The following is a 115343-nucleotide window of genomic DNA, read 5'->3' as shown; positions in this document are numbered from 1 at the left end:
CTACCGGCAAAGGCGGCGCTGCACCGGTGGTGTATCAGCAGGAAAAACTGACCGACTGGACTTTCGGCGAATTGCCGGAATTGCTGGAAGTGCAGCAGGGTAAGCAAACGCTGATCGGTTATCCGGCGCTGGTGGATCAGCAAACCCATTGTCAGATTGAAGTATTCGATGATCCGGACGAAGTCGCGCGCATTCACCGCACCGGTTTGCGCCGTTTGTTTGCATTGCAGCTCAAAGAACAGGTGAAGTTCTTAGAGAAAAATATTCCGGGCATGCAGCAAATGGGCATGCAGTTCATGGCGCTGGGTTCGCACGAAGAATTACGCGACCAGATTATTCAGACTGCGCTGGAACGCGCCTGTCTGCAAAACGGTATGCCATCGAACGAAGGCGAATTCCGTCAGCGTCGCGAAGAAGGCAAAGCACGCCTGAATTTGCTGGCAAATGAAATTGCGCGACTGGCCGGATTGATACTCAGCGAATACCATGCGCTGCCGAAAAAAATTCAGTCCGTCAAAGCGCACAGCGCCGCCGCGGCCGATATGCAAAGCCAGTTGCAGCAACTGGTGCATAAACGCTTTATCGCAGAAAACGATTATGTGCAGCTCGCACATTTCCCGCGTTATCTGAAAGCAATGGCAGTGCGTATCGACAAACTGCGCGCTGATCCGGCACGGGATCAGAAGCAAATGGCAGAATGGAACAGCGTTGCACAAGCCTGGCTGCGCCACCCGCGCCGCCACGGTGCTGATGCCGATCCGAAATTGCTGGAATTCCGCTGGATGCTGGAAGAACTGCGCGTATCCCTGTTTGCGCAGGAACTGAAAACGCCGATGCCGGTATCGGTAAAACGCTTGCAAAAAGTCTGGGAAAGCCTGCAACGCTGATTCAACTAAACGTGTGTTTTCAGATGCGATAGCAAGTAAACTGCCCAACCAACAAACGTCCGCCAGCAGCCAGTCTGCGGCGGGCGTTTCGTTTTGAGGTTCTGGTTTGCCGTTATTTTGTGAACAGCTAAGGACTTAAAAACGCCGGTAAAGTACTGACAAAGCACCGGCGATGCACTAACGAAGCACCTGCGATGCGCCGGAAAAGCCCCAATACAGCGACGAAAAAAAACCGCGAACAAGTCTCAATTGTGCAGTTATCCGCATTTGCATTTTCCGGACAGCCAGACTTTCTGCCGACGACCGCCAGATCGCTATGCAGACCTCCGCAAATCAGCCATTTTCAGGCATTTTTAACGGTCTGCAGGCCAGTTCAATGCTTGGGCACGCTGCACCTGCAAGGCCGTAGCCGCCAGTGCCGCTCACACAAAAGCGCGGCAAAGCAGGCAAAGTAAAAACAAAAGACAAAGCAAAACAAAAACAAAACAAAAACAAAACAAAAACAAAAAAAAGCCAGCGCTGCAAAGCAAGGCTGGCTGTGATGCGCTTCATCAAAGCGGCAGAAGCTTATTTTTCCGGCGGACGCGGGAAGAAGTGCGCAAACGCATTCAGCGTGGCCGGATGCAGGATCGTGCCGTGATCTTCTTTCGGCAAATACTCAAATACAAACTGCGTGTTGCGCTGCTTGTGCTTGCGGATCAGCGCCGCCAGCGCACGCGCATCGCTTACCATTTCCGGCCCTTCATTTCCCACTGCCAGATACACCTTCAGCGGCGATGAAGGCAGATTGTGCAACAACTGCGGCGCTTGCTTCAGTAAGGATTGATTGTCCCACCACAAACTCGGGCTCATCATCACATACTGATTAAACAGCGCAGGTTTCTTCAGCAAAATCTCCGTTGCCAGCAAAGCCGCCAGCGATTGCCCGACCAGCATTTTGTCCGGCCCGGTACGGAAATGCTGCTGCACATAAGGCTGCACCTCGGTTTCGATATAACGGATAAACGCATCCGAACCACCAGCGTTTTTGTAGGCTTCCGTGTACGCGTGCATCCACTTCGGCCAGATAAATTTCGGCGACGCCTTAAACGTCATATCGCGCTTGCGGTCTGTATTTGCAATCCCCACCAGAATCACCGGCGGCAAACGCTGCACCCACGAAAAACTCGCATACTGCACCGCCCCCGCCATATGCGTGAAATCCTCATGCTGCCCGCCATCCAGCAAATACACCACCGGATAACGCATTTCCGGATGCTCGTGATATCCCTCCGGCAACATAATATTCAGCTCGCGCTGTTCATTCAGTACCTGTGATTGCAGCGTGTAAGTCTGCGCAATCACATACGGCTTGCTGACCGGCAAAGCTTGCGCCGCCGCACTTGCCGCCGCAGCCGAACCACCCGCCACCTGCGCTTGCGCCGCCCCGAACACCGCCAGCGATAAAGCCACCACCACACCCACTTGCTGCCAAAGTCTCATCGTCGTCTCCTGTTCTGTACTCCGGCATTTCCGCGCCGGTGCGCTATTTTCTACGATTTTGAACAGTCTTAGTGATTTGACTAACCAATCTGATAAGTGCTGTTTTATAGTTGTTGTTTTATGCAATCTGCACGGGCGGGTGATATGGCGACGAACAAGAGCGAAAAAAACGAAGTCAGAATGACTGCCGGTGCAGCCTTTTTGTCAGCCGATTGCTGATTTACAGAAGTAAGGTTTATCTAAGAAGAGACGCTCAGTTTATCGACGCAGTGGCTAGGTAATTTTTATGACGTGAAGGTGAAACGAAAGCCGCTGAAGCATGGGTGAAACGCTGCGTCAGGCCGGGTTAGATGAATTTGAACAAAAGCATGAATCCGTGTGGCGGAAAGTACACTGATTTTGTAAGTTTCATATTGCAGTGAAGGCAAACGGATAGAATCAGCGGCATTCCATTCAATTAACAAGAACAACAGGAGTAAATCACATGGCCGAACAAGACCCACAACTGGCAGCGCCGTCTTCAGCAACTGACAGCACCGGCGATGCAGGAACTGATGCCATCGCACAACCGGCCGCGCTGGCGACCGATGCGTCTGAGCAACCGTATCAGGTAGCTGCCGATCCCGCAGTGCTTGCGCAGGCGATGCCGTTTAATCAGGAGGCAGCGCAAAGTATTGTGGATGCCAGAGATAAGCTGATGAAATCCATTGAGGCGGATATTGCGTGGTATGACGGCGCTAAGCAAAAGCGGGCTTTCTGGGCGCGTCTGATTCGGGGATCGATGATCGGGTTTGGTGGTGTTTCTGCAGTGCTGCCGGTAATTACGCCGTTCAATCTGGGAACATGGACGATTCCGGCCAGTGCCACTTCAGTCATGATGGTGGTGACGGCAACCATGTATGCCTACGAGCGTTACTACGGCAATGCAGATGCATGGATGCGCTTTGAAATGGCAAGGCAGCGTTTGCAGCGTTTGTCGGAAGAGTTTGAACTGAACTGGCTGGCTTTGCAGGTTGCCGGTGCCGGTAAGCCGGATCTGGCGAAAGAGCTGACCGAGCTGATCCGGGTTTCCAGTGCGCGCTACAACATTATTCAGACCGAAACCGAGCAGTGGATCAGCAGTTTTAAAGCGGGCATGAAAACCTCGGTGCCGAAGGCGGCAGAAGAGGGGAAGGCTGGCTGACTTAAGGACACTGAATGAGGCTGGTTCAGTGATGTGGTAACAAAAACGCGGGACGCGGGCAATTGCCCGCGTTTTGTTTTGGTCGCTGGTTTGTGGTCGAAGATCGTGCTGGTTGTGCAGTTATCCGCATTTGTGTTTTACGGAGGCCCGGACTTTCTGCCGACGACCGCCGGATCGCTGTGCTGAACACCGCATTTGACACATTTTTGCTGCCCGCAGGCAGTCTGCAGACGCGAAACGGGCAGGCCGACTTGTTAACGTGTCGGGTGGTGTCAAATTAAGTGCTTACGTGTAAGGCGTTTCCGGAAGTACCTGATTTGCTGAAACCGTGCTGTTGTTTGATCTGCTGCTGAAGGTATTGATGCCTTGCCTGATAAGCGTTGAACGGGGTGCTGATGTTATCGGCATGCTCTTTGCAATAGTGCGCTGGCGCTGTACCGGTTTGCCGGTGTGGCGTTCAGTTTTTGTCTGGCCGTTTGTTTGACGGCCATCTTTCGGCACTTATTTCTGGAGAACGGTATGAGTCAGGAACCACAGGTAGTCAGCATGATGCATGCAGCGCGCCACGTGAAGGCATCGGCAGAATCGCTGGATTATTATCAACAGCTGTTGCAGACGCTGAGCGTGCCCGGTGTATCGCCGCCCAATAACACCGCACAGGGTAAGAAAGCGCGCGAAGCGCTGATGCAGTGGAATGGCTATTATCCGCTGAGCGGATCTGGTGTGGATGCTGGTTCAGATTCAGTTGCAACGGGCGCTTTCTTTGCGATTGATGCCAATATGGTGGTGACACCGGCACTGAGTGAGCCGTATCTGGATCTCACGCTGATTTTATCGCTGGATGGAAAGCAGGCAAGCCGGTTCGCCTTCAGCGCAGAATTTGACGGAAATACGCTGATGCAATTAACCAGTAACGGCACGAAGTTCGAACTGAGTTTTGTGCGTAACGCCGATACTTACGGCCCTGTCGCAACTTGCACTGGGACGATTACCCTGCCGGGCTGCGTTGCAGTGAATGTGACTGGTCAGACCTATAACAATCCGATTCAAGCGCCGCTGTTCGCCGGAAAATTCTATGCGTCCGCGCCAACCAGTACGCCTGTCGAAGTTCTGGAAATCAGCGCGAATTATCAGTTGCGTTACGATTTCGGTACGAATAACGGCGCGTTAGCACCCGTGCCAGCTTATGTTTATAACCTGAATATGTACTATTTCCTGTTTCCCCAACAGGAAAGTTACGTGCATCTGATTATGGGTACGTCGGGCAATAAAGGCTTTGCGTGTAATGATATGTGTGACGGTGGCGCAAACCCGGTGCGCTCCTTACTGACCATTCCGGATGCCCCAACGATCACGCCGAATATTTTCGGGGCGCCGGATATCGATCTGGTGAATTTCAGTGGTTATTATCCGCTGACCTATGCAAACGGTCCGGATCACTGCACGCCAGCGGGTTTTGTATCGATTCAGGCGCAGTATTCCACCTTACTTCCGGGTTTTGAGGCCGATTGCTATATGGTGCTGATCAGCTGGTCTTTCGACGGTGTGCATTCGCAAGGCTGTTACTTTGATCATAAAAAAATGACCTACAAAGATGGCGAGCTGACAATACCGGAATTTGGTGTGAAGCTGGCACTGACCCGTAGCTACGATAAGCACACTAACGCACTGGTGAAGCTGGAAGGTGTGATCGGAAAAACGCAGGTCGCAGGGTTTACGCCATTCAATCCTGTACCGCTGGTCGCATTCGGCGGTTTGCCGCTGACGAATGCAAACGGCGACTGTCTGACGATACAAACTGCGAACAGTGTGATTTATAACGACCAGGAAAACCTGAGCGTGATTTATGTTCCGCTGATGTACATCCTCGCGTATCCGGCACTGTTCACCGATGTGGTGATGTCACTCGGAACGGATGGAACCCACGGCACAGCGTGTATCGTCACCACCAATGTGAATTCAGCTCAGCAGCAGACGACAGCTGTCTGGTCATTGCCCCCAGCCTGACCAGTGTTGTCTGGCTGAGATGTGAGACGTCAGCATCAAAACAAAACGCCCCGGTTTTCAGAGAAAACCGGGGCGTTGTCTGTTGCCGCCTCAGGAGCGAAACGGCAGGCAGGGGGTGTTGAAATCAGGCGACTTTTTTGCCGGATTTCGCGTTTTCAATATTGGCGACATTGACGTTCGGGTCGATACCGTTTTCCCATTTCGCAATCACCGCCGCGGCAATCGAGTTACCAACTGCGTTGGTTGCGGAGCGGCCCATATCCAGGAACTGGTCCACACCCATGATCAGCAGCAAGCCTGCTTCCGGAATGTTGAACTGGTTCAGTGTAGCGGCGATCACGACCAGCGAAGCGCGTGGCACACCGGCCATACCCTTGGAGGTGACCATCAGCAACAGCAGCATGGTGATTTGTGTGCTGACCGACAGTTCGATACCGTAAGCCTGTGCAATGAACAGTACCGCGAATGTGCAGTACATCATCGAGCCATCCAGATTGAAGGAGTAACCCATAGGCAGAACGAAGCTGGAGATTTTGCGTTGTACGCCGAATTTATCCAGTGCATCCAGAATTTTCGGGTAAGCAGCTTCAGAACTTGCAGTAGAGAACGCCAGCAGGAATGGTTCGCGGATCAGTGCCATCAGACGGAAGATGGATTTGCCGATGAAAACGAAGCCCGCAGCAATCAGCAGTGTCCACAGAATCGCCAGACCGAAGTAGAAACCGGCCATGAATTTAGCGAAAGTCACCAGTACGCCCAGACCCTGTGTTGTGATGACGGAAGCCATTGCAGCAAATACAGCTACTGGTGCGAGTGTCATGATGGAACCGGTGATTTTCAGCATCACGTGCGCCAGTTCATCAATCACCGCCGTCAGTTTTTTACCGGATTCGCCCAGCGCTGCCAGTGCAGAACCGAAGAACAGGGAGAACACGACAATTTGCAGGATTTCATTGTTGGCCATCGCTTCAATCGGCGATTTCGGGAACAGATGGCTGACGAAATCTTTCAGATTAAATGCGCTGGTTTTCAGGTTGGTGGCAGCGTGCACATCCGGCAGCGGCAGACCCAGATTGGTGCCGAGTTGCAGGGCATTCGACAACAGCATACCGATAGACAGCGATGCCAGCGATGCAATCACGAACCAGCCCATGGATTTAACACCGATACGGCCTACGGTTTTGGTGTCGCCGAGGTTGGCAATACCAACCGACAGCGTGGAGAACACCAGCAGCGCGATGATCATTTTGATCAGTCGCAGGAAGATGTCTGTCAGGATAGAGAAGTAGCCGGAGAGTTCCGTCGCGAATTTGGTGCCAGCCCAGGTTTCATGGCAGGCATAGCCGACGCCGATACCGGCGATCATCGCGATGAAAATCATCAGCGTATTGGATTTTTTCTTCATCAATAGTTCTCCTTAGTAAGCAGATCATCCTGCGTCTGCCTGTGTCATTGTTGTGGCTTACTTATTTCGGGATGAGCGCCGCCCTCGCGGGATGTGCGATCACAAAAAATAAAACAGGAGCCATGCCATCCTGCGTTAACCGGATGTCACGGAAAATTCAGTTCAGACTTGTGGTCCGATCAGATTGTTGCCCGGTGGGGGCTTGCATTTGGCTGGATAACCAGGCTTGCAGCGTGATCGCTGCGACCGGTTGTCCGTTGGCTTTGCAGGCTGCGCACGCAGATGAAGTCGATTTACGCAGAGAGCAGAAACAGCATGATGCGAGCGCATCATGCCATCGCTGTGCCGCATTATGAATTGGGGATAACCACAATAGCCTGTGTGATCTGAGAAAAACGTCTAAGTGCTTGCTGTTTACCGTAATTCAGGAATCGCAGATTCCTGAATTGTTTAATTAAGATGGGAATGTGACTGGATTGTGGCGAAGAGTTGTTATCTGCATCCTGAAACAAAAACGGATATCAGTTTTGTTTCCTGATATCCGTTGTTTTTCACTTCCAGCTTATCAGCGGAAATGCGTTGCGGTATTAAACGTCGATGCCGTGGCACTTTTTGTATTTTTTGCCGCTGCCGCATGGACATGGATCATTGCGTCCGATTTTGGCTTCTTTGCGTATTGTGTGTTGCGTGTAGGTTTTACGGAAGGTTTGTTTTTCCGGTTCCTGAAACACAGGCCACCAGCCCATTTCTTTTTCAACATCGCTGATATAGCTCTTGCCGTGCTGTAATTCCAGCAGGCGGCTGGCCTGAAAATCGGCGTGGATGTGTTCATTCAGCCAGTCGCGGTCGCTCAGTTGCGGGTCCAGCAGGTTTTCATCAAACCAGCTGTTGATCTGATCCAGCATTTCATGCGCGCACAGGGCTGTGGCGACATCAACGATGGTTTCCAGCAGAATCGCATCGCCTTCGCTTTCGTGGCGGCGCTGATTCGCCAGCTTTTCGCCCTGTTCCTGCAGGAATTGCAGTAAAGCTGCGCGGTCGTTGTCGCCGCAGATAACGCGGACCTGCCATGCGAGCAAGGCTGCCGTGCGGGACCAGACCGAAATGGCATTGTTTTCAAACATCGCTTGCAGCGGCGCAGTATTGCCATCGCACACCGAAGCCAGACAGCGGCCATAGGTTTCTGTGATCACATCACCCATGATCTGTTCCAGCTGCTCATCGCCAAATGCGCCGATTGCCATCATGGCTTCATACGCATCGGTCACTCGCCACGCAGCGAGCAAATGCATTGCATACAAATGCAGCATGTAATTGCCATCCAGCGCGGCAGACGGGTCTTTTGCAGTGTCGTGCAATACCTGAATCAGTTCCGGAATCACAGACTCTTTTTGCGCTGTGACAGCCTGAATCGCTTCCGCAGGGAAAGGGGCAGTCTGAAAGCGGAGTTGCTCGGCCAGTGCAGGCCAGATGGAGGTAGATGTCATGTCTGAGATTCCGGTAAATGCGAACGGGCGACCAGAGTCGCCCGCGTTAATGCGGCAGTATAACAGTTTGTGATGGAGTTTTACTACGCGCTTGCGTCAGCTGGTGATGGTCTGGCAGCAGGATAGGCGATGTGCAGGCTGGTGTAAGCAGGTCGCATCGGGTATATTTTGTGTCAATTTGTAAATAGACGATGCAGTCCGGCAGCAGGCAGTGAAAGACAGCTTTACTGATTGCCGGAATGCAGCTTAGCTGAATGGATAAAAGCACAATGACAAGCATACAACCCGGCCTGATTGTTTTGCATGGCAACCAGCTGGAACAACTTGGTGAAGCGGTATTGCAATGGATACAGCAAAACCCGCTGAGTGTGCTGGAACCGGAAATCATGATCGTGCAATCGAACGGTGTGGCGGAGTGGCTCAAGATTGCCATGGCGCGCCGTCAGGGCGTATGTGCTTCGGCAAAAGTCATGTTGCCGGCCCGTTTTTTGTGGGATGCCTACCGGCAAGTGCTGGGGCATCAGCAAGTCGCGAAACGCTCGCCGCTGGATAAATCCGCGCTGGGCTGGCGTATTCAGCAAATGTTGCCGCAAGTGACTATGTTGCCCGAATGCGAACCGTTGCGTCAGTATCTGCAGGATGGCACGCAGATTCGTGTGTATCAGCTGGCCACCCGTATTGCGGACTTATTCGACGGTTATCAGATGTTTCGTGCTGACTGGCTGCAGGACTGGGAGGCGGGCCTGGATCAGTTGCGCCGCGCATCCGGCGAGCCCTCGGTTGTGCCGGAAGATCAGCGCTGGCAACCGGTGTTGTGGCGTGCAGTCACGGAGAGTGTGGATGCGGAGCAGCGTGCTTCGGGCCGTTCGCATGTTCATCAGCGTTTTGTCAGTGCGTTGCAAACCGATCAGGCAATGCATCATGGTTTGCCGCGTCGTGTAGTGGTGTTTGGTTTGTCGGCCATGCCACAGCAAACGATGGAAGCACTGAGTGCGATGGCGCGTTATACGCAGGTCGTGATTGCGGTCAGTAATCCTTGCCAGTATTACTGGGGCGATATTATCGAAGGCCGTGAATTGCTGCGCGCAGAACGCCGCCGCGCCGCACGCGAGAAAACGCGGGCAGTGTCGCTGGACGCTTTGCCGCCGGAACAATTGCACGCGCATGCGCATCCTTTGCTGGCGGCGTGGGGCAAACTGGGGCGTGATTTTATCCGCATGCTGGATGGCTTTGATGATGCAGATGCAACCCGCAAGCAATATAACAGTCTGCGTCTGGATTTATTCAGTGATGGCGATGGTGACATGCTGTTGCAGCAAATACAGGCAGCGATCCGCGACTTACGGCCTGTCGGTGAACATGCGCGTTTGCCGCTGGCGGAGGATGATCACTCACTGGAATTTCATGTTGCGCACAGTGCGCAGCGTGAAGTAGAAGTACTGCATGATCAGTGTCTGAACTGGCTGGCGCAGAAAGAGGCTGATGCACCACTGCGACCACGCGATATCGTGGTGATGGTGCCGGATCTGCAAAAGTGGATACCGGCAATTCATGCTGTATTCGGCCAGTATCCGCGTCACGATACCCGTTATATTCCGTATGAAATTGCGGACACCAAAGAGCGTCAGCAAAACCCTTTACTGATTGCACTCGAATGGTTGCTGAAATTGCCGGATCAGCGTTGCAGTCAGAGTCAGATTCGTGATTTGCTTGAGGTACCTGCTTTAGCGCAGCGTTTCCGTATCCGTGAAAATGATTTGCCGCTGCTGGCACGCTGGATTGAAGGTGCAGGCATACGCTGGGGGCTGGATGATGCGCACAGACAGCGTCTGGGACTGGGCGCAGCCGGCGCGCAAAATTCCTGGCTGTTCGGGCTGGAGCGCATGCTGACAGGCTACGCCAATGGTGACCGCAGCAGTTTCGACGGCATTGCACCTTACGGCGAAGTCGCCGGACTGGATGCGGTGCTGTCCGGATCGCTGGCTGAATTGCTTCATCAGTTGCAACACTGGAGTCATCGCTTGCTGCAGGCTTATACGCCGGTGGAATGGGCAGCTGTGTTCAGAGAGCTGGTCAGTCAGTTTTTTGATGCCGCTGACGAGCGGGAAAAAATGACTTTGCTGCAGGCGGAGCAGGGCTTGCAGCGCTGGGTGGACGATTGCGCTCTGGCGCAGTTTGACCAGCCTTTACAGTTGAGCGTAGCAGCAGAAGCCTGGTTATCGCAGGTGGATGAGCCGGATCTGAATCAGCGCTTTATGTCCGGCGGCGTGACCTTCTGTACGCTGATGCCGATGCGCGCCGTGCCATTCAAAGTTGTGTGTCTGCTGGGGATGAATGATGGCGATTATCCGCGCCGTACACCGTCAGCCGATTTTGATTTACTGCGCATGCCCGGCATGCAGCGTCCGGGTGACCGTTCACGACGTGAGGATGACCGTTATCTGATGCTGGAAGCCTTGCTGGCGGCGCGTCAGAAACTGTATGTCAGCTGGACCGGTCGCAGCATACGCGACAATAGCTGGCAACCGCCTTCGGTGCTGGTATCACAGTTGCGCGATTACATTGCGCAATGCTGGCAATTGCCTGCGCATGGCTTGCTGACCGAACATCCCCTTCAGCCTTTCAGTCGCCGTTATTTTGAAACATCTCCGAGCCTGACCTGGGCACGCGAATGGGCAGCCGTGCATGCGGAGTCGGCGATAGCAGCGCCTTTGAGCCTGACGCCGCCTGACGCCGGGCAAAAGCTGAGTATCCGTCAACTGGCTGAATTTTTACGCCAGCCGGTGAAAGCGTTTATGGCGCAGCGTTTGCAAATCCGCTTCGATCAGGACAGCGTGCAAAGCCAGGATGATGAACCGTTTGCAATTGACGGGCTGGAAAACTGGGCCCTGATCAGTCGTTTAACCGAGCGTGATCAGATCAGCGCCTCAGATCTGAATACGCAATTACAACAGCGGCTGGATACAATACGGCGTGAGGGCGTATTGCCACTGTCACATACCGGCGACCAGATCGCGGATAATCTGATTGGCGAAGCAGAGCCTGTGTTACGCACTTGGCAGCGCCTGATGCAGGAAGCCGGTGAGGCCAGCGGTACACAACAATGGCGCTACAGCAACGGGCAAATCACAGTGGAAGACTGGTCCGGTGGTCTGGTTGAAGACGGGCAGGGCTGGCGCTTGCTGGATTTCACGCCATCAAGACTGACCAACGGACAGAAGAAGAAACCATTGGCGGTCGCAGAAAAACTCTGGCAACCGTGGATACGGCAATTGCTGGCAAGCGCACAGGGAGTAGCATTAACGCAATTGATGGTTGGACGGGATGCCTGGCTGGAAATGCCATCCTTGCCACAGGCCGAAGCGCAGCAGTCACTGAATAAGCTGTTGCAAATCTGGATGCAGGGAATGACACGTCCACTTGGTATTTCCAGCGGCAGCGCCATGGAATGGCTGCGTAAAAATCAGGATTTACGTGCTGCGCAGAGTGCCTATGAAGGCGATGCGTTCAATCCGGGAGAGGTGGATAAAGATCTGGCGCTGGCGCGTTGCTGGCCGAATTTTGCCAGCATGCAGCAAGCGGATGAATTTACAGAGATTGCCGAAGCCTTGTATCAGCCATTGCTGATCTGGGCGGAATCGCAGGTGGCAGTACATATGCTGGATACGGAAGAGGCAGCACAGGAGAAGCGGGATGAGTGAGATTTTACAAGCGGCAGTTTTTCCTCTGCATGGTTCGCGACTGATAGAGGCGAGTGCCGGAACCGGAAAAACATGGACGATTGCCGCACTGTATCTGCGTCTGGTGCTTGGTCACGGTGGCGAAACTGCGTTTATCCGGCCACTGCAGCCTGCTGAAATTCTGGTCATGACCTTCACCCGCGCTGCGACCCGCGAATTGTCTGACCGTATTCGTTCGCGTCTGATCGAAGCTGCACAAGTGTTTCGTGGTGACGCACAGGCATCCGATCCGTTTCTGGCAGGTTTGCTGGAGGATTATGCAGACCAGAGCGCGCGTGAACAGGCTGCTTACCGGCTGGCGATGGCGGCGGAAGCAATGGATGACAGTGCAGTATTCACGATTGATGCCTGGTGTCAGCGCATGCTGCGCGAACATGCTTTCGACAGTGGCAGTTTGTTTGATGAAGAGCTGAATGCTGACGAAACCGGCTGGCGTGAACAGGCGAGTAAAGATTACTGGCGTCAGCAAGTGTATCCACTCGGCGCTGATCATTTTGCGCGGGTGCAAAGCGTATGGGGCAGTGTGTATGTGCTGGAAGAAAAAATCCGTGCCATGCTGCCGCACGCCCGTCGTTACGAGCACTGGCAAAACCGATCTCTGACAGACTGTCTGCAATTCGCGGATCAGGAAGCGCTGAAGGCGGCGACGCAGATTAAATCTGAATGGAAAACTTTGCTTGAAGAGCTGGGCAGCTGGTATCAGGACAATTGCGATGCGCTGAATGGGAACAAGCTCAGAGCGGCATCGGTGGAAGGATTTTTTACCGACGTATTTGACTGGCTGACTGATCCGCAACGTGCGCTGTTGTCAGGGAAAGCTATTGAGTATCTGGATAAATGGGAAAGCTCACATCTGGACACCTGCTGGAAAAAAGGAAAAGAAGGCAGTCTGCCACGCATTGCGGACAGCATCGCTGACTTGCAAAAAGCCTTAACCGCGATTCCGACGGCTAAACCGGTGCTGTATGAACATGCGGCGGCAGGTATCAGTCATCGTATGGCAATGCTGAAACAACAGGCGCGTGAATTCGGTTTTGCAGACATGCTGCAGCGTTTGCGTGCGGCTTTACAGGGCGATAATGCGGCGCAACTGGCAGCGCGCATAAGGCAACAGTTTCCGGTGGCACTGATTGATGAGTTTCAGGATACCTCGCCGGATCAGTACATGATTTTTGATGCACTGTATGCGATTGCAGAAAACCGCAGTGATACCGGTGTGTTTCTGATCGGCGACCCTAAGCAGGCGATTTACGGTTTCCGTGGTGCGGATATTCGCAGTTACCTGACTGCACGCAGCGCGACAGCAGGCCGTCATTACGTACTCGATACGAATTTCCGGTCGGTGGCGGCGGTGGTTGATGCAGTCAATCATGTATTTATGCTGGCAGAAAATCCGGAGTCCGGACAATCCGGCGGCGCGTTCTGTTTCCGTCGCGGCGATGATAATCCTTTGCCGTTTGAACCGGTAAAAGCTAAAGGACGTGCGGAAAAGCTGGTGCGCGGCGAGGCAGAAATTCCCGGCTTGCAATGGATGCTGCCGCAGAATACCGAGCTGAAAGAAGCAGATTTTCGCCGCGAGCTGGTGCAGCAATGTGCTGAACAGATGGTGCAGTTACTGAATGATGCGGAATGCGGATTCCGCAGCGACAATGCATTCCGCAGCCTGCGACCAGCCGATATGGCAGTGCTGGTACGTAACCGTTATGAAGCGGCAGAGATTCGCGCAGCATTAAGTCAGCGCGGTGTCGCTTCTGTGTATTTGTCGGATAAAGATTCGATTTTTCAGACGCCGCAAGCCAGAGATGTGTTGTACTGGTTGCAGGCTGTGGCTGATCCGCTGGCTGCTGGCAAGGCGCGCGCTGCGCTGGCAACACGCAGCGCGTGCCGACACTGGGACGAGTTGCAACGTTATGCCGAAGACGATTATGCGTGGGAACAGCAGGCGGAACAATTAAGACAGTGGCAGCAAATCTGGCGCAGACAGGGCGTGCTGGCGATGATACGTCAGATGATACATGGCTTGTCGCTGGGATCCCGCTTGCTGAATGAGCAGGATGGCGAACGTCGTCTGACCGATTTACTGCATTTAGCCGAGTTACTGCAGCAAGCCAGTGTACAGCTGGAAGGCGAACAGGCACTGATACGCTGGCTGGAAGAGCAAATCCATGACCCGGGCGAAGCCGATGAGCATGTGCTGCGTCTGGAAAGTGATGCGGAACTGGTGCAGGTAATTACGATTCATAAATCCAAAGGTCTGGAATATCCGCTGGTATTTTTGCCGTTTATTGCCGCTGGTATGCGCAAAAGCCCGGATGCCAAAGCGGCGTTCTATCAATTGCCGGAAGAAGGCGGACAGACCCGGCTGGATTTCGCAAAAAGCAAAGAAAGCAGTCTGCGTCTGCGTTTGCTGAAACTGGAAGAAGATTTACGTTTATTGTATGTGGCACTGACCCGTCCACGCCATGCGATGTGGCTGGGGATGGCGGATGTGGAAGATCAGTTCCGTTACAGTGGCCTCGCGTATTTGCTGGGGCTGTATGGTGATGACCAGCAAGCTTCGCTAACGGAGCGGCTGCAGGCGGTGACGGCCGATTGTGGGGCAATGCAGATATTGCCATTGCCGGAACAGGCCGAAAAAACACACTGGCAGCCACGCAGCAGCCCGCCGCCGGTTTATCCTGCCAGCGATTACACAGCCCGTTTTGAAAAAGACTGGGCCGTTGTCAGTTACAGCTCGATCACTCGCGGACTGGGCGAATCCGTGCGCACGCCGCTGCCTTTGCTGGATAAGCTGGCAGAGCGCGATGACAGCGTTCCGGATGCGTCGCCGGTATCGCAGGTCTGGCACGCTTTTCCACGTGGGCCGGTGCCGGGGCAGTTTTTGCATGAGCAACTGGAGTGGCTGGCGGGCGAAGGATTTCATGTAACAACGCAGGCCTGGTTTGCCGATGCGGTGCGGGCGCGTTGCGAACGTGCGGGCTGGGCACACCGGCAGGAAGATGTGATTGTCTGGTTGCAGCAAATTGCGCAAACCACCGTCCCTTACTGGGAAGTTCCGCTTGCGGAAACAGGACAATGCGTGCCGGAAATGGAATTCTGGTTCCCGGCTGATGCATTCTCGGTGGCGGAACTGGATTCGCTGAGTCAGCAAACTGTCTGGCCGGAACTGGCAAGGCCGGCGCTGGCAGACAGTGCGGTCAAAGGTATGCTGCGCGGCTTCATGGATCTGGTCGTTGAGCATGACGGACGTTACTGGGTAATGGATTACAAGTCGAATGCGCTTGGCAGTAACGACGATGCCTATCGCGAATCAGCGCTGCAACAGGCGATGCTGCAGCACCGGTATGAAGTGCAGGGCATGTTGTATTTACTGGCTTTACACCGCTTGCTGAAACTGCGTCTGGGTGAGGATTATGATCCGCAACAGCACCTGGGCGGTGCGGTGTTTTACTTTCTGCGTGGTGTGGCAAACCCCGGTACTGCGGGTTGTGTACAGCTGGCACCGGATCCAGTATGGATGGATCAGCTGGAAATGATGCTGAGTTGTGCAAATGAGGAGATGGTCTGATGCAGGAATCTACGATGAATGTTCTGCAGCAGCTGGCGCAGGAAAAAAAACTGAGTTTGTTAACACTCAACTTCATACGATATCTGCAAAGACATGCAGTGTTGCCGGATGCACTGATCTGGCTGGTGGTGCAACTGACGGAAGCTGAAGCGCAGGGACATTCCTGTATTACGGTTGATGATGAACAGGCTGCAGCAACATTGCTGACCTCTGTTGATGCGGAACAGCGCAGCTTGCTGAAAGCGGCTTTCGGCACCATGCCTGCGGATTTGCAGGGCTGGCAGCAATTATTGGCGCAATGTCCTCTGGTCCGGATCGCTGGCAGCGCACAGGCCGATGCCGGACAGCCTCTGATTCTGGATCAGAATCGTCTGTATCTGCGTCGTTACTGGCAGGATGAACAGGCAATTGCTAACGCGATACAGCTGCGTCTGGATGCACCGGCGCAGAACGATGTGCCGTCCGAACGCATACGACTCTGGCTGGATCAGTTATTCCCTGCCGGTGAAGATCAGGACGGGCCGGACTGGCAGAGAATAGCCTGCGCTTTATCGCTGCGTGGCCGTTTCAGTGTGATTACCGGCGGCCCCGGTACCGGCAAAACCTATACCGTGGCGCGTTTGCTGTGCCTGTTACTGGCTTTGCAGGAGCATCCGGATCAGTTCCGGATTGCGCTGGCGGCGCCAACCGGTAAAGCGGCAGCGCGTCTGAAACAATCGATTGATGGTGCGCTGAAAGCGCTGGCACCGGTGCTCAGCAGTGTGCTGAACGAAGAGCAACTGGCGACCGCGATTCCACCTGCAACCACGCTGCATAGTCTGCTGGGCGCGCGGCCGGATACCCGTCGCCTGCGCCACCATGCGGGCAATCCTTTGCAAATGGATGTACTGGTGGTGGACGAAGCATCCATGATCCATCTGGAAATGATGGCGAATCTGCTGGATGCGCTGGCACCGCATACCTTGCTGATTCTGCTTGGCGATAAAGATCAGCTGGCATCGGTGGAAGCCGGTGCGGTGATGGCGGATTTATGTGAGTTTGCGACGGAAGGCGGTTACCGCAAAGCGACGGCTGAATGGCTGCTGGCAGCGACGGGGCAGCAAATTCCTGATCAGTATCTGACTGACCGTAATCTGCTGGCGCAGCACACGGCGATGCTGCGTAAGAGCCGTCGTTTTGGCGGCGCAATTGGCCAGCTGGCGATGGCAGTCAACGAAGGAAACGCAGAGCAGGCGGCAAAAGTGTTGCGGCAATCGGCGGATGAGGTGCTGAGCTGGCAGCAACCGGCGCAGACGGTGCAGTGTCTGGACTTGTTTCTGAACGGACGCGGTGCTCATCCGCAGGCCAGCGGATTCGCTGCTTTCCGTCAGGTCGTAAATGCCGGAGCGCAGGCGTTTGCCGATTATGAAAGCTGGGTGCAGGCGGTGCTGCAAGCCTTTGACCGCTTCAGGGTGTTATGTGCAGTGCGTGAAGGTGACTGGGGTGTCCAGGGACTGAATGCACTGATAGAAAATACTTTGCTGAAGCAGGAAAAAATTAAACGTCAGGGTGACTGGTATATTGGCCGTCCGGTCATCGTCACGCGCAATGATTACAGTTTGCGGGTATTCAACGGTGATATTGGTATTTGTCTGCCGGATCCTTTGCGTGAAGGCTCGGTCAGAGTCTATTTTCCGGCCGGTGATGGCTTGCACAGCGTACTGGCCAGTCGTCTCAGTGACGTGGAAACGGCGTATGCAATGACCGTGCATAAATCGCAGGGCTCAGAGTTTGGTCACGTTGCGCTGATACTGCCGCCGCAGCAATCGCAAGTGATGACGCGCGAATTGCTGTACACCGGCATTACGCGCGCCAAAACCTGTTTTACATTGCTGACACCGTCACCATCTGCATTGCAGCAGGCAACGGCGCAGGTGACACGGCGTAACAGTGGTTTGCGTTATTTGCTGTCCGTCTGAACATCCAGCGGCGCGCCCTGATAACGCATCAGCAATCCCTTCGGCCCGATCGCCCAGCCATGCTTCGCATCGGCAAAAGCGATCGTATTGACCGGTGTAGTGCTGAGCTGGCGCCAGTGAATGCCGCCATCATGGCTGACACCGGAACCGGTCAGCCCGCCTGCAACGACAGTGTTGTTCGTGCCCGGAACATGCGTGACCACCGATAAAAAACCGGCTGGCAATGCTCGTATGCTTTGCCAGCTGTTACCGCCATCCTGCGTGACAGCGATGTTGGGGCTGTCGTAATGAATTTCCTTGTAATCACCGCCAGCGACGATGCCGTGCTGCGTATCGCGGAAGCTGACGGAAAACGCGCCGCGACTGGCAGCACCTGCGGCGAGCGGCAGATCACGGATTTGCCATTGCAGACCACCATCATGGCTATAGGCGATGCGCGCACGTTCTGCACCGCCTGTGACTGCCCACAGCGACTGCGGATTGAGCTGAAACAGACAGGTTCCGCTGGCGGCGAACGCGCCTTCAGCGGGCAGCGGTCGTAAGGCAGTAGGTGTATTCAGTCTTTGTAAATGCTGGCCGTTTGTATCGGTTTGCCAGAACTGCAGGCCGCTCGCATCGGGGTCGCCAAATACGGTAAATCGTCCGTCCGCAGAAGCAGTGATCGCATTCCAGAAACCGTTCGGATCGGTATTGATGAAACGCGGCTCCCAGTGCGTACCGCCATCCTGAGTGACAAAAATACGCGATTGCTCGCCGGGACCGGCGCTCATAATCCATGCGACCTGATCGCTGAATGCACGGATGGCGCGGAAATCCAGTTTCTCAGCGCCCGGCACCGGAATCTGCTGCCAGTGTTCGCCATCAGTAGTGCGCAGCACCGTTCCCTGCGCACCGCTGGCCCAGGCAATCTGTTTGCTGACGACCGACAAGCCGCGTAATTCTGTCCTGACCGGACTTTCCAGCCGTTGCCACGCGCCATCGGCAGCAAGGGTCTGCGCAATGGCTGTCAGGGGAAATAAAGTCAAAAGAAGAGCCGGCAGTATTACGCGCATTTCGTCATTTCCTTTTATGGGAGAGCCACTATTGTAGCGGTCGTCCGGCAGATCGCTGTGCTGAAGTATGCATTCTGGCAATTTTTTGCGCTAAACTGACACATCCGGGTCACTGACCCTTCATCTGAGAGGAAAAGCAGAATGCGTCGCTGGATTTCTTGTATGGCAATCAGCCTGAGCTTGCTGAGCGGAACCGCGCTGGCAGCGGATCAGAATACCCATGAAGCGGCTGACCGCTGGGTGCAAACCATCGATCAGGGGAATTTCGGGCAGTCCTGGAAAGATGCGGATGCCGGTTTTCAGGCCAATGTCAGCGAGATTCAGTGGACGCAGACTTTGCAGCAGATTGCAGCGCAAACCGGGAAGATGCTGAAGCGTGAATTTAAAAGCGAAGAGGTGAAGTCAGATTTGCCAGGTGCACCGGCAGGTAAGTTCAAATTCGTGGTGTATCAGACTGCGTTTGAAAAAGCACCGCAAGTGACTGAAACCGTGGTGCTGATTGAAACGAAAGATGGCAGCTGGAAAGTGACGGGCTATTTTCTGAAATAACCCGCCTCCGGAGAAATCGTCAGAGCGGATCAGCCACGCCGATGGGGGCGGGGCTGATGTTGACGATCAGCGAGAATAATTGTTCATAGCGATAGCGTTCACCGCTGTCATCCAGGCGCTTGCGGTTTTCCATGAATGCCTGATCAACTTCCTGCCAGTCAGCAATGTGCAGTACTTGTTTAGCGACCGGAAGAATGACTTCTTCCTCTTTGCGCATATGCTGGTAGTAGAACTTCACATACTGTTCTACCTGTTCCGCAAATTTATCGAAGGCCGGTGCGCCTGCGAATTCGTATTCCAGCAGCGTATCCTGCAGCGTATGCACCAGCATTTCTCCACGGCTGTGCTGTTCGATCAGCGCATCCAGCTCAAAATCCAGCTGGTGCGTGCGCTCTTTGATTTTGGCGAACAGATACTGGTCTTCTTTAGGATGATGAATTTTTTCCGGATATTCTGTGATGTAGTACAGCATTGCACGGAACACTTTCAGATCAGGTGGTGTGCTGCCCATTTTGATAGCCCGCACAAAATACAGCATGCCCTGAATCACAGCGGAAAGGTGCTCGTGTTCCTGCTGAATGATATCAACCGAAATCGGATGAAAGTTTCTGGCGCTCAATTGTGGTCTCCGTCGGATCGTTTCTTATAATTTAACCTTACAGACACGAGGGGATTTTGACTGAGCGCAAAGCTGTAAGGATAAAAAAACGGCCGGCAACCCAGGGGGTGCCGGCCGTTGTGTCTCAGACGAGGTTTTATTTCTTCCGGGACAGAATTACTTCAATCTGATCCATGATGTCATTCATGCGTTTAAACACTGCCTGATACGGGGCAGGGCTTGCCAGATCCACACCGGCAGATTTCACCAGATCGTAAGGATAAGCAGAGCTGCCTGCTTTCAGAATGTTCAGATAGCGGTCACGTGCGCCATCTTTGCCTTGCAGGATGCTGTCCGCAAACATGGAACCGGCTGCAATTGAAGTGGCATACTGGAACACATAGAAACGGTTATAGAAATGCGGGATATACGCCCATTCGATACCGTAAGTGTCATCAATTTTCATAACGCCTTCTTTGTCGCCGTGATAGCTTTTCAGAATTTCTGTGTAGATTTTGCTGAGTTCTTCGCCGGTCAGTGATTCGCCTTTATCGACGCGGGCATGCACTTCACGTTCGAAGTCAGCAAACATGGCCTGACGGAAGAAGGTGCCGCGCAGGTTTTCCAGTGCAGAACCCAGATACAGCAAGCGTTCTTCATCGGTTTTTGCGATCTTCAGCATGTGATCCAGCAGGAACACTTCATTCGTGGTCGATGCGATTTCCGCTGTGAAGGTCGGATAATCCGATGTGATAAATGGCTGTGTGCCGTTCGATAAATACGAATGCATTGCATGACCCCACTCATGGCCGAGTGTGGACACAGATTCATAGTCATCGTTGTAGTTCAGCAGAATGTAAGGATGCACATCGTAGGCTGCACCGTTCATGTAGGCACCGGAACGTTTGCGCGGACGCGGATAGACATCCATCCAGCCTGCAGTGGTGGCTTTTTGCATCGCAGTCGCGTAGCTGTCACCGAGCGGCTTGACCGATTCCAGCATGAATTTCACGCCCTGATCAATCGGATAAACGAAGTTGCCGGAAACCAGCGGCGGGTAAATATCAAAATACTGCAGATCTTTGACGCCCAGCATGTTCGCGCGCAGGCGGAAATAGCGGTGCAGCGTTGGCAAGTTGGCGCGTGTTTGTGAAATCAGTGTGTCGTACACAGCGCGTGGCAGGTTGTTGCCATCCAGTGACTGTGTCAGTGAATCCGGGTAATTGCGCACTTTGGCGTATACGCTGTCACGCTTCAGCTGCTCGTAAAAAATCACGCCGTAGCTGCGTTCAAACTCTTTCCACTTGCCCCAGAACGCATCAAACACACGTTTGCGGTCATCGCGGTTACCGGCAGCGCGGTATTTTGTGTAAGCGGCCTGATCAATTGTCACTTCCTGACCATCAGCCAATTTGACTTTCGGCCACGGCATATCTGCATTCGACAGTGTGCTGTAGGTTGCTGCTGCCGTACCGGTGGCTGCACCGAACTGTGCAACGATTTGTTCACTGGATTTGCTCAGTGTGTGGGCGCTGCTGCGCAGAATATCATTCAGCGGCTGGCGGTAAATTTGCAGGGATTTATCTTTCGCCAGATAAGCGTCGATTTTTTTTGCTCCGGCAGCGATCAGTTCCGGACGCAGGAAAGAAGTGGCTTCTTCGAGTTTGTTACCCAGAATATCTGCCTGTTGCTGCAAATCCAGCCCAGCCGTGTTGCCGGTATCCTGATCATGGAATTGCGATGCATACACGGCGAGACGCGCAAAGCGCTTCTGGATATCGGCGTACTGATCCAGACAGGCTTTAAACTTCGCCTGTGTTGCCGTCAGCTGTCCTGCGCATTGCTGAAACTGTGTCAGCTGTTCACGCATTTTCGCGGCATCGTCTTTCCACGCTGTCTGCGTGCTGTACATATCACTGAGTTTCCAGCGGAAGGCTTCAGTATCGTTAGGATGCGCAGCCATGCTCAGTGCTGGAACTGACAGGCAAAGGCTGATCAGCGCGGGAATCAGGCGAGGTTTCATTACAAACTCCATCATCAACAATCACAGGAATTTGGGAATATAACCGGATTTCGTAGCCTGATAACTTCGGTTACACCGCGCATCCGGCCATGATCTTAAAATACACAGAAAATTTGGTGATTTTGCAGCGCTTCCGATCTTTGCGCGGTCGCTTCGTTGGTTTGTTATAACGGGGCACCGCCGTATCGGTGGCGTTTTGTTGATTGGCGTAAAATCAGCAGCTGATTTCCGGAAAACTGAACATGAAATTAAAACAATATTTACCCGACGCCATGATGCTGATGCTGTTCAGCATGATTTTGCTGGCGAGTTTTTTTCCGGCACGCGGACAATTCGCTGCTGGTATTGATCAGGTGTCGGTGGGCATGATTGCCTTACTGTTCTTCATGCATGGCGCACGTTTATCGCGTGAGGCGGTGATTGCCGGTTTATTTCACTGGCGGCTGCATTTGCTGGTGCTGAGTATCACGTTTGCGGTATTTCCCTTGCTCGGCCTCGTGCTGAAGCCCTTGCTGCAACCATGGCTGACACCTGAACTGTATCTTGGCGTGATGTATTTATGCGTGTTGCCATCGACCGTACAATCATCGATTGCGTTCACTTCCGTCGCGCGTGGCAATGTACCGGCTGCAGTCTGCAGCGCATCTGCCAGCAATATTCTCGGTATTTTTATCACGCCGGTACTGGTCAGCTTACTGGTGAAAACCGGTGATACCGGACCGTTTTCGTGGGAACCGGTACTGAAAATTGTGAACCAGTTATTGCTGCCGTTTGTGGCGGGTCAGGTATTGCGTCCTGTGTTGCGCAAAGTGGTGGACCGTCATTCTGCATTTCTGAAAAAACTGGATCAGAGTTCGATTCTGCTGGTGGTGTATGTGGCGTTCAGCGAAGCTGTAGTGCAGGGTTTGTGGAGCAAGCTGCCGCTGAGCCTGATCGGAACCTTGCTGCTGGTCAGTGCGCTGATACTGGCGATCATCATGGTTTTTGCCGTGTTAACTTCGCGCCTGCTTGGCTTTAACCGTGCCGACAGCATCACGATTTTATTTTGCGGCTCAAAAAAGAGTCTGGCCAGCGGCGTACCGATGGCGAAGGTGTTGTTTGCAGGCGGCGCAGCCGGGATCGTGCTGTTACCGATCATGTTATTCCACCAGTTGCAATTGATGGTATGTACGGTGCTGGCGCAACGCTACGCGAATCAGACTGAAGGAGAATGACATGCCGAAGTTTGCAGCGAATCTGAGCATGATGTACAACGAAGTGCCGTTCACAGAACGGTTTGCTGCGGCGGCAGCGGATGGCTTTCAGGGTGTGGAATATTTGTTTCCTTACACATGGCAGCCGGAAGAGCTGAAGGCGTTGCTGCAACAGCATGGTTTGCAGCAAGTTTTATTCAATGCGCCGCCCGGCGACTGGGATGGCGGTGAGCGCGGACTGGCGGCACTGCCGGGCAGAGAGGCTGAATTTCGTGAAGGTATTGCGCTGGCGCTGAACTATGCGCAGGTGCTGGGCAACCGGCTGATTCATGTGATGGCGGGTATCCTGCCTGACGGCGCAGATGCGCTGGCGTACCGGAACACCTATCTGAATAATCTGAGCTACGCCGCCGATCTCGCTGCACAAGCCGGATGCCGCATTCTGATTGAGCCGATTAATCATGCCGATATGCCGGGCTATTTTTTGCGCTATCAGGCGCAGGCAGCAGAGATTTGTGCTGAACTGAAGCATCCCGCATTAGCAGTGCAGTTCGATATTTACCATTGTCAGCGCACAGAAGGCAGTCTCAGTCACTGGCTGCAGGAGGGGCTGGCGCGTGAGTACGGGCAGATTGCGCACGTACAGCTGGCAGGTTATCCAGGGCGGCATGAACCGGATACCGGCGAAATTCATTATCCGTTTTTATTTCAGCGAATGGATGAACTGGCGTACAGCGGCTGGGTCGGTTGTGAGTATCGTCCGCAAGGGAATACCTCTGCCGGTCTTGGCTGGCTCCGCAATCTTCGCTGATGAGCCATCAGCAAGCCTGATTTTGCCCTGAATGCGGAGTTCAGCACAGCGATTCGGCGGTCGTCGGCAGAAAGTCCGGGCCTCGCAGAAACGGAAATGACGATAGCTGCATCATCCTGATGTGTCCGGCGACGGATAGCGTCGCTGTTCAAACCACAGACCGTACCCATCCTGAATCTGAGCCAGACGCTCATGAACATCCCGGCGGGACATCATTTTTGAATAGCTTCAGTTCGTCTGAAACAATAAAGCCGCCGTATTGCTACGGCGGCTTTATGTTTTGCAGTGGCCTGACGATCGTCAGGCCAGGAACTTATCGGGAGTTCAGGATCAGTACTGAGTAGTGACCTTCACGCCGGAGAAGTTGGTGGTTGCGTACAGACTGACGAATACATAACCAGCTGGCGGATTGTTGATCACAACAGATTCGTTGTTGCCGCTGGTGTAAGAACCGTAGTTGTAGTAATCACGGGTTGCCCATGTACCCAGTGTGCTGACAAACAGATCTGCATTGCCAGTACCGCCGGATGTTGTGATGGTCAGTTTCGGTGTGCCTGCAGGTACGTTGATGTACATGTAGACATAGTTACCGGCTGTTGCGCTCAGGTTGCTGCGTGTGCAGTTTTTACCCAGCACTTCAGCGCTGCCTGTACATTCTGGCAAGCTGCCGCCACCGGAAGTCACAGTCACCGATTTAGACACGGTTGCAGTTGCACCAGCATTGTCTTTCACTGTCAGCGTCACAGTGTATGTGCCTGCTGCAGTGTAAGTTTTGCTTGGATTTGCTGCAGTCGATGTTGTACCGTCGCCGAAGTTCCAGCTACGGGACGCGATCGTGCCGTCTGCATCAGTAGAGCCATCGGTGAAGGTCGCTGTCAGACCGGAAACAGTGTTAGTGAAAGCAGCAACCGGTGGTTTATTGGTTGTACCTGCAGTCACAGTCACGGTTTTGCTGACGGTGGTGCTTGCACCTGCATTGTCTTTTACTGTCAGTGTCACAGTATAAGTACCTGCTGCAGCGTAAGTTTTGCTTGGATTCGCTGCGGTGGAAGTTGTGCCGTCACCAAAGTTCCAGCTGCGGGAAGCAATCGTGCCATCTGCATCGGTAGATGCATCAGTGAAGTTCACAGTCAGACCACTTGCTGTGCTGTTGAAAGCAGCAACCGGTGGTTTGTTCGTTTGCGTCGCGCTGACAGTCACAGTTTTGCTGATGGTAGTGCTTGCACCGGCATTGTCCGTTACTTTCAGTGTCACTGTGTAAGTACCAGCGGCAGAGTAAGTTTTGCTTGGGTTTGCTGCAGTCGATGTTGTACCGTCACCGAAGTTCCAGCTGCGGGATGCAATCGTGCCGTCGCTGTCAGTGGATGCATCAGTAAATGCTACGGTCAGACCATTTGCGCTGCTGTTAAATGCTGCAACCGGCGCGCTGTTGACCGGAGGTGTTGCACCGGTACATTGTGGCAGAGATGCATTGTTCACACATGGCAGCCAGTTCGCAAAATCGGAATCCAGCGAGGTACCGATGCTGTTCATGTAACCTGTGAAGCCAGTGTAATTGCCCGGACGGAAGTAACCCAGAATCGAAGAAACTTTGCCGCGCTGTTTCTCAAACATGTAGCGAACAGCCAGGTAGCCCCAGTTGTAAACACGTGTCTGACCGGAGTTATAGTCATTTGCGAAAATATCGCTCAGACGGTATGCGCCGCTTGCTGCCTGCGTTTTTGCATCGGTGTAATCCAGTTTGCGGTAAGAGTAAGAAATATACTCAGCAAAACCTTCTACCCACCAGATTGTTTTCGGAACAGAGATCGATGCGTTGAAGTCACCGTACATATCGAAACGGCCATCCAGATAGTGGATGTATTCATGTGTCAGATTCCAGATTTCGAATTTCGGCAGCATCCATTCAGCCTGGTAAGCAATGAAGCGTGGCTGATTGCCTGCAGCAGAAGGATCACCTTCCAGATACATACCGCCGTTGTTGGTGTCGATACCGTACAGCGAGCCAGCGTAATTGCCGTAGTCAGCACTGCTGCTGAAGATGACCATTTCCAGCTGGGTATTGTTGTCATTCGCAACAGGTACGTTGCCGGACTGAACTTGCTGATGGAAGTAACCTTCTTCACCACCAACGATATTACATGCTTCCTGCAATTGCGCTGTTGTCAGAGACTGTGCTTTCAGACGCAGAGTCGGAGAACAGTTGTATTTGATTGGCAGAATTGTGGCATCCAGTTTGGTCTGGAAGTCACACATGTTGTAGTAGCTGCAGTTGGCTTTGTCGTAGTAGTCGATCATTTCGCCGAGGCCAACCCATACTGCGCCTGTCGGACCAGTGATCGTGCTGCGATCCAGCATTGCTTTAACGCGGGATTTCGCGACGCTCTTCAGTGAGCTGCCTTCAGCATATTGCAGGAAACGGCCCATTTCACGTGCAGCATTGGATACCAGGTAAGAATTGTCTGTACCCAGTTGATTCCAGTTGGTGTTCATGAAGTTATACAGCGTATCGACGATCGATGTATCCGATTTCACCAGTGTCTGGAAGTCAGTGTTCTGATGACCACGGAACAATACGGTAAATGCATTGTTCACTGCACCACGCATCCACCAGTAGTTCAGGTAGCTGCTGTTCAGTGTCAGAACGCGTTTAACGATGCTGTTCAGGTAACGTGCGTTCTGGCTGGAGCTGTCAACCAGTGTCACAACTTCACCCAGAATTTCACCGTGTACGTCATTGATCAGGCCGAAATTTGCATTCGAAGAGAATGCATCCAGTGCGCCCTGAATCGCTGTGGTCAGCGAAGAACCGTAAGTGCCGACGGAAGTGTCATACCACTGAACGTAATAACCAGCGCGCAGGAACATGACTAACTGTTCAATGCTGCTGGAATTTGTACCATCGTAAGATGCTGCTGCTGTACGGAACGCATTGGCAACAGAAACCATCTGGCTTTCTTTGAAGATGGAAGCTGCTTGCGAACCGGAAACACCGAACAAATCGTTGATACAGTCAGTGCTGGAAGATTTGATCAGATTGACCAGTGTAGAACCGGTGGAGGATGCAAAAGCTGCACGGTCACATGCGGCGACGGCAGATTTGCTGACGCCTTTCGGTGCTGAAGCTTTTTCAGCGACAGACAGATTGGCTTTCAGCAGGGAAGGGCGTTGCAGGGTAGCAGTTTGCTTTTTGCTGTAGTCCACTTTGGCAGTGGTTGCGACGCTGGCTTGTTTCGGCATACGTTCTGCCGGGCTCAGTGCTTTGTGCTGATGATGCTGACCGAAAACCATGGACTCCATCGAGCCAGATTTTCTGAGACCGCGCATTTCTTTATCGTGCTGACCTGCCGCGAACGCTTCTGCGCTGTATGTGGCGAAAACAGAAATCACCGCTGCTGATACGGCCAGCAGACGTGTGTTTGGAACGAAACGGTTACTTGTACTCACTGAGTTCTCCTTACTAAGGTGAGAGATTTCGTACTGCTATTTCAATGTCAGGTACTGACTTTTTGTTATGTCGCCTGTGAAGGCTCCCCCGTATGTTCCTGCACCGCTAACCTGCAGGCTCGTGTCCGGGGTGTGATTTGCATTCCCTTTGTGCACCTCCTTTAAATATATTTTGCGTATAAAAGCCTTTCGTTCTCCTTTCAGGTTTGCTGTGCCTGATGCAGTTTTCATGCAGGTACTGGCATTCCATCAGTGGAAATCTGATAGCGGATACAGAGTTCATCTGTCTTCGTTATCAGCTGTGTTGCCGATATTCGTAAAATATACGATTGGTATATTTGTGGAAGCGAAGGGGAAAGTCAAAGCGGTTTTGTAAAAAATCTGAAAAAAGTGTGCGAAGTTGCCGGTTTGTAAGGAATTGATGTAACAAAACGACTAATTATTAATACTGGTGAAACAATCTTGTTGTAAAAAAGAGATATGCATTTGAGAAATGACGGAAATTCGTTGTGTGAATAAAAAGGCAGAACGGAATTTTTTTGCTGGAATTTGGTAAATAAAATTCCGTTTGGAGGCTTTCCTCTAACGCATATTTGGTTGTTGGATCTGTGCAGAATGCCGCATGCGCATTTGAAATATGAGATTTCCTTATGGAAATCATTGATTTACAGAACTTTTTTATTTGCCCGCAGGGCATGCAAACAATTCAGAAATAAGAAAAAATTTCTGTAAAACAATATTTGGTCTTACGAGGATTTTTCTTTCCGGTCGTCTTGCCAGCTTCTTTTAACGCAGACAAGGTGTGAAATGTAAGCATATGAATAATGTTTCTTAATGGAAATGTTTGCCCGATTAAAGGTATCGGCGATTCCGTACCCGGGCAGGATAAAACGACTGGTAATTGAGGCGGGTGGCCCGCGGCAGGTGATGCGCAGAACTATTGGAAAGGCGATTCCGGAACGCATACGCTGAAATGCAGCGCCGGGTATATTGCGCTGCGAAGAGCGTTTGAATCTGAAGAAAATTCGAATCAGTGCGCAAAATCAGGTACAGTTTTGACTTTTCAGTGGAATAAGACGTATTTGTCAGAACAGGATTTTATGCAACAGGAATTTATCTTAACTTTGTCTTGTCCGGATCAGCGCGGCATTGTGCACCGCGTTTCGGGATTTCTGGTGGAGCAGGGCTGCAATATTCTGGATTCCGCGCAATACGGCGATCTGCAATCAGATACCTACTTTATGCGTATTCACTTTGCTGCAGAAACGCCGGAGCACGAATTGCCGGCTTTGCGCGAACAGTTCGCCCCCATCGCTGCATCAATGCAAATGAAGTGGGAAATGCATGATGCACACCATAAGCCGCGCGTGGTATTGCTGGTGTCGCGCATCGGGCATTGTCTGAATGATTTACTGTTCCGCTACCGCAGCGGCCTGCTGCCGGTGGAGATTTGCGCAATTATTTCCAATCACACCGACTTCTACCAGCTGGCGGCAAGTTACAATATTCCGTTTCATCATTTTCCTTTGCCAGCCGGTGCCAACGATGCACAAAAGCAGGCACAGGAAGCGCGGATACTGGAAGTACTGGCGCAGCATCAGACAGAATTAGTCGTGCTGGCGCGGTACATGCAAATTTTGTCCGCATCGATGTGTCAGGCGCTGGAAGGGCGCGCGATCAATATCCACCATTCTTTCCTGCCCAGCTTTAAGGGTGCGAAACCTTACTATCAGGCGCACGAACGCGGCGTCAAACTGATCGGTGCAACCGCACATTTTGTGACCACGGATCTGGATGAAGGGCCCATTATTGAGCAGGATGTGGCGCGGGTTGATCATGCGATGACACCGGAAGAACTGACCGCGATCGGGCGTGATGTGGAGTGCGTGGTGCTGGCGCGCGCAGTGAAATGGTTTGTCGAGCACCGCATACTCTTAAACGGACATAAAACAGTTGTATTTCGATAATGGCACTTAAATCCACCATCTATAAAGCAGAACTGACTATTTCTGATATGGACCGCGGTTATTACGCGACCCATGCCCTGACGATTGCCCGTCATCCGTCTGAAACCGAAGAGCGCGTGATGATACGTGTGCTGGCCTTTGCGCTGCATGCATCTGAGCGCCTGGAATTCGGTAAAGGCATTTCCGACAGTGAAGAACCGGATCTGTGGGAAAAAGACTATACCGATGCCGTGCAGTTATGGGTTGAGGTCGGCCAGCCGGATGATCGCCGTTTGCTGAAAGCCTGCGGTCGTTCGGAACGAGTGGTGGTGTACAGCTATGCGTCCGCCAGCGATGTCTGGTGGAAAGCCATGAACAGCCGTCTGGACCGTGCAAAAGTGCTCAAGGTCATCAATATTCCGTCTGAACAAAGCCAGGCATTGGAAAAATTTGCCAGCCGCAACATGCAATTGCAATGCACGATACAGGACGGACAAATCTGGTTCAGCAGCGGCGATCAGACTGTGGAAGTGCAGCCGGAAGTACTGAAGCAACCGGGTTAATGCGGTTGCCGGGAATCTTCTGAACAAAACGAAAACAGGGAGCGAAGGCTCTAATGCTGTTCAGTTAAGGAACAAAAAGGCCACTTTGGATGATTCCGAAGTGGCCTTTTCATTGCGGCAGCCAAAATTGCGCACACCTAAAATGAGCAACATCACGCTTAACTGAACGACATTAGAGCGCAGGCTCCCTGTTTTTTTGCATGAACGGATGCACCTTGCCAGCGCTGGTTCGGGCGGCTGTCAGCGCACCCAAAATGCCCGAATTTGCCCCAAATGCGGAGTTCAGCACAGCACTCTGGCGGTCGTCGGCAGAAAGTCTGGTTGTCCGTAAAACACAAATGCGGATAACTGCACAGTCATCCGCATTTTTATATTGTCCGGCAGAGTGATTTGATGCTCAGCCTCAGCCCTGACGGATTGCCGCGCAGACGCGGTTCAGCCATGCAGAGATATCCTGAACTTCCTGCATGTTCATCGAGTGCTGCATGAAATACTGGTGCCATTCAACAGAGTAGCCGAGCGAGTTCAGCAGATCACGTGCCTGTTCGGCGCGCTGCAGAGGAACAACCGGATCATGCACGCCATGCGCCAGAAACACCGGTGTGCTTTGATTTGCAGCATCGCGTTCAGCAGCAATTTTGTCCGCCAGTGGCATGTAACCGGACAGGCAGATCAGACCCGCGAGTTTTTCCGGATAACGCAAACCGGTTTGCAGCGTCATGGCGCAACCCTGAGAGAAACCGGCGAGGAAAATACGCGAAGCCGGAATGCCGCGCTGGATTTCGCGCAGGATCAGTTTTTCGATTTCGATTTGCGAAACGCGCAAACCCGCTTCATCTTCGCGGCGTGCAATATCAGTGCCCAGAATGTCATACCAGGCGCGCATCACATAACCATTATTGATGGTTACTGGCATCATCGGTGCATCCGGGAAAATAAAGCGGATTGCGCCGGTGCGGCTTAAATCCAGTTCTTTGACCAGAGAAACGAAGGAGCGGCCTTCATCGCCCAGACCATGCATCCAGATAATGGAAAATTCCGGATTCTGGCCGGATTCGACTTCGGTAAAGTGCAGCAGAGAACTCATAGAGCGTGACTTTCGTTGTGAAGTGGAGTTTGCAGTCGCAGAAATGCCCGCATACGCCGCTGCGGCAACACCACCGCTTGCCAGCGTCAGTGCCAGCAAGGCTTTGGTCGTGGTGCGACGATTCGGTGATGCAGGCATGTATTCAGATCCGGCAGAGCAGCCCGCCTGTTCAGACAGGTTTGGCTGGACGGATGGCCGATTTCGGACGGAACGCCGCGCAGACTTCGCTGCGTGTTTCCGCATACGGGCCGCCGATCAGATCGATGCAGTAAGGCACGGCCGCGAAAATGCCCGGCACAATGACTTTGCCATCGGCATCGCGCAATCCTTGCAGCGTTTCGCGGATGGATTTTGGCTGACCCGGCAAATTCATGATCAGTGCAGCATGCGTATCCGTTTCACGGATCACCGCCACCTGACGCGACAAAATCGCGGTCGGCACAAAGCGCAGACTGATCTGGCGCATTTGCTCGCCGAAACCCGGCATTTCTTTGGTGCCGATGGCCAGCGTGGCTTCCGGTGTCACATCGCGCCGCGCAGGGCCGGTGCCACCGGTCGTCAGAATCAGATCGCAGTGCAGGTTGTCGCACAAATCAACCAGCGTGGCTTCGATTTGCGCGCGTTCATCCGGAATCAGGCGATCGTGGATTTCAAACGGGGAGCTTAGTGCGCTGGCGAGCCATTCGCGCAGCGCGGGAATGCCCTGATCCTGATAGGTGCCGGACGAAGCGCGGTCTGACACCGAGACCAGACCGATGCGCAAAGCGCGTTCGGTCAGACCATCACTCATCGTCTTCCTCGTCATCATCGCCGGCCGCTGCATCAGCAGCCGCTTTGGCATCCAGTGCAGCCTGATGTGCGCACTGTTTCAGAATCTGGAAAATTTCACGATACGCTTTTGGCGGTTTGCTTTCGGCTTGTTCTTTGCGCGCGTTACGGATCAGCGTGCGCATTTGCTGCGCATCCAGTTCAGGATAATCAGACAGCAGTGTGGTCAGCGTATTTTCATCAGTCAGCAGCAGGTCGCGGCGGCGTTCCAGAGAATGCATCAGCGCGGTTTCTGCTTTGGAGCTGCCTTTCCAGCTGTCGATGGTGCGCTGGATAGTCGCAACTTCTTCTTCAGTCAGCGAACGCATTTTCTTACCGACGTATTGCATCTGACGACGGCGGCCTTCATGATTTTTGATTTTCTGGCATTCCAGAATTGCGTCGCGCACATCTTCTGGCATAGGCACACGTTTAACGCGGTCACGCGGCTGGTCAACCAGCTCGCCGCCCAGCTTTTGCAGGGCATCCATTTCGCGCTTTAACTGGGATTTGGACGGACGGTCGTACTCTTGCTCAAACTCATTGGACTGGAATCCGCAGGAGCCACGGTTCGGATTTGGCATAATTCAGCGCCTTTACTATATAAACTCATTGAAACGGCTGCTATGATAACCGTTTTACTGAGGATAGATGCGATTTTGGGCTGCCGCAAGGCCGTAAGTCCCTGAAAAAGATCGCAAAATCCGGCGTACGGCAAGATAACGCAGACCCGCCCGCCAGCACGCTGTCCGGCAATATTGATATTGTTTTGGTAATCTCTGTCTTTTCTCTTACAACCAGAAACTTCCGCTTATGAGCAAACCCGTATTTACCCACACGCAGGAACAGTTAAAGCAAATCGCCGCTGATGTGTTGCAGTTCGCACGCGAAAAAGGCGCAAGCGACGCCGCGGTGGAAATCAGTGAAGGCGAAGGCCTGTCGGTTGGTGTGCGTAAAGGGAAAGTAGAAACCATCGAACAAAACCGTGACAAGGGAATCGGTGTAACGGTGTATCTGGGACAGCGTCGCGGCAATGCCAGCACTTCTGATTTTTCGCTGCAGTCGCTGCGCGATACGGTGGATGCTGCTTACAACATTGCGCGTTTCACCGCAGAAGATGACTGCGCCGGTTTGCCGGATGAAGCATTGATGGAAACCAGTCCGCGCGATCTGAAGCTCTGTTATCCGTGGAAAATTTCTGCAGAAGAAGCGATGGAAATCGCGCTGCGCGCAGAAAACGCAGCATTTGCCGTCGATAAGCGCATCACCAATAGCGAAGGCGCAGGCGTGCATTTGCAGCAGTCGCATTTCGTGCATGCAAATTCGCGTGGTTTTGTCGGTGGTTATCCGGTCTCGCGTCATACGATTTCTGTTTGTCCGATTGCAGGTCGCGGCGCAAAAATGCAGCGCGACGACTGGTATTCCTCGCAACGTAATCCGAAAAAACTGGCAGCGCCCGAAGATATCGGCCGTTACGCCGCTGAACGCGCACTGGCGCGTCTGAATGGCCGCAAGCTGGATACACGCAAGTGTCCGGTGTTATTTGAAGCGCCGCTGGCAGCAGGTTTGCTCGGTTCACTGGTGCAGGCAACGGCGGGTACGGCGCTGTACCGCAAGTCGACATTCCTGCTGGATTCGCTCGGTACACAGATTTTCCCGGAACACATCAGCGTGATCGAAGATCCGCATGTAATCGGCGGCTCCGGCTCTGCGCCTTTCGATGACGAAGGCGTGCGTACGCAAAAGCGTGATCTGGTCAAAGACGGCGTGCTGCAAGGCTATTTCCTGTCTTCGTATTCCGCCCGCAAACTGGGGATGACCACTACCGGTAATGCCGGTGGTTCGCATAACCTGCGCTTCGCTTCTAAGCTGACCCGTAAAGCAGATACCTTCGAAGGCATGCTGCGCAAAATGGGTACTGGCTTGCTGGTGACGGAACTGATGGGGCAGGGCGTGAATTATGTCAGCGGCGATTATTCGCGCGGCGCATCCGGTTACTGGGTGGAAAACGGCGTGATTCAGTATCCAGTTGAGGAAGTGACGATTGCCGGAAATCTGCGCAGTATGTACATGCAAATCGCGGGCATCGGTAACGATACACTGATACGCGGCAACAAAGAAACCGGCTCGATTCTGATTGAAGAAATGATGGTGGCGGGTAGTTAAACCCTGCTGCAGCCTGAAGGTTTTCCGACAACGCGTCCCGCAGCGGACGCGTTGTGCTTTTCAGAAGCTGGATTTTCTGAATTGGTTTATTAAGCAAATAAATGATAAGTAAATGGGTGTGCTGATGATGTCCGTGAATGCTGAAACTCCCGCAGAAACTCCCGCAGAAACCGCAGCCGAAACGCTGGATGTGATTTATCGCGATGAATACCTGATTGCAGTACACAAGCCTTCCGGTTTGCTGGTGCATCGCAGTGAAATTGATCGTCACGAAACCCGTTTCGCTTTGCAGATCGTGCGTGATCAGATCGGGCAGTATGTGTATCCGGTGCACCGGCTCGATAAACCGACCTCCGGCATATTGCTGATGGCGTTGAAAAAGGAAACGGCGCAGCATCTGACGCTGCAATTCGCAGAGCAGCGCATTCATAAGCAGTATCAGGCCTTAGTACGTGGTTTTGTGCAGGCACAGGGTTATATCGATCATGCGTTGGGGCGGGTGGAAGATGATTATGACGATGCGACCACCGAAGAAAAACAAAGCGCGCAAACCCGCTATGAACGTGTGCAATGCTTTGAAATTCCGGCGCTGATCGAGCGTTATCCGGTCAGCCGTTTTTCGCTGGTGAATGTGTTTCCTGAAACCGGACGCCAGCACCAGATACGCCGTCACTTCAAGCATATTTTTCATCCGCTGATTGGTGATGTGCGTTACGGACGCGGTGCGTATAACCGCTATTTCCGCGAGCATTTTGATTGTCACCGGCTGATGCTGGCATGCACTGCGATGAGCTTGCAGCATCCGGTCAGTGGCGAACTGTTGCAATTGGATTGTCCGCCTGCCGCCATGTTTGCCGACACACTGAAGGCCATGCAAGCGTTTGTCTGTAAGCCGCCTGAGACTGGCGTATCTGCCTGAAATGCCGGGTCGTATTGTGCAGCTATCCGCATTTGTCATTTCCGGAGAGCCGGACTTTCTGCCGACGACCGCCGGATCGCTATGCAGAACACCGCATTTGGGTCATTTTTGCCAGCTCAAACCGGGTTTTTGAATATTCCCGAGCGCAGGCTGATTCTGACTACTGCTTGCCAAACAAAAAGCCACCCGCAGGTGGCTTTCGTCTTTTCAGCAGAAACAGCGATCAGTTCAGGGCTGCGCGGGCGCGGGCAATCGCCAGGCGCACTTGTTCCGGCGCGGTACCGCCAACATGATTACGTGCAGCAACCGAGCCTTCCAGTGTCAGCACTTCAAACACATCGTCACCGATCAGTGCCGAGTAAGCCTGCAGTTCTGCCAGCGGCAATTCGCTGAGATCGCAGTTTTTCTCAACGCAGGTACGCACTGCATGCGCCACAGCTTCATGCGCATCACGGAAAGGCAGACCTTTTTTGACCAGATAGTCGGCCAGATCGGTTGCCGTGGCATAGCCCTGGAATGCAGCGGCGCGCATCGCATCCGGTTTGACACGAATACCGGTAGCCAGATCGGCAAAAATACGCAGCGTGTCGACCAGTGTGTCCACGGTGTCGAACAGCGGTTCTTTGTCTTCCTGATTGTCTTTGTTGTACGCCAGCGGCTGGCCTTTCATCAGGGTCAGCAGGGCGATCAGATGACCATTCACGCGACCGGTTTTGCCACGCGCCAGTTCCGGTACGTCCGGATTTTTCTTTTGCGGCATGATCGACGAGCCAGTGCAGAAACGGTCTGCCATATCGATGAAGCCTACGCGCGGACTCATCCAGATAATCAGCTCTTCCGACATACGCGAAATATGCGTCATGATCAGCGCAGCTGCAGCACAGAATTCAATCGCGAAATCGCGGTCAGACACCGCATCCAGCGAGTTGTAGCACACCGCATCGAAGCCCAGTGTGGCGGCAACACGTTCACGGTCAATCGGAAAGGTCGTGCCAGCCAGCGCCGCTGCACCCAGCGGCAGGCGGTTCACGCGTTTACGGCAATCGAGCAAACGTTCAGTATCGCGACTGAACATTTCCACATACGCCAGCATGTGGTGACCGAAGGTAATCGGCTGCGCTACCTGCATATGAGTGAAGCCCGGCAGAATGGTATCGGTATTTTGTTCTGCCAGATTAATCAGCGCAGCGCGTAAATCTTTCAGTAAGCCAACGATCTGATCAATCGCGCCGCGCAGATACAAACGGATATCCGTTGCGACCTGATCATTACGCGAACGGCCGGTGTGCAGGCGTTTGCCGGCATCGCCTACCAGTTCGGTCAGACGTTTTTCGATATTCAGATGCACATCTTCCAGATCCAGCAACCAGGTGAACTGACCGTTGCGGATTTCGTCAAGAATCTGCGCCATTCCGCGCTGGATATCTGCATGATCCTGTGTTGTGATGATGCCTTGCGCGCACAGCATTTCTGCATGGGCTAAAGAACCCTGAATATCGACTTCCGCCATGCGGTTATCGAAAAAAACAGAAGCTGTATAACGTTTGACGAGATCGGAAACCGGTTCGGAAAAGCGTGCCGACCAGGCTTCGCTTTTTTTCTGGAATTGTGATGTCATGTTGCTCATTCGCCGTAGATTACTGCGTTTTTGTCGGAAATTTCCATACGATTATAAAGCAATGGCGCATAATTCCCTCAGATAATCAGCCCTTTTTTGCTATGCGGAAAACAGAAAATACCCCGGTGTTAGAAGCCTTCATTCCGGATTGTTGCAATGCCGGCGTGCTTTTCCGCATTCTGGCGGCGGTCAGTGGCGGTTTGTTTCTGATTCTGGCGGCGCGCGGCGAAACCGGATTGCTGCTCCTGCAAAATTTCGCGGAAGCAGTGGCGCTGATGGTGCCGGTGGTGCTGGGTTCGGTGCTGATTCTGTGCAAGCTGCGCACCGTCATGCCGAAAGCAGGTTTGCATCCGTGGTTGCAGCGTTTGTCGTGCGGCATGGTGCCCGCCATACTGATCTGGCTGGTGGCGGAATTGTTTCGCATGATTGATGTGCTGGACGTGATTTATCCGCGTTTTCAGCGCTTGCCAGTCATGGCGACTGTATTTGTAACAGGCATGGCGCTGCAGCGTTATTTCGAATTACGCACCCGCGCTTACTCACCGGTACTGGCGGAAGCCAGATTGCAGGCTTTGCAAGCCCGCATCCGGCCGCATTTCCTGTTTAATAGTCTGAATACTGTGTTATCACTGATCCGGCAAGATCCGCGTCGTGCTGAGCGGGTGCTGGAAGATCTGTCCGATCTGTTCCGCGCACTGATGCGCGATGCGCGCATTATGATTTCTCTGGAAGATGAATTGCAGCTTTGCAAACAATATCTGGCAATCGAAAGCGTGCGTCTCGGAGAGCGCTTGCAAACAGACTGGCAGATTACCGGACTGACTGATGCAGATATCAGGGAGATACAAGTACCTGCGCTGTTATTGCAGCCGTTAATCGAAAATGCCGTGCATTACGGTGTCGAGCCTTCGTTACAAGTTGCAACCGTTTCGATACATTTGAAAAAAAGTTTAAATAAAGTTGATGTCACTGTTAAAAATCCGCAGCATACGCCTGGTTATGCAGCGTCCGGTAATCAGATTGCACTAGACAATATCCGACAAAGACTGTCTTTGTTATACGATGTTGAGGCAGGGATGACCAGTGAGGCGCTGAATTCAGAATTTGTAGTAAAACTGTATTTCCCGGCGAAAAAATGAAAACTGAGCAAATGTTCAAAATAGCGATTGTGGATGACGAAGCCCCTGCACGTGTGCGTTTGCACACCTTGCTGGATGACATTGCACATGAATTTCCCCACGAAGTCGTGGCCGAGACCGGTGATGCGCAAGAGGCCTTGCGCCTGATGCAATCGGTAAAACCTGATGTCATTCTGCTGGATGTGCAGATGCCGGTCATGACTGGTATTGAATTCGCCAAGGCCTTGCGTGCCGCTTCCGGCGAAGGTGATCGTCCGCAAATCATTTATATCACCGCATATGAAGAATTTGCATTGCCAGCGTTTGAGGTGCAGGCAACCGATTACCTGTTAAAACCGGTGCGTGCCAGCCGTTTGCTGGAATCCTTGCGCCGTGTGCGTGCACGTTTGCCGCAGCCGGAAATCAATGGTTCGGATGATCGCCGTCCTGCGCGTACCAGCTTCTCTATTATGGAGCGTGGTCGTGTGGTAATGGTGCCTGTCTCCGAAGTGTTGTTCATGAAAGCGGATCAGAAGTATGTATCTCTTCATACGCCTTTCCGCTCTTACCTGATTGAAGATTCGCTGACTTCGCTGGAAGCAGAATTCCCGGATCGTTTCGTGCGCGTGCACCGTAATGCACTGGTGCGTCGCAGTGCGATTGCGGGCGTCGAAAAGGTTGTTCAGTCGGTCAGCCGTCCGAATGGTGACGAAAAAGTTTCTGAAGGCTGGCAAGTGCTGGTCGCTGGTTGCGCCGAGAAATTGCCGGTGTCTCGCCGTCAGTGGTCAGTGATTAAGCCGCTGGTGCGTTGATTGGCAAACGTCCCGTCTTTACGGCGGGAAATAATAAAAAAGCCCGCTGAATTGCGGGCTTTTTGCTTTTAAGGGATTTCCGGATCGTGGCATTGCCGGAATCCGGCTTACTGATCCTGTTCGTCGTCTTCAGATCGCCAGACCGGTAAGCCGGTGTCGTCCAGAGATTCATCTTTGATCCATGCGGGCAGGCCGGTGATGTCGGTAGGACCCAGTTCTTCGAGCAGATTCAGTTGTTCCTGACGGCGACGCGGCTTGCGTCCTGCCGGAACTATTTTTTTCTGATCAGGCAGATCAAAGGGTAGCGGGAGCTCAAAGCCCGGCAACTCCAGTGTCGCGTTGTCTTTGTGATCTTTCATTTACCCGTGTCAGCCTGGTTACGAATCAGCCTGCGCATCACGCAAAACGCAATAATCCGCCATCAGAAAAATTTCCTGTTGGTGTTAAGAGTATTGTTTGAGTTGGTGCGGACGCACGCTGAAGAGAGATTTGGTTGCGGGGGCACGCACCTTACATTGTAGACAGCGCGTGTTAATTCTCGATCGCGCATCAGTCCCACATCTGTACAGATAGTCTCAGAGGCAAACTGCTTCGACTCGAGACACATACCCACTAACAACCCCAAATAATTTAAGGGCGCGAGGATATCACGCATCAGGCGTTTTTGCATCAAAAACAGGACATTTTTTAAAATTAAGTACCCCTCGGGAAAAAGGTAACATGGGTAACTATCATTTTGAAAGTGAACCTAAGTCTTTGTTGCATAAGGGTTTAATGCTGTTTGATAAAAGGTAACTTAAAGGTAATACAGAAGTAACTAGGTTACCCCAGTAAATAGTAATTTTGAGCAGATGTAATTTCCTTTTAAATCAAAGGCTTGGCAAAAGATTACCTTTTCAGTTACCTGTGATTACCATTTGAAGGTAACTATGCAAGCCCTTATAAATCAATGACTTATCGTGCCTTTGCATGGTCGGTTACTGAGGTTACCTTTTTCCCGACCATGATCTGAAATCTCCTTCCAGAGCCGGGATACCCAGTGCCCAAGAAAATGGGTTTGGCTGCGTTAATTTGCGTCACTTTTTTGGTGTGGAAAAACCGGTGTGAAGCTAATCAGGCACTATGTTTGCGCGGTGACGCAAAACTGAGTGAAAACAACCCTATTTAGCGGGCAGGCGAGGTGGGGGGGCGACTGCGCGCCGGGGATGAAAAGCCTGGAAAATGCGATAAAGTTGCATAAAAGCAACAAATGCTACGGGGCGCATCGAGGGGACGTTCTGATGGTGAACTAAATACCGAGGGAAGCTCAAGTTGGCAGCAACCGTGTAACTGGCTCAAAGCAGCATCGTAAGGTGAATTAAAAGGTGCCGGCGCAAAGATCATCACGCCAGAAGAAATGGAACTATCCCGGTTCTGGAAGACTGGATAAAGAAACAAATTTAAGAGAATCTCGCTGCATAACATTCACCTGATGGTGAGCTAAATACCGAGGGAAGCTCATCTCGATGAATCGACTTATTTAGCGACTCGTCAGTTCCCCTACTTGTGCGGAGTGAAATTCCACTTGATGAGGTCAGTCGAGAAAATATTAAAAAAGGGCAGACGATGTAGGGCAAACTGTTCTATGAGTTGCTCGCCTTCGCACAGGCGGGTGTATTAAAAATAGTGAAGACGATATTGCGAATCGCTTGATGCATCAGCGAATACATCAACTAAAAAAATTTTTAAGATATGAAGACAAATCGTAAATGAAAATATATGCAATAAACTATCATGTGCACTTTTTTGTGCGCATGTGCAATGCGATTGCGAAGAATTTGTGGCTTTCATGTAACAAAAATGCAAATAAAATAATATTAGTTTGAGTTAATTGATGAAATGTCTAAAATCCATGGTTAGTATATTTTTTCATTTATCACTCAATGAAAAATACACCTCATTCAAAAAAAATTTAAGGAGTTTAAGAATGAAAAAACCTAGGAGTTTCACATTTTTTTATTTTATATTTTTTATTTCTAGCTTATTTGCAGTCTTAAATAACGTCAACGCGCAACAAATTGCCAATGTCAGTTTTAATTCCACATTAACTGAGCAAGATCTACAAACCCAATTACAGCAAAAATCATTTGCACCTGGCTACAAACTGAGCTATAGCAAATACGATGTAAAGCAAGGATTAGAAACGATCTATGAAAGCATTGATGGTAAGAAAATTTACTTTCGCTCCATCGATGCAGGAAAAAATAAATTTCAACTTCGTGTGTCCCATTACAACCCAACGAGCCGAAAAATTGAAGTATTAGTTGAAACAAAAGCAGTAGATGGAAAAAATAAATTATTGGTTGCAGGAACCGATTTAATGGAAGTCATTGCCTTCGGTCGTAAAAATAAACGATTTCAGTCACATCACTTAAAAAAATTAAGAACTTTTATGCGTAGCGATGAAGGCATTGCCACTATGGATGGTATCGCAGCTATTTATCTAGTATTGGAAACGAATGCAAGCACTCCAGAGGTTGAAAAATTCAAAGTACCTTTAGGCGGTATTCGCACCGCACTGGAACTCATTACTAGCCAATACAATGGCATTGATCATCTAGATCAATTAGTCCCCGCCGACAAAATTAAATCATTACAAGACAATTGCTCCGTATCAGGAAAATGCATTATTTCTAATAAAATGTTTTCCTTACATAAATCCGGTTTTTTTGATGTATTGAGCTCCATCAAACCTGCTCATGCATCCAAACTAGCTGCAGCACCTAGTTGTTTGAAGTCGAGTAGCCCAGCGGGCAGTGCTTTAACAGCTTCCGGAGGTAATTGTAGCGACCCGTTGGAATGTTGTGGACGATGCGGAATAGGGTGCGAAGGTCCCTTAGGCCAAGTTTGGACTAGTGAATGCTTTGGTCACGATAATTGCGTTAGTCAATTCAGCCATTTAGAATGCATGTTTGGAACGCCTGGAGACTGTAGGGGTAACTGTAGTAGTCTATTAGATGCCATTGGTAGCTTTTTATGTGAAACTATATTTTCATGGTTTTGCGGTAGCCCTTAATCCCAAACTTTACCAAAGGCAATAAATTATGTTTACACTGAAGCAAAAATTAAGATGGATACTTCATTTTGTTTTTATCGGTACGTTCTTAGTCGGTTGCAATGGTACTAGCGTCGTCGATATACATTTTGAAGGCGAAGTAGATCATTACACGCAAGACTCAAAAAGTCCGATACAAACGGTTTCAATCGATGATAATGTTATCAAAGATTCCTCACTTTTGTTCCCAATAATGTCTATGAAGATGGATGCACTTTCCATGCAAATAAGATTGAGCAGTCATTTTTCTAATTGGATTATCCACAATCAATCTAACAAAACTATTCGTTTTCGGTTCGACGAATTAAAATGTGTTGGCCGAGATTCCCAAACTTTATCAGCACTTCCACTGAATGGAATATTGACTGGTCTCATCAGTAAAGAAGATAAACGTGTTACAAAGCTTGCCCCTGTCACACCTATAGAGATCAATCCAACAGAGAACCGCTGGATAGATCCTTACCCTAAGTTTGATAAATTAACTATATTCAATACTTGTAGCTGGCGCAAAAACGGTGAAGCACCCAAAGAAATTAAGGATTTATCTGATTTGATCGGCACAGAATTTGCGCTCGCCTTACCATATGAAAGCGAAGGAAAAACGGGGCAGTATGTGTTTCGTCTCAAAATCAAAAACGTGGGCAGTCGGGTTTCTTACTTTTAAATTAGCCAAGTTGAGCTTCCCCTGAGATTTAGTTCCTCAAAGGTGACGTAAAATCAACGAAACTTTGGAAAGACAAACGATGTTGTCAATTAAGTCCGGTAACGTTTGCGCTGGAAAATTTCTTCCTCAGAGTTGCCTTACAACCCGCCAGCAATCCTCAAAGCCCGCTGCTCCTTATCATAATCATCCCGGCATTCCCTGCAACAGAACAACTGGTTGATAGCGACAGCCTCATCGCAGAACACGCAGTGTCCGTCACTCTGTAGCGGGCTGTGTCGGCGGGCGTTGGCGATGGCAGAGTGAAGGAAGGTTTCGATATTTTGTTCAGCCTGGTCTGCGTGGTCGCTCATTTGCCTGCTCCGACAGTTTGCAAGAGTTTGGAAGAATCAAACCGGATTACCTCTTCACCCAGCCATTCATTGACCTGCATGAATCGGGCTTGCAATGGCTCCAGCTCGTTTTGAATGAATACCCGGGCGGCAGGCTCGACAGCGCCGAAACCGCCGGTATTGTTAGGAACCAGCCCAAGCAACTGCGGCGGCACACGATGCGCGGCCAGCATGTCGTCGCGGGTAACCCCCTTGATATTGAAAAATTCATCCTTCGCGGCCACCTCAGAAACCGGAATTAACTGGATCCCGTCTTTCTTACCATTCGGCGCATACATAAACACATTGCGGAAATTGCCCGGCCCCTTACTTTGCTTCAGCGCCTCACGCATCGCATCCACATCTGTCTGATTCTGTGCGGCGTCAGTCATATACAAAATGAAACCCGCATGGCTCCCGTTCTGGTAATACTTCCTTCTGAAAAGCGTTGCCGCCTCATTCAGCCAGGCAGAATGCAAGGCACTCAGATACTCCGGTAAGCCATAAATCTCCTGATTGATATCAGCCTCGACCAGATGAAAGACAGAACCGGGGGCAAATTCATGCTCCTCTTTCCAGCCATACACATACAGATAAGCATTCAGATCAGACACCCGGCGCCGCATATACTTCGCCAGGGCAGGGCAAAGCTTCAGAGAACCCTGCAGCCGGTTTCGTTTGTGCTCCAGATAAGCATTCCCGAACACCAGAAAATCCAGCGCAAACCGGCTGAAATCATCCCTGCTCAATAAGCGGTGCGGAACAAACGTCGATGCCAGCAAATTACGCTTGGCGTAAATCGCAGAACTGTGATGAACACTCGCCCGGAAAGACCGCGCCAAACCGTCAAAACTGACCGGTGGCTCGTAATAACGCCCGTTAGACCAGCTCTCGATGTAATCCAGAATTTCAGCGCGATCCAGTACCGGTACCGGATCCCCAAAGCTGAACACCTCCATTGCAGCCGCACCGGATCCACCACGCTCCTGCACGTGTGAATCTGAAGCCATAGGCAAACTGCCATTCATGTATAAATCTCCATAAACGAAGAACCGTTATGAACACCACCGTCCAGTGGTTCATGATCCAAAGCGTGCATACAGGCCCATGCCAGATCAGCATGGCCAGTCTCCTCACTCCGGTCGGCCCTGTAAGTCACCAGCTGACCACTCGCAGTCAGCGTTTTTTTGATTGCCATAAACGACTGCGCCAGATCCGTAGCACCCGCATCGAACTCGAGGCGCCCCTTACTGATCACATCTTTGGCTTTGAGAACCATCCGGCTTTTCACCGCAGGGTCATATTTGATATTGGTCACGCCCGGGAAGAAGTTACGCACCAGCTGGAACACACCTTCACCCAAACCCGTTGCATCAATGCCGATAAATGCCACGTGATAGCGAATCGTCGCCTGACGTATTGCCTCTGCCTGCGAAGTAAAATCCATGCCCCGGAACTGCAGCCGCTCCAGAACCCTGAACTTACCGCCCGCAACCTTTGGTGGTGCCACAATCACCAGCCCGGCACTATCGCCCGTCAGTGCCGGGTCATAACCAATCCAGATCGGGTTATCACCATAAGGCCGGGTCGTAAATGGCTTAAAGTCAGTCCAGTCCACCCACGCATCCACCATGCACTTCTGCAAATCACTCAGCGGAAAAACCGACTCCGTGTCATCGATAAAATTGCACATCAACAAGTTATCGAACTGGTCCGGGCTGTACTCGTAAGTGCGCAGCTCATCGATGTCGAACAAATTACAACCGCCGCGCTCCGCATCCATAATCGTCACAATCTGGCGCCAGATCTTGTCCTCACCGGTAAAGCCGCTCTGCAGTTTCCCGTGGCTGACATCAATGCTCACCTGATCTTTTTTCGGTCTGCGCTTATTGAAGAGATCGCCTGTCCAGAACGAATAGGCTTCATGCGTAATGCTGGAAGGGGTCGAAAAATAGGTTTTACGCCACTGCTTATGCAGCGCCATACCAGACGCAACTTTATTCAGCTCCTGAAACTTATGCGTCCAGAAAAATTCATCGAAATAGAAATTCCCGTGGTAACCCTGCGCAGTACGCGCATTGGTACCCAGAAAATACAAATGCGCCCCGTTCGGCAACACAATCGGATCACCAGATAACTCAATGCCGGCAGCATCTTTCGCAAACTGCGTGATGTACTGCTTAAACACATGCGCCTGCGCTTTCGATGCAGACAGAAAGATCTGATTACGGCCGGTTTCAAACGCATCCGCCAGCGCCTCCCGGGCAAAATACCAGGTCGCACCAATCTGCCTTGATTTCAGAATCACACGGGTTCGCTGATGCCCGTTGCGCAACCAGATTTTCTGATAATCAAACAGCGAATCGCGGAAAGCCTCCAGCAACTGATCCCGCTGCTCCTCGCTGAAATCATTCCGCACCGGCTTACGCTTCGGGCCCGCATTCCGGTTTGCCAGTCTGGGATTCAGATCAACCTCATTACCACCCGGCGCCTCATAACGCCGTACCCGCGCCATCTGCACCACCTGACGCGTCAGCAAATCAATTTCCTTGAAGTCACCGCCGGTTTTTACCTCCTTGGCGATCAACTGAACCAGCCGCGCATCCAGCGCCGTCTCAATCTTCTCAATGACAGACGCCTTATCCCACTTATCCCGATCACACCAGCTCTGCACCGTACTGCGCTTGATCCCCAAATGGCGGGCAATTGAAGAAACCCGCCAGCCTTGCCAGTACAAGGCACGGGCAGCGCGGCGCGCATCCGTTACCGGCTCATCAGGTGCAGACTCCGGTACCGGATGCACCGGTGACAGCGGTGCATCTGCTTCATCTTCCAGCACAAGGGATTCGTCATTTTCAATCATGCCGCCAGCGTAGGGGCTTCGCGCGCGCGGCGTCAGATTTAGCGAGTTGATAAGATTTTTAACAACCCCTCACTCGTTGATGCATCCGGCACCAAAGTCGACCATGTGGACTTCATTTCCCATCACGTGTGCGAACTCCGCTAATACATCATGTCCAAAAAATACAAATCCAAATTTTTTCGCGTAGCGGTTGAGGGCGCAACCACCGACGGCCGCGTCATTGCTCGCAACTGGATCGAACAAATGGCCAAAAACTTTGATCCGGCAAAGTATGGCGCCCGGATCTGGCTCGAACATATTCGCGGCACCATGCCAGACAGCACCTTCCGCGCCTATGGCGATGTCACCGCAGTCAAAGCAGAAGAAATCACGATCGACGGCGCAAAAAAACTGGCCCTGTTTGCCCAGATTGAACCAACGCCGGATCTGGTTGCTATGACCAAAGCGCGGCAAAAAATTTATACCAGCGTCGAAATCAATGAAAAATTCGCAGATACAGGCGAAGCCTATCTGGTAGGGCTCGGCGTCACCGACAGCCCGGCCAGCCTCGGAACCGAAGTGCTCGCATTTGCAGCACAAAACCCTTCCGTCAATCCATTCGCAACCCGCAAGGCCAGTCCGGACAACCTGTTTTCAGCAGCCACAGAAACGGTTCTCGAATTCGATGAGATCGACCCGAGCAGCACCGAAACCACCACGCTCAGCACCAAAGTCAAAGAACTCCTCAAACGCTTTGGCAGCAAATCCCGCGTCGATGACGAACGCTTTAACGACATCACCCAGGCAGTGGAATCGTTGTTAGAGCACACCGAACAACAGGAAGCCCGATTCAGCGAAGCAACAGCGCAGATCAGCGCATTGCAGGAATCGCTCAACACCATGTCAACCGAGTTCGCCAGCCTGAAACAGCAGCTCGAAAACGAACCGGAAAACCACCACCAGCGGCCACCATCCACAGGTGGCAACGGTACTCAGCAAACAGACTGCTGATTCACAGACAGGCAGCAACGCAACCCAATTCGCAAGCAGAATCCCGGAGAAAAGCGCAATGAAAAACACCACCCGCAAAGCCTATAACGCCCTGTTAACCCGCCTTGGCGAACTCAATGGCGTAGCAGACGTCACAAAAACCTTTGCCGTCGAACCCTCAGTACAGCAAACCCTCGAAACCAAAATTCAGGAATCCAGCGAGTTTCTCAGCAAAATCAACATCATCGGCGTCACCGAAATGGAAGGTGAAAAGCTGAAGCTCGGCATCACCGGCCCCATTGCAGGCCGCACCGATACCAATCAGACAGAACGCCAAACGCGTGATCTGAGCGAACTCAGCAACGACAAATATAAGTGCGTTAAAACCGATTTCGACACCCATATCCCGTATGCCAAACTGGATGCCTGGGCAAAGTTTGCTGACTTCCAGACACGCATTCGCGACGTTATTCTGCGCCGCCAGGCACTGGACCGCATCGTTATCGGCTTTAACGGCACCTCCGTTGCCGCCAACACAGATCTGGCAGCCAACCCCATGCTGCAAGACGTGAACAAAGGCTGGCTGCAAGTCATGCGCGAAAAAGCACCGCAACGCGTACTGGGATCCGGCAAAACACCAGGCACCGTCAAAGTGGGTAACGGTGGCGACTATGCCAATCTGGATGCCGCCGTGTTCGATGCCATCACCATGATCGATCCATGGTTCCGCGACGATACCCAACTGGTTGCCATCGTTGGCCGCGAGCTGATGCACGATAAATACTTCCCGCTGGTCAATAAGCAGCAGGGCAACGTCGAAACACTGGCTGCAGACGTCGTCATCAGCCAAAAGCGCATCGGCGGGCTGCAGGCTGTCACTGTGCCATTCTTCCCGGCCAACGCCATCCTGATCACGCGCTTCGATAACCTCTCCATTTACTTTCAGGAAGGTGCACGCCGCCGCCACGTGATTGAAAATCCAAAACGCGATCGTATTGAAAACTACGAATCGTCCAATGATGCCTACGTGATCGAAGACTACGGCATGGCAGCCATGATCGAACACATTGAACTGGTAGATTAATCATGGCGCGCACCAGTCCCGCACAACAGCACTACCAGCGCACGCTGGCAGCAATGGCCGCAGCCACCGCAGCACCGGGCAGCGTCGTTACAGGCAGCGCTTACGATCTGATGTGTGCCAAGCTCATCACAGACCGTCAGCGCCTGAAACAAATCCAGTCGATACAACGCAAAATCGAAGTCAAACGCGAACTCCTGCCGGAATATCAAAGCTGGATTGATGGCGCGCTATCCGCCGGCAGCGGGGCGCAAGACACCGTCTTAACCACGGTCTTCGTCTGGCATATCGACGTGGGTGATTTTGCGCGTGCGCTGCAAATTGCACAGTACGTTCTGCATCACAAACTCAAACTGCCGGACCAGTACAACCGCGACACAGCAACCCTGCTGCTGGATGAAATCCCGGATGCCTTCATACAGGGCGCAGACATACCCGGGGTGGATGCAATCGGCATTCTGAAACAGGTAGAGCAACTCACGACGGGTGCAGATGCGCCAGATCAGGCCAGAGCCAAGCTGTACAAAGCACTGGGCTATGCCTGCATTGCCAGCATTGGTGAAGAAGACCTGACACCAGAGCAGTTGCCAATAGCAGGGGAGGCGCTGCAGCACCTGCAACGCGCACTGGATCTGTTCAATGGCATCGGCGTCAAGAAAGACATAGAAAGGCTGGAACGCCGCATTAAAAAAGCGACGCCAGCATAAAGAGCAGCCCCCCGGCGCACGGCGGCGCGGGTGAAAGACCAATCACGATTCAGGTCTGCAACCCGCCCACCGCCGACTCACAGAAAGCGATCATGTCATTTATTGCTACCTCAAACCCCGGTACCGCCCAGAAAGACATCATCAGCAATGACGGTTTTTTTCCGGATATCAGTATTCAGACCCTGCGCGACAAAACCCGTATCGATGGAACCGTGACTGACGACCGCCTGATCGATGCAACAGTGGCCGCCATCATCCATGTCAATAACCAGCTGCAAACCTTCCGCCAAAAGCAAACGGATGCAGGCTATCAGCACATGGCAGAAGTACCCGCCGCACAAGTCAACCAGTCCAGTGTGCTGATCGCCCACTATTTTCGGGCTGTGTATTGCACCGCCAAAGCAGACCTGATCGAGCGTTATTCAGACTACGACACAACAGCCACCTCACTGGACGACAAAAAACTGGTCGGCTGGCTATCCAGCGGGCCAGACGAGCAGCGTCGCAATGCCCAATGGGCAATCAGCGACATCATCGGCAGATCCCACGTCACCGTCGAGCTGATCTGATGCAAGTCACCACCCGGCAAAACGACACACTGGATCTGCTGTGCTGGCGCCACCTGGGCGCCGCTTCCGGCGTCGTTGAACAAACGCTGAAACTCAATCCGGGCATTGCTGACCACGGAACGATTCTGCCAACCGGCATCACCGTCACACTGCCGCAGCAAGCTGCCCGGGTAAGTACCAAAAAGATGATCAACCTATGGGATTGACGTGATGGAACCACGTATCGAGTACATCAAAGCCGCACCACCGGTCACAATCAGCACCATCTCCCTGCTGGGCATTCCGTTAAACGAATGGGTGTTTATCAGCACCATCGGCTACACCGTTTTGCTGACCATATTTCTTATCCGCGACAAGCTGGTGTATCCCTGGCTGGAACGCAGACGTGCACTGAAACGGGCAAATTATGGCGACCGATAACATCCGCAACAGGCTGGCGGCAGCAGGCATTGCAGCTGCACTGTCATTGATCATTACCTTTGAAGGCACCAGACAAAACGCCTATCTGGATCCGGTCAGTATTCCCACCATTTGTCGCGGCCATACCGGCGGCGTCAAACTCGGGCAAACCGCAACCATCGAACAATGCGACGAGCTGACAGTGCAAGACTTACTAAAAGCCAAAGCCGTGCTGGATAGCTGCGTCAAAGTCCCCCTGAATAACAATCAGCGGGCAGCCTTCACTTCATTCATCTTTAACGTTGGCCCCGGCAAAGAAGGCGTCAAAGACGGCTTTTGTGTTCTCAGATCCGGCCGCCCGTCCACCATGCTCAGGCTCATCAACGCCGGCGATGCCGCCAGCGCATGCCGCGAAATGTCGAAATGGGTGTACGCAGGCGACAAAGCCCTGCAAGGGCTGGTAAGACGGCGTGCAGCAGAGCGCGAACTGTGTTTAAGGCCAGAGTAAGATGTACAAGCCAAACAGCCTGCGTCAGCACCTGAGCACAGCCAATCCGGATCTCAGGCGCGATCCGGATAAATTGCTGGTATTTGCAGACGAGGGCAGGCTGATCTGCACCGGCACTGCATCACGCTCGTTTGAATACGCCTACAAGCTCAACGTCATCATCACCGATTTTGGCGGCGACGAAGACGCCATCATGGTGCCATTGCTGGACTGGATCGCCACCCACCAGCCAGACATCCTCGGCAACGAAGAAAAACGCCAGCGCGGTATTCGCTTCATCGTTGACTTCAACAACCACGATTCAGTCGACATATCACTGGAAATCGAACTGACCGAACGCGTCATCGTGAAAGCGCAACAAGGCCGCCTCGATATCAAACACGTTGGCGAACCCGTACTGGCGCCAGATTACGCCCACCCGTACTGGGCACTCTACAAAGGCGAAACACTGCTCGCAGAATGGCAGCTCTCCACAGACATTGGCATGTAAAGCATGGCTAACGACTTAACCGCGCTGGAACAATGGGCAGGTGCCTTGCTGGCCAGACTGGAACCCGCCGCCAGACGGAAAGTCAATCAGCAGGTTGCACAAGACCTGCGCCGCAGCCAGCAGCAACGCATCAAAGCACAGCAATCGCCGGAAGGCACGCCCTATGCGGCAAGAAAGCCCCGGAAGCAACTCAGAGAAAAGCAGGGCAGAATCAAAAAGCAAAAAGCAGCTATGTTCGGCAAGTTACGGACATCAGCGCATCTGAAACTCAATGCCGATGCCAATCAGATAGCAGTAGGATTTTTAGGACGTGTAGCCCGCATTGCCCGCGTCCACCAGTTCGGTTTAAGGGACACCGTTTGCAAAAATGGCCCGGAAGTCCAGTACGCCGAACGTCAGCTGCTAGGCTTCAGTTCAGCGGACCGTGAATTGATTAAGGATTCGTTGTTACGGCATTTGGCCGAAAAGTAAGTGGTTTTCTAATGGTTGAATTTCGTCTTGTTACCAGTTTCGGATAATCAATTCGCTCGCTTTTTTCTTTGATCGGGTTGCCCCTCCAATTGTGTAGTTAATCTCAGCAGTTTCAATATTCAGCCCGTCAAATACAGAACGCATTTCTGGAATATCGTTGACGCTGATCACCATTTTTCCTTTGATGGATCGCGCAATATCTGCCATCAGTGCATATTGCTCTAGCCCGAAGTCAACCCCGTAACCCTCTGTCCCCCAGTAAGGCGGATCGCAATAAAAAAGCGTGTGTGGCCGGTCATATCGCTTTATGCAATCCATCCACGGTAAGTTTTCGATCACCGTGCCAGACAGGCGCAAGTGTGCGGCACTGAAATCTTCTTGTAAGCGGAGCAGATTTAATCTCGGGCCCCGGTCAGTCTGAACACCGAACGCCTGCCCATCTACCTTCCCACCAAAAGCTGTTTTTTGCAGGTAGTAAAAGCGGGCGGCGCGCTGAATATCTGTCAGTTGCTCGGTCGTCTGATTCTGATGCCACTCAAATTGGCGCCGGCCAACCAAGGTCCAGCGAAATTCGTCAATTAGCGCATCCAGATGGAATTTGATCACCCTGTAAAGGTTCATCAGTTCGCCGTTAATATCATTGAGGACTTCGGCTTCGGTGGGTTCTTTCAAAAAATAGATAGCAGCAGCGCCGCTGAACGGTTCAACATAACACTGATGCTCAGGGAACAGCGGGATGATACGTTTGGCGAGACGACGTTTGCCGCCGATCCAGGGAATGATCGGTTTGCTCAATATTTACTCCAGATAAGGATGCGCGATGGCATTCTGCTTCGGAGCTCATGGCCCTCAAGTGATTCATCGATTTACAACGTGAGCATTTAATGGTGAGAGCGATAAATTCGCCCTCACCAAGTTTTTTGGAACAAGTTCCACAACGGATATCCTGCATTTTCATAGTGACGAAAAATATGATAGCCTTGGCGCGCCTGTGCACAGGTGACGCGGTCTTAGGCCAATCTTGCAGGGCTTTCTGCGAGGGCGGTGGCGTGCCTGATGTTAGCGCATCATGTACGTCGCCGCGTCCTGATCTCACTATCTCATAAGCCTCGCGCGCGTGAGCTGCGCAATAGGTTGATAAGCTTTTTAGCAACCCTCCGTAACGTGACCCTGTAAGCGGTTCACGTCATCATCGTCAGCATGGAATTCAATCTTGCTGACCTCTCTCGCCGCTTAGAAAATGTGATTCGCTTTGGCACCATTGCTGAAGTGAAGCACAGTCGCACACCGCGAGTGCGCGTTAAGCTGGGGGACATTACCACCAACTGGCTGCGTGTCGTTGCAGCCCGTGCCGGTGCCACCAAAACATGGAATCCGCCCACAACAGGGGAACAGTGCATTGTGTTTTCACCTTCGGGGGAACTCGGTGCAGGTATCGTTCTGCCGGGCTTAAACAGTGCCCACCATCCGGCACCGGACGACGATCAGCACAACATCCGCACAACGTATCCGGATGGCGCGGTGATGGATTACAACCACCAGAGCCACGCGCTGGTGGTCACGCTGCCAGAAGGCGCAACGGCCGTGATCACGGTACCGGGCGCCGTTACCGTCAAATCCGAGTCAATTACCCTCGATGCACCACAAACCACCTGTACCGGAAACCTGCTGGTCGAAAAAACGCTGACCTATCAGGCAGGCATGGTTGGTTACGGTACCGCAGACGGCGCAGGCGGATCTGCAGCAACAATTCACGGCAGTCTGCACGCCACGGAAGATATCACCGCAGGCGAAATCAGCGTTCAGAAACACCGGCATCGTGAACAAGGCGATGGCGAAATCGTGAGCGAGCCGCTATGAAAGGCATGGCTGCGACAACCGGTCAGCATGTGGCGGGGCTGGACCACTTACGCCAAAGCATTGCCGATATTCTCACCACGCCGATTGGCAGCCGCGTGATGCGAAGAGACTACGGCAGCCTGCTGTTTGATCTGATCGATCAACCCGACAACGGCATTACCCAGCTCAGGCTGTATGCAGCCACAGCAACGGCTTTGCTGCGTTGGGAGCCGCGCCTCAAACTCACACAAGTCAACATCTATCGCACAGAGGTACCAGGGCGCGTGTTGCTGGAGCTGAAAGGCAAACTGGTTCAGGCAGTCTCTGCAGATCAGGTCAGTTTAAGTGTTCCTCTTGATCTGACAGGTGCCGCATGAGCATCGTCCTGAGCAGCCTGCCAGCACCGGATATTGTCGAAGTCATCGACTTTGAAACCATTTACGCAGAACGCAAAGCCGCCTTTCTCGCGTTGTATCCCGCCGATCAGCGCGCGGAAGTGCAGGCTGCACTGGCACTGGAATCTGAACCCATTGCAAAGCTGCTGCAGGAAAGTGCCTACCGCGAAATCGTCTGGCGTCAGCGCGTGAACGATGCAGCCCGCGCAGTGATGCTGAGCTTTGCACGCGGCGCAGATCTGGATCAGATTTCTGGCAATGTCAATGTGCAGCGTCTGGTGGTCACACCGGCAAACAGCAACGCTTTTCCGCCAACGCCAGCGGTGATGGAGTCAGACGACGCACTGCGTGAACGCACCTTGCAGGCATTTGAAGGTTTATCCGTTGCAGGCCCGCGCAATGCGTACATCTTTCATGCGCGCTCTGCAGATGGCCGTGTTGCTGATGCCAGTGCCATCAGCCCGGCGCCCACCGAAGTGGTGGTTTCCATTTTGTCGATTGCCGGCGATGGTGCCGCACCAGCGGATCTGCTTCGCGCTGTCGAGCTTGCACTAAACGATGAAGATATCCGGCCAGTGGGTGACCGTCTGGTCGTGCAGTCAGCAGAAGTTGTGCGCTATCACATCGATGCCAGCCTGTACCTCGATCAGGGGCCAGAGGCAGAACCTGTCCTGCAAGAGGCTGCCCGCCGCTTAGACGTGTATCGCAACACCCTGCGCCGTTTAGGCAGGCACATTAATCGCTCCGCCATCATTGCCGCCCTGCATGCAGAAGGCATTAAACGCGTCGTGCTGCATTCACCACCGGACGACATTGCCATCAGCCCGACACAAGCAGGCTACTGCGAGGCCGTGACCATTCGCAACGGAGGCGCAGATGCGTGACTTGCTGCCACCCAATGCCAGCACCCTTGAACGCAAGCTGGCAAAAGCATCTGCAGAGATTGAACGGGTACCGGTAACACTGCGTGAGCTGATTAATCCGGACAAATGCCCGGAAGCTTTGCTTCCCATGCTGGCATCGGCATTTTCAGTGGATTACTGGGATCCGGACTGGACGGCAGACATTAAGCGCGCATTCATTCGCAATGCATTCGACCTGCACAAAAAGAAGGGCACCATCACCGCGCTGCGCCGTGTGATTGCCCCGTTTGGCACGCTGGAAAAACTGACCGAGTGGTGGCAAGCCCAGCCACCGGCACCACGCGGCACATTCAAAGTGGCGATCAGCGTGCTGGATAGTGGCTTTTCCGGCGACATGTTCCCCGAGCTCGAGCGATTAATTGACGACGCTAAACCATTAAGCCGGCACCTGACAGGCATTGCCATCGTCAGTCAAACCCGTGGCTACAGCCGCACCGGCATTGCCGTGTACAGCGGGGATGAAATGACTATCTACCCATACACCAGTCCGGTCATTGCCTCTGCTGGCCGCTACAGCACCGGCGCAGCCATGCACAGCATCGACACCATGACCATTCAACCGGGAACAGCATGACACAGACCTATTTCGCCATCCTGACCGCCGCAGGCGAGGCAAAAGATGCCAAGTGCAAAGCGCAAGGCATTCCGTTCAAAATTACGGCCATGGCCGTTGGTGATGGCGGCGGCAACCTGCCAGTGCCAGACCGTGCCGCCACGCACCTGGTCAATGAATTACGCCGCGCACCGCTGAATCAATTATCGACCGATGCCGTCAACACCAACCAGATCATTGCTGAACAGGTGATACCAGAAAACGTGGGTGGCTGGTGGATACGCGAACTTGGTCTGTTTGACGACGAAGGCAACCTGATTGCGATCGCCAATTGCCCGCCAACCTACAAACCCCTGCTGGCAGAAGGCTCCGGCCGCACGCAGGTAGTCCGCATGGTGCTGATCGTTTCCAGCATCAGTCAGGTCGAACTCAAAATCGATCCCGGTGTTGTCCTCGCCACGCGCCAGTATGTCGACGACAAAACAAAAAGCGTGCAGGAGCAAATGGGCTCCGGTCTGTATTCCAAAGATTACACCCGCATACTGCGTCCAGCCGGTGGTTATCTCAGCTCGGCAAGCCAGTTCGTTAACGGGGCATTACAGATCGTTTTGCCTGTCGGTTACAACAACACCATGCTGGTGATGAAAGTCAGGATCTATAACAATCTTGACGCCAGTTTGTACCTGCTCGAAATCGCAGGCTATCTCAATAAATCGTACACAGGCTGGGGCTATGTAAAAGCCTTATGCACTGCATCCGGCTATTACAAAAAGTTTGATATCCGCTTTGGTGATATCGATGGAAAGTGCGCCATCTGGATTGGCGCAAACAACGCCAGCTGGAATTTTCCGCAAGTTGAAATTCTGGATGTGCTGGCAGCTTATCAGGGGCAGGAAAAGGCACTGACAGAAGGCTGGAACTTATCATTCGTCACGACAGTAGGCCGCGTCACCGCAAGTACCACAACCGTTTCCGATGCGATGACTCTGCAAGGTGTGGCACCATCAACGCAGGCAGATCCGCTTGCCATTGCGCAGCGTGACAGCGCGGGTAAGTTAGCGGGCGACGTACTGGGTGCTGCAGCCTCGGCATCCCTGATAAAAGTGATTGATAGTTCGCGGTCTGCCAGTTTTGTGCAGCCGAACTTCAGCCCGCGCTCTGTACGCTGGGACTTTGTACTGTCGAACACCACTTACACTGGCGGCAAATACGCAGCGGTGATGACGGTTGCTCCGTTTGACGGCACCACAGCCAGCACCGGTGAATGCTCATACCAGATGGCATTCGGCAATACAGTCAGCAATGGTGGCTTACCGCAACTGCATATCCGTAACGGTATCGACTTCAACTGGAACGATTGGTATCAGGTCTGGCACAGCGGCAATCTCACCAAATTAAGTCAGCTGATTAACGACACGGGTTTTGTCGGCGGCACGCTGGAAAACTTCGGCATTACACAAACAGATGGCGGTGGTAACGGCATTTCTCTGTACGGCGGTACCGCAGCCGGTGCACCACGATTTGGCTTCATGTTTGCGAAAACCGCCACCTTTGGCCAGTACGGTGCAGTGAATCTGGACTGGGCAATTTACTTCACCATGACAGGTGATGACGGGCGCGGATGGCTATTCCGAAACCTCACCCGTAACAAAAATGTCGCTGCCATCAGCAACACCGGCGATGCGACATTTGAAGGCAGCGTTACCTCCTTAAAGGCAGAATCGTTCCGCGCTGTAAACGACACTGCGCAATATGTCTTCTACGCTGCCAACGGTACCCGCACAGGCTTTGTACAGTTCAATGCCGGTGGTTATGCCAATTTTATGCAGGACAGCGGTACCGGTATGCGCTGGGGCACAGCCGGTCAGTACTGGATGTCGCTGACCGCATCCGGCAGGCTTTTACTGGGCGCAACAGACAACGGCCTCGACAAACTGCAGGTAGAGGGCAGTATCTCTGCGAAAACCGGCTTTCGCGGTAGCTGGATCATTCCCGATGTACGCGCCAGTTCGTCAGCACCCAATACCTACCAAAACGCCGCTGCCACCATCGAATTTAAAGACATCGCCAAGGTAGATAATCCGCCGGCCCGTGCAAACAATAGCTACGGATACATTCTCACCGTCGTCGGTTATGACGCATCCGGTGCAGCTGGTGGCGGAACACCGGTGCAAATGTCGTTTGGCGATGGTCTGGCAGTGCGACAGGCAATCAACGGTACCAGCTGGGGCGCATGGCGGAAATTGTGGCATGACGGCAACCTGAGCAAGCTCAGCCAGTTAGAAAACGATGTCGGCATATTCCCATCCGGTACCCGTATGCCATTTGCGCAGGCGGCAGCGCCCACCGGCTGGACGCAGGATGTCAGCGACGCCGCAGATAACCGCATGCTGCGTGTCGTCAAAACCGCTGGCGGCGGTACCAACGGCACCCACAGCCCGATCATCAATAACGTGGTGCCCGCTCATACACACGGCTTCACCACCGGTAATGAAAGTGCCAGCCATACCCACGCGGTAAATGACCCCGGGCATACCCATCCCGGTGGTGAATCCGATCTGCAAAACCTGATCGGTGGCGAATACGGCGCTTATGTCCGCCTTAACTATCAACCGCAAAACAGAACAGGTACCGCAATGACTGGCATCAGCTTATCCGGCCAATCGTCCTCGCACACGCATACCGGCTCCACCGACAACGGCTCATCCGCCACAGACTGGAAACCGCGCTACATCGACATGATTATCTGCACCCGGAACTAACCATGAAAAAACTCATTACCGGCTACCAATGGGGCGACGACGGCACGTATATCGGCCCCTATAGCTTTCAAAACAACCGCGACAAAAAAGACATTCATCTGCCGCCGCGCACCACGCTCACGCCACCGCCAGAGCAGATCGCGGTCGATGAAGAAGCCGCGTGGGATGGCAAGCAGTGGGTGGTACGCCGTCTGAGCTTGTCGCATTTACCGGATCGCGAGGTGGAATAAATGGAACTGAAAACCGTACTGACTTGCCCGCTGGGCCACAAATGCCAGGAAGTGCGCGATGGCGCGATTCATCAGTGCAGCTGGTTCACAAAGCTTGCCGGCAAAAATCCGAATACCGGTGAAAACGTCGATGAATTTGCCTGTGCCATGAGCTGGTTGCCCGTGCTGCTGATCGAAAACGCCCAACAGCAACGCAGTACCGCAGCAGCAGTGGAGTCTTTCCGCAACGAAATGGCGGAAGCAAACCAGCACAGCCAGCAGTTATTGCACGCCTCCGCCAGCGTATTCGGTACACCGCATTTTGTAAGGGCGATCGGCAAAGCGGGCTGAAATTTTGAAGATCACAGCCAGCGAACAGATGCGATGTGCCGCTGTGCTGCTTACCAGTGAATTTGCTAAACACGACGAGGAAAAAATGGACTACCGCGCAACCAAAGTAGATGGCACCAGCTATGTACGTGCCAATGAAGTGCTGATCGCCAATCCGTATGGTCAGGCACCGCACATCATCTTCAACGAAGAAATTGTCCTCAATATCGGCGGACAAGTCATTCGCCAGCCTTACACAGCGCCACTGCCTGCCATGCCGCTGCTGGAAACCTTTGGCAAAAGTAATGAGCCTTTTCCGTTGCTGGATCCGGAAACCGGTGTCGTTCTCGGTACTGCAACCAATGCCGATTTGCACATCCTCCTGTATTCCAAATACCGGCACCTGACCGAAGCCCGCGACAACGCGCTTGCACAACATGCGCAGCAACTGGCGGAAGAGCAGCAGGCACAGGCGCAATTCAAAGCAGAAGCGGCCGCCGCAGCGCTGGAAGACGGTACCGGTGCAGCAGAAGTGAATACCTGACGCGCACCACCAACCAACCCGATACAACGGAGGAAAAACGATGTCCAGAGACTATCACCACGGCGTCCGAGTCATTGAAATCAACGAAGGCACCCGCCCGATTCGCACCATATCCACGGCGGTAATCGGCTTAATCGCCACGGCAGACGACGCCGATAACAAAACTTTCCCGCTGAATACCCCGGTACTGCTGACTAACATCAACAGCGCCATTGGCAAGGCAGGTAAGAAAGGCACCTTGTCCCGCGTGCTGGAAGCCATCGGCAAACAAACCAATGCCTTTACCATTGTGGTGCGGGTAGAGCAGGGTGAGGACGAAATCGCTCAAACCAGCAATGTCATTGGTACCGTCACCGCAGACGGCAAATACACCGGCATTAAAGCCTTGCTGTCTGCCCAGGCAAAGTTTGGCATGAAGCCCCGCATTCTCGGTGCGCCGGGGCTGGATACACAGGCAGTCACCAATGAAATGGTTGCCGTTGCACAGCAATTGCGCGCATTCGTCTATGCATCATGCTGGGGTGCCCAAACCAAAGAAGACGCCGTCAATTACCGCGAAGAGTTTGGCCAGCGTGAACTCATGCTGATCTGGCCGGAATTTATCAGCTGGGATCCCGTCACCAAATCCAACAACAGTATTTCTGCCGTGGCCTATGCACTGGGTTTGCGCGCCAAAATCGATAACGACATTGGCTGGCATAAATCCTTGTCCAATATGGTGATTAACGGCCCGCTGGGTATCTCGCGGGATGTTTTCTGGGATCTGCAAAGCGGCGCAACCGATGCCGGCTTTCTCAACCAGTCCGGCGTAACAACCCTGATTAATAAAAGCGGTTACCGCTTCTGGGGTTCGCGCACCGTGGAAGAGGGTGAATTTTTCTTCTTTGAAAATTACACCCGCACAGCGCAGGTACTGGCAGACAGCATTGCAGAAGCGCATTTCAGCTATGTCGATAAACCGGTGCATCCGTCCCTGGTGCGCGACCTGCTGGAATCGATCAATGCCAAATTCCGCGAGCTCAAGGCAGAGGGTTACATCATCGATGCCCATGCCTGGTTTGACCCGGCATCCAACACCAAAGACAGCCTGAAAATGGGCTCTCTGACCATCGATTACGACTACACGCCGGTACCGCCGCTGGAAGACCTGATCCTGCATCAGCGCATTACCGACCGCTATCTGGCGAACTTTGGTCAGCGCATCACCGCCTGACTGCACCAACCCTGCACTGATAACCATGCTGCCCCGTTTTGTAGCGGGGCAGCCAATCACTGATCCGGAGCCAACATGGGCATGCCAAGCAAATTAAAGAACTTCAACTTATTCAACGACGGTATCTCTTACCTCGGGCAGGTACCGGAACTCACCCTGCCAAAACTAAGCCGCAAGATGGAAGACTACGTCGCCGGCGGCATGACCGGCCCGATTGAAGTCGATTACGTGAATGAAAAAATCGAACTCGACTGGACAGCCGGCGGCCTGCTGGTCGATGCCCTGCAGCAGTACGGTGCCATTACCCATAACGCCGTGCAATTGCGCTTTGCCGGTGCCTACCAGCGCGACGACAGCGGCGAAGTGGATGCGGTGGAGATTGTGGTGCGCGGCCGCCACAAAGAAATTGAAATGGGCAACGCCAAAATGGGTGACAAGTCCGACCACAAGTACAAAACGACCTGCAGCTATTACAAGCTGACCGTCAACGGCGAAGACATCATCGAACTCGACTTCATCAACGGCGTTGAAGTGGTTGGCGGTGTCGATCGCACCGAAGAAATCCGCCGCGCTATCGGCGTTTAACACCCGTCACCAGCAGCAGCAATTGCCGGTGAATGCAATGTTTCATTCCACCAGAAAGCACACATCATCATGACCACAACCAACAACATCAACGACAGCAGCACTGCAAACCAGAGTGATAAAACCATTGTTCTGGATGAACCAATCAAACGCGGTGACAGCCTCATCGAAAAAATCACCATTCGCAAACCCAAAGCAGGCGAGCTGCGCGGCGTTTCGCTGGTGGATCTGGGCAACATCAGCGTGGTCGCCTTACAGCAAGTACTGCCACGCATTTCCACCCCCATCCTTACCTCGCAAGATGTGGCCAATCTGGATCCGGCAGATCTGCTGGAAATCGGTGCCGAGGTAGCCTCTTTTTTGGTCAAGAAAGCGGACCGTATGGTGTTCCGGAAATCGTAGAAGACGCCATGGCAGATATCGCGGTGGTGTTTCACTGGCCACCCGCTGCCATGCACGAACTCAGCCTGTCAGATTTAATGGAATGGCGTGAACGCGCCAGAGTAAGAAGCGGGGCAGAATAATGTCAGAGCGTGACTTAAAACTTCAGGTAGTTTTTTCGATGATGGAGAAAGTCACTGCTCCGCTGAAATCGATACAAAAAGAAAGCAGCGCAGGTGGTAAAGCACTGAAAGCCTTGCGCGATCGCTTAAAAGATCTCGAGGCTCAGCAGCAAAACGTATCCAGTTTTCGCCAGTTAAGCGCTGGGCTGCGCGAAACCACAGGCAGGCTGGAAGCTGCACGTCAGCGTGCAAATGCGCTGGCAAAGCAAATGCAGGCCACTGTCAACCCCACGCGCACACTGCAACGCGAGTTTGACCGGGCTACCAAAGCAGCAAAACTCATCAAAGAACAACACCAGGCCCAGACGCAGCAACTGCAAACCCTGCGCGACAAGTTACACAGCACCGGCATCAGTACCCGGCATTTAGGTGATGCACAAAAATGGCTGAAAGAAGGCATTGCCTATACGAATGCAGAGCTGAAAGACCAGCATAAAAAGCTGGACCAGCTGGCAAAAAAACAGGAGCAATTTGCCGCAGCCAAAAAACGCATGGAGCAAACCCGCAGTAGTGCCACTAGCTTGGCTGCAACCGGCATCGGCATGACCGTGGCTGGCGGTGCCATGGGTGTGCCGGTGATTAAGAGCGTGGATCAGGCGGCACAGTTTCAGCAGCAGGTTTCCCGCTTGCGGGCGCTGGGCATTGGTGAAGACATGGTGCAGGAAGGCATTCAGTTCGCCAAAGGGATGAATATGATGGGCAGCAGCTCTCTGGATAACCTGAAACTGCTGACCGAAGCGCATTCTATTTTGCGCGACTTTCACCATGCGCAGGAAGTGACGCCGCTGCTGGCCAAAATGAAGTTCGGCATCGAGGGCGTCATGCAGCAGCGTGGTGGCGGCGAAGGCCACGGCGAGGCCGCAGAAAACATGTTCCGCGACCTCATCAAAACCGCAGAGCTGCGCGGCGCACTGAAAGACATGGACACCTTTAAACGGGTGCTGGACTTTTCCACCAAAGCCTATGTGGCCTCCGGTGGTTTGGTGAAACCGGAAGATTTGCTGAACATGATCAAAACCGGTGGCGTAGCGGCCAAACAGCTTTCTGACGATAGCTTTTTCTTTGGCATGCTGCACAACATTCAGGAAATGGGCGGCGACCGCACCGGTACCGCACTAATGAGTGCTTACCAGAACTGGGCTGTGGGGCGCACCACCCAGCAAACCGCCGAAGAGCTGCACAAAGATGGACTGATTAATCCGGATGCCATCAAATACGGCAAAACCGGCCACATCACCAAAATGATGCCGGACGCATTGAAATCTGCCGAGAAATACAAATCCGACCCATTTTTGTATCTGATAGAAGATGTTTTACCCAAGATCAAAAAAGAAGGCATGACTGATAACCAGGTCATCAGCAAGATCACCACCCTGTTTTCCAGCCGCACAGCGGCAAATCTGATGAGTTCGATGTATCTGGAGCGCGCCAACATCGAAAAACACCGGGTGGCCGCCAAGGGCGCATTTGGTATTGACCAACTGAATCAGGAATCCGCATCGGGCGTGAATGGTCAGTATCTGGATTTAATCGCCAAGCGCAACACACTGGAGCAGCAACTGGGCGAACAACTGCTGCCCGTCATCAATACTGGCTTAAAGCTGCTGATCGGCACCCTGAGCGGGCTGAACAGTTTTTTTACCCAACACCAGACCACTGCCAAAGTGCTGACCGTGTCATTTGCCGCGCTGGCCGTTGTGCTGGTGGTACTGGGCGGGCTGGCACTGGTGCTGGCCTCGTTAATCGGGCCGTTTGCTATTTTGCGCTACGGCATGGCCATGCTCGGCATACAAGGGCTGGGCCTTGCCAGCATATGGGCAAGGCTGGGTGCTGTGTTCACGAGGGCAGGTACGCTCATCGGCTGGTTAAGTCGCGGTATCAGCGTCGCTTTGCCGGTACTTGCCGCACTTGGCGGCAGGCTGATGCTGGCAGGGCGGGCAGTGTTTGCCTTTGGTGCGGCATTGCTGGCCAACCCCATCGGACTGGCAATTACGGCTGTGGCACTGCTGGCAGCCGGTGCTTATTACCTGTACCGCAACTGGGCACCGGCTCCACAGTTTTTTGACGGTATCTGGGCGCGACTTCGCCAAATATTCGCATCTGCTATGGCGTGGTTTTCCGGCCTGCCGTCAACTTTCAGCGAGTTTGGTAGCAATATGATGCAGGGACTCATCAACGGTATTTCCGGTGCGGCAGCAACGGTGCGCGAGGTCATCAGCAATGTGGCGGATGATGTGGTGGGCTGGTTCAAAGCAAAGCTGGGCATACACAGCCCCAGCGTGGTGTTTGCAGAGCTTGGCCAGTTCACCATGCAAGGCTTATCAGTAGGGCTGGAGCAGGGCGAACACCAGCCGCTGAAACAACTGAGCAGCCTGACCAAACGCATGGCAGCACTGGGCGGCGGGCTGGCGATATCAGCCGCCGCAATGCCAGCCATGGCAACAGACATCATCCCACCCTTTGCCCGGCCATTGACACCGGTAACGGCAGAAGCACCGGTGTTTAAGCCTTTGGCACCCGTCAGTATTGATCGCCGGCCACCGGTTGCAACACAGGGCAGTGCACAGCCAGCCCAACACCACAGCACAAACAGCATACAGATCACTATTAACCCGCCTGCAGGCGCAGACCCCCATGCCATTGCCAGAGCCGTGGCCGCAGAACTGGACAAGCGCGAACGCCAGCGCAGCCTGGCAAAGCGATCCAGCATGCACGATTACGATGAATCATAAGGAAGCAGCTCCATGATGATGAGCATTGGCCAGTTTGTGTTCAGCCTGTCCACACTGGCTTACCAGGATTTTCAGCGGCAGCAGGAATGGAAACATCCGGCTACACCCCGCGTGGGCGCCAGAGATGCCCACCAGTACGTGGGCGAGGGCGACGACACCATCACCTTTTCTGGCTGGATTGCGCCGGGCTTTAACGGCGACATCACCTCATTAGACGATCTGCGCGATCTGGCAGACGAAGGCAGGGCCAATGTGCTGGTAGAAGGCACAGGCCGCATCTTTGGCGAATTTGTGATTACCCACCTGTCAGAAGGGCGCACCCTGTTCTTTGAAGACGGTTTTCCGCGCCGGGTTGAGTTTTCTCTCAGCCTGAAACGGGTAGACCGGGGCGACCGCATCGATTCGCACAGCGGATCTGGCAGAGACGAAGTGCTGGAGGATTAAACCATGACCTACCCGATACCCGCATTTGCCGTAACACTGGCCGGACGCGATATTACCGGCAACATCTACCCCCGGTTGGTGAACCTGACACTGACAGAATCCCGCGAAAACGCGGTGGACCAGCTCGACATCACCATCGACGACAGCGATGGCATGGTGGCTATCCCTTCCAAAGGCGTCAAAATCACCCTGAAACTGGGCTGGCAAGGGCAGGGGCAATATGCCGGCATGGTGGATAAAGGCACTTTTGTGGTGGACGAAGTAGAGCACGAAGGCGCACCGGACACCATCACCCTGCGCGCCCGCAGCGTTGCCATGGATAAGCATGTACGCGTGAAAAAAAGCCGCAGCTTTCACCAGCAAACCGTGGGCGACATCGTCAGCCAGATTGCCGCAGACAATGCCCTGACACCAAAAATAGGAGAAAAATTTCAGGAAGAACTGATCGACCATATCGACCAGACCAATGAATCTGATATCCACTTCCTAAACCGGCTGGGAAAACGGTTTGACGCCGTTGCCACCATCAAAAAAGACGCCTTACTGTTTTTGCCAATAGGCGAAGGCACCAACAGCAAAGGCCAGAAAATGCCAACAATGGTGCTGACCCGCCAGCACGGCGACAAACACCGCTACCACACCGCCAGCCGGGACGCTTACAGCGGCGTGCGCGCCCAATGGCACGATGCAGACGACGCAAAAGAAAAAAGCGAACTGATCGGCACAGACGACAACCCCAAACGCCTGCGCCACGTGTACGCCAACCAGACAGATGCAGAAAAAGCGGCACAGGCAGAATGGAACCGGGTAAAACGTGGCAAAGCCACACTACAACTGACACTGGCACTGGGCCGCCCCGACATCACCCCAATGATGCCCGTCAAAATACAGGGCTTTAAACCCCCGATCGGCAATACCGAATGGCTGATTGTGAAAACGACGCATTCGCTTTCAGTTCAGGGATTTAGCAGTCAAATGGAGTTGGAAGTCAAATGAACTAAGCCGTATGCAATTCAAGAGAGTAAGTGCACGTCAATCTGCGATTTACTGAGTTTGGCTTGCCTTGGCAATTGGTAAATATTTAAATTGCATTGATAATGCTGTTTATACGGATAAAAGCGGAAATCACGATGTTTAACAAATTTTCGAAAAATAGATCCGATAATTAGTAAATGGAAAATAGAAAAAACCAAGAACGAATGCAGTTCCGCAATTGCAGAGGACATCATGGATATCATCCTTAAACAACTTGCTCAGTCGTTAAATGAGGCGCGTTCGATAGAGCAGCTCGTAAGACCCTTGCTCGAAATGTTAAGCAGTGCAACGGGCATGGAATCGACTTACCTGACTTCAATCGAATTTGATGACGATACGCAGACGGTTAAATATGCTCGGAATGTTGGTAATTTACAAATTCCCGAGGGTATCGTTGTCAGTTGGGGGGACTCACTCTGCAAACGTTCATTAGAGTCGTGTATTTCCGCCACATCCGATGTGCAGGAATTGTGGAGCGATTCCGAGGCTGCAAAAAATCTCGGGATTTGCTCCTATATGACGGTTCCTATTGTTTGTAGTGGTGGTAAATTAATGGGAACACTGTGTGCGGCGAGTGCCGAAAAAGTTGAACAACAACAAAAAGCCAGAACAGTTTTGCAATTATTTGGAAACATTGTTGCTAATTTTCTGGAGCGCGAAATTCTGATATCTGAACTGCAAGAAACTAACAGAACATTGCAGCGGATAGCACTAACGGATTTGCTGACAGACTTACCGAATCGCAGGGCAATGATTGAGCAGTTAGAAAGGATACTCGCCCATGCGACAAGATACGGTACGTCAACACTCATCGGTATGATTGATTTGGATAACTTTAAATATATCAACGATGAGTACGGGCATCGCGTGGGAGATCAGTTTCTTCGCGAAATTGCACGCCGTCTCGCTGATTGCTTAAGAGCGACGGACTTTCTGGGAAGATTGGGTGGTGATGAGTTTTTGTTTGTTGGTTTTGGGCCATCGCCAAAAGATCAACAAAGGCCTGTTGACGTGGCCGCAATGATGCAAAATCGGCTAACCAAAGCCACCGAGGGAAAGTTTGACTTAGGTGAGGTTTCGATAAACTACGGGGGAGCAAGTGTTGCAGTAATAGTCTTGGATGCGGATACGAGCACTTGTGAGAAAGCGATCGAAGCAGCTGATGATGCGATGTATCGCGTCAAGCAACAGAGAAAGTTAGCGTTAGCGCATTGAAACTGAGGGTACACTGAATCGAAATGTTGACTCTTACGAGCCTTCAACAACAGGACGCAAAGCAAATTGAATCCTGTTGTCAGTAATGTACTTGTGAATAGATTACATTCCAGCTTCTTTTTTTAGTTTCCCAATTGCCAGACTGACAGCGCTGGATGCAGTTGCATACGATGTACCGGCATCAAGTGCTTTCTCTGCTTCCGAATAAGCTCCTTTATTAATCAGTTTTGCGACTTTTCCTGCCTCGACATGAAAATTTGCATGGCGGCTGACGCAATCTTTGTAACTGGCGAGACCACCAATTTTCGTTCTGGACTCACCGTGCAACCATTTACCCAAATCGCAACAGTTATCTTTTGCGATGGTATCTGCATCTAATTGCTCTTTTGCCGTAATAGCTTTGCGAAATTTAACTTTCCATTCCGCGTGTTTTGCAACTGCATTATCCAGATCCATTATGTGCTCCCAGAAGTAAGAAAATTAACTAAATTAAATATTTATAATTTTAGGTCATGTCGAAAACCGCATCCCATAAAATGCTGATACTTGATCACACATACACGCTTGCAATCAGGAATTAGCATAGCCCATCCCAGAGAAATCGGCATTGTTTTTCTTTAAACAATCCCCTGCGGATTGATAGCGAATAATGGATTTGTAGTTTTTTACTGAAAATAACGAATATGCAGGTTAATTTGACTTCAAATTGGGAAACGGTGTGTCTGATGAGAGCCACCGATTTACCATTTTGAAGGTTCTTGATGCCTGCGTTTTGTTACCGGCTTGATCGAAGGTGTTTTGATTTGCTCCCAATAATTGGGTGATGCACCGGGTGCGTTAGTGCACTTCATCAAATTGTTGTCCGGCATTTTGACGATGCTGCCGACTGAAAAGCTTTTGCCATCCTGATGGCAGTATTCATCTGTTGCGGCGATGCTGGCGGGCGTATCAGCTTTGTTTGACTGCACAACGGCCCACACAACGCCACAAAGGCAAAACAGGCTGAACATGGCCAGAATGCTTAAGCCGATGCGTAATTTCTTTACGCTGTGTTTGTGTTCTACGCAGACGGGGCAGGGCAGCGGTGCTTCCTGCGTGGCTGGCTGTTCGCTTGGTTCATCAGGAAGATGATTCCCGGCAAGCCCGGCCAGATAGGCGATCACATCTTTGTACGTATCAGCGCTGAGACTATTCAGATTGTCTGCACCAAACTCTGCCAGAATGTGGCGATAAACCTCCAGATCTGCCATGCCCGTGCTTGCGCTGACTGCTTTAACCCGATCCTTAATCTTTGCGCGCTGAAACATGTTGAGCGCCTTAAATTCGACAGGCTTTGCCTCCGGCGCAGAAGACACATTCACATTCATCACGTTATGCAGCGCCGGGCCGGTTTTCGCGTCTCCCATCACCACCTGGCCAACGTCGCCATGAAATTCCTTACCCATCTACACCCACCCAACTGATTCCACAAAATCACAGCGAAACATCGACTGCAAGATCAGGCCAAAAACGGCGTTTACTTCAGTGCTTAACATCGGCATATCTTTTTACATGTTAATTAGCGCACTGAAAAAATTTTGCTAAACATCAGCTAATTGTTACCAAAAAGTGACGATAGCGTTACACAATGATACCTTATCATTGTGGCATTGCAAACGCGCTATTTAACTGAAATTTGAGTTGAAATAAGCCGTGACTTGTTCGTTAAGAATTGCCGAATTTTGGTGGGATCGGAACATACTCAGATCAAAAAAATCAAGGAGTAAGAAAAAATGAAAATTCAATCTGTACGCATAATGAACTTTCGTGCTTTAAGGGATGTATCCATTCCTTTCGACGCTGTTACCACCTTTATTGGGCCTAACGGTGCTGGTAAATCCACTGTGTTACGCGCGTTGGATTGGTTTTTTAATGGAAAGCCGGGTTCGCTGACAGAGTCTGACTGTTCATTTGGCGCGACGGATCAGGATATCGAAGTACAAGTCACATTTGGTGATCTTTCGGAAAAAGATCGGGAGGCGCTTGGGAAGTACGCGCCCGACGAAGTGACAACATTCACAGCGTGGAAGCGTCGGTCGCCTGATGGCTCGGAGATTCTTTCAGCGAATGCGAAAGGCTTTCCGCAGTTTAATGCCATCAAGGCGGCATCTACTGCTACAGACAAGAAAACACTTTACGCGAATCTTCGTTCTGCAGAGCCATCGTTAGACCTGCCTGCTGCAGGTACGGGCCCTGCTATTGAAAGTGCAATGACAGCTTGGGAGGCCGCTCACACCGATTTGCTTGAAGATGCGCCTGAGGCACTTCAAACCAATTTCTTTGGTTTTAATAGCGGCGGAAAGATGAGCGGACTTTTTGATTTTGTGTTGATCACCGCTGACCTGCGCGCTAGTGAAGAATCCATAGATGGAAAGTCGAGCATCATCGGCAGAATTCTTGAGCGATCAGTGGATCGCACTGCGGCCGATGAAGAAATTGCCAGAGTTGTTGATGAATCGCGAGTGCAGCAACAGAGAATTTATCAAGAAAAATTTGCGGAGCCGCTTGCTGACATCACCGCAAAACTTAACCAGGTTGTTACTTCATATGCGCCGGGACGCGCTTTAAGAGTTTCGCCTGCAGCATTTGAAATCAAGGCCCCTCGAACCACATTTGAGGTATCTGTTCGTGACGGTGAGACGGAGACTGTAGTCGAGAGACAGGGGCATGGTTTCCAACGCACAATTCTTATTTCTGCTCTACAGCTTTTGGCGCAGTCCGGGGCTGCCGCTACTGGTGGCGTGATATGTTTGGCGATTGAAGAACCAGAGCTATTCCAGCATCCGATTCAAGCTAAAGCGTTTGCGAAAGTACTTCGCGATCTTGCTGAGGACACTGAAAAGCGCATACAGGTGACTTATGCCACTCATAGCCCATATTTTCTTGAGGCGCGACATTTTGATCAGGTAAGAAGACTGACACGTTCATCTGATGGCCCCCCTGAGGTCTCTGTTCACTATGCGACTGTTGATAACGTCAAAGCTAGACTGGAAGGCGTTGTAAGTGCTGATGTGGTCGATAGAAGACTTGATCATAACGTAGCAGAGCAACTGGCAATTGCCCTATTTGCGAATCGCGTACTTCTTGTGGAAGGGCCTACGGAAGTTTCTGTTTTCTACGGGATAGGGGACAGGTCAACACCTGGTGCACTTGAGGCAGAGGGGATTTCTATTACATCCGTTGGTGGAAAAGGTTCAATTACGCTTGCACATGCAATTCTAAGTTCTATTGGAGTACCAGTTTACGCACTATTTGACGCGGACGCAGGGTTTGAGGGGCGAGCAAGTGGTAAATCGCTTGAAAAAATCGCTGGAGAGAAAAATGGCCACGTATCAGAGAATCGAAAGCTCTTGCGCTATTTTGGTCGACAAGAGGAGGACTTTCCACAAGAAGGTGCATTTGATGGTGTCGCCATATTTGGAGATCACTTGGAAACGTTCCTTTCAAATAATTGGCCGGAGTGGGCGGTTGCTTGCGCCGATGTCGAGCGTGAGGCTGGAATAAGTCTGGATAAGAATCAACTTGCTTATCGTACCGCGACCTCAAAGGCAGGTGGAACTGAACCTGCGATGCTATTGGAAATTATATCCAAGACAAAAGGTCATTAGTTGTAAATAATTTAATATTAATATATATTTTTAATGGTCTTATCTTTAATAGAAGCAAATTTATGCGGAGGAATAATGTCAGGCACGATAAAAAAAATACTGGAGGAACAAGAGAAGTTCCGTAATTTGATAAAGCCTCACGACCAATTAACGCAATCCTTTAAATCAATTCAAGATCCAATTAGTGTCTCGACCGCATATAAAGCCATTCAAAAAATTGAGGATTGGCAGAAGTTACTGTCTAGCGTATCTAACTCATTTAGCATAAAAAATGAGATGGATAATATTGAACGTCAACGACAGTTACTTTTGGGGCCGATTGAGGAGATGCGACGGCTGGGCTTCATCGACGGGAATACACCCTTTCAATCAGAGATTGATAAAATCCTTGAAGATCAAGCACGTTTTCGCCAACAATTTCGTCTACCTCAGCCCTTGGAATTAAGTGCATTTGCCCACATAGCTATGGCATCTGATTTGACTCACACGGTAATGGCAACTGAGGAAAAGCTGAAAGAATGTTTCGCTGAGATTCGTTCACCGTGGGTGCAAATTGAAGAAGTAAATAAATCCGTCGTAGCACTTTCTGAATTGGTCTCAATTGGCCGTGGTATTGATATTTACCCTGCTTATGATCAATCCCTTGTTTGTAAGCTGCGTTCTGAATTTGGTGATTGGCGTGATGTCACCATGCCACCGCCAGAAGTTCTAACAAACCCAATTTTACGCACGGAATTCTATCGTGGACAGGGCTTTAATTTTGATCTGACTCACTTTACTTCTCCAGCATTCTACGAGAGTTTGAGAGTTGGTGGATTGGTATCTGATGATCAATCTGAAAGCCTTGATGACGATGGGTTTGGTCGCAATAAGGAAGCACATGAAGTATTGCATCGGTTTGAGAACGCCGTTCGTCGGTTTATTGAGAAGGTGATGCGCGAAGAGTTTGGTCCAAATTGGATTGTGCAACGGTTACCGTCGGGCATGTACGACTCGTGGCAAGAGAAAAAGCAAAAGGCTATCAAAGCTGGGAAGCCGGAATTTCCATTGATTGATTACGCTGACTTTACTGACTACAAGGCAATTATTGAAAAAAATGAAAACTGGAATCAAGTTTTTAAAGGAATCTTTGGCCGCAAAGGGGATGTGCAGGAGTCATTCCAGCGACTTTTTCCAATTCGTATTTCATATGCGCATGCGCGCCCCATCACTCTTGAAGATGCATTGCTTTTGAGGGTTGAAACGAAACGTATTCTCAAAGCGATTGGTGTAGTCAAATAAAATTGACCTAAATTTAATCTTGCCCGAGGTTTTTATGAGAGTTTTAAATAAAAAAATTTTTTTGCTTTGTTTTCTGTTTGTTTTTTCCATGAGTTCAAATGCATCTGAGGAAAAGGATGCAATGTTTGGCTTGAAATGGGGTATGACTAAAAATGATTTCGAAAAACTTGGTATTGCAATCGTTCTTAAGAAGAAGCAGGAGAATTTGACTATATATAAATCCTCAAGTGTTCCTAAGCCTCTTTCTGGATTTTCGGAGTATTCATATGTTTTTTCGGACGAAAAACTTGTGAAAATTGTGGCGACTGGAGATACGATTTTCGATGATGCTTTCGGGGAAAAGGGAAAAGAGAGATTTTCAAACTTGCATGACGCTTTAACGCAAAAATATGGTGAGCAGGAAACGGGTACAAAAACAGTTGGTCTGAAATTGTACAAAGAGTCAGATGAATTTTATGAATGCCTAAGATATCAAGGTTGCGGAATGTGGACGGCAATTTTTAAGACGAATTCCAAGTCGATCGTACTTGATTTGGTTGGGGTGGCACGAGGAAAGGGTTATGTCAATATTATGGTAGAAGCTGTTCCGGAATTTAAAGATGCAATTCAACAGTTTAATACTAAAAAGAATAAACTGGATGCGGGTGCCCTGTAGTTTTAATAATGTAACCTCATAAGGGTAATTGGTTGTTTTATCTTTTTTAATGTGAAATGAATAATTATGAAAAATATTTTTTTAAGAATAGTCTCGGTAGCTGTCATTTCTGGGATTTTTTCGGGTTGTTCGACGATTAGTGAGAAGACGAGAGTTTCATCGAACTTAAATGGCCGTATTTTTAATTCTGTTGCATCAACATATACCGAGCGCCCGACGTTTTTTTCAATTGAGAAAATGAGTGATGGGGCGGAGGTTTTAAATATTAGTGTAAAGAGAATTTATAAGGATGAGTACGGACTTGAAGTAATAGAAAATCGTTTTTTAAAAGAGCATATTGGCGATTATGTGGCGCTAATTGATAAATATGTAGAATGGGAGGCGTTGGCCTTAAAACGTGGGGATATCTTTACCAAAGATATTGGTCGCGCGAAAATTTGGGGGAATATGTCTGAGGTCGAGTTGACTTTTGCATTTCATAGCGGCAGTGCAAATAGTCACTATTTGTATTTAAGACACTGTCGTTTGGGGCCTTGTAATCCAAATAGCGATGTTGTATTCGATTTGGATTCGGCTAAAAAATTATCAGAAATGCTGAAGAATTTTCAGTCAGGGAAACTGAAGCAGGCAGATATTTCTGGAGTCTACAAATAGATAAGATTTTTTAAGGAAACACTGGTTAATTCGATTTTTTTTCAAAAAAACCATGATAAGTCGCTAATTTCATTGGGCGTTAGCGACTATTTTTGGAATGAACCAGTGTCTCCTTATGTACTTTTGCAAGAGAAAGTGGGCATTTCTACGTTCTATTTCCCAAAAAAACACTTGAATAAGCCGATCGCTTAGTTTTTAGCATGTCTTGATAGCAAAGTTTACCTTGCCTTTCATGCACGCATTAATGCGCATGACCGATTCAAGATCTTTTTCTTGGCCTTTGATAAAAATATCGTTACGGTTGAGTTTTGTTTCGCGCAGATTTGGCAAGGGTAAACGCCATTCAGATGCGAGCTTATATTTTTGCGCGATTACTTTTCCCGCTTTTGTATCTGCTTCGTTATCTCGCATACCTTCGGATGTGTATTTCTTGTATAGCGCGTAATAGTCATTCGTGGCATTGAGCATCTCGATCGACACGACGTTTTCTGCTGCTGCAATCTGCCAATTTTTGTCGAACGACACGCTTCGTTTCAGATCTGGAGCATATGAAACCCGTGCGAGGTGCTTATGCATATTCGCAGCCGGTACTGATCCAAGGTCATTGCGGTCGACTGTAACCTCGATCATGTCACTTCCCTGTTTTGCGAGCACTTCGGCCAAAATGATTGCGGTTGCGATCCAGTCATTCTGCATTCCGCCATCGACCGTAACTACCAGAGTGGCTCGCATAAATCCGTCATTGAACGAGTTCGACTTGAAGCCATGTGTGATTGTTACTGGCAAAACGTTTCCCGTTTTTGCCTCGGCGGAAACATGTTCGTTGTTAATCAGTTCTTGAGGATTCTTCTGATCTGAGCAGGAGGAGAAGGCGAGAGAAATACTCAGCGCAGCAATTGTTTTAAGCAAACGCAATTTTTAGTCCCTCCACGAGGCGCATTTACCGTTTGGCTTTCTATAACCCGGGCCGCCCCGGCTGCCGCATCCTTTCGAGTGTTTGCCGATTCGGTCGTATTTGGGTGTTGCCGCGTGGCGCTTGTATCCGGCGTGCGAACCTTTGTGGCCAGCGGCATTGGCGTACGAACTCAGTGACAGGCAGCAGGCGAGAAACAGTAAAGCGAACTTATTCATGCAATTTGATGCTCCAAAGGTTGTTTGCAACAATCAGCTCTTTTTGCCGCCGAAATTAAAGGTTTGCGGGGCGGTGACGTCGTTTTGGACGACTTGGCCCACGTTACCGTGAAATACGTTTTTCTGAGGCGTAGAGACGGAATTCATCCCGCCAATTAGCGCCTGTACGCCTGCTTTGCCGCGCAGATCAAGTGATCTGTAGCCAGCAAGGAGGTCATTCTCATCTTTGCTTAAATCCTGTGTGCTTGTCTGCCCGGTCAGCAGATATTGCACATCAATACCCGCATTTGCGATTGCTTGCAGGTAATCACTGTCCGGTTTGCGGGAACCATTTTCATAGTTCATCTGAGCGTCTTTCTTTACGCCACCCAGTTCAGCAAATTCAGCTTGATTTAAGCCGCGACTTTTCCTCACCTCGCGGAGGCGCGTATTAAAATCGGTCATTTGAATTCAAAATATTGTTGACATGCGGTCAATTGACCACTAATATTGCGTTATCCCTAACGTCACACAATGATACCTTATGTCTCTGCCAACACACCATTTTGGCCGCGCGCCAAAGATCAAAAAGGCTATCCGTACCCCTATCAGCCTGTCGCCGGAAGAGTTTGACGAGGCTAATCAATTTGCGATGGCGGAGCACCGCTCGCGTTCCTCCTTTATGCGGTCTATGTACTTGCGTGGTCTGGAAGACTTTAAACGCAAGCCTAAGAAATAACAGGTTGCCGCCATGTACCCAGATCCTAAACGTGTACGTGACCACCGGGTTACCTTGCGGTTTGATGATTACGAGCATGATCTGATTGTGGCACTTGCCAATTACAACGGTGAACAAACGGCCACCTTATTGCGCCAGCTGGCACTGCGTGAAGCAAAGGCATTGCTGGAAGGCGGTAATGACAGCGTAGTACATCGGTCTGCGTGATTGAAGCCATTTAAGAGCAGCCGAAAAGATGCGTTCTCATCCAATAGTAGTAAATGACGAAGAGCTGGCACTGTTAGAGCAGGTGCGTTTGCAGCAGGGGCTGGGCTCGGTTGATGAGGCGGCAGAGTGGTTGGTGAAGCGGCGTTTGCGCCGGCAGTCTAAGCAGATTACTGGCCGGGGGCGTTCGTTGTATGTTGTTGAAAGGAATCCAGAATGAGAGTGATTGGTTTACCTTGCCCGCATTGTGCGCAGACGGTCCGCGCGATTAAAAGCCGCACCATGTCGCCATTGTTTAAAGAGATTACTTACCGCTGCAATAACGAAGATTGCGGCCATGTGTTTGTGGCTGGCCTTGAGGTGTTGCGCACGGTGTCGTTGTCTGCCATGCCTAATTACGATGTGCGTATTCCTATTTCTCAGCATGTGCGGGCTACTGCACTGAATCAGTTGTCGCTGAATTTATCGGTCGGATAACGACGCTGACCGCGCTGATTTACTGAACATTTAATCCCGTTTTCTGATTGGCAACATGCCTGTTTTCAGGCGTGAGGGGCTTTTTTTGCCCGCAATTTTTGGAGTTGCAGATGGCTTTGTCTTTGACATCGAGAGTGTTTCTGGCGGATGCCCTGGTGAGGGAGATACACCGCCGCAATTGTTTTCCGGACATTACGCCGGTGTATTCGGCACTGGTGCTGGGTGAACTGTTGCAAGACCTGGGCGGTATGGCGGGGGTGTGGTGATGAAGCAGCCGGAAGACAAATTTACTTTGGATGTGTTTGAAAAGCGGCCGCGTGGCCGCCCACGTAAGCCACATGCCAAGTCGGGCGCCCAGCGTCAGCGGGAATACCGGGCGCGTTTGAAAAACGGCGAATTATCGTCACACCGTAACGGAAATTCATGATGCCTGTGCCACCTGTCAGCCGCGAAGAACTAGAGCAAGTGCGTGTGGCACTGCGTATTGCAGCGCCTTTGGAGAGTGCCTCTCCTTTGATACAGCAAACGCTGGCAATGATTGCGCATTGCTGGCGTGGGAAGGTGCCTGCCAATTTGTGGGTGGCGGGTTTGGGTAAGGCGGGTGGGGCAGGTAGGGCAGGCAAAGCGGGTGACGCAGGCAAAACAGGTGCTGCTTTGCCAGTGCAGGGACAGATTGATTTTAAGCGCCGCGCTGCGGGCGATAACGAGTAAACAATGGATTCTTCACTTCACAAAGAGATTACCGAGCGGTTATCGGAATTTAAGTTTAAGCCGGAAGCCAGTGGCATGTTGCGTGGTGGTGTGTGCCCTTCGTGTAAGAAAAAAGAGCTGTACACCAATGCAGATCATCCGTGGGTATTGCGTTGCGGGCGCCTGAATAACTGTGGCGAGATTTTTCATGTGAAAGAGTTGTATCCGGATTTGTTTGATAACTGGTCTGACCGGTACAAACCGACGCCGGAAAACAATAACCCCAATGCGGCGGCAGATGCCTACATGAAGCATGGCCGTGGGTTTGATCTGGCCAAAGTGCAGGGTATGTACACGCAGGAATCGTACTTTGACCGCGAACTGAAGATAGGCAGTGCTACGGTGCGTTTTCCGGTGGGTAATGGCTACTGGGAGCGGATTATTGATCAGCCGCACCGCTTTGGTAAGAAAAAAGCCAATTTTCAGTTTGGTATGAAGTATTACGGCACCTGGTGGAAGCCGGATTCTGTGGTGCTGCAGGCTGTGGATGAAATCTGGCTGGTGGAAGGCATTTTTGATGCGATTGCGCTGATGCATGTTGGTATTGCGGCAGTGGCGCTGCTTTCTTGCAATAACTATCCGGAAGAGGCGTTGCGGTATCTGCAGGCTTCTCGCGGCGGGCAGGAATGCCTTTTGGTGTGGGCGCTGGATGGGGACAGTGCAGGCCGTGCCTATACCAAAAAGCATGTAGAGCGTGCACGGGCGGCAGGCTGGGAGTGTGCGGCGGCGCAAATTCCGCAAAAGGGTAAGAGTAAGCAGGACTGGAATGATGCACATCAGCGCGGGGCGCTGACGGCAGAGGACATCGAGCGTTATCGCTACCACGGCGCATTGCTGATTGCGAAGACCGCAGCAGAAAAAGCGATGCTGATGTATATGCAGAGCGGCGATCAGTCTGAGTTTTATTTTGATTTTGCCCATCGTTTGTACTGGTTCAAGCTGGATCTGGAGCAGTACAACAAGGTGCGTCTGGAGCAGGACAATTCTGACGACCATAACACGCTGTCTGAGGCGGCCTTGCGCGAGGCGGCGCTGGCTCAGTCGCATTCCATTCGCCAGATTGCGAATTGCAATCCGAGGGCGCTGTATTTTCAGGAAAACCTGATTACGGGTGAGAGCTGGTACTACTTTCGGGTGGAGTTTCCGCACGATGGCCCGGCGGTGAAAAACACGTTCACGGCATCGCAGATTTCCAGCTCGGCGGAGTTCAAGAAACGCTTACTGGGTATGGCGGCGGGTGCCATGTTCAGCGGTAACAGTGCGCAGCTGGACCGGTTGCTGGCAGATCAGCTGTTCAATATTCAGCGTGTGGAAACCATTGATTACATTGGCTACAGCATCGAGCACGGTTGTTATGTGCTGGGCGATGTGGCGGTGAAGGATGGTGTGCTGACGGATATTAACGGCGAGGATTTTTTCGATATCGGTAAGTTGTCTTTGAAGTCGCTGAATAAATCGGTGCATCTGACGATTAACCGCGCGCGGGATGAGTACCGCACGGACTGGGTGAATTTGCTGTGGACGGCCTTTGGTGCAAAAGGGCTGGCGGCACTGACGTTCTGGTTTGGTTCTTTGTTTGCAGAGCAGATCCGTGCGGCGCAATCGTCGTATCCATTTCTGGAGGTGGTGGGCGAGGCGGGGGCGGGTAAGTCCACGCTGATCGAATTTCTGTGGAAGCTGTTTGGCCGCAATGGCTATGAGGGCTTTGATCCGAGTAAATCCAGCCTGGCTGCGCGTGCGCGTAACTTTAGTCAGGTGTCTTGCCTGCCGGTGGTGCTGATTGAGTCTGACCGCGAGCGCATGGGCGATGAAAAAAGCCATGTGAAGTCGTTTGACTGGGATGAGCTGAAAACCGCTTACAACGGCCGCAGTACCCGTGCGCGGGGTATGGCGACGGGTGGTAACGAGACTTACGAGCCGCCGTTTCGTGGCTCGATTGTGATCAGCCAGAACAATCCTGTGAATGCTTCTGAGGCGATTTTGTCGCGGATTGTGCATCTGTACTTTGACCGTTCTACCCAGACTGCTGAATCCGGCGAGGCTGCTGACCAGTTGAAATATATGTCGGTGGAAAACGTGTCGGGGTTCATTTTGGCGGCGACGAAGCGGGAAAAGGCGATTCTGGATGTGATCCGCGAGAAAACGCCGGTGTATCTGAAGCAGTTGCGCCAAAGCCCGCACATCAAGATGCCGCGTCTTGCTGAGACGCATGCGCAGATGCTGGCGATTGCGGATGCCTTGTGTCTGGTGATTCGCTTATCGGATGCGCAAAAGGTGGCGCTGACGCAGCAGATCACGGACATGGCGGCGGAGCGGCAGCAAGTCATCAATAACGATCATGTGTTGGTGCAGGAATTCTGGGAGGCGTTTGATTACCTGGATAACGGGGATATGTCTGTCCTGAATCATTCCCGCGATCCCAGCCTGATCGCTGTCAATTTGAATCATTTTTTACAGGTTGCGACGGAGCGCCGGCAGCAGGTGCCGCCTTTGCGCGATTTGAAGAAGGTGTTGAAGACGAGTAGCCGCCGGAAGTTTGTGGATGTGAAGGTGGTGAACAGCGGTATCCGGGGTGGGCAGTCTTCGCTGGCTGCACCTTCGACGGCGGTGAAGTGCTGGGTGTTTCAGCGTGAAAGGTGAGGCAATGAACGTTTGTGAAAGGGCTTATCTGATGCGTTTTCGGGTGACGGTTAAAACAGCGAATGCTGAGTACAACTATTTTGCGATTGCGGCGGAGTCTGGTGCGGTGTTTGACGATGCCTACGATCGGTTTGGTGCATGTGGTGTAACGGTGAATCCATTAATTCATTAAAGAAAGGTGTTTTATGAAGAAGTTTTACGAGATTGAGCTGAATGCGGCGCGTAGTAATGATTTGCTGGACGCGGTGTTGTTGAAAACGGGTTTAAAAAACGATGCAGCACTGGCGCGTGCGCTGGAGGTGGCACCGCCGGTGATCAGCAAAATCCGCCACGGCCGGTTGCCGGTGGGGGCTTCGCTGGTGGTGCGCGTGTGTGAGCTGACGGAGATGGGGCTGAGCGAGATTAAGTCGATTCTTTTGGGGGAGGTGGTGGCATGAGTGCAAATCTGACTGTTAATGCGCAAAGGGAGGGCTAAGATGATTGTATCGAAGAACAAAATTCTGCAGGCGTATCAGGAGACGTATGCGCCGGGCCGGGACAATGTTTCTCGGTTTGCCGAGGTGGCCAGAACGCTGGGGGTGGATGCCGGTGTTGTGGCGGCCATCGTGGCTGAGTCGTTGGCCTGAGCGGGCTTCGGGTTTTAGGCTATATTGAATAACATAATGCTTCAATCAAAAGATCCGCAAGCATGGCAGCAGCTGATCAGGCTGCTGGCCGAGCGCGTTGCCAGCGATGTGTTGTCGCGCAATGAGTCGGAACCGAAAGCCGATTTGCGTGATAATAGTTGTAAGCAATCTAACGCAAATCATCATGCGCGCAATCATTTACGCTCGGTTTAGTACCGACAAGCAACGTGAGTCTTCTATCGAGGATCAGGCAGATATTTGCCGGCGCCTCGCCAATTCGCAGGAACTCTCTGTCATTGCCGTGTATGGCGATGACGGGGTTTCCGGCAGTACCCCAGTTCAACAACGTCCGGGTGGCGCAAAGCTGATGGCTGATGCGCTGGCTGGCCGTTTTGACGTTCTGATCGTGGAAAGTCTCGATCGTTTATCGCGTGACCAGGTGGAGCAGGAGCGAACAATTCGCCGGCTGGAGCATCGTGGCATCCGCATCTTTGGTGCGGTGGATGGCTATGACAGCCGTATGGGCGGCCGCAAGATTTTGCGGGGTGTTCGTGGTTTGATTAATGAGATGTATCTGGATGATTTGCGTCATAAGACGCACCGTGGCCAGGCGGGGCAGGTTGGCCGTGGCTTTGTGGCGGGTGGTAAGTCTTTCGGGTATGACATCGTGAAGACGGACGCGGGCAGTACTTATGTGGTAAACGAGGCGCAGGCGGGCTGGGTACGGTATATCTTTTCTAAGTATGCCGCTGGCTGGAGTGTGCAGCGGATTGCGTCTGAGCTAAATAGTATGGGCATTGCTTCGCCCCGGGGTGGTACTTGGGCGGTGTCTGCGATTTATGGTTGCGCGAAGAAGGGCAGCGGTGTTCTGAATAATGCGTTGTATGTGGGCCGCTATATCTGGAACCGCAGCCAGTGGGTGAAGGATCCTGACACGGGTAAGCGTCAGCGTACTGACCGGCCGGAGGCGGAGTGGTCTGTGATGGATGTGCCGGAGCTGCGGATTGTGGATCAGGAGGTATGGTCTGTGGTGCAGGCGCGTTTGACGGGTAACCGTTTGCGCAACGGCGGCGGCCGGGGTTCGCCTTCGCGGACTTTGTTTGGCGGCATGTTGCAGTGTCCGTATTGCGGCGGCGCGATGGTGGCGATCAATTCGCGTTTGTATGGTTGTAACAATCGCAAGGATCGTGGCGAGGTGATTTGCAAGGGCTTGAATATTTCCCGCAAGCATACTGATCGCCGTTTGATATCAGTGATTCGTGATGAGTTGATGTCGCCGGCGGCCATGCAGGAGCTTGAGGCGCAGGTGCAGCAGGTGCTGGAGGGCGGCAGGCTGGCGGAGGCTTCCGGCGCCGCTGCCGGCAGGGCGCGTATCCGTGAGTTGTCTGAAGAGATCAGCCGGCTGGTGGACGCGATCGCGAACATCGGCATGTCTGACGCACTGCGCGCACGACTGGTAGAGGCTGAAGCAGAACAAAAGCGCATCCAGGCACAACTGGATCAGGTTGCTGAGAAGCAGAGTGTCAGCGCCAAAGAAATCAAATCCCGCATCAAGAGCATTCTGCTCGACCTGCAGTCCACCCTGGACCAGGACACCCAACGCGCCCGCAAAATCATTGCCGACCTGTTTGGTGATATCAGGATTTCAAAAGAAGAGAGCGGGATCTACGCCGAATACGACAAAGCCACCGATAAGCTGCTACTGGCAGCCGGTGGCTTGTCTACAAATTTGGTTGCGGGGGCAGGATTTGAACCTACGACCTTCGGGTTATGAGCCCGACGAGCTGCCAGACTGCTCCACCCCGCGTCTGAGAGGCATGAATTATATAGAGCCATCCGGTGATTTGCAAGGGCTGGGGATGAACTTTCCGTAAAATTAAACAGGATGTAAAAAATTGCATGATTTCTCTGTGACAAGCTTCCGTGCGGGAAAGTTGTGTGCATAATGGGCAAACAGGCAGGCGCATGCTGAAAAACAGTCTGCTGGTCACTGAAGGAGAATGGTATGGAATACGCAACAATCGACAGTGTCATCTCGCCGGAAGGCCGGATGGAGGTGTTGTCGAAAGCAGAGGTTGGAAAACTGCTCGACAGCAGTCATGGTGGTTTGTACATGGTATTCAGAAATTGCGCGCTGGCAGTGTTAAATACCGGCAGTGGTCTGGATGACGGCAAAGAATTGCTGGAACGCTATAAGAATTTTGAAGTCAATATCATCCAGCGTGAGCGCGGCATTAAGCTGGAAGTCAAGAATGCACCGGCAAAGGCCTTTGTTGATGGTGTGATGATTAAGGGGATTCAGGAGCATTTATTTGCGGTGCTGCGCGATATTCTGTTTATTCATGCAGACATTACTTCCAATCCGCAATTTGATCTCAGTGATAGTGAGGGTGTGACCAACGCGGTATTTCATATTCTGCGCAATGCCAATTTATTGCAGCCGCAAGTTAACCCGAATCTGGTGGTGTGCTGGGGTGGTCATTCGATCTCGGGTGAGGAATATGACTACACCAAACAGGTTGGTTACCAGCTTGGCTTGCGCGGACAGGATATTTGTACCGGCTGTGGTCCCGGAGCGATGAAGGGTCCGATGAAGGGCGCAACTATCGGTCACGCAAAGCAGCGTGTCGGGCAAGGGCGCTACATCGGGCTGACAGAGCCTGGCATTATTGCCGCAGAAGCGCCGAATCCGATCGTAAATGATCTGGTCATTATGCCGGACATTGAAAAGCGCCTCGAAGCCTTTGTGCGCATCGGACATGCCGTGATTGTGTTTCCGGGCGGTGCGGGTACAGCGGAAGAAATTCTGTATTTGCTGGGTATTCTGTTGCATCCCGAAAATCAGGACTTGCCATTCCCGCTGATCTTTACCGGTCCGGCTTCGGCGGAAGCCTATTTCCGTCAGATTGATCAGTTTATCGGCGCTACGCTGGGACCTGATGCGCAGAAACGGTACCAGATCATTATTCAGAATCCTGAGCAGGTCGCCAGCGCAGTGGTGGACGGTATCCGTCGTGTACGTGAATTCCGGAAGCAAAGAGGGGACGCGTACTACTTTAACTGGCTGTTGCATATTGATCCGGAATTTCAGCGTCCGTTTGAACCTTCGCATGAAAACATGCGCAATCTGGCGATCCGGCGTGATCAGCCGGTACACTTGCTGGCAGCGCAACTGCGCCGGGCGTTTTCCGGGATTGTTGCCGGTAATGTGAAAGCGCAGGGAATCCGTGCCATTGAGCAGCACGGATTATTTGAAATTCACGGCGATGCTGACATTATGGAAGGAATGGATACGCTGCTGGCATCGTTTGTGGCTCAGCACCGTATGAAATTACCCGGAAAAGCGTATCAGCCTTGCTATCGTATTGTTAAATAACATCAACTTTCTGTATTTTGACAGTTAATCTTGTTCCCATTGCTTTTCGTCATCTAAGATGATGTCATCGGCGCGGCGCGATCGGAGTTGTGCAGATTTGCAGAGTGCTGACATAGCTGGGGCCCGGAAAAACTGCTTTTCAATTGAGATAGGAAATTCTTTATGAGCACCGTACAACAAGAAGTCGATGAGCGTACCAATCTGACCGGCTCAAATAAGTTTGAACTGCTGCTGTTCAGACTGGGCATGGATGCTTCGGAAACCCGTTCTGAACTGTTTGGTATCAACGTGTTCAAGGTGCGCGAAATCGTTGCGATGCCTGAGATTACAGCAGTTGCAGGTTCTATGCCCCATATGCTGGGCGTGGTGAATCTGCGCGGACAGATTATTCCGGTTGTGGACTTACCTTCAGTGGTTGGCTGCAAACCGAAGACTGGCCTGAATATTATGCTGGTTACGGAATACGCCCGTACAACGCAGGCGTTTGCTGTGGAATCGGTGGAAGAAATTGTGCGTCTGGACTGGAATCAGGTGTTGTCGGCTGAAAACAGCGCAGTTGGCGGTCTGGTCACCAGTATTGCCCGTCTGGATGGTGATACTGAAAACACCCGTCTGGCACAGGTACTCGACGTAGAACAGATTCTGCGTCAGATTGCGCCGCCGGAAGGTAAAGATGTTGATCCTGAATCTGTCGGTAGCAAATTGCAGCTGAATCCGGGAGCGGTAATTCTGGCAGCGGACGACTCCGGTGTGGCACGCAGTCTGATCGAACAAACCCTGGGTGCGATTCATGCACCGTTCATCATGACTAAAACCGGTAAAGAAGCCTGGGATAAATTGCAGGCGATTGCCGCCGGTGCGGCAGCAGAAGGTAAGCCATTGCGTGAAAAAGTCGCACTGGTGCTGACGGATCTGGAAATGCCGGAAATGGATGGCTTCACGCTGACGCGTAAGATCAAGCAGGATGACCGTTACAAGTCCTTGCCGGTGATTATTCACTCGTCGCTGTCCGGATCTACTAACGAAGAACATATTCGTGCGGTTGGCGCTGACGCATATGTCGCTAAATTTGTTGCGGAAGAACTGGCTGCAACGATCCGGAATATTCTGGCGAAAAAATAATTCTGCGGGATCTTCATCCCGGTCATAAACAAAAAACCCGCTCCGGTAGTATCCGGAGCGGGTTTTTTATTAGCTGTGACGCAGAAATAGATTGAGAGGCATCAGCGGCTTGCCGGTACACGCTGCCAGCCTGCAGGACAGGATTTTACAGACGGATAAAAACCGTCCGGCTGATGGCAATACCACCAGTCACCCGAACCATCAACCGGCGGAGATCCGGCGGGGCGCTGGCTGTCATACACCGTTACTGTTTCCCTTACAACCGGAGCATCGTTGTAGACGGTGACAGGAGCGCTGCTGACAACCGGCGCGCTGTACACGGTATAGCCTGGTGCAGGAGCGATATAAACCGGAGGTGAGCTGTAATACCTGACTGTCGGGCCAAAGTAGACAGGGTAAGGGCGGTAGTAGTGGTGACCATAGTAAGGGCGGTAAGCACTGTGTGAATGCCAGCCAGTGCCGACGCCAATCGAAATACTGGTACGTACTTCTGCCTGCGCAGCATCGACGCTGCACAACATTGCCGCAATGAGGGCGGCGCGGAGTAAGGTGTTCATCATCATCCTGTTCCTGAAGAAAACCGCACGGCTATCAGGAAACCCGTATTCCGGAAATCGAGGCGGATAAAGGCTTTTTCTGGTGAAACCGGAAACTTTTTGACGAACTTCCGGTCACTGCATCTTTCATGCGGCGTATCTGAACATCATAGCAAAGTGGCGATTCTGCAGCTTTGCGTTTTGTAACAGCGCACAGGCGGCTGCTACAGGTGGCGGTATGCAGGCTCTGCATTTATACGGAATAACAAGGAAAATGATGAAACTCAAGCGACTATGTCAGGCAATGTTGCTGGCGCTCGGCGCAGCGACTTTTGCAGCTCAGGCACTGGCGGCAGACGAAGCACCGGCAAATCTGGTGCAGGAAAAGTACACTAAATATGAATTCCGCATTCCGATGCGCGACGGCGTTAAGCTGATGACGGTAGTGTACGTGCCGAAAGACAGTAGCAAAACGTATCCGTTTCTGATGGTGCGTTCACCTTACGGCAGCGGTAGTTTTGCAGGCGCGGAAAATCATTACGGCGTCGATTTTTATCCTTCCTCGCTGGGTCCGGGAAAAGAATTTCAGGAAGCCGGTTATATCTTTGTGAATCAGGATGTGCGTGGTCGCTACATGTCGGAAGGCAAATGGCAGGAAGCAACGCCGCACCAGAATCCCGATAAAAAACCGGGTGAGGGTATCGAAAGTCAGGATATGTACGACACCGTCGAGTGGCTGCTGAAAAACATCGGTGGCAACAACGGTAAAGTCGGTATCTGGGGAATTTCCTATCCAGGCTTCTACACCTCGGCCAGTATCATCGATTCGCATCCGGCGATTAAAGCGGCTTCGCCACAAGCGCCGGTCACCAATCTGTACAAAGGCGATGATTCCTACCATAACGGTGCTTTCATGCTGGCGGCGAACTTTGATTTTTATGCCAGTTTTACCGAGCAAAAAAATCCGACGCCGGAACCGCGCGGCTGGCGCAGTTTTGATTACGGTACGCCGGATGGTTACCGCTTTTTCCTGAAGCAATTGTCGCTGGGGAATATTCTGGCGCAAATGTCGCCGGAACAGAGCGAGTTGCTGATGCCGACCATACAGCACGATACGTACGATGCATTCTGGCAAAGTCGCGATATTTCCCGCCATCTGCGCAATATCAGCGCTGCCGTACTGACGGTAGGTGGTCTGTTCGATGCGGAAGATGTGGCGGGCCCGTTTTATACCTATCAGGCGATTCGTGCTAATCGTCCGGCCAATGCCAAAGCGCCGTATAACGGACTGGTGATCGGCCCGTGGGTGCATGGTGGCTGGGCTGGTGCCGATGGAAAATCGCTGGGGCTGGTGCAGTTTGGCAGCAAAACCTCGGAATACTATCGCAAGAACATTCTGTTCCCTTTCTTTGAGCAGCATCTGAAAGGCGTGCAGGGAAAAGCACTGCCAGAAGTCCATGCGTTTGAAACCGGCACTAACGTTTGGCGTGAATATGCCAGCTGGCCGCCGAAACAGGCGAAGCAAGTCAGCCTGTATTTGCAAGCGGATGGCAAACTCAGCTGGCAGCAACCTGCTACCGGTGCCGCGTTTGATGAATACATCGCTGATCCGAAAAAACCGGTGCCGTTTATCAATTATCCGGCCACTGGCGCACCGCGTGAATACATGGTCAGCGATCAACGTTTTGCCTCGCAGCGCCCGGATGTGCTGAGCTATATGACCGACGTACTGGAAGATGACGTGACGGTCGCCGGACCGGTGCAGCCGCAATTGTTTGTATCGACAACAGGCACGGATGCGGACTTTGTGGTGAAACTGATTGATGTGTATCCGGACGATTATCCGGATGCGCCACAGCGCCGTAAGCGCGGTGAGGATATTCCGGTACCGGAAACCGCAATGGGTGGTTATCAGCAACTGGTGCGCGGTGAACCTTTCCGTGGCAAGTTCCGTAACAGCTTTGAAAAACCGGAAGCTTTTGTACCCGGTGAAGTCAGTAAGCTGCATTTTGCACTGCCGGATGTGAATCACACCTTCCGTCGCGGCCACCGCATCATGGTGCAGATACAAAGCAGCTGGTTCCCGCTGGTGGATCTGAATCCTCAGAAATTTATGCATATTCCTTCCGCTAAACCGGAAGATTTTGTCAAAGCCACGCAGCGCGTCTATCATGCGCCGGGGCAGTATTCGGCACTGGTGTTACCGGTGTTGCAGCGTTCCAATCCTACGCAGCATCAGCCTTAATGGCAGATTTTGAAAAAAAACAGCCGAACTGCTTTAACGATTCATATAAAGAAAAAATTAACACGATGAAAATCCAGTCCCACTTTTTGAAAAAGCTGAAACCTTGCCTGATGGCGCTGGCAATTGCCGGTGTATCCGCATCTGCGGTTGCTGTTACTCCTGTCACTACCACCTCGAATGCGCTGGTGCTGCAGGCAGATACCATGAACCGCAATGCCGATGCCTGTACTGATTTTTACGAATTTGCGAATGGTGTCTGGCTGAAAAATAATCCGGTGCCGGCAGACCGTTCCCGCTACAGCGCGTATGAAGAAGTGAATGAACGCAACCTGAACATCCTACGTACGCTGGCAGAAGCGGCAGTCAACAAAGCGGATGCAAAAGGCAGCGAAAAACTGGTCGGCGATTTTTTTGCCAGCGGTATGGATGAAGCGCGGATTGAGCAACTGGGCGCGCAACCGATGCAACCGGCACTGCAAAAAGTCGCCGCGATCAAAGACCGTACGCAGTTAATGCAAGTGATTGGTGAATTTCACCGTGACGGTATCGGTAGTGGTTTTGGCTTCGTGGTGGATCAGGATACCAAAAACGCCAGCCGTTATATCGCGCAAATCTCGCAGGGTGGCTTGAGCCTGCCAGACCGCGACTACTATCTGAAACAGGATAAAGAAAGCAAAGACATCCGCGCTGCTTACCTGAAGCATGTGGCCCGTATGCTGGTGCTGGCCGGCGACAGCGAAGCGGCGGCTGTCGATGCAGCGAAACGCATACTGGCGCTGGAAACCCGTCTGGCACAAGTCAGCATGGACAAAGTGGCGCTGCGCGATCCGGAAGCCAGTTATCACTTGTCGGATCTGGCGGGACTGAAAAAAATGACGCCGCGTACCGCATGGGATGCATTTTTTACTGCTGCCGGTGTGAAAGAACCGGGCCCGCTGAATATCGCTCATCCGAAATTTTTTAAAGGTCTGGATCAGCTGATGCAAAGCGTGCCGCTCAGCGACTGGCAATTGCTGTTGCGCTGGGATGTGGTCAGCAGCTACGCGCCGTATCTGAGCAAAGCCTTTGTTGACGAAAACTTTGCATTCAACGGCCAAAAGCTGGCCGGTACCAAAGAATTATCGCCACGCTGGAAGCGCGTACTGGAAGTGCTGGATCACAGCGCCGGTGAAACACTGGGGCAATTGTATGTGGCGCAGCAATTCGGGCCGGAAGCCAAAGCCGGTGTGCTGGATATGGTGAATAACATCAAAGAAGCCATGCGCGAAAACATTGCCAGCCTGAGCTGGATGTCGGACGTCACCAAGCAGCAGGCCTACAAAAAGCTGGACAGCATCATGGTGAAGATTGGGTATCCGGATGTCTGGCGCGATTACAGTGGTCTGCAAATCAGTCGTGATGATTACGCAGGAAACGTAAAACGTGCGTCTGCATTTGAATATCAGCGCATGATTAAGCGCCTTGGCAAACCGATAGACCGCACCGAATGGGGCATGACGCCGCAAACCGTGAATGCGTATTACAACCCGAGCATGAATGAAATCGTGTTCCCGGCCGGTATTCTGCAAGCGCCGCTGTACCATGTGCAGGGCGATCTGGCAGCGAATTACGGCAATACCGGTGCCACCATTGGCCATGAGCTGACCCATGCATTTGATGATGAAGGCCGTCAGTTTGATGCCGAAGGGAATCTGAAAAGCTGGTGGACCAAGTCGGATGAAAAAGAATTCGTACGTCGCGCCAAAGCAATCGAAGTGCAGTTCGGTGAATACAATCCTATCGACAAGCTCCATATCAACGGCAAGCTGACTGCCGGTGAAAACATTGCCGATCTGGGCGGGATGAAGATTGCGCTGGCAGCATTGCGTAAAGCGCTGGCGAAAAATCCCCAACCGGAACTGGATGGTCTGACGGCGGAACAACGCTTCTTCGTCGCTAATGCGCAAAGCTTCCGCAGCAATATCCGCGATGAAATGCTGCGCATGACGCTGGCCACTGATCCGCATTCGCCGGACAAATACCGCGTACTGGCGCCGCTGGCCAATATGACGGAATTCAGTGCGGCTTTCCGTTGCGAAGGCAAGCGTTCGCCACTGCGTACTGAAGCAAAGCGTGTGAATATCTGGTAACAGCGTATACTATCGCCTTTGCTGTGATCCCAACGCCGGTTCCGCCCACAGCGCAACCGGCGTTTTTTATCCTCAATTTCCCTGAAAAACAGGGGGTATACGCCAAAACCGGCCTATTGTCAGCGTAAACACTGGGCCTTTTTATATACCCCGGGGAGTATATTTTGATGCCGGAACGCCTTCCAGCGCGCTTCCGGCGATAGGCAGAGAATGATGGAAGCTACCAAAGTCGTTGAATTTGAACGTCCTTTAATGGAAGAAGGCAGCAGTTGTGTCGCCAATGCCTGGGCCAAAGTGCCGGATATGCCGACACCGGAAGAAAAAATCGCCCTGAAAAGCCGTATCCGTGCCTTGCTGAAAGAAAAGCAAGCCGTGCTGGTTGCGCATTACTATGTGGATGCGGACTTGCAGGATCTCGCCGAAGAAACCGGCGGTTGCGTATCTGATTCGCTGGAAATGGCACGTTTTGGCCGTGATCATGAAGCCAAAACCCTGATCGTGGCCGGTGTGCGTTTCATGGGCGAAACTGCCAAAATCCTGAGCCCTGAAAAAACCATCCTGATGCCGGATCTGGATGCGACATGCTCGCTGGATCTGGGCTGCGATGCGAATGAATTTGCTGCATTCTGCGATGCCCATCCTGACCGCACCGTGGTCGTGTACGCCAACACCAGCGCCGCGGTCAAAGCCCGTGCCGACTGGATGGTGACTTCCAGCATCGGTCTGGACATCGTGCGCCACCTGCATGCACAAGGTAAAAAAATTCTGTGGGCACCGGATAAACATCTGGGCAGCTACATCCAGAAAGAAACCGGCGCCGACATGCTGCTGTGGCAGGGTTCTTGTCTGGTGCATGATGAATTCAAAGGCGTGGAACTGGATGTGATGAAGGCTGAATATCCGAACGCCAAAGTTCTGGTGCATCCGGAATCACCAGCGTCTGTAGTGGCGCAGGCTGATGTGGTCGGCTCCACCTCGCAACTGATTCATGCTGCGCAAACCATGGATGCGCAGGAATTCATCGTCGCGACCGACAACGGCATTCTGCACAAAATGCAAATGGCTGCGCCCGGCAAACGCTTTATCGTTGCGCCGACTGCCGGTAACAGCGCCACCTGCAAGAGCTGCGCGCATTGCCCGTGGATGGCCATGAATGGCTTACGCAATCTGCTGCACGTGCTGGAAACCGGCAGCAATGAAATCACCGTAGATACCGCCATCGCCTACAAAGCCAAAACCTGTATCGACCGCATGCTGGACTTTGCAGCCGCGAAGAAAGCGAATGTGCGTCCGTCCGGCGATCTGGCCAAAGACGGTGCGCTGTTCCAGAACATTGGCCCGGCCTGATCCCCTTTATTTTCAGAGAAAGTCTCTTATGTCTAGCAACCTCAACAATGCGCATGCACCGTTTGATGCAGACTTGCAGCAAGCGTTTGAGCGCAATATCCGCGACGCACTGGCAGAAGATGTCGGCAGCGGCGATCTGACCGGCCTGCTGGTACCGGCGGAAGAACGTGTGAAAGCGCAAGTGATTGTGCGCGAAGATGCTGTACTGTGCGGCGCGCCGTGGTTTGATGCAGTGATGCAAGCCTGCGACGCCAGCATCATCGTCGACTGGCAATATGCCGAAGGCGATCTGATGCGCGCAGACAGCGTGGTTTGCCGCATCGAAGCACCGGCACGTGCGCTGCTGACCGCAGAACGTTCTGCGCTGAATTTCCTGCAATTGCTGTCCGGTGTTGCTACCAAAACCCGTCACTACGCGCTACTGACCGAAGGCACCCGCGCAGCGGTGCTGGATACCCGCAAAACGCTGCCTGGCCTGCGTCTGGCACAGAAATACGCGGTACGTGTCGGCGGTGGTAAAAACCAGCGTCTGGCGCTGTACGACGGCATTCTGATCAAGGAAAATCATATCGCCGCCGCTGGCGGTATCGCGCCGGCAATGCAACAGGCATTCGCGCTGAATGCCGGTGTCAGCATTCAGGTAGAAGTCGAAAATCTGGATGAACTGCGTCAGGCACTGGACGCCGGTGCGACATCGATTCTGCTCGATAACTTCAGCACCGACATGATGTGCGAAGCGGTCAGCATCAACGCAGGCCGCGCCTTGCTGGAAGCTTCCGGCGGCGTCGATCATTCCACCCTGCGCGCCATCGCCGAAACCGGCGTCGACCGCATTTCCATCGGCAGCCTGACCAAAGACGTCAAAGCCACCGATTACTCGCTGCGCGTGTTGTAACCGGTGCTTTAAGCCCGCTGTTTCAGCTTCAGTCTGCTCTCTGGAAACCACCGCAAACCTGCTGGTCTGCGGTGGTTTTTTTATGGCAATAAGGCTAGGTAATATGCAGCTATCGTCATTTGCCATTTTCGGACAGCCGGACTTTCTGCCGACGACCGACGGATTGTTGTGCAGAACACCGCATTTCACCTGTTTTCTTGCGCTTTTTGCACGTCAACGTTAATCTGCTGAGAAAATGTTTCTCTGGTGATATGACTTGCCATGAAAACACCGTACAGAGTGCAGATAAATAGGGGGAATCAAATGGGTAAGTGCAACGCAGGAATCGCGGCTTTCATCTTATTCAGTGCTGTTGCAGCCGGAATTCCGGTTCAGGCCGTATCAGCCGCGCAAGCATCGCAGTCAGCAGCGACATCTGAAAAAGCCGGCGCTAAGATAGCGGAGATTGTGCACGCCTACAACGTCAGCAAAGATTTGCGCGCTTTTGCCGACATGGCGAAAAAACGTCCGCAGGACGGCGGCGCAACCTATGCATTCAAAGCGGCATTTACTTGCGCGGAGGTAAGGCGTTTCCCTGACGTCACATCAGGTAATAACGCTGATCAGGCCTTGATGGCAAGGAAGCAAACTGCGTTGAATGAGTTGCGCGAACGCTGCAAGGGTTTTTTACCGGATGAGCTGACACCAATCAGACTTGGCGAGCAGTTTAAATATAAGAGCAGTTCCGGAGATGTGCTGGAACAAAACCGGAGTAAGCTTGATCAGGTTCTCGAAGAACTGGCGCGGGGGAAAGTACTGAGCGCAGAATATCGGCGAAAACTGCTGAATGAGATGGTCGACTTGCAAGACCCTGTTGCTATCAGTAGTGCCGGCATGATTAGCGGACTGCACGTCAATGAAAAGAGTGAAGAGTCCGTTTGGTTCGATGGTAAGTTGTACTCGGGCAAGGCCGATGCTGACCGGATTCTGGATGCTTGGGTCTGGGCTGCTTGTCAGTTTGGCACAGACTGCACTGCAAACAGTCTGGAATTACTGGGCAGTTGCGTTACAAACAATAAGTGTTTTGATAGTTCAGATCTGTATTTTCGCGACAAATACGCCAGTCAACCGGCGGTGTTTGAACAGCTGACTACACAGCGCGACATCATCGCTAATGCCATTCGTACGCGAGATTTTTCTAAGCTGATTAAGCCGTAATAACAGTAATCGGTACGAGGCAACTCAAAACAGACATCTAAGCGTGATGACTGCGATGCGAAATTCTGGTCTGTTTTGCCGCAGACAATGTCGCTGACAGTGTTCGCTGCGCGGCGTACACAGTTAATCGTCACAAAGAATGGGAGAAACCGGTGAATAAGCGCATTGCAGGCGTCGTGGTTCTGCTGGTAGTGGGTGGCTTTGCCGGATGGCGCTGGTATCAGGCTGCACCGGACATTGCTGTCGTAGCGCCAAATCCTGCGCTTACAGCGGCTCACAGCAGGCAGTCTGTCGCACCGGTTCTGACAGTGCCTCGGTCTGCTTCTACGCCCGTACAAGCCAAAGGCAAAACGCTGGAAATTGCGAAAGCGTATTACGCCAGCAAGGATTTGCGCGCCTTTGCGGAAATGGCGAAAAAACGTCCGCAGGAAGGTGGTGCGACGTATGCTTTTAATGCGATCAATATTTGTATCGATATCCAGAAAATTCCTGATATCAAGGCAAGCGACTATACCGATGCCGTCTTGTTCGGAAAGAAGCAGTCGGCGCTGAATGATTTGCGTTACCGCTGTCAGGGCTTCCTGTCAAAAGAGCTGACGCAGCAAGGACTCAGTGAGCTTTCAAAATCAATGAGCGATGCAAAAGACTTACTGGCGCAAAAAAGAGATGGCTATTTTCAAACGATGGGTGGCCTCGCTCAGGAGAAAGCTCCCAGTGCTGAACAGCGTCAAAAACTCCTGATCGATCTCGCTGATCTGCAGGACCCGGACACGATTGCACGATTTGGTATCGGTGCGAGTGTGTACTTTAACGAAAAAAATGAACTGAGCTTCTGGGTGAGTGGCGAAACGTATGCAACCAGAGAAAGAAGAGCATTGATTGAGGATGCATGGAGCTGGGCTTCCTGCTACCTGGGTGTCGATTGCGGTGCTAACAGTCTGATTCTGCTGACCCGTTGCGCCAGCGATAGCAAATGCTTCGACAGCATTGATCTGTACTATCGCGATAAGTACGCTACACAACCCGGCATTTTCGAGCAATTGATCATATTACGTGACGTCATCGTAAATGCGTTCCGGACACGGGATTTTTCAAAACTGGTTCGCCCGTAACCGGATATTTCACACCGCGATGACAGAATCGCAACCAGCACACCTGCCTTTTTTCTCTCCCGTTTAACCCGCCATCCTGCCATTAAACCCGTTGCTGCTGCACTTGGTCGCAGGCAGCTGGAAGCAGGGGCGGGGGCGGTGCACACTGTGTCCATCAGCAGCATAGTTCAACACACACCCAAGGAGAGAGATCATGAACAGCGTAAAACGTAACCCGATTCTGGAAACTGTGATTCAAACCGGCGAAACCATCCATTATTGCTGGATGTGGTTTGTCACAAAAATTGTTGCGATGAGCTGGCTGCGTTTATTCGCTGTCATTTTGCTGGTATGGATACTGAGTGGCATTCTGGCAATGGTGCCGCTGGCAAATGTCTTTGTTCTGACCGCGCTGTTGGTAAAATGCTTTGTGAATCCGGCAGAAGACAGCGCAACAAAGACAGAGCCTGCTGCGATGGCATTACCAGCACCTGACAGCGAGAAAAAAGAAGATCATGAATAAGCCTGAAATTGCACCTCCGACATTACGCAGTATCGTGCTGGAGGTGCGTGATTTGTTGCGCGAGGGCTGGTGGAAGTTTTTTGACTGGCTGGCAGTTATTTCATGGAAGTATCTGTTTTTTGTTTCGTTTCTGGTGCTGATCATCGGCGGCATCATGAGTCTGGGTGGACTGGCTTTCTGGCTGATTGTAGTTTCCATCCTGATCAAGAGTCTGGCCGGTGGTAAGCACCGTGCGGAGCTGGCAGCCGTTGCCGCAGCGTCGCGGGCCGATATGGAAGCGCTGGAAAGGCGGGTGCTGGAAGCAGAGATGGCAGCGCTGCAGGCACAAATCGAGCCACATTTTCTGTTCAACACGCTGGCACTGATTGGTCAGCTGATTGAAACGCAACCACAACAGGCTGCTAAAGTGCATGCGGATCTGATTCGCTATCTGCGTTCCGCCATGCCGCAAATGCGCCAGCAGGGAATGGGGACGCTGGGTCAGCAAATCGAATTATCACGCGCTTACCTGAATATCATGCAGGCGCGTATGCAGCAGCGATTGCAGTTCAGCATTGATGTGCCGGAAGCGCTGGCGCTGGAAGCTTTTCCTTCGATGATGGTGCAGACGCTGGTGGAGAACGCCATTAAACACGGTCTGGAACCCAGCACTGAAGGCGGCGAAATCCGGATCAGCGCCAGACAGCAGGATGGATTTACCGAAGTCGAAGTCACGGATAACGGCGTCGGTCTGGATATGCATGCTGATGATGGGGTGGGTTTGTCGAATATTCGTGAGCGTTTGCGTGCTTTGTATAAAGGTCAGGCCAGTTTGCTGACTGAAATTCCGGCGGATGGCGGCGCGACATTTATTCTGCGTGTACCATCACCAGCATCTGCCAGTCAGACAAGTCAAGCAAGTCAGACAAGTTAAGAAAATTAATTAAATTAAGAAAGTGTGACATGAATATGGCGAATCAAGGAGCAGTGCGCGCTTTACTGGTAGATGATGAAGCGCCGATGCGCGACTGGTTACGCAGCAGGCTGGCGCAGGTCTGGCCGGAGCTGGAAATCGCCGGTGAAGCCGGTAACGGTATCGCCGCCATAGAGCAGGCACAGGCACTGCATCCTGATGTTGTATTTCTTGATATCCGTATGCCGGGTAAAAACGGCATTGAGGCAGCCGCCCAGCTGGCAGCGATGGCGCAGGTGGTGTTTGTCACTGCCTACAACGAATACGCGATTGCTGCGTTTGAGCGTGGCGCGATGGATTACCTGCTCAAACCGGTGGATGCGGAGCGCCTGGCTCAAACCTGTGAGCGTCTGAAAGAGCGCATCGCAGAAAAACGCCGTGCCGCAGCGGCAGCGGCAGCGCCAGCAAAAGCAGCGCCGCAGGAAGCGGATGCATTGCCTGTTGCCACCGATGTGCAAAGCATGCTGACCCAACTGATACAGCAACAAATGCAACAAGGTCAGAAGCGTGATTATCTGCGCTGGGTGCAGGCCAGTGTCGGCACCAGTCTGCGCATGATCAGCACCAAAGAAATTCTGTTTTTTAAGTCGGATGAAAAGTACACGCTGGTACAAACTGAACAGGCGCAGTATCTGATTCGTAAATCGCTGAAAGAGCTGGAAGATGAACTGGACCCGGATGAATTCTGGCGTATTCACCGTTCGTCACTGGTACGCGTTTCTGCGATTTCAGAAGTTACCCGCGATTTTCGTGGCCGCCAGTTAGTCAGTATCAAAGGCAGTTCTGAGAAACTGGAAGTCAGCCGCAACCACACGCATTTGTTTCAGCAGATGTGAATGTATTTATTTCAAATAGAAAGCCCAGGGAATGGTTAATCGCGTCTATGAGAATCAAAAGATAACATTAAAATTTTCAAAGAAAGAGATAAAAAAAGCTGGGCAGTCAATCAGGCATGGATGTGAGGGTGAGGAGCGAAAAGATGCGATTGAAAAGATTCAAAATTTTCGAGAGCTTCATTTATATCCGCTAATGCTGATAAAAAATCACATTGATAAGGCAACGAAGCGTGTTTCGCAAAGAGCTACCGTCGCAAGAAGGCTCAAAATGCTCTCGACAATTATCAATAAATTGGAACGGCCGACGCTAGATGGAGTAGTGGAAAATACAATAGATATAACAAGAATGCACGATATTGGCGGATGTAGATCAATTGTTGCTGATATTAAACAACTTAAAGAATTGCTTGGGTATCTTGAGAAAAGTCGTTCAATTCATCGAATCATCAGAACCTATGATTATTTGTCACCAAAAGATAGTGGATACGGTGGCGTCCATTTGGTCTATTCCTGTTTCTCAGGTGTTGAAGAGGAAAGTGAGTGGAAGAATACAAAAATAGAGGTTCAGCTACGAACAGAGCTGCAACATGCTTGGGCAACTTCACTTGAAATTATTGATACTTTGGAAGGTTTCAATCTGAAAACTTCAATGGATGGGCATGATGAGTGGAGACAGTTTTTTAAGGTAGCTGGTATTTTGGTTGCCCAATCGGAAGGTGCGATAAGTCTTGATCTGATAGAGTTATCAAATAAAATTGAAGAGCTGCAAGCTTTGGAGGAAAGGCTTCAAGTTCGACAACGACTGGCAAAATATAATGTTGCTATGCAGCTCACAACAAATGATGCGAAGACAAATAAAAGAAAAAGTTTGCCTGACGATTTGTACTTGGTAAGGCTGTATAGGGTTGATAGCGCTAAATTTAAAGGTATCGTCACTCCGTACCGCCGCGTAAATAAGGATGAGGCGCTCAAGAAATTGGCAGAGAGTGAATCATCAACAGATGTCGTCGCGGCTGTATTAGTTGCAGCAAAAGATGTAAAAAATCTTAAAAAAGCATATCCAAATTATCTCGGGTCAACCAGGGTATTTCGAGATTTCCTGATGAGATTTGTTTGAATATTCATATTGTTTGTAAATTTGGAAACTTATATCTGGAATAAATAAGTTTCCATATAGGCTAAAGATTTAGTTTTAATTTACTCGCTGCGCAAAGCCGCAATCGGATCTAGTTTTGCCGCTTGTTTAGCCGGGAATACGCCGAAGCCCAGACCGGTTGCAACACAGGCGGACACCGCAATCATCAGCGTCAGCGGTGACCATGCTACAGACCATCCTGCCAGCGCGGCGATACTGTAGGCAGCAGCAATCCCGGCAAGCAATCCCAGTAAGGCCCCCATTCCTGAAATCACCAGCGCCTCGGCCAGAAACTGGCTGACGATATCGCGTTGCGTGGCGCCCAGCGCGCGTTTTAAGCCGATTTCTTTTTTACGTTCCAGCACATTGGCCAGCATGATATTCATAATGCCGATGCCGCCCACCAGCAGCGATACGGCGGCAATCGAACTCATTACGATTGTAAAAATTTTCTGGGTTTGCTGATTCTGGCGGTATAAACCCATAGGTACGATCAGCGTGGTGTCGTCGGCACCGTTATGGCGCGCTTCGATCAGGCGTTGCAGTACGCGGGCCGCCGCTTCCGGCGACGTGCCTTCGCGCAAACGCAGGCTCAGCGAACTGACTTCATCTTCCAGTTCACGCACGGGAAAACGCATTTTGGCACTGTCCCACGGTACAAAAATCCGTTCATCATCCAGCCCCAGCTTAATGCCTTCAAATTCTGATTTCCCCTTTGCGCGATCAGCCAGCACACCCACCACCTGCAGCCAGACATTGTTGACGCGAATCAGTTCGCCCACCGGATCAGCGCTGCCGAATAACTGTGTGGCAATGCGCGGACCGATCACCGCAACCGCCGCTTGTGTTGCAAAATCGCCGGATTCAAACCAGCGGCCTGCACCGGTTTGCAAACCAGACTGTTTCGCATAAGCTTCTGTCACCGCAAAGGTATGGCCGGTTTCGACTTTCTGACCGTACACAATCTGGTCTGTTTTAATTTCAGTACGCAAGGCCACCGATTCTGCGCCGGGCACGGCCAGTAATGCCGCACTGGCATCATCACTGCTGAGTCCGAGACTGCGTGCACGGATTTCTTTTAACTGCTCATTGCTGAGTTTTTTTGATTCGATAATCAGATTCTGCAAACCGAGTTCCGACACGAGGCGCAAAGCTTCGCGCCTGCTGCCCTCGCCAACCGCCAGCATCGCCACAATCGATGCAACGCCGAACAGCATGCCAAGCAGGGTCAGGCCAGTACGCAGTTTGCGGCGGCTGAGTTCATCCACCGCTTCTGTAATCAGTGCAAACGGAATTTTCATGATGCGCTTTTTTCTTTTTGTTCGTTGGGTGGAATCAGGCTGATTTGCATGCCAGCGCGTAATCCTTCGCTGACTTCAGAACGGGTAGGGCCGCGCAAACCCAGTTTTACCGGTGTTTTAACGGGCTTACCCTGTTCCAGACGGAATACGAAAAACTGACCGTTTTCTTCGTTCAATGCAATATTCGGCACTGACAAGACTTTCGGTTTATCAGCAAAAATCAGTTTGCCGGTTAAGGATTGGCCCGGCGTCAGGTGCATTTGTTCGATTTGCTGCTGGCTGAAAGCAGCTTCCACTTCGATAAATTTTACCGGCGATTTTTCGCCGATCGGACTAGCCGTTTTACCGATGCGGGTGATTTTCAAAGGTACATGCTGACCATTACCCATCAGTCTGGCTTCAATTGTCTGGCCAGCTTGCAGCGCGAAGGTGCGTTGTTCAGGAATCTGAAAACTGGCCACCAGATGGGTCAGATCGGGCAGGTTGCCGACCACATCGCCCGGGCGTGCAGTCGCGCCAGCCATCGGCGTGTTACCTGTCCAGTTCTTTTCCAGATTCAGAAAACCGTCGTGCGGTGCGCGGACTTCCAATTGCTTTAAAGCATTCGCCTCCGTATCCCGTTTTTGCGCTACAGACTCTACCTGCGACCTCAGCAAAGCCTGATCTGACTGCGTGCGTACGCTGGTTTGCGACAATTGCCAGTTCAGATAGCCTTGCTTCTGTTTCAGAAATGCCTGATCCTGAATCGTATCCAGTACTTTATTGCGCGAAAATAATTGCTGGTCCGCACCGGAGTAGCGATCACTTAACTGCAAATCTGCATTGACTTTGCTCTGATCAGCGTGAATTTCGGTACGGCGCTTAGTATCGTTACGTTCCAGTTCTTCTCTGGCCAGTTCTTTACGTTCCAGTTCGAGTTCCGCTTTTGCCAGTTCTGTTTCTGAGCGGGGAGCGCGGTAACGTGCAATCAGTTCACCTTTTTTGACAGCGCTGCCATCCTGCACAATAAATTCAAGAATGCGCGGCGCCCAGCCGGAGCCGGGTACATTCACTGGTGTTTTTTCAGGCGCGATCACCTGGCCTTCAATCTGCATGGATTCTTGCCAGGCAGATTCAGCCACTATTTCTGTTGTGGCGTTTTGCTCAGCTGGCTGGCTGCATGCGCTGAGTAACAGCAGGCTGCCGAGCGTAATGGCGGATAAAGGTAATGGAATCTTCATTTGACGTTTGCAGTGGCCTGAGCAGGGGTAGCCGCTTTTGCCAGCGGAATAATGACTTGTACTGCTGAACCCGGTTTCAGATTGGCGGGGCGCTGGGTAAATTCCAGTTCCAGATCACGTACGACACTGCTGTCGGTATGTGAACGTGACTGAAACGCCAGACCCGGGCGCAGAATTTTTGCCTGTACGGTTTGATTGCCGCCGGGTAGTTTGACGGTGACGGTTTGGCCCATGCGCAGCAAGCCGTATTGTGCTTCCGGAACTTTGGCTTTGATGTACATGCTGTCAGGATCTGCCAGCCCGGCTATCGTCTGCCCGACCCAGATCTTGCTGCCTTTTTTAAATTTTTCATCATCATAGGATGTGCGGTACTGCACGATGCCTGCCGTGGGTGCGGTGATCGTCAGCGCTTTAATGCCGGCCAGCAAACTGTCCTGATTTTTTTGCTCCATCTGCATTTCTGTCTGCAGGAACCGTTTTTCAGCATGACGCTGTGCCGACTGTGCTGCAACCAGTTTTTGCTGTAATTCGAACTGAGCCTGACTCGCTTCTTTATCGATAACCAGTTTGTCGTAATCGATGCGGCGTATCAGTTCTTTGGGCATGGTGGCTTTACGGGCAGCTTTTTCGGCCGCTGCGCGCGCTTCTGCCACCTGAATTTCACCCAGCCTTTCCGCTTCTTTTTGTTCGAGTAACAGTTTTTCTAAGGCTTTGTTTTTCTCATTCAGCATATTGCGCGACGTGACCAGTCTTTCCTGTACTTCTGTCGATTGCAATTGCATGATTTGCTCACCGGCTTTCAGATAAGTGCCTTCCGGTACGATCTGGCCTATGGTGTAGTTCCAGATATAGCGAATCGATGGCGGTGAGATCGCTTTGTTGTTGCGCGATAAAACCTCCCCGTCAATCGTCAGGCTTACCGGCAGAGATTGCGCTGCGTGTCTGGCCGGGGCTGAAGCAGTACTGACGCGGATGCTCATGCCGGGAGCGTATGCTAGCTCCGCCTGCGCTGGTAAAGGAATGGTGATTTTGAAAAAGCGGCCTTTCTCACCGGCGGGGCCGCTTTCCGGCGCAGGGCTGATGCGCTTGATCGTACTGGCGAAGCTTTTGCCAGGATAGGCATCCGGCGTCAGAAATACCTGCATTCCTTCTTTCAGCGAAATGCGGTCTGCTTCCAGCGCCCATGCGATCAGCTCGAATTGCCCGTCGGTCATGACCTGACCGGCACGGTGGCCGGAAAAACCCGGCACACCTTCATCATAGCGTTCACCACGCCACGGATTAAACGCATGAATCACCACGCCATCGACTTCGGCATGCACGGAAGTATTGGCGTTTTCTTTGAGCAGATAAGCCATTTGCAGTTGATTTTTACGCGCTTCCAGCTCGCCGTCTGCTTTCGTTTTACTGATGTTTTTGCGGGCGATTTCAACTGCAGCCTTGCGGATTTCTAATTCCTTGACCGCTTTCTCTTTTTCAGTCTGATATTTATCGTAATCCAGCGCACTGATCTGACCTTGCGGCAAACTGGCATCCAGACGCGCCTTTGCAAGCGCAATTTGCGCCGTATGGAATGCGCGCTCAGCATCGATGGCGACAACTTCGAGTTTCGCCAGCTCCAGCGCCATTTTTACCTGTTGCTGTTCCTGACGGGTTTGCATTTCCTGCGTATTGTTACCCGGTGTGCCGATCGATAAAACCACATCGCCTTTTTTGACCTTGCTACCCTCAGGTACAAAGTATTTCAAAGGAACCGGGTTGTTATCCGATGCCGGAATAAACAGAGACTGACTGTTCAGCGACTCCACGCTGCCATTCAGAATCACCAGCCGTTGCGCTGCGTTGTTTGTTTTGGCTGGCGCTGTCTTTTCAGTAGCGGCAGCCTGAACCTGCATGGACAGCAGGGCGATCGCGGTGGCGCCGGCCAGCCGCGTTAAAGTGAACATGGAAGATTTCATGCAGAAACCAGATTACCGTCGTTTAAGAGAATCGTGCGTTGTGCTTTTGCTGCCACGTTCGGATCATGAGTGACCAGAACTATCGTTTGCCCCTGACTGTGCAATTCAGAAAACAGATGCAGAACGTCGGTTGCGCTTTTGCTGTCCAGATTACCGGTCGGTTCGTCCGCCAGCAGCAGGGAAGGCTGGTTCAGTAAGGCGCGTGCAATCGCGGCACGCTGTAATTGTCCGCCGGAGAGTTCACCGGGGCGGTGATCAATGCGATGTCCGAGACCCATACGCTCCAGCAGCGCGCGGGCGCGTTGCGGTGCTTCCGGGTCTTGCTCTGGTAAATAGCGCTGCGGCAGCAAAACGTTTTCCAGCACGGTTAAGCGCGGCAGCAGGTGAAAAGACTGAAATACAAAGCCGATCTGACGGCTGCGTAATGCGGAAGCCGCGTCGTCGTCCATCTCGCCAACTTCAATGCCATTCAGACGATAGCTGCCAGCGCTGGGTTTATCGAGGGCGCCGAGAATATTCAGCAAGGTGGACTTGCCGGAACCGGAGGAACCCATAATAGCAACAAACTCACCGGGCGCAATGCGCAGACTGAGTCCGCGTAAGGCCTGTATGGTGCCGCTGCCCTGCTTGTAGTGACGCTGTATATTGTCTAGCTGAATCATGCCGTGTTCACCGCGGAGTTTCTGCCCGCTGATCAGGCAGAATGCGCTGAAAAAACGGTGCTGAAAAGAAAGATCCGACAATGTGACTATGAAAAGACTAAAAGTCAATATTTGTGTAAGCCGCAGCGCTTTTTTATGTCATTCAGTCGCAAAAAATGCCATGCATGATGCAGATATCGTCATGCATGGTTTTGTAACAGCCAGGATTTCCGCTGGCGAGAGAGTAATGCTTATGCTGAAGTCCGCATCAGACAGTGTTTGAGCAGTCCGGACAGCCTGCCGTAAAGAATTTTGTTAACTTCCCGTTCAGAGCGCTAAGGTGTAGCTGAACAGCCAGAAATTTTCTAGCTCACTATAATGCACATTGGCAGCACAACCGGCGACCAGTGCGCTCAGTTCTGCCTCAATCGGGAAATTTTTCTGAATTTTATGCGTTCTGATCCCTGTAATTTTCCGTTTATTTTGCCCCGTGTACTGCAGGAATCGTCATCGCATCTCAGGGAAGGCCCGGACTCTATGCCGTGAAGCGCAGAGTTGCTGTGCTGAAGTCTGCATTTCAGGTTGTCTGGCATAAAAAAGCCCGGCATGGAGCCGGGCGCACGATACGCTGGTGCTTGTCAGAGCTTATTAATACAAGCAGTCAGCGTTTGCGTTTTGGTGATAACACGGTTGGCAGCGCTTTCGGCAACGTGTCAGGATAATCACGACTGAAGTGAAGGCCACGACTTTCGCGGCGGGACAGCGCAGAATTGACGATCAGTGATGCAACTTCCACCAGATTGCGCAACTCAAGCAAATCGCTGGAGATTCGGAAGTGCGAGTAATACTCGTCAATTTCTTCTTTTAGTAAGCGGATACGATGTTTGGCGCGTTCCAGACGTTTAGTAGTGCGCACGATGCCCACGTAATTCCACATGAAGCGACGCAGCTCATCCCAGTTGTGTGCAATGACCACTTCTTCATCTGCATCCGACACCCGGCTTTCATCCCAGTCGGGCAGGGCGATAGGATTTACGCGTTCCTGACCTTCGATAAACGTTGCTGCCGATTTGCCGATGACCAGACACTCCAGCAGCGAATTCGATGCCAGCCGGTTTGCACCGTGCAGGCCGGTGTAAGCGGTTTCGCCAATCGCATATAAGCCCGGAATGTCGGTGCGGCCATCCGTATCCGTTACCACGCCGCCGCAGGTGAAATGCACCGCCGGCACAACCGGAATCGCTTGTTTCGTGATGTCGATGCCCAGTTCCAGACAGCGTGCATAAATTGTCGGGAAGTGTTCTTTCAAAAACTCCGGCGGCTGATGGGAAATATCCAGTTCCACATAATCCAGACCGCGTTTCTTCATTTCAAAGTCAATTGCGCGGGCTACAACGTCACGCGGCGCCAGTTCAGCACGCTCGTCATGGTCCAGCATAAAACGTTTGCCAGCAGCGGAGCCTGCTTCTGCCGGTAATTTCAGTACGCCGCCTTCACCACGGACCGCTTCGGTAATCAGGAAAGATTTGGCATACGGATGGTAGAGGCAGGTCGGATGGAACTGAATAAATTCCATATTCCCGACGCGGCATCCTGCGCGCCATGCCATCGCAATACCGTCGCCGGTCGCGGTGTCAGGATTCGTCGTATATAAATACACTTTGCCGGCACCGCCGGTCGCCATAATCGTGTGCTGGGCAGAGAAGGTGTGCACCTCGCCGGTTTTAATATCCTGTGCATACAAGCCCAGGCAACGCGGTGTCGGGGAGCTGTCCCCGAGTTTGGCGCTGGTGATCAGATCAATCGCGTAATGATGTTCGTACAGTGCAATATTCGGATGCGAGCGGACTTTCTGTTCCAGCGTTACCTGCACTGCGTGCCCTGTAGCATCTGCAGCATGAATAATCCGGCGCTGACTGTGGCCACCTTCGCGAGTCAGGTGAAAACCCAGTTCTGCTTCGTCATCGCGGGTGAATGGTACTCCTTGCTGAATCAGCCATTCGATGGCTTCGCGGCCGTGCTCAATGATGTAGCGGGTTGCCCCTTCGTCACACAGACCAGCACCGGCAATCAGGGTATCGCTGACATGTTCTTCATGGCTGTCATGAGAGTCCAGTACGGCGGCAATGCCGCCTTGCGCCCAGTCGCTGGCGCCATCCAGCAATTTTCGTTTGGTAATCACCGCCACTTTGCGGGATTTTGCCAGATGCAGTGCGACCGATAATCCGGCCAGGCCACTGCCTACAATCACGACATCATAGGTTTTCATAACGCGTTGCTTTTCAGAGTCTCCGGTGTTTCCGCGCGGCACTTGCCCGTGTCTTTCGGTCATCCGGCGCGAATCTGCGATTATAGCGACTATTTATGTGACAAACCTACAGGCTGATTACATGCTCAGGTAATTTGCTTGACATGGCAGATTGGCACTTGTTCTAATACTGTGCGCAGTCGCGGCGGCTTCCTGAGAATTCGCCGGCAATAAGATCTGGCAGATAAAATAATGGCGTGATATTACATTTTGTGAGGGGGCTTTAAGTGAATAAGACTGAGTTGATCGAGCATATTGCGAAAACGGCAGATATTTCTAAAGCGGCATCTGCACGTGCGCTGGATGCATTGGTCGGAGCAATTAAAACGACGCTGAAGAAAAACGGCACAGTGACACTGGTTGGTTTCGGTACATTTTCTGTTGGTAAGCGTGCGGCGCGTACCGGACGTAATCCGCAAACCGGTGCAGCAATCAAGATCAAGGCAGCCAAGGTGCCTAAATTTAAACCTGGTAAAGCATTGAAAGATGCAGTAAACTAATGCCTTTGTTGCCGCGTTATGTTATAATGCGGCGCATCTGCAAAGCGCTGGGTGCTTAGCTCAGTTGGTAGAGCGGCGCCCTTACAAGGCGTAGGTCGGGAGTTCGAGCCTCTCAGCACCCACCAGCGTACACAGATATTCGGAGCGGTAGTTCAGTTGGTTAGAATACCGGCCTGTCACGCCGGGGGTCGCGGGTTCGAGCCCCGTCCGCTCCGCCAGATTCCGAAAAGGCGAACATATGTTCGCCTTTTTTTATATCTGTTTTCCGTGTTTATTTTTTCAGTCATTTGATTGGTTGAACATGTTTGAATACATCCGTACCCATCAGCGTTTAATGCAATTTTTGCTGTTGCTGATTATTTTCCCGTCTTTTGCTTTATTTGGCGTCGAAAGCTATACGCGTTCTAAAGCCGCGGCTGGCGCTGAAGTTGCTACGGTTGCCGGTCAGGCAATTACGCAGCAAGAGCTCGAAGTTGCCGTTCGTAATAAAGCGGATTCTTTACGTCAGGCATACGGTCCGCAGTTTGACCCGAAAATGCTGAACACACCGGAAGCACGTGCGTCCATTCTGGATGAAATCGTGGCGCAACGCGCAATTACGGCGGAAATTCAGAAAGAGCGTATCGTCATTCCGGATCGCGTTCTGGTCAATGACTATATGAGCAATCCTGCTTTAGTCGGCGCAGATGGAAAGCTTGATAAAGATAAGTTCGAACAATTGCTGGCCCGCAGTGGTTATACCAAAGCCGGTTACGAATACGAGCGTCGTCAGACACTGGCATTTCAGCAACTGATCAGTGCGGTACAAAATACAGCGATCGTTCCGAAATCCGTCGCACAGCGTATTGCTTTGCTGAGTGAGCAGGAACGAGAAGTGCAGTTGATGATTCTGAAAAATACGGATTTCGCCTCCAAAGTAAATATTACTGATGAGATGGTAAAAGCGTATTACGAGAAAAACGCTGCGAACTTCGAAGTGCCTGAAGCGGTAAAGGCTGAGTATGTCACGCTGAATGCGGAAGCACTTGCTGCACAGGTAAGCGTTAACGATACTGAAGTCAGTGATTTCTATAAGGCAAACGCAAAACAGTTCACTACTGAAGAGCAGCGCTCTGCACGCCATATTCTGGTTGCAGTTTCTGATAAAGCTGCTCCGGCGGACAAGGAAAAGGCACGTGCTAAGGCGCAGGCTTTGCTGGAGCAGATTCGCAAAAGTCCTGATGTGTTTGCAAAGCTGGCAAAAGAGAACTCTGACGATCCTGGTTCTAAAGAAGCAGGTGGTGATCTGGGTATTGTTGCAAAAAATGCCATGGTAAAACCATTTGAAGATGCAGTTTTCCGTCTGAAGAAAGACGAGATCAGTGATCTGGTGCAAACTCAGTACGGCTATCACATTATTCAGCTGACTTCATTGAGTGCCGGAAGCGTCAAGCCATTGGCTGATGTAAAAGATCAGATTGTTGCGGATATTAAGAAACAAAAGGCGGCCAAAGCTTACGGTGAAGCGGTAGAGGCATTTACTGATGCTGTCTATCAGCAGCCAGACAGCCTGAAAGGTGTTGCGGATAAGTGGAAGCTGAAGATTGAAACAGCTGAAGGCATTACCCGTAAAGGTATCCCTGCTGCGCCCGCAACACTGCCACTGAATAATCCGAAATTTCTGAAAGCCTTGTTTGCTGATGATGTGATTAAGAAAAATCACAACACTGAGGCAGTGGATATCGGTGGAGGAAATGTCATTGCTGCTCACGTGACGGAATACAAGGCGGCGTCCCGTCGTCCGCTGGATCAGGTGCGCCAGTTAATCGTCACCCGACTGACGGAAGAAGAGTCTGCTAAGCTTGCTGCGACAGAAGGTAAGAACAGGCTTGCTGCGTTGCAAAAGACTCCGTCAGCAGAGGGATTTGCTGCACCTGTAACAATTTCACGCACCAAGCCTGAAGGCGTTCCGGCAATGGCTGTTCCGCAAATTATGAAGGCGGATACACGTCAGTTGCCTGCAATGACTGGTGTCGAGATTCCGGGAATGGGTTATGCGGTGATCCGTGTTAACAAGGTTTCTGACGGCACACCAGATCAGGCGCGACGCTCACAGGAACAACAGCAACTGGCTTCTATTTATGCTGAACAAGAATTATCTGCGTATGTTGAAGCTTTGAAAAAGAAAGCTAAAACAACGCTTAATAAGACTGCACTGACAGCACCTCAGCCAGCAAATTAAGCTGAATTGTCTCAGATCAAAAAAACGGCGCCCTTGTGGCGCCGTTTCTATTTTCGTCACGTTTTTGCAAGACTATGCTTGCTTTTGTTGTTCGGCATTCCATACTGATTTGGATTCCGGCGACGTTTGACTTGTATCAAGATGTTTACACAGTGCGATTGTTATTCTAGCTGTGGATTTTTACAACAGAGTGTTACAACAGAGTGAGATCATGACGATAACTAAAGAAAACACATACAACTATCGAGTTGTGCGTCAATTTGCGGTCATGGCTGTTATCTGGGGCATTATCGGCATGCTGGTTGGTGTCGTTATTGCAACCCAGCTGGCATGGCCCGAATTCCTGGGTGGCATACCATGGCTGAGCTATGGGCGGTTACGACCGTTACATACGAATGCAGTTATTTTTGCATTTGGTGGCTGTGCTTTATTTGCAACTTCCTACTATGTGGTTCAGCGTACTACCAATGCACGCTTGTTTGGGGGCTGGTTGCCAGAGTTCACCTTCTGGGGCTGGCAACTTGTCTTGCTGGGCGCAGTGGTGAGTTTGCCGTTGGGTATTTCTCAGGGTAAAGAATATGCTGAGCTGGAATGGCCAATCGATCTGTTGATCGCGGTCGTCTGGGTTGCTTATGCCGTCGTATTCTTTGGTACGCTGGTTAAGCGTAAGGTTGAACATATTTACGTTGCTAACTGGTTTTACGGTGCGTTCATCGTTGCCGTTGCTGTTCTGCATATTGTAAACAGCGCTGCGTTGCCAGTAAGCCTGACCAAATCTTACTCAGCATATGCAGGTGTTCAGGATGCGATGGTTCAGTGGTGGTACGGCCATAACGCGGTTGGTTTCTTCCTGACAGCGGGCTTCCTTGGAATGATGTACTACTTCGTTCCTAAACAAATCGAACGCCCTGTGTACTCTTATCGTCTGTCCATCGTCCACTTCTGGGCGCTGATTTTCACATACATGTGGGCAGGTCCTCATCATCTGCACTACACAGCATTGCCTGACTGGGCGCAATCTCTGGGTATGTTGTTCTCCCTGATTTTGCTGGCACCGTCCTGGGGTGGTATGGTCAACGGTATCATGACTTTGTCTGGTGCATGGAGCAAACTGCGTTCTGATCCTATCCTGCGTTTCCTGATTGTGTCGCTGTCTTTCTACGGTATGTCGACCTTCGAAGGTCCGATGATGGCAATCAAAACCGTCAATGCATTGTCGCACTACACCGACTGGACTGTAGGTCACGTGCACTCTGGTGCTCTGGGCTGGGTTGGCTTCATCTCTATCGGTAGCTTGTATTACCTGGTTCCACGTCTATTCGGTCAAACGCAGATGTACAGCAAACGCCTGATCGAAGTTCATTTCTGGGTTGCGACAATTGGCGTAGTTCTGTATATCGCCGCGATGTGGATTGCCGGTGTTATGCAGGGTCTGATGTGGCGCGCTGTCAATGAAGACGGTACTTTGACATACACCTTCGTTGAATCTGTAAAAGCTACCTATCCGTACTACCTGATTCGTCTGACTGGTGGCCTGATGTATCTGTCCGGCATGGTAATCATGGGTTACAACGTTGTTCGTACCCTGATGACAGCGAAGCCTGCAAACAATGCAATTCCTGCTGTGTCTGCGCACGCTTAACCGGAAGGAGAAATAGAATGAGTAAATTTACACATGATTTGATTGAACGTAACGTAGGACTGTTGCTTGTCCTGGTGATTCTGACCATTAGTGTTGGTGGCTTGGTTGAAATCGTTCCGTTGTTCTTTCAAAAATCAACGACCCAGCCGGTTGCTGGCCTGAAGCCTTACACAGCGCTGCAACTGACTGGCCGTGATATCTACCTGCGCGAAGGTTGCTATGGTTGTCACTCTCAAATGATTCGTCCGTTCCGCGCAGAGACTGAGCGTTATGGTCACTACTCGGTTGCTGGTGAGTCTGTCTATGATCATCCGTTCCAGTGGGGTAGTAAGCGTACTGGTCCTGATCTGGCACGTGTTGGTGGTCGTTACAGCGATAACTGGCACCGTGATCATCTGAATGATCCGCGCTCAGTGGTCGTTGAATCCAATATGCCTGCTTACCCATGGCTTGCAAAAAATCCTCTTGATCCGAAGGCTGTTGCTCCGAAGATGTCTGCAATGAAAACACTTGGTGTTCCATATACAGATGCGGAAATCCAGGCGAGTGCCGCTGAGCTCGAAAACAAGACTGAGCTGGATGCACTGATTGCTTATCTGCAAGTGCTGGGTACTGCGATCAAGAATAAAAACTGATTGAAAACGCTTTTTGTTGCCGGAAGGAATTACCATGAATTTTACGATTATCAGTAGTGTTGTCACAGTAATCAGCCTGTTTGTTTTTTTGGGCATTGTTTACTGGGCATTCAGTTCGGACAACAAAGAGCGCTTCGAGAAACTGGCACGTTTGCCAATTGATAATGAGAATGGAAAATAGTCATGGCAGATTTTTTTAGTGAATGGTGGAGCATCGGCATTGCCGTTGTGGTGACCATCAGTATTCTGGCCTGCGCATTGTTACTCTGGTCGCAATCGCACGTTAAGGTAAAAGTCGGTACCGACGGTAAACCATTGCCAGCGGAAACAACGGGTCACGTATGGGATGCTGACCTGATGGAACAGAACAATCCTTTGCCAAAATGGTGGCAATGGATGTTCTATCTGACAATTGTGTTCAGTATTGGTTATCTGGTGGTTTACCCGGGTTTCGGTGATCGTCAGGGTACTTTTGGCTGGAGTCAGGTTGGTGCATACGAGAAGGAAATGAAGGCGGGTGAAGAGCAGTACGCCAAAATTTTCGATAAGTATCTCGCAATGGATCTGAAGGACGTTTCGAAAGATCCTGCGGCAAAAGAGATTGGTCAGCGTTTATTTTTGAATACTTGTGCCCAGTGCCATGGCTCTGACGCGCAGGGCGGAAAAGGTTATCCGAATCTGACCGATACAGACTGGCTCTACGGCGGTGATCCTGAAGTCATCAAAACAACGATTACTGAGGGCCGTCATGGTGTGATGCCTCCGATGGGTGCGGCAATTGGTGGTGACGAAGATGTAAAAAACGTTGCTAACTACGTGCTCAGTTTGTCTGGTGCAGCGCATGATCCGATTAAGGCTGCACTCGGTAAACCGAAGTTTGCAGCTTGTGCAGCATGTCATGGTGCGGATGGTAAGGGTAATCAGGCAATCGGTGCTCCGAATCTGACTGACAAAACCTGGTTGTATGGCGGTAGTATCGACACCATCATGGAAACAATCAACAAAGGTCGCAACAACCAGATGCCTGCCCATAAGGACATTCTGACCAAAGGAAAAATCCACTTACTGGCAGCATATGTATGGGGCTTGTCTAATAACGGCGCAAAAGTTTCTGCAGCGGAAATGGATTCCGTAAAGCAAATCGCAGCTGGTACTGATGTAGCACAATCTAAGTAAGACAAAATTGGGTTACAGTCTCTCCTGTCTATGAGGAAGACTGTAACTCATTTTTTTTGAGAAGCGACTTATGAAGCAAATCCCGATCATACCCATTGAGCCCGAAGAGAAGGAAATAGCACTTTTCGAGGAACGAAAAAAAATCTATCCCCGCCACCAGACCGGTTGGTTTGCCTCCTGGCGCTGGGTATTGGTCGCATTTACTCAATTACTATTTTACGGAACAGCCTGGCTCAACTGGAACGAGCGCCAGGCTGTTTTGTTTGATCTGGTTACCCGGAAATTTTACATATTCGGCTTCGTTTTCTGGCCGCAGGATTTTATCTATCTGTCTGTATTGCTGGTTATCTCAGCTTTGTCATTATTCTTGTTCACGGCAGTGGCCGGGCGTGTATTTTGCGGCTATGCGTGTCCGCAGTCGGTCTACACGCAAATATTTTTGTGGATTGAATATAAAGTCGAGGGTGACCGGAATGCCCGGATGAAACTGGATGCATCGCCGCTGTCAGCCCGCAAGTTTTCGCTGAAATTTCTGAAGCATTTCATCTGGCTTGCAGTGAGTTTGTGGACCGGTTTCACATTTGTAGGTTACTTCACGCCTATTCGTGATCTGTCGATTGAAATCCTTAACTTCACACTCGGCCCTTGGGAGATTTTCTGGCTTTTGTTTTACGGTTTTGCAACTTATGGCAATGCTGGCTGGATGCGTGAGCAGGTCTGTAAGTACATGTGTCCGTACGCCCGTTTTCAGAGTGCAATGTTTGATAAGGACACACTGATTGTCACTTACGATAAAGAGCGTGGTGACCCGCGCGGCTCCAGAAATAAGAAAGTTGACTATAAAGCGCAGGGACTGGGCTCGTGCGTCGATTGCGGTATTTGCGTACAGGTTTGCCCGATGGGGATTGATATCCGTAATGGTTTGCAATATGAGTGTATTGCCTGTGGGTTATGTGCCGACAGTTGTAATCAGGTTATGGATAAGATGGGCTATGAACGGGGGTTAATCCGTTATACAACTGAACACGCGCTCGTTCGCAAGCTCGATAAAAAAGCCATGTGGCAACGGGTTTTCCGTTTGCGAACGTTGATTTATTCCGGCATTTTGCTACTGATTATTATCCTGGCCGCAATTTCTCTTTATATGCATATTCCGTTAAAAGTCGATGTACTCAGAGATCGAGGAATGCCAAAAATCACAGAAACCGGGGCAATTGAAAACGTCTATCGTTTGCAGGTAATGAACACCAAAGAACAGAAACAGCATTACTCCGTTAAAGTCACGGGTGCTGCCGGTGCAGAGTTATTGATGAATGAACAGATTGAAGTAAATGCTGCGACAACAAAGGCATTCCCTGTTCGAGTGCGGATTCCAGCTTCGTCAGTGCAGCCCGGGTCAAACCGTATCCGGTTTGAAGTTGTGGATACTGATGAGCCGTCTATTAAAGTAAGTGAAAAAGCCGTATTTATCGTTCCGCGATAAGCTGGCGGATCAACCGGAGAGTTAAATGGAAGCGACACTGAGCCTGAAACCAAAGAAACGCGATATCTGGTACAAAGAACCGTGGTTGTTGCTTGTCGCAGGTGGTCCCGCATTTGTGGTCGTTGCCAGCATTATTACCGGATATATTGCAATCAAAGGCTCCGATAAAGTTGTGGCTGACGACTACTATAAGCAAGGTTTAATGATTAACAAGGATATTCAGCGAGATGCCAAAGCAAAAGAGTTGGTGTTGAGTGCGAGTCTGTATATTGATCTTAAAACGGCAAAAATTCGCATGCAGCTGAATAGTGGTATGCCTGGAACCGTTTTGCCGGAAAAAGTGCAATTGAGCCTGGCCCGGGCTTCAGATAATGCCTCTAGTGTTAACGAGGTGATACATCGTTTGCCACTTTCCAGAAACACAGACGGTAGCTATGAAGGTGATCTGAATTTCATATCGAAACTTTCTTCAGGTTCTGTTAAATTGTTTCATATCAAGATAGAGACTACAGAATGGCGACTGACAGGGGATTGGCATAACCCAGAAGTGAAGGTGGCTCAGCTATCTGCACTGTAAAAAGTCAGCGCTTCCCTGGCGATTGAAAACAGCTTCAATAACAGAGGGGGGAGACAGCATGGAAACCCGAAAATCAGGACGTTTTTTCTTCGGTCCGGCGATGATGATTGTGTTGTGGCCAGCATTTTTGATGGCATGTGCTGCGACTGGACTGGTATTCAGTCTGGTTGACCCGATGGAGCTGATCATATTTGATGAGCGCTTGCAAATGCATACGACCGGCGTGTATACGATTGGTTTTTTCGCTTTCTGGCTGCTTGGTATACTCTCTAGTGGCCTTACTGTATTGCTGGTACAAAAGGCCCGTTAAGCAAAAATAAAATGACATCGATGCTGAATAATTCTGTTCTGGATATTCCGGAGCAACTAATTCGCCGCTTTGACAAGCTCGGCCCTCGCTACACATCATATCCTACTGCGGATCGCTTTCACGCTGACTTCAAGGCGGCAGACTACATTTCTTATCTGCAAGAGCGATCTGCCCAAGTGGAAAAGAAACCGCTCTCTCTGTATATCCATATCCCGTTTTGCGCGTCGCTTTGCTACTACTGTGCTTGTAACAAAGTAATTACCAAGGATCACGGACGTTCGGCAAAATATCTGGATTATCTGGAAAAAGAACTGAGCCTTGTGTTAGCACACTTAAAGAAACGTGAAACTCTGAGTCAGCTGCATTTAGGTGGCGGCACGCCGACGTTTTTGAGCCACGATGAAATTCGCCGTTTAATGAATTTGTTGCGTGAGCACTTTGATTTTGCACCTGACGCTGAAATTTCAATTGAAATCGATCCGCGTACCGTGGATGATGCGACGCTGGCATTGTTGCAGGATGTTGGATTTAATCGCACCAGTCTGGGGGTTCAGGATTTTGATCCTGATGTGCAGAAAGCAGTACACCGTATTCAGGATTTTGAAATGGTGAAACGAACCATTGAGCAATCCAGGGCGCACGGTTTTAGTTCGATTAACTTTGATCTGATCTACGGTTTGCCGAAACAAAATCTCTCCAGCTTTACCCGCACTCTTGATCAGGTTATCGAGCTCAGTCCTGATCGTATCGCTTTGTACAATTACGCCCATTTACCAGAGCGCTTTAAGCCGCAGCGCCGCATTGCAGAGGCCGATTTGCCAACCGCCGAGCAGCGTCTCGAAATTTTCTTCATGTCCTTGCGTCGACTGATAGAGGCTGGCTATGTTTATATTGGCCTCGATCACTTTGCAAAACCGGATGATGGACTCGCCAAAGCGATGGATGATGGCAGTCTGCACAGAAATTTTCAGGGGTACACCACTCGTGCGGAATGTGATCTGATTGCACTGGGGTTATCTGCAATTGGTAAGCTGGGTAAATCGTATGTACAAAATCTTCGTACACTCGATGAATATTATGCCGCAATCGACCAGCAACAATTGCCAGTTGAGAAAGGTATACATCTGAGTGACGAAGATGTACTGCGCCGGCAGATCATTCTTGATCTGATGTGTAGTAACGGGATTGACTTTGCCGCGCTGGGAAATTTATCCGGGCGTGATCTTTCTGCGCATTTCGCATCAGAGATAGCGTCTTTGCGGCAGTATGAAGAGCATGGCTTACTGAAAGTAACAGATCACAACATTTCAGTCCTACCAAAAGGACGGTTCTTTGTCCGTGCGTTTGGAATGGTTTTTGATGCGTTTTTGCAGCAACAAACGACAGCACGGTATTCTAAGTTAATCTGAAATGCTGACAATACCGTTGCTGACGGCGGCGGCATCTGCCGGGCTGCTGGGAGGGATCCACTGTGCTGCTATGTGCGGTAGCCTGACCAGCTTGCTGATACGATCACAGCGACAGTCACAAAAAGTGATTCCAATTGCCAGCGCAAAGCAGCCAGTCAGCTGGTTGATGATCTTCTGGCTGCATGCAGGCAGAATCAGTGTTTATATGGCTTCAGGTGCAATTCTGGGATTTGCCGGACAGAAAAGTCTGTTGTTTCCGGGAAAACAGACGCATATCCTGATCATGGCGGCTGGCTATATCGCGCTTGCGATACTCGGATTTCGTCTTACAGGAATTTCGTTGCCGGTATTACGGACACCGTCCATATTCAGCAATTTGCAAGAACGGAGCTTAGCAGCTGGTCAGCGAATGGTACAGCGTCAGCCATTTATTGCTGGATTGGCTTGGGGGATACTCCCATGTGGTTTGCTGTACTCCGTAGTTCCTTTGACGATTTTTTCAGGTGACGCTCTTTCCGGAGCTGTCTTAATGGCAGTATTCGGTTTGTCAGCTTTGCCGCATTTGTTAGTGTCTCAAAAGCTGCTGGCAACGATTGGCATTGGAGATAACCGAAAATGGTTTTCAGTCGGCGCCGGGATTATATTGATTTGTCTTGCGGTTGCAGGTATCGCAGGCTTGCAGTCGGGCCATATGCCCGACTGGCTCTGTGTTGTGCCGTCAAACTGAACGTTTTGTCACCTTATACGAGGTGCTTTCAGGCTTTGATATTAATGAGGGTTCCGAGGTCCTGATCTGCAGTCTGAATGACTTTCGCGTCGAGTCCGAACTGGTGTTTGTATACCAGTGAATTGACGGTTTCAGTTGCGAGATCTGTCCCTGATTCTGTTGACTCGTTAGTCTGCGGGACGGCAGATACACTGGACGTAACGCCGCCAGTTGCAGATTCCTGATGCTGAATTGTTTGAGGTTTAAATCCGGCAGTATTGGCATTTGCAATATTATGCGCACTGACATCCAGCGATAATTGCGCCGACCGCAGGCCGGAAAGGCCGGTTGAAATTGCTCCGATACTCATGGCTTTCTCCCGTTATTTAAACCAGTGTAGCACCGTATTATGCCGTTTGCCGGGAAAACGGTAACTCTACATGCAGGCATGTACCTTCTCCAGCATTGCCAGATACATGAAATTGCCCATGCATGGCTTTAACGCGTTCGCGCATACCAACCAGGCCGAAAGACCGCGACTTTTTCATATCTTCTTCGTCAATGCCTTTCCCATTATCACAGATGCTGAAAATAATCTTGTCAGGGAAATGTTCAAATTCGATTGTTACTGTGCTGGCTTCCGCGTGGCGCGCTACATTCGTCAGAGACTCCTGAACAATGCGATAAATCGCAGTGCTGCGTGCATCATCCAGTGTTAAGCGGTCTTCATCGGCAATTAGTTCGCAATCGATCCGGTGGCGCTGTGAAAATTCACGTTGAAGGGTTTGCAATGCAAAAAATAAGCCCCCTTCATCTAATGCACGTGGTCTCAGATCGGTTGCGATCCTGCGCAGGGTTGTGATCGCTGTCAGAATCAGCTGATCCATACTCTGAATCGCCGACTGGCTTTTGTTACCAAGTTCAGGATCACGTTGTACCAGCGTTAAGTCCATACGCAGCGCAGCCAGTAACTGACCAAGATCATCGTGTAACTCACGGGCAATATGTTTTCGCTCTTCTTCGCGGATAGACTGCAGCGCAGCAGAGAGCTGACTCAACTCTTCGTGATACTGAGCCATTTTTTCTTTGGCGATTTTCCTGTCGGTGATGTCACGGAAAATGACGGTATATATCCGCG

111 protein-coding genes, 3 tRNA genes and 1 pseudogene (2 of these 115 cut by a window edge) are annotated in these 115343 nt (G+C 51.5%); 83 read left to right on the top strand and 32 right to left on the bottom strand.

Going from position 1 to position 115343, the window contains the following annotated elements; translation table 11 throughout:
- Positions 1 to 887, top strand: the end of a protein-coding gene (gene hrpA, locus KDM89_RS11345) for an ATP-dependent RNA helicase HrpA (protein ID WP_438947514.1). Its footprint begins 2956 nt before the window's first position; only the last 887 of its 3843 coding nucleotides appear in the window; the start codon falls outside the window, past its left edge; the stop codon is at positions 885 to 887.
- Positions 888 to 1220: 333 nt separating this feature from the next.
- On the opposite strand, the gene KDM89_RS11340 is transcribed toward hrpA, so the two are convergent.
- The gene (locus tag KDM89_RS11340) at positions 1221 to 1439 is read right to left on the bottom strand and encodes a hypothetical protein (RefSeq protein WP_212688041.1); all 219 of its coding nucleotides are present in this window, start codon (positions 1437 to 1439) and stop codon (positions 1221 to 1223) included.
- 15 nt (positions 1440 to 1454) lie between these two features.
- Entirely contained in the window at positions 1455 to 2369 is a 915-nt protein-coding gene (locus KDM89_RS11335; RefSeq protein ID WP_212688040.1) for an alpha/beta hydrolase, read from the bottom strand.
- 484 nt (positions 2370 to 2853) lie between these two features.
- On the opposite strand from KDM89_RS11335, the gene KDM89_RS11330 reads away from it, so the two are divergent.
- Together KDM89_RS11330 and KDM89_RS11325 are read left to right on the top strand one after the other, a co-directional pair.
- Positions 2854 to 3552, top strand: coding sequence for an SLATT domain-containing protein (locus KDM89_RS11330; RefSeq protein WP_212688039.1), 699 nt, complete (start codon positions 2854 to 2856; stop codon positions 3550 to 3552).
- A gap of 519 nt (positions 3553 to 4071) precedes the next feature.
- A complete protein-coding gene (locus KDM89_RS11325; RefSeq protein WP_212688038.1) occupies positions 4072 to 5559 on the top strand; it encodes a hypothetical protein in 1488 nt (495 codons plus the stop codon).
- A 124-nt stretch (positions 5560 to 5683) separates the two neighbouring features.
- On the opposite strand, the gene KDM89_RS11320 is transcribed toward KDM89_RS11325, so the two are convergent.
- Positions 5684 to 6964, bottom strand: a complete 1281-nt coding sequence (locus KDM89_RS11320; protein WP_212688037.1) for a dicarboxylate/amino acid:cation symporter — start codon at positions 6962 to 6964, stop codon at positions 5684 to 5686.
- A gap of 587 nt (positions 6965 to 7551) precedes the next feature.
- Positions 7552 to 8451 (bottom strand): DUF1186 domain-containing protein, encoded by a 900-nt coding sequence (locus KDM89_RS22495; protein ID WP_230427814.1) that lies wholly within the window; start codon positions 8449 to 8451, stop codon positions 7552 to 7554.
- A gap of 269 nt (positions 8452 to 8720) precedes the next feature.
- Between KDM89_RS22495 and recC the strand changes: the two genes are divergently transcribed.
- From recC to recD, 3 genes are read left to right on the top strand one after another with little or no spacing between them, the layout of a single operon-like run.
- Positions 8721 to 12152 (top strand): exodeoxyribonuclease V subunit gamma, encoded by a 3432-nt coding sequence (gene recC, locus KDM89_RS11310; RefSeq protein WP_212688036.1) that lies wholly within the window; start codon positions 8721 to 8723, stop codon positions 12150 to 12152.
- The gene (recB, locus tag KDM89_RS11305; RefSeq protein ID WP_212688035.1) at positions 12145 to 15759 is read left to right on the top strand and encodes an exodeoxyribonuclease V subunit beta; all 3615 of its coding nucleotides are present in this window, start codon (positions 12145 to 12147) and stop codon (positions 15757 to 15759) included. The genes recC and recB overlap by 8 nt, the downstream gene beginning before the upstream one ends.
- 14 nt (positions 15760 to 15773) lie before the next feature.
- Positions 15774 to 17717, top strand: coding sequence for an exodeoxyribonuclease V subunit alpha (gene recD / locus KDM89_RS11300; protein ID WP_212688034.1), 1944 nt, complete (start codon positions 15774 to 15776; stop codon positions 17715 to 17717).
- On the opposite strand, the gene KDM89_RS11295 is transcribed toward recD, so the two are convergent.
- Positions 17699 to 18742, bottom strand: a complete 1044-nt coding sequence (locus KDM89_RS11295) for a WD40/YVTN/BNR-like repeat-containing protein (RefSeq protein WP_212688033.1) — start codon at positions 18740 to 18742, stop codon at positions 17699 to 17701. The two genes, recD and KDM89_RS11295, sit on opposite strands and share 19 nt — an antisense overlap.
- 168 nt (positions 18743 to 18910) lie before the next feature.
- On the opposite strand from KDM89_RS11295, the gene KDM89_RS11290 reads away from it, so the two are divergent.
- Positions 18911 to 19318: a DUF4019 domain-containing protein gene (locus KDM89_RS11290; protein ID WP_212688032.1), complete on the top strand. Its 408-nt coding sequence runs from the start codon at positions 18911 to 18913 to the stop codon at positions 19316 to 19318.
- Positions 19319 to 19337: 19 nt separating this feature from the next.
- Here KDM89_RS11290 and KDM89_RS11285 read toward each other — a convergent pair whose 3' ends face one another.
- Entirely contained in the window at positions 19338 to 19937 is a 600-nt protein-coding gene (locus KDM89_RS11285; RefSeq protein ID WP_212688031.1) for a hemerythrin domain-containing protein, read from the bottom strand.
- Between the two features lie 136 nt (positions 19938 to 20073).
- Positions 20074 to 21939: an oligoendopeptidase F gene (pepF, locus tag KDM89_RS11280; RefSeq protein WP_230427813.1), complete on the bottom strand. Its 1866-nt coding sequence runs from the start codon at positions 21937 to 21939 to the stop codon at positions 20074 to 20076.
- 242 nt (positions 21940 to 22181) lie between these two features.
- Here pepF and KDM89_RS11275 point away from each other — a divergent pair, with 242 nt between their 5' ends.
- Together KDM89_RS11275 and otnI are read left to right on the top strand one after the other, a co-directional pair.
- A complete protein-coding gene (locus KDM89_RS11275; protein ID WP_212688029.1) occupies positions 22182 to 23153 on the top strand; it encodes a bile acid:sodium symporter family protein in 972 nt (323 codons plus the stop codon).
- A gap of 1 nt (position 23154) precedes the next feature.
- Positions 23155 to 23943 carry a 2-oxo-tetronate isomerase gene (otnI, locus tag KDM89_RS11270; RefSeq protein ID WP_212688028.1) on the top strand — a complete coding sequence of 263 codons (789 nt, stop codon included), beginning with the start codon at positions 23155 to 23157 and terminating at the stop codon, positions 23941 to 23943.
- Positions 23944 to 24273: 330 nt separating this feature from the next.
- Here the strand turns inward: otnI and KDM89_RS11265 are convergent, their stop codons facing one another.
- Entirely contained in the window at positions 24274 to 27390 is a 3117-nt protein-coding gene (locus KDM89_RS11265) for a collagenase (protein ID WP_212688027.1), read from the bottom strand.
- Between the two features lie 1100 nt (positions 27391 to 28490).
- Between KDM89_RS11265 and purU the strand changes: the two genes are divergently transcribed.
- On the top strand, positions 28491 to 29357 hold the full coding sequence (gene purU / locus KDM89_RS11260) for a formyltetrahydrofolate deformylase (protein WP_212688026.1): 867 nt from the start codon (positions 28491 to 28493) through the stop codon (positions 29355 to 29357).
- Positions 29357 to 29899, top strand: coding sequence for a YaeQ family protein (locus KDM89_RS11255; RefSeq protein ID WP_212688025.1), 543 nt, complete (start codon positions 29357 to 29359; stop codon positions 29897 to 29899). Before purU ends, KDM89_RS11255 begins: the two co-directional genes overlap by 1 nt.
- Positions 29900 to 30302: 403 nt before the next feature.
- On the opposite strand, the gene KDM89_RS11250 is transcribed toward KDM89_RS11255, so the two are convergent.
- From KDM89_RS11250 to yjgA, 3 genes are all read right to left on the bottom strand, one after another.
- Positions 30303 to 30986, bottom strand: a complete 684-nt coding sequence (locus KDM89_RS11250) for an alpha/beta hydrolase (protein WP_212688084.1) — start codon at positions 30984 to 30986, stop codon at positions 30303 to 30305.
- A 169-nt stretch (positions 30987 to 31155) separates the two neighbouring features.
- On the bottom strand, positions 31156 to 31776 hold the full coding sequence (mog, locus tag KDM89_RS11245) for a molybdopterin adenylyltransferase (protein ID WP_230427812.1): 621 nt from the start codon (positions 31774 to 31776) through the stop codon (positions 31156 to 31158).
- A complete protein-coding gene (gene yjgA / locus KDM89_RS11240; RefSeq protein ID WP_212688024.1) occupies positions 31769 to 32377 on the bottom strand; it encodes a ribosome biogenesis factor YjgA in 609 nt (202 codons plus the stop codon). The genes mog and yjgA overlap by 8 nt, the downstream gene beginning before the upstream one ends.
- A gap of 229 nt (positions 32378 to 32606) precedes the next feature.
- Between yjgA and pmbA the strand changes: the two genes are divergently transcribed.
- Both pmbA and KDM89_RS11230 read left to right on the top strand, forming a co-directional pair.
- The gene (pmbA, locus tag KDM89_RS11235) at positions 32607 to 33959 is read left to right on the top strand and encodes a metalloprotease PmbA (RefSeq protein WP_212688023.1); all 1353 of its coding nucleotides are present in this window, start codon (positions 32607 to 32609) and stop codon (positions 33957 to 33959) included.
- Between the two features lie 112 nt (positions 33960 to 34071).
- Complete coding sequence (locus tag KDM89_RS11230) at positions 34072 to 34878, top strand: pseudouridine synthase (RefSeq protein WP_212688022.1); 807 nt, start codon at positions 34072 to 34074, stop codon at positions 34876 to 34878.
- Between the two features lie 223 nt (positions 34879 to 35101).
- On the opposite strand, the gene argH is transcribed toward KDM89_RS11230, so the two are convergent.
- On the bottom strand, positions 35102 to 36496 hold the full coding sequence (argH, locus tag KDM89_RS11225; protein ID WP_212688021.1) for an argininosuccinate lyase: 1395 nt from the start codon (positions 36494 to 36496) through the stop codon (positions 35102 to 35104).
- A gap of 101 nt (positions 36497 to 36597) precedes the next feature.
- Between argH and KDM89_RS11220 the strand changes: the two genes are divergently transcribed.
- A complete protein-coding gene (locus KDM89_RS11220; protein ID WP_212688020.1) occupies positions 36598 to 37635 on the top strand; it encodes a sensor histidine kinase in 1038 nt (345 codons plus the stop codon).
- The gene (locus KDM89_RS11215) at positions 37632 to 38426 is read left to right on the top strand and encodes a LytR/AlgR family response regulator transcription factor (RefSeq protein ID WP_230427811.1); all 795 of its coding nucleotides are present in this window, start codon (positions 37632 to 37634) and stop codon (positions 38424 to 38426) included. Before KDM89_RS11220 ends, KDM89_RS11215 begins: the two co-directional genes overlap by 4 nt.
- 107 nt (positions 38427 to 38533) lie before the next feature.
- Here KDM89_RS11215 and KDM89_RS11210 read toward each other — a convergent pair whose 3' ends face one another.
- Positions 38534 to 38785 (bottom strand): hypothetical protein, encoded by a 252-nt coding sequence (locus KDM89_RS11210; protein WP_212688019.1) that lies wholly within the window; start codon positions 38783 to 38785, stop codon positions 38534 to 38536.
- A gap of 1607 nt (positions 38786 to 40392) precedes the next feature.
- Here KDM89_RS11210 and KDM89_RS11205 point away from each other — a divergent pair.
- Both KDM89_RS11205 and KDM89_RS11200 read left to right on the top strand, forming a co-directional pair.
- Positions 40393 to 41481 carry a hypothetical protein gene (locus KDM89_RS11205; protein WP_212688018.1) on the top strand — a complete coding sequence of 363 codons (1089 nt, stop codon included), beginning with the start codon at positions 40393 to 40395 and terminating at the stop codon, positions 41479 to 41481.
- Between the two features lie 28 nt (positions 41482 to 41509).
- Positions 41510 to 42184 (top strand): hypothetical protein, encoded by a 675-nt coding sequence (locus KDM89_RS11200; protein ID WP_212688017.1) that lies wholly within the window; start codon positions 41510 to 41512, stop codon positions 42182 to 42184.
- Positions 42185 to 42321: 137 nt separating this feature from the next.
- Here the strand turns inward: KDM89_RS11200 and KDM89_RS11195 are convergent, their stop codons facing one another.
- Genes KDM89_RS11195 through KDM89_RS11185 form a run of 3 tightly spaced genes read right to left on the bottom strand, consistent with a single transcriptional unit; the run spans position 42322 to position 45415 of the window.
- Positions 42322 to 42534, bottom strand: a complete 213-nt coding sequence (locus tag KDM89_RS11195; RefSeq protein ID WP_212688016.1) for a DUF2116 family Zn-ribbon domain-containing protein — start codon at positions 42532 to 42534, stop codon at positions 42322 to 42324.
- Entirely contained in the window at positions 42531 to 43562 is a 1032-nt protein-coding gene (locus tag KDM89_RS11190; RefSeq protein ID WP_230427818.1) for a phage portal protein, read from the bottom strand. Before KDM89_RS11190 ends, KDM89_RS11195 begins: the two co-directional genes overlap by 4 nt.
- Positions 43563 to 43576: 14 nt before the next feature.
- Positions 43577 to 45415, bottom strand: a complete 1839-nt coding sequence (locus tag KDM89_RS11185) for a terminase ATPase subunit family protein (protein ID WP_212688014.1) — start codon at positions 45413 to 45415, stop codon at positions 43577 to 43579.
- 150 nt (positions 45416 to 45565) lie between these two features.
- On the opposite strand from KDM89_RS11185, the gene KDM89_RS11180 reads away from it, so the two are divergent.
- The 9 genes from KDM89_RS11180 (at position 45566) to KDM89_RS11140 (ending at position 50609) form a co-directional block, all read left to right on the top strand.
- A complete protein-coding gene (locus tag KDM89_RS11180; RefSeq protein ID WP_212688013.1) occupies positions 45566 to 46405 on the top strand; it encodes a GPO family capsid scaffolding protein in 840 nt (279 codons plus the stop codon).
- A gap of 58 nt (positions 46406 to 46463) precedes the next feature.
- Positions 46464 to 47468 carry a phage major capsid protein, P2 family gene (locus tag KDM89_RS11175; protein ID WP_212688012.1) on the top strand — a complete coding sequence of 335 codons (1005 nt, stop codon included), beginning with the start codon at positions 46464 to 46466 and terminating at the stop codon, positions 47466 to 47468.
- Between the two features lie 2 nt (positions 47469 to 47470).
- Positions 47471 to 48172, top strand: coding sequence for a phage terminase small subunit (gene gpM / locus KDM89_RS11170; protein WP_212688011.1), 702 nt, complete (start codon positions 47471 to 47473; stop codon positions 48170 to 48172).
- A gap of 92 nt (positions 48173 to 48264) precedes the next feature.
- Positions 48265 to 48741, top strand: a complete 477-nt coding sequence (locus KDM89_RS11165; protein WP_212688010.1) for a head completion/stabilization protein — start codon at positions 48265 to 48267, stop codon at positions 48739 to 48741.
- On the top strand, positions 48741 to 48947 hold the full coding sequence (locus tag KDM89_RS11160) for a tail protein X (protein ID WP_212688009.1): 207 nt from the start codon (positions 48741 to 48743) through the stop codon (positions 48945 to 48947). Before KDM89_RS11165 ends, KDM89_RS11160 begins: the two co-directional genes overlap by 1 nt.
- A 4-nt stretch (positions 48948 to 48951) precedes the next feature.
- The gene (locus tag KDM89_RS11155; RefSeq protein ID WP_212688008.1) at positions 48952 to 49161 is read left to right on the top strand and encodes a phage holin family protein; all 210 of its coding nucleotides are present in this window, start codon (positions 48952 to 48954) and stop codon (positions 49159 to 49161) included.
- Positions 49148 to 49648 (top strand): lysozyme, encoded by a 501-nt coding sequence (locus KDM89_RS11150; RefSeq protein ID WP_212688007.1) that lies wholly within the window; start codon positions 49148 to 49150, stop codon positions 49646 to 49648. Before KDM89_RS11155 ends, KDM89_RS11150 begins: the two co-directional genes overlap by 14 nt.
- 1 nt (position 49649) lies before the next feature.
- The gene (locus tag KDM89_RS11145; RefSeq protein WP_212688006.1) at positions 49650 to 50138 is read left to right on the top strand and encodes a phage tail protein; all 489 of its coding nucleotides are present in this window, start codon (positions 49650 to 49652) and stop codon (positions 50136 to 50138) included.
- A gap of 3 nt (positions 50139 to 50141) precedes the next feature.
- A complete protein-coding gene (locus tag KDM89_RS11140; protein ID WP_212688005.1) occupies positions 50142 to 50609 on the top strand; it encodes a phage virion morphogenesis protein in 468 nt (155 codons plus the stop codon).
- 30 nt (positions 50610 to 50639) lie between these two features.
- On the opposite strand, the gene KDM89_RS11135 is transcribed toward KDM89_RS11140, so the two are convergent.
- Both KDM89_RS11135 and KDM89_RS11130 read right to left on the bottom strand, forming a co-directional pair.
- Positions 50640 to 51404 (bottom strand): DNA adenine methylase, encoded by a 765-nt coding sequence (locus KDM89_RS11135; RefSeq protein WP_212688004.1) that lies wholly within the window; start codon positions 51402 to 51404, stop codon positions 50640 to 50642.
- On the bottom strand, positions 51331 to 51561 hold the full coding sequence (locus KDM89_RS11130) for a Com family DNA-binding transcriptional regulator (RefSeq protein WP_212688081.1): 231 nt from the start codon (positions 51559 to 51561) through the stop codon (positions 51331 to 51333). The genes KDM89_RS11135 and KDM89_RS11130 overlap by 74 nt, the downstream gene beginning before the upstream one ends.
- Positions 51562 to 51809: 248 nt before the next feature.
- Here KDM89_RS11130 and KDM89_RS11125 point away from each other — a divergent pair, with 248 nt between their 5' ends.
- The 16 genes from KDM89_RS11125 (at position 51810) to KDM89_RS11050 (ending at position 65951) form a co-directional block, all read left to right on the top strand.
- Entirely contained in the window at positions 51810 to 52469 is a 660-nt protein-coding gene (locus KDM89_RS11125) for a phage baseplate assembly protein V (RefSeq protein ID WP_212688003.1), read from the top strand.
- Positions 52466 to 52825: a GPW/gp25 family protein gene (locus KDM89_RS11120; protein WP_212688002.1), complete on the top strand. Its 360-nt coding sequence runs from the start codon at positions 52466 to 52468 to the stop codon at positions 52823 to 52825. Before KDM89_RS11125 ends, KDM89_RS11120 begins: the two co-directional genes overlap by 4 nt.
- Positions 52822 to 53727 (top strand): baseplate J/gp47 family protein, encoded by a 906-nt coding sequence (locus KDM89_RS11115; protein ID WP_212688001.1) that lies wholly within the window; start codon positions 52822 to 52824, stop codon positions 53725 to 53727. Before KDM89_RS11120 ends, KDM89_RS11115 begins: the two co-directional genes overlap by 4 nt.
- A complete protein-coding gene (locus tag KDM89_RS11110; protein WP_212688000.1) occupies positions 53720 to 54340 on the top strand; it encodes a phage tail protein I in 621 nt (206 codons plus the stop codon). The genes KDM89_RS11115 and KDM89_RS11110 overlap by 8 nt, the downstream gene beginning before the upstream one ends.
- On the top strand, positions 54337 to 57081 hold the full coding sequence (locus tag KDM89_RS11105) for a phage tail protein (RefSeq protein WP_212687999.1): 2745 nt from the start codon (positions 54337 to 54339) through the stop codon (positions 57079 to 57081). The genes KDM89_RS11110 and KDM89_RS11105 overlap by 4 nt, the downstream gene beginning before the upstream one ends.
- 2 nt (positions 57082 to 57083) lie before the next feature.
- Positions 57084 to 57311, top strand: a complete 228-nt coding sequence (locus KDM89_RS11100; protein ID WP_212687998.1) for a hypothetical protein — start codon at positions 57084 to 57086, stop codon at positions 57309 to 57311.
- On the top strand, positions 57312 to 57641 hold the full coding sequence (locus KDM89_RS11095) for a hypothetical protein (RefSeq protein ID WP_212687997.1): 330 nt from the start codon (positions 57312 to 57314) through the stop codon (positions 57639 to 57641).
- A gap of 85 nt (positions 57642 to 57726) precedes the next feature.
- Positions 57727 to 58164 (top strand): hypothetical protein, encoded by a 438-nt coding sequence (locus tag KDM89_RS11090; RefSeq protein WP_212687996.1) that lies wholly within the window; start codon positions 57727 to 57729, stop codon positions 58162 to 58164.
- Between the two features lie 40 nt (positions 58165 to 58204).
- The gene (locus KDM89_RS11085; RefSeq protein WP_212687995.1) at positions 58205 to 59377 is read left to right on the top strand and encodes a phage tail sheath protein; all 1173 of its coding nucleotides are present in this window, start codon (positions 58205 to 58207) and stop codon (positions 59375 to 59377) included.
- Positions 59378 to 59452: 75 nt separating this feature from the next.
- Positions 59453 to 59962: a phage major tail tube protein gene (locus KDM89_RS11080; protein ID WP_212687994.1), complete on the top strand. Its 510-nt coding sequence runs from the start codon at positions 59453 to 59455 to the stop codon at positions 59960 to 59962.
- A gap of 69 nt (positions 59963 to 60031) precedes the next feature.
- Positions 60032 to 60364, top strand: a complete 333-nt coding sequence (locus KDM89_RS11075; protein ID WP_212687993.1) for a phage tail assembly protein — start codon at positions 60032 to 60034, stop codon at positions 60362 to 60364.
- 8 nt (positions 60365 to 60372) lie between these two features.
- Entirely contained in the window at positions 60373 to 60486 is a 114-nt protein-coding gene (locus KDM89_RS11070) for a GpE family phage tail protein (protein ID WP_212687992.1), read from the top strand.
- A 38-nt stretch (positions 60487 to 60524) separates the two neighbouring features.
- Complete coding sequence (locus tag KDM89_RS11065) at positions 60525 to 63257, top strand: phage tail tape measure protein (RefSeq protein ID WP_212687991.1); 2733 nt, start codon at positions 60525 to 60527, stop codon at positions 63255 to 63257.
- Positions 63258 to 63269: 12 nt separating this feature from the next.
- Positions 63270 to 63701, top strand: coding sequence for a phage tail protein (locus KDM89_RS11060; protein WP_212687990.1), 432 nt, complete (start codon positions 63270 to 63272; stop codon positions 63699 to 63701).
- Positions 63702 to 63704: 3 nt separating this feature from the next.
- Positions 63705 to 64697, top strand: a complete 993-nt coding sequence (locus KDM89_RS11055; protein ID WP_212687989.1) for a phage late control D family protein — start codon at positions 63705 to 63707, stop codon at positions 64695 to 64697.
- Between the two features lie 231 nt (positions 64698 to 64928).
- Complete coding sequence (locus tag KDM89_RS11050) at positions 64929 to 65951, top strand: sensor domain-containing diguanylate cyclase (RefSeq protein ID WP_212687988.1); 1023 nt, start codon at positions 64929 to 64931, stop codon at positions 65949 to 65951.
- A gap of 102 nt (positions 65952 to 66053) precedes the next feature.
- Here KDM89_RS11050 and KDM89_RS11045 read toward each other — a convergent pair whose 3' ends face one another.
- Positions 66054 to 66407: a CZB domain-containing protein gene (locus tag KDM89_RS11045; RefSeq protein ID WP_212687987.1), complete on the bottom strand. Its 354-nt coding sequence runs from the start codon at positions 66405 to 66407 to the stop codon at positions 66054 to 66056.
- 284 nt (positions 66408 to 66691) lie between these two features.
- Positions 66692 to 67396, bottom strand: a complete 705-nt coding sequence (locus KDM89_RS11040) for a hypothetical protein (RefSeq protein ID WP_212687986.1) — start codon at positions 67394 to 67396, stop codon at positions 66692 to 66694.
- Between the two features lie 327 nt (positions 67397 to 67723).
- Between KDM89_RS11040 and KDM89_RS11035 the strand changes: the two genes are divergently transcribed.
- The 4 genes from KDM89_RS11035 (at position 67724) to KDM89_RS11020 (ending at position 72188) form a co-directional block, all read left to right on the top strand.
- On the top strand, positions 67724 to 69598 hold the full coding sequence (locus KDM89_RS11035) for an ATP-dependent nuclease (protein WP_212687985.1): 1875 nt from the start codon (positions 67724 to 67726) through the stop codon (positions 69596 to 69598).
- 75 nt (positions 69599 to 69673) lie between these two features.
- A complete protein-coding gene (locus tag KDM89_RS11030) occupies positions 69674 to 70879 on the top strand; it encodes a Swt1 family HEPN domain-containing protein (protein WP_212687984.1) in 1206 nt (401 codons plus the stop codon).
- Positions 70880 to 70913: 34 nt separating this feature from the next.
- Complete coding sequence (locus KDM89_RS11025; protein WP_212687983.1) at positions 70914 to 71534, top strand: hypothetical protein; 621 nt, start codon at positions 70914 to 70916, stop codon at positions 71532 to 71534.
- Positions 71535 to 71600: 66 nt separating this feature from the next.
- Positions 71601 to 72188 carry a hypothetical protein gene (locus tag KDM89_RS11020; RefSeq protein ID WP_212687982.1) on the top strand — a complete coding sequence of 196 codons (588 nt, stop codon included), beginning with the start codon at positions 71601 to 71603 and terminating at the stop codon, positions 72186 to 72188.
- A 195-nt stretch (positions 72189 to 72383) separates the two neighbouring features.
- On the opposite strand, the gene KDM89_RS11015 is transcribed toward KDM89_RS11020, so the two are convergent.
- Both KDM89_RS11015 and KDM89_RS11010 read right to left on the bottom strand, forming a co-directional pair.
- Positions 72384 to 73103, bottom strand: coding sequence for a hypothetical protein (locus tag KDM89_RS11015; protein ID WP_212687981.1), 720 nt, complete (start codon positions 73101 to 73103; stop codon positions 72384 to 72386).
- A gap of 249 nt (positions 73104 to 73352) precedes the next feature.
- Positions 73353 to 73763 carry a helix-turn-helix domain-containing protein gene (locus tag KDM89_RS11010; RefSeq protein ID WP_212687980.1) on the bottom strand — a complete coding sequence of 137 codons (411 nt, stop codon included), beginning with the start codon at positions 73761 to 73763 and terminating at the stop codon, positions 73353 to 73355.
- A gap of 79 nt (positions 73764 to 73842) precedes the next feature.
- Here KDM89_RS11010 and KDM89_RS11005 point away from each other — a divergent pair, with 79 nt between their 5' ends.
- The 12 genes and pseudogenes from KDM89_RS11005 to KDM89_RS22490 form a co-directional block, all read left to right on the top strand.
- Positions 73843 to 74037, top strand: a complete 195-nt coding sequence (locus tag KDM89_RS11005; protein WP_212687979.1) for a hypothetical protein — start codon at positions 73843 to 73845, stop codon at positions 74035 to 74037.
- Positions 74038 to 74049: 12 nt separating this feature from the next.
- Entirely contained in the window at positions 74050 to 74244 is a 195-nt protein-coding gene (locus tag KDM89_RS11000) for a hypothetical protein (protein ID WP_212687978.1), read from the top strand.
- A 28-nt stretch (positions 74245 to 74272) separates the two neighbouring features.
- Positions 74273 to 74461 carry a hypothetical protein gene (locus KDM89_RS10995; protein ID WP_212687977.1) on the top strand — a complete coding sequence of 63 codons (189 nt, stop codon included), beginning with the start codon at positions 74273 to 74275 and terminating at the stop codon, positions 74459 to 74461.
- On the top strand, positions 74458 to 74718 hold the full coding sequence (locus KDM89_RS10990) for an Ogr/Delta-like zinc finger protein (protein WP_212687976.1): 261 nt from the start codon (positions 74458 to 74460) through the stop codon (positions 74716 to 74718). Before KDM89_RS10995 ends, KDM89_RS10990 begins: the two co-directional genes overlap by 4 nt.
- A gap of 110 nt (positions 74719 to 74828) precedes the next feature.
- On the top strand, positions 74829 to 74984 hold the full coding sequence (locus KDM89_RS10985) for a hypothetical protein (protein ID WP_212687975.1): 156 nt from the start codon (positions 74829 to 74831) through the stop codon (positions 74982 to 74984).
- Between the two features lie 157 nt (positions 74985 to 75141).
- Complete coding sequence (locus KDM89_RS10980) at positions 75142 to 75429, top strand: hypothetical protein (protein WP_212687974.1); 288 nt, start codon at positions 75142 to 75144, stop codon at positions 75427 to 75429.
- Between the two features lie 3 nt (positions 75430 to 75432).
- Entirely contained in the window at positions 75433 to 78108 is a 2676-nt protein-coding gene (locus tag KDM89_RS10975; protein WP_212687973.1) for a toprim domain-containing protein, read from the top strand.
- A 4-nt stretch (positions 78109 to 78112) separates the two neighbouring features.
- A complete protein-coding gene (locus tag KDM89_RS10970; protein ID WP_212688085.1) occupies positions 78113 to 78280 on the top strand; it encodes a hypothetical protein in 168 nt (55 codons plus the stop codon).
- A gap of 13 nt (positions 78281 to 78293) precedes the next feature.
- Positions 78294 to 78545: a hypothetical protein gene (locus KDM89_RS10965; RefSeq protein ID WP_212687972.1), complete on the top strand. Its 252-nt coding sequence runs from the start codon at positions 78294 to 78296 to the stop codon at positions 78543 to 78545.
- Positions 78546 to 78584: 39 nt separating this feature from the next.
- On the top strand, positions 78585 to 78734 hold the full coding sequence (locus KDM89_RS10960) for a hypothetical protein (protein ID WP_212687971.1): 150 nt from the start codon (positions 78585 to 78587) through the stop codon (positions 78732 to 78734).
- A 36-nt stretch (positions 78735 to 78770) separates the two neighbouring features.
- Positions 78771 to 78947 (top strand): hypothetical protein, encoded by a 177-nt coding sequence (locus tag KDM89_RS10955; protein WP_212687970.1) that lies wholly within the window; start codon positions 78771 to 78773, stop codon positions 78945 to 78947.
- A pseudogene (locus tag KDM89_RS22490) lies at positions 78919 to 79932 on the top strand (recombinase family protein); the annotation flags it as partial. The gene KDM89_RS10955 and the pseudogene KDM89_RS22490, both read left to right, overlap by 29 nt.
- A 51-nt stretch (positions 79933 to 79983) precedes the next feature.
- Here the strand turns inward: KDM89_RS22490 and KDM89_RS22485 are convergent.
- Together KDM89_RS22485 and KDM89_RS10945 are read right to left on the bottom strand one after the other, a co-directional pair.
- Complete coding sequence (locus KDM89_RS22485; RefSeq protein ID WP_230427810.1) at positions 79984 to 80334, bottom strand: hypothetical protein; 351 nt, start codon at positions 80332 to 80334, stop codon at positions 79984 to 79986.
- Positions 80335 to 80464: 130 nt separating this feature from the next.
- Positions 80465 to 80541: transfer RNA gene (locus KDM89_RS10945), tRNA-Met, on the bottom strand.
- Between the two features lie 198 nt (positions 80542 to 80739).
- On the opposite strand from KDM89_RS10945, the gene ppnN reads away from it, so the two are divergent.
- Positions 80740 to 82110: a nucleotide 5'-monophosphate nucleosidase PpnN gene (gene ppnN, locus KDM89_RS10940; RefSeq protein ID WP_230427809.1), complete on the top strand. Its 1371-nt coding sequence runs from the start codon at positions 80740 to 80742 to the stop codon at positions 82108 to 82110.
- A 162-nt stretch (positions 82111 to 82272) separates the two neighbouring features.
- Positions 82273 to 83232 carry a chemotaxis protein gene (locus tag KDM89_RS10935; protein WP_212687969.1) on the top strand — a complete coding sequence of 320 codons (960 nt, stop codon included), beginning with the start codon at positions 82273 to 82275 and terminating at the stop codon, positions 83230 to 83232.
- A 101-nt stretch (positions 83233 to 83333) separates the two neighbouring features.
- On the opposite strand, the gene KDM89_RS10930 is transcribed toward KDM89_RS10935, so the two are convergent.
- Positions 83334 to 83795 carry a hypothetical protein gene (locus tag KDM89_RS10930; protein ID WP_212687968.1) on the bottom strand — a complete coding sequence of 154 codons (462 nt, stop codon included), beginning with the start codon at positions 83793 to 83795 and terminating at the stop codon, positions 83334 to 83336.
- A 247-nt stretch (positions 83796 to 84042) separates the two neighbouring features.
- Between KDM89_RS10930 and KDM89_RS10925 the strand changes: the two genes are divergently transcribed.
- From KDM89_RS10925 to KDM89_RS10880, 10 genes are all read left to right on the top strand, one after another.
- Positions 84043 to 86013 (top strand): CocE/NonD family hydrolase, encoded by a 1971-nt coding sequence (locus tag KDM89_RS10925; RefSeq protein ID WP_230427808.1) that lies wholly within the window; start codon positions 84043 to 84045, stop codon positions 86011 to 86013.
- A 65-nt stretch (positions 86014 to 86078) separates the two neighbouring features.
- Complete coding sequence (locus tag KDM89_RS10920) at positions 86079 to 88142, top strand: M13 family metallopeptidase (protein ID WP_212687967.1); 2064 nt, start codon at positions 86079 to 86081, stop codon at positions 88140 to 88142.
- A 210-nt stretch (positions 88143 to 88352) separates the two neighbouring features.
- Positions 88353 to 89489, top strand: a complete 1137-nt coding sequence (gene nadA, locus KDM89_RS10915) for a quinolinate synthase NadA (RefSeq protein ID WP_438947512.1) — start codon at positions 88353 to 88355, stop codon at positions 89487 to 89489.
- A gap of 28 nt (positions 89490 to 89517) precedes the next feature.
- Entirely contained in the window at positions 89518 to 90384 is an 867-nt protein-coding gene (nadC, locus tag KDM89_RS10910; protein ID WP_212687966.1) for a carboxylating nicotinate-nucleotide diphosphorylase, read from the top strand.
- A gap of 447 nt (positions 90385 to 90831) precedes the next feature.
- A complete protein-coding gene (locus tag KDM89_RS10905; protein ID WP_212687965.1) occupies positions 90832 to 91581 on the top strand; it encodes a hypothetical protein in 750 nt (249 codons plus the stop codon).
- A gap of 152 nt (positions 91582 to 91733) precedes the next feature.
- On the top strand, positions 91734 to 92693 hold the full coding sequence (locus KDM89_RS10900; RefSeq protein WP_212687964.1) for a hypothetical protein: 960 nt from the start codon (positions 91734 to 91736) through the stop codon (positions 92691 to 92693).
- Between the two features lie 193 nt (positions 92694 to 92886).
- Entirely contained in the window at positions 92887 to 93195 is a 309-nt protein-coding gene (locus KDM89_RS10895) for a hypothetical protein (protein WP_212687963.1), read from the top strand.
- The gene (locus tag KDM89_RS10890) at positions 93188 to 94108 is read left to right on the top strand and encodes a sensor histidine kinase (protein WP_212687962.1); all 921 of its coding nucleotides are present in this window, start codon (positions 93188 to 93190) and stop codon (positions 94106 to 94108) included. Before KDM89_RS10895 ends, KDM89_RS10890 begins: the two co-directional genes overlap by 8 nt.
- A gap of 35 nt (positions 94109 to 94143) precedes the next feature.
- Positions 94144 to 94983, top strand: a complete 840-nt coding sequence (locus KDM89_RS10885; protein WP_212688076.1) for a LytR/AlgR family response regulator transcription factor — start codon at positions 94144 to 94146, stop codon at positions 94981 to 94983.
- A gap of 31 nt (positions 94984 to 95014) precedes the next feature.
- Positions 95015 to 96100 (top strand): RelA/SpoT domain-containing protein, encoded by a 1086-nt coding sequence (locus tag KDM89_RS10880; RefSeq protein ID WP_212687961.1) that lies wholly within the window; start codon positions 95015 to 95017, stop codon positions 96098 to 96100.
- Between the two features lie 80 nt (positions 96101 to 96180).
- Here the strand turns inward: KDM89_RS10880 and KDM89_RS10875 are convergent, their stop codons facing one another.
- The 5 genes from KDM89_RS10875 to nadB all read right to left on the bottom strand — a co-directional run bounded on the left by KDM89_RS10875 (position 96181) and on the right by nadB (position 103507).
- Entirely contained in the window at positions 96181 to 97419 is a 1239-nt protein-coding gene (locus KDM89_RS10875; protein WP_212687960.1) for an ABC transporter permease, read from the bottom strand.
- Positions 97416 to 98639 carry an efflux RND transporter periplasmic adaptor subunit gene (locus tag KDM89_RS10870; RefSeq protein WP_212687959.1) on the bottom strand — a complete coding sequence of 408 codons (1224 nt, stop codon included), beginning with the start codon at positions 98637 to 98639 and terminating at the stop codon, positions 97416 to 97418. The genes KDM89_RS10875 and KDM89_RS10870 overlap by 4 nt, the downstream gene beginning before the upstream one ends.
- Positions 98636 to 100585 carry an HlyD family efflux transporter periplasmic adaptor subunit gene (locus KDM89_RS10865; protein WP_212687958.1) on the bottom strand — a complete coding sequence of 650 codons (1950 nt, stop codon included), beginning with the start codon at positions 100583 to 100585 and terminating at the stop codon, positions 98636 to 98638. The genes KDM89_RS10870 and KDM89_RS10865 overlap by 4 nt, the downstream gene beginning before the upstream one ends.
- 8 nt (positions 100586 to 100593) lie before the next feature.
- A complete protein-coding gene (locus KDM89_RS10860) occupies positions 100594 to 101259 on the bottom strand; it encodes an ABC transporter ATP-binding protein (protein ID WP_212687957.1) in 666 nt (221 codons plus the stop codon).
- A 640-nt stretch (positions 101260 to 101899) separates the two neighbouring features.
- Positions 101900 to 103507 (bottom strand): L-aspartate oxidase, encoded by a 1608-nt coding sequence (nadB, locus tag KDM89_RS10855; RefSeq protein ID WP_212687956.1) that lies wholly within the window; start codon positions 103505 to 103507, stop codon positions 101900 to 101902.
- Between the two features lie 266 nt (positions 103508 to 103773).
- Here nadB and KDM89_RS10850 point away from each other — a divergent pair, with 266 nt between their 5' ends.
- From KDM89_RS10850 to KDM89_RS10790, 13 genes are all read left to right on the top strand, one after another.
- Entirely contained in the window at positions 103774 to 104046 is a 273-nt protein-coding gene (locus tag KDM89_RS10850) for an HU family DNA-binding protein (protein ID WP_212687955.1), read from the top strand.
- A gap of 49 nt (positions 104047 to 104095) precedes the next feature.
- Positions 104096 to 104171, top strand: a tRNA-Val gene (locus tag KDM89_RS10845).
- 16 nt (positions 104172 to 104187) lie between these two features.
- Positions 104188 to 104264 (top strand) — tRNA-Asp (locus tag KDM89_RS10840).
- A gap of 83 nt (positions 104265 to 104347) precedes the next feature.
- Entirely contained in the window at positions 104348 to 106267 is a 1920-nt protein-coding gene (locus tag KDM89_RS10835; protein ID WP_212687954.1) for a SurA N-terminal domain-containing protein, read from the top strand.
- A 211-nt stretch (positions 106268 to 106478) separates the two neighbouring features.
- Positions 106479 to 107909 carry a cytochrome-c oxidase, cbb3-type subunit I gene (gene ccoN, locus KDM89_RS10830; protein ID WP_212687953.1) on the top strand — a complete coding sequence of 477 codons (1431 nt, stop codon included), beginning with the start codon at positions 106479 to 106481 and terminating at the stop codon, positions 107907 to 107909.
- A 17-nt stretch (positions 107910 to 107926) separates the two neighbouring features.
- On the top strand, positions 107927 to 108544 hold the full coding sequence (gene ccoO, locus KDM89_RS10825; RefSeq protein ID WP_212687952.1) for a cytochrome-c oxidase, cbb3-type subunit II: 618 nt from the start codon (positions 107927 to 107929) through the stop codon (positions 108542 to 108544).
- Positions 108545 to 108578: 34 nt separating this feature from the next.
- Positions 108579 to 108725: a cbb3-type cytochrome oxidase subunit 3 gene (locus KDM89_RS10820; RefSeq protein ID WP_212687951.1), complete on the top strand. Its 147-nt coding sequence runs from the start codon at positions 108579 to 108581 to the stop codon at positions 108723 to 108725.
- A gap of 2 nt (positions 108726 to 108727) precedes the next feature.
- Positions 108728 to 109720: a cytochrome-c oxidase, cbb3-type subunit III gene (ccoP, locus tag KDM89_RS10815; protein WP_212687950.1), complete on the top strand. Its 993-nt coding sequence runs from the start codon at positions 108728 to 108730 to the stop codon at positions 109718 to 109720.
- Between the two features lie 70 nt (positions 109721 to 109790).
- A complete protein-coding gene (gene ccoG / locus KDM89_RS10810) occupies positions 109791 to 111203 on the top strand; it encodes a cytochrome c oxidase accessory protein CcoG (protein ID WP_212687949.1) in 1413 nt (470 codons plus the stop codon).
- Positions 111204 to 111228: 25 nt separating this feature from the next.
- The gene (locus tag KDM89_RS10805; RefSeq protein WP_212687948.1) at positions 111229 to 111780 is read left to right on the top strand and encodes a FixH family protein; all 552 of its coding nucleotides are present in this window, start codon (positions 111229 to 111231) and stop codon (positions 111778 to 111780) included.
- 58 nt (positions 111781 to 111838) lie between these two features.
- Positions 111839 to 112090 (top strand): hypothetical protein, encoded by a 252-nt coding sequence (locus KDM89_RS10800; protein ID WP_230427807.1) that lies wholly within the window; start codon positions 111839 to 111841, stop codon positions 112088 to 112090.
- A gap of 11 nt (positions 112091 to 112101) precedes the next feature.
- On the top strand, positions 112102 to 113499 hold the full coding sequence (gene hemN, locus KDM89_RS10795; RefSeq protein ID WP_212687947.1) for an oxygen-independent coproporphyrinogen III oxidase: 1398 nt from the start codon (positions 112102 to 112104) through the stop codon (positions 113497 to 113499).
- 1 nt (position 113500) lies between these two features.
- Positions 113501 to 114226: a sulfite exporter TauE/SafE family protein gene (locus KDM89_RS10790; protein ID WP_212687946.1), complete on the top strand. Its 726-nt coding sequence runs from the start codon at positions 113501 to 113503 to the stop codon at positions 114224 to 114226.
- A gap of 28 nt (positions 114227 to 114254) precedes the next feature.
- Here the strand turns inward: KDM89_RS10790 and KDM89_RS10785 are convergent, their stop codons facing one another.
- Together KDM89_RS10785 and KDM89_RS10780 are read right to left on the bottom strand one after the other, a co-directional pair.
- Positions 114255 to 114575, bottom strand: coding sequence for a flagellar basal body protein (locus tag KDM89_RS10785; protein ID WP_212687945.1), 321 nt, complete (start codon positions 114573 to 114575; stop codon positions 114255 to 114257).
- 37 nt (positions 114576 to 114612) lie between these two features.
- On the bottom strand, positions 114613 to 115343 hold the end of the coding sequence (locus tag KDM89_RS10780) for an MASE3 domain-containing protein (RefSeq protein WP_212687944.1). 1219 nt of this gene lie beyond the right edge of the window; the window shows 731 of its 1950 coding nt (coding positions 1220-1950); the start codon falls outside the window, past its right edge; its stop codon occupies positions 114613 to 114615.

The sequence above is a fragment of the Cognatundibacterium luofuense genome, assembly GCF_018139685.1.
In the GTDB taxonomy this organism is placed as follows: Bacteria; Pseudomonadota; Gammaproteobacteria; order Burkholderiales; family Burkholderiaceae_D; genus Undibacterium; species Undibacterium luofuense.
This window is presented reverse-complemented; position numbering and strand designations above follow the sequence as displayed.

What these genes read in the sequence shown, in the direction of transcription:
- KDM89_RS11340 (WP_212688041.1), bottom strand. Translation starts at nt 1,439, where the DNA reads ATGAAGCGCATCACAGCCAGCCTTGCTTTGCAGCGCTGGCTTTTTTTT.
- KDM89_RS11335 (WP_212688040.1), bottom strand. Translation starts at nt 2,369, where the DNA reads ATGAGACTTTGGCAGCAAGTGGGTGTGGTGGTGGCTTTATCGCTGGCG.
- KDM89_RS11330 (WP_212688039.1), top strand. Translation starts at nt 2,854, where the DNA reads ATGGCCGAACAAGACCCACAACTGGCAGCGCCGTCTTCAGCAACTGAC.
- KDM89_RS11325 (WP_212688038.1), top strand. Translation starts at nt 4,072, where the DNA reads ATGAGTCAGGAACCACAGGTAGTCAGCATGATGCATGCAGCGCGCCAC.
- KDM89_RS11320 (WP_212688037.1), bottom strand. Translation starts at nt 6,964, where the DNA reads ATGAAGAAAAAATCCAATACGCTGATGATTTTCATCGCGATGATCGCC.
- KDM89_RS22495 (WP_230427814.1), bottom strand. Translation starts at nt 8,451, where the DNA reads ATGACATCTACCTCCATCTGGCCTGCACTGGCCGAGCAACTCCGCTTT.
- recC (WP_212688036.1), top strand. Translation starts at nt 8,721, where the DNA reads ATGACAAGCATACAACCCGGCCTGATTGTTTTGCATGGCAACCAGCTG.
- recB (WP_212688035.1), top strand. Translation starts at nt 12,145, where the DNA reads ATGAGTGAGATTTTACAAGCGGCAGTTTTTCCTCTGCATGGTTCGCGA.
- recD (WP_212688034.1), top strand. Translation starts at nt 15,774, where the DNA reads ATGAATGTTCTGCAGCAGCTGGCGCAGGAAAAAAAACTGAGTTTGTTA.
- KDM89_RS11290 (WP_212688032.1), top strand. Translation starts at nt 18,911, where the DNA reads ATGCGTCGCTGGATTTCTTGTATGGCAATCAGCCTGAGCTTGCTGAGC.
- pepF (WP_230427813.1), bottom strand. Translation starts at nt 21,939, where the DNA reads ATGAAACCTCGCCTGATTCCCGCGCTGATCAGCCTTTGCCTGTCAGTT.
- KDM89_RS11275 (WP_212688029.1), top strand. Translation starts at nt 22,182, where the DNA reads ATGAAATTAAAACAATATTTACCCGACGCCATGATGCTGATGCTGTTC.
- otnI (WP_212688028.1), top strand. Translation starts at nt 23,155, where the DNA reads ATGCCGAAGTTTGCAGCGAATCTGAGCATGATGTACAACGAAGTGCCG.
- purU (WP_212688026.1), top strand. Translation starts at nt 28,491, where the DNA reads ATGCAACAGGAATTTATCTTAACTTTGTCTTGTCCGGATCAGCGCGGC.
- KDM89_RS11255 (WP_212688025.1), top strand. Translation starts at nt 29,357, where the DNA reads ATGGCACTTAAATCCACCATCTATAAAGCAGAACTGACTATTTCTGAT.
- KDM89_RS11250 (WP_212688084.1), bottom strand. Translation starts at nt 30,986, where the DNA reads ATGAGTTCTCTGCTGCACTTTACCGAAGTCGAATCCGGCCAGAATCCG.
- mog (WP_230427812.1), bottom strand. Translation starts at nt 31,776, where the DNA reads ATGAGTGATGGTCTGACCGAACGCGCTTTGCGCATCGGTCTGGTCTCG.
- yjgA (WP_212688024.1), bottom strand. Translation starts at nt 32,377, where the DNA reads ATGCCAAATCCGAACCGTGGCTCCTGCGGATTCCAGTCCAATGAGTTT.
- pmbA (WP_212688023.1), top strand. Translation starts at nt 32,607, where the DNA reads ATGAGCAAACCCGTATTTACCCACACGCAGGAACAGTTAAAGCAAATC.
- KDM89_RS11230 (WP_212688022.1), top strand. Translation starts at nt 34,072, where the DNA reads ATGGGTGTGCTGATGATGTCCGTGAATGCTGAAACTCCCGCAGAAACT.
- argH (WP_212688021.1), bottom strand. Translation starts at nt 36,496, where the DNA reads ATGACATCACAATTCCAGAAAAAAAGCGAAGCCTGGTCGGCACGCTTT.
- KDM89_RS11220 (WP_212688020.1), top strand. Translation starts at nt 36,598, where the DNA reads ATGCGGAAAACAGAAAATACCCCGGTGTTAGAAGCCTTCATTCCGGAT.
- KDM89_RS11215 (WP_230427811.1), top strand. Translation starts at nt 37,632, where the DNA reads ATGAAAACTGAGCAAATGTTCAAAATAGCGATTGTGGATGACGAAGCC.
- KDM89_RS11210 (WP_212688019.1), bottom strand. Translation starts at nt 38,785, where the DNA reads ATGAAAGATCACAAAGACAACGCGACACTGGAGTTGCCGGGCTTTGAG.
- KDM89_RS11205 (WP_212688018.1), top strand. Translation starts at nt 40,393, where the DNA reads ATGAAAAAACCTAGGAGTTTCACATTTTTTTATTTTATATTTTTTATT.
- KDM89_RS11200 (WP_212688017.1), top strand. Translation starts at nt 41,510, where the DNA reads ATGTTTACACTGAAGCAAAAATTAAGATGGATACTTCATTTTGTTTTT.
- KDM89_RS11195 (WP_212688016.1), bottom strand. Translation starts at nt 42,534, where the DNA reads ATGAGCGACCACGCAGACCAGGCTGAACAAAATATCGAAACCTTCCTT.
- KDM89_RS11190 (WP_230427818.1), bottom strand. Translation starts at nt 43,562, where the DNA reads ATGGCTTCAGATTCACACGTGCAGGAGCGTGGTGGATCCGGTGCGGCT.
- KDM89_RS11185 (WP_212688014.1), bottom strand. Translation starts at nt 45,415, where the DNA reads ATGATTGAAAATGACGAATCCCTTGTGCTGGAAGATGAAGCAGATGCA.
- KDM89_RS11180 (WP_212688013.1), top strand. Translation starts at nt 45,566, where the DNA reads ATGTCCAAAAAATACAAATCCAAATTTTTTCGCGTAGCGGTTGAGGGC.
- KDM89_RS11175 (WP_212688012.1), top strand. Translation starts at nt 46,464, where the DNA reads ATGAAAAACACCACCCGCAAAGCCTATAACGCCCTGTTAACCCGCCTT.
- gpM (WP_212688011.1), top strand. Translation starts at nt 47,471, where the DNA reads ATGGCGCGCACCAGTCCCGCACAACAGCACTACCAGCGCACGCTGGCA.
- KDM89_RS11165 (WP_212688010.1), top strand. Translation starts at nt 48,265, where the DNA reads ATGTCATTTATTGCTACCTCAAACCCCGGTACCGCCCAGAAAGACATC.
- KDM89_RS11160 (WP_212688009.1), top strand. Translation starts at nt 48,741, where the DNA reads ATGCAAGTCACCACCCGGCAAAACGACACACTGGATCTGCTGTGCTGG.
- KDM89_RS11155 (WP_212688008.1), top strand. Translation starts at nt 48,952, where the DNA reads ATGGAACCACGTATCGAGTACATCAAAGCCGCACCACCGGTCACAATC.
- KDM89_RS11150 (WP_212688007.1), top strand. Translation starts at nt 49,148, where the DNA reads ATGGCGACCGATAACATCCGCAACAGGCTGGCGGCAGCAGGCATTGCA.
- KDM89_RS11145 (WP_212688006.1), top strand. Translation starts at nt 49,650, where the DNA reads ATGTACAAGCCAAACAGCCTGCGTCAGCACCTGAGCACAGCCAATCCG.
- KDM89_RS11140 (WP_212688005.1), top strand. Translation starts at nt 50,142, where the DNA reads ATGGCTAACGACTTAACCGCGCTGGAACAATGGGCAGGTGCCTTGCTG.
- KDM89_RS11130 (WP_212688081.1), bottom strand. Translation starts at nt 51,561, where the DNA reads ATGCAGGATATCCGTTGTGGAACTTGTTCCAAAAAACTTGGTGAGGGC.
- KDM89_RS11125 (WP_212688003.1), top strand. Translation starts at nt 51,810, where the DNA reads ATGGAATTCAATCTTGCTGACCTCTCTCGCCGCTTAGAAAATGTGATT.
- KDM89_RS11120 (WP_212688002.1), top strand. Translation starts at nt 52,466, where the DNA reads ATGAAAGGCATGGCTGCGACAACCGGTCAGCATGTGGCGGGGCTGGAC.
- KDM89_RS11115 (WP_212688001.1), top strand. Translation starts at nt 52,822, where the DNA reads ATGAGCATCGTCCTGAGCAGCCTGCCAGCACCGGATATTGTCGAAGTC.
- KDM89_RS11110 (WP_212688000.1), top strand. Translation starts at nt 53,720, where the DNA reads ATGCGTGACTTGCTGCCACCCAATGCCAGCACCCTTGAACGCAAGCTG.
- KDM89_RS11105 (WP_212687999.1), top strand. Translation starts at nt 54,337, where the DNA reads ATGACACAGACCTATTTCGCCATCCTGACCGCCGCAGGCGAGGCAAAA.
- KDM89_RS11100 (WP_212687998.1), top strand. Translation starts at nt 57,084, where the DNA reads ATGAAAAAACTCATTACCGGCTACCAATGGGGCGACGACGGCACGTAT.
- KDM89_RS11095 (WP_212687997.1), top strand. Translation starts at nt 57,312, where the DNA reads ATGGAACTGAAAACCGTACTGACTTGCCCGCTGGGCCACAAATGCCAG.
- KDM89_RS11090 (WP_212687996.1), top strand. Translation starts at nt 57,727, where the DNA reads ATGGACTACCGCGCAACCAAAGTAGATGGCACCAGCTATGTACGTGCC.
- KDM89_RS11085 (WP_212687995.1), top strand. Translation starts at nt 58,205, where the DNA reads ATGTCCAGAGACTATCACCACGGCGTCCGAGTCATTGAAATCAACGAA.
- KDM89_RS11080 (WP_212687994.1), top strand. Translation starts at nt 59,453, where the DNA reads ATGGGCATGCCAAGCAAATTAAAGAACTTCAACTTATTCAACGACGGT.
- KDM89_RS11075 (WP_212687993.1), top strand. Translation starts at nt 60,032, where the DNA reads ATGACCACAACCAACAACATCAACGACAGCAGCACTGCAAACCAGAGT.
- KDM89_RS11070 (WP_212687992.1), top strand. Translation starts at nt 60,373, where the DNA reads ATGGCAGATATCGCGGTGGTGTTTCACTGGCCACCCGCTGCCATGCAC.
- KDM89_RS11065 (WP_212687991.1), top strand. Translation starts at nt 60,525, where the DNA reads ATGATGGAGAAAGTCACTGCTCCGCTGAAATCGATACAAAAAGAAAGC.
- KDM89_RS11060 (WP_212687990.1), top strand. Translation starts at nt 63,270, where the DNA reads ATGATGATGAGCATTGGCCAGTTTGTGTTCAGCCTGTCCACACTGGCT.
- KDM89_RS11055 (WP_212687989.1), top strand. Translation starts at nt 63,705, where the DNA reads ATGACCTACCCGATACCCGCATTTGCCGTAACACTGGCCGGACGCGAT.
- KDM89_RS11050 (WP_212687988.1), top strand. Translation starts at nt 64,929, where the DNA reads ATGGATATCATCCTTAAACAACTTGCTCAGTCGTTAAATGAGGCGCGT.
- KDM89_RS11045 (WP_212687987.1), bottom strand. Translation starts at nt 66,407, where the DNA reads ATGGATCTGGATAATGCAGTTGCAAAACACGCGGAATGGAAAGTTAAA.
- KDM89_RS11040 (WP_212687986.1), bottom strand. Translation starts at nt 67,396, where the DNA reads ATGGGTAAGGAATTTCATGGCGACGTTGGCCAGGTGGTGATGGGAGAC.
- KDM89_RS11035 (WP_212687985.1), top strand. Translation starts at nt 67,724, where the DNA reads ATGAAAATTCAATCTGTACGCATAATGAACTTTCGTGCTTTAAGGGAT.
- KDM89_RS11030 (WP_212687984.1), top strand. Translation starts at nt 69,674, where the DNA reads ATGTCAGGCACGATAAAAAAAATACTGGAGGAACAAGAGAAGTTCCGT.
- KDM89_RS11025 (WP_212687983.1), top strand. Translation starts at nt 70,914, where the DNA reads ATGAGAGTTTTAAATAAAAAAATTTTTTTGCTTTGTTTTCTGTTTGTT.
- KDM89_RS11020 (WP_212687982.1), top strand. Translation starts at nt 71,601, where the DNA reads ATGAAAAATATTTTTTTAAGAATAGTCTCGGTAGCTGTCATTTCTGGG.
- KDM89_RS11010 (WP_212687980.1), bottom strand. Translation starts at nt 73,763, where the DNA reads ATGACCGATTTTAATACGCGCCTCCGCGAGGTGAGGAAAAGTCGCGGC.
- KDM89_RS11005 (WP_212687979.1), top strand. Translation starts at nt 73,843, where the DNA reads ATGTCTCTGCCAACACACCATTTTGGCCGCGCGCCAAAGATCAAAAAG.
- KDM89_RS11000 (WP_212687978.1), top strand. Translation starts at nt 74,050, where the DNA reads ATGTACCCAGATCCTAAACGTGTACGTGACCACCGGGTTACCTTGCGG.
- KDM89_RS10995 (WP_212687977.1), top strand. Translation starts at nt 74,273, where the DNA reads ATGCGTTCTCATCCAATAGTAGTAAATGACGAAGAGCTGGCACTGTTA.
- KDM89_RS10990 (WP_212687976.1), top strand. Translation starts at nt 74,458, where the DNA reads ATGAGAGTGATTGGTTTACCTTGCCCGCATTGTGCGCAGACGGTCCGC.
- KDM89_RS10985 (WP_212687975.1), top strand. Translation starts at nt 74,829, where the DNA reads ATGGCTTTGTCTTTGACATCGAGAGTGTTTCTGGCGGATGCCCTGGTG.
- KDM89_RS10980 (WP_212687974.1), top strand. Translation starts at nt 75,142, where the DNA reads ATGATGCCTGTGCCACCTGTCAGCCGCGAAGAACTAGAGCAAGTGCGT.
- KDM89_RS10975 (WP_212687973.1), top strand. Translation starts at nt 75,433, where the DNA reads ATGGATTCTTCACTTCACAAAGAGATTACCGAGCGGTTATCGGAATTT.
- KDM89_RS10970 (WP_212688085.1), top strand. Translation starts at nt 78,113, where the DNA reads ATGAACGTTTGTGAAAGGGCTTATCTGATGCGTTTTCGGGTGACGGTT.
- KDM89_RS10965 (WP_212687972.1), top strand. Translation starts at nt 78,294, where the DNA reads ATGAAGAAGTTTTACGAGATTGAGCTGAATGCGGCGCGTAGTAATGAT.
- KDM89_RS10960 (WP_212687971.1), top strand. Translation starts at nt 78,585, where the DNA reads ATGATTGTATCGAAGAACAAAATTCTGCAGGCGTATCAGGAGACGTAT.
- KDM89_RS10955 (WP_212687970.1), top strand. Translation starts at nt 78,771, where the DNA reads ATGCTTCAATCAAAAGATCCGCAAGCATGGCAGCAGCTGATCAGGCTG.
- ppnN (WP_230427809.1), top strand. Translation starts at nt 80,740, where the DNA reads ATGGAATACGCAACAATCGACAGTGTCATCTCGCCGGAAGGCCGGATG.
- KDM89_RS10935 (WP_212687969.1), top strand. Translation starts at nt 82,273, where the DNA reads ATGAGCACCGTACAACAAGAAGTCGATGAGCGTACCAATCTGACCGGC.
- KDM89_RS10930 (WP_212687968.1), bottom strand. Translation starts at nt 83,795, where the DNA reads ATGATGATGAACACCTTACTCCGCGCCGCCCTCATTGCGGCAATGTTG.
- KDM89_RS10925 (WP_230427808.1), top strand. Translation starts at nt 84,043, where the DNA reads ATGATGAAACTCAAGCGACTATGTCAGGCAATGTTGCTGGCGCTCGGC.
- KDM89_RS10920 (WP_212687967.1), top strand. Translation starts at nt 86,079, where the DNA reads ATGAAAATCCAGTCCCACTTTTTGAAAAAGCTGAAACCTTGCCTGATG.
- nadA (WP_438947512.1), top strand. Translation starts at nt 88,353, where the DNA reads ATGATGGAAGCTACCAAAGTCGTTGAATTTGAACGTCCTTTAATGGAA.
- nadC (WP_212687966.1), top strand. Translation starts at nt 89,518, where the DNA reads ATGTCTAGCAACCTCAACAATGCGCATGCACCGTTTGATGCAGACTTG.
- KDM89_RS10895 (WP_212687963.1), top strand. Translation starts at nt 92,887, where the DNA reads ATGAACAGCGTAAAACGTAACCCGATTCTGGAAACTGTGATTCAAACC.
- KDM89_RS10890 (WP_212687962.1), top strand. Translation starts at nt 93,188, where the DNA reads ATGAATAAGCCTGAAATTGCACCTCCGACATTACGCAGTATCGTGCTG.
- KDM89_RS10885 (WP_212688076.1), top strand. Translation starts at nt 94,144, where the DNA reads ATGGCGAATCAAGGAGCAGTGCGCGCTTTACTGGTAGATGATGAAGCG.
- KDM89_RS10880 (WP_212687961.1), top strand. Translation starts at nt 95,015, where the DNA reads ATGGTTAATCGCGTCTATGAGAATCAAAAGATAACATTAAAATTTTCA.
- KDM89_RS10875 (WP_212687960.1), bottom strand. Translation starts at nt 97,419, where the DNA reads ATGAAAATTCCGTTTGCACTGATTACAGAAGCGGTGGATGAACTCAGC.
- KDM89_RS10870 (WP_212687959.1), bottom strand. Translation starts at nt 98,639, where the DNA reads ATGAAGATTCCATTACCTTTATCCGCCATTACGCTCGGCAGCCTGCTG.
- KDM89_RS10865 (WP_212687958.1), bottom strand. Translation starts at nt 100,585, where the DNA reads ATGTTCACTTTAACGCGGCTGGCCGGCGCCACCGCGATCGCCCTGCTG.
- KDM89_RS10860 (WP_212687957.1), bottom strand. Translation starts at nt 101,259, where the DNA reads ATGATTCAGCTAGACAATATACAGCGTCACTACAAGCAGGGCAGCGGC.
- nadB (WP_212687956.1), bottom strand. Translation starts at nt 103,507, where the DNA reads ATGAAAACCTATGATGTCGTGATTGTAGGCAGTGGCCTGGCCGGATTA.
- KDM89_RS10835 (WP_212687954.1), top strand. Translation starts at nt 104,348, where the DNA reads ATGTTTGAATACATCCGTACCCATCAGCGTTTAATGCAATTTTTGCTG.
- ccoN (WP_212687953.1), top strand. Translation starts at nt 106,479, where the DNA reads ATGACGATAACTAAAGAAAACACATACAACTATCGAGTTGTGCGTCAA.
- ccoO (WP_212687952.1), top strand. Translation starts at nt 107,927, where the DNA reads ATGAGTAAATTTACACATGATTTGATTGAACGTAACGTAGGACTGTTG.
- KDM89_RS10820 (WP_212687951.1), top strand. Translation starts at nt 108,579, where the DNA reads ATGAATTTTACGATTATCAGTAGTGTTGTCACAGTAATCAGCCTGTTT.
- ccoP (WP_212687950.1), top strand. Translation starts at nt 108,728, where the DNA reads ATGGCAGATTTTTTTAGTGAATGGTGGAGCATCGGCATTGCCGTTGTG.
- ccoG (WP_212687949.1), top strand. Translation starts at nt 109,791, where the DNA reads ATGAAGCAAATCCCGATCATACCCATTGAGCCCGAAGAGAAGGAAATA.
- KDM89_RS10805 (WP_212687948.1), top strand. Translation starts at nt 111,229, where the DNA reads ATGGAAGCGACACTGAGCCTGAAACCAAAGAAACGCGATATCTGGTAC.
- KDM89_RS10800 (WP_230427807.1), top strand. Translation starts at nt 111,839, where the DNA reads ATGGAAACCCGAAAATCAGGACGTTTTTTCTTCGGTCCGGCGATGATG.
- hemN (WP_212687947.1), top strand. Translation starts at nt 112,102, where the DNA reads ATGACATCGATGCTGAATAATTCTGTTCTGGATATTCCGGAGCAACTA.
- KDM89_RS10790 (WP_212687946.1), top strand. Translation starts at nt 113,501, where the DNA reads ATGCTGACAATACCGTTGCTGACGGCGGCGGCATCTGCCGGGCTGCTG.
- KDM89_RS10785 (WP_212687945.1), bottom strand. Translation starts at nt 114,575, where the DNA reads ATGAGTATCGGAGCAATTTCAACCGGCCTTTCCGGCCTGCGGTCGGCG.